The following is a 109,085-nucleotide window of genomic DNA, read 5'->3' as shown; positions in this document are numbered from 1 at the left end:
TCGACCTTGCGCCGCATGTGGGCGTCGACCCGGTGCAGCTCGAGGCCGACGCCCGCGCGGCGCGGGGCGACCGGCCCTTCGTCATGGCCTCGCTCCGGCAGGGGCGCGGGGTGGACGAGGTGGTGGCCTTCCTGAAGGCGGCGGGCGGGCTATGAGCCCGCGCCGGGGTCGAGCCGCTCGGCCAGCTCGGTGAAGCGGGCCTCGCCGGTGATGTCGGCGGCGTATTCGGCCACCCGCCGGGCGCGGTCGAACTGGCCGTGCGCCTGCGCGAGCCCGGCGAGGTGCCACAGGTAGTCGGGGTCGGCGCGGCGCACCGGGCGGATCATGGCGGCGGCCCTGGCGCGGGTCAGCCGTTTGCGCGCCAGTGCCCGCAGGAGCGGCGTGAGCAGCCTGCCCGACGCGATCAGGCGGTGCGGCGCGCGCCCGGTGAAGCGCAGCGGGACCAGCTGCACCGCGTCGGCGCGGAACTGCGCGGCATGGGCGGCCGTGACGGGCTCGGTCGGGTCGTAGAGGATCACCGCCTGGCTGGCCCGGGCGATCAGCCGGGCGGCGTCGCCGTAGCGGCTGAAGTCGCGGCGGCGGTCGCGCAGGAAGCGGCGGTCGAAGCCCGCGAGCTCGGGGTCGAGCGTGGCGGCCGGCGCCGCCGCGAGGACCGAGGCGCCGGGGGCGGCCGAGGAATAGGCGCAGGCGGCGTGGCCCGAGGCCGGGCCGAAGCCGAGAAAGACCACCTCGGCGAAGCTGTCGAAGAAGCCGTCGGCGGCGAGCCGGTCGAAGAAGGCCACCAGGTCGGCCGAGCGGAACCACGGGTCGCCGAGCGCCAGGATCGACAGCAGCGACCATTCCCGCTTGCGCACCGCCTCGAAGCCCGGCGGCAGCCCGTCGGGTTCCTCGGCGTGGACCCGCGCGGCGCGGTCGAAGCTGACCACCAGCGTGTTGCCCTCCTGCACGAAGAGCGCCAGGTGCTCGGGGCCCAGCCGCTCGAAGAAGCCGTGGTCGCGCCCGATCCGGGCGAGCCGGTCGAGCCAGTCGGCCTGCGAAAGCCCCGAAGCGCCGAGGCGGGGCCGGTCGGTGGTATCCGTCGTCATGGTTGCTGCTCGCGTCTTGGTCTCTTTCGGGACAGGCCGACTGTGGCCGGCAACTGTGGCAATGCTGCGCAAAGCCATGGGCAATTCAAGGGGGATTGGTACGCGTTTCGGCAACGGTCTGGTGACGGATGCCCGGCACCCGCCGCGATCCCCCCCTGAAGAGGGGGGTTTTCCTGACCCTCCCCCGCTTTTCTTTGACAGGTTGTCGCCAGCCGAGGTTAACTGATTGCAAGAAACCGCACCGGAAGGGGGAACATCCGATGGCACTTCTGAGACACGTCCTGGCGGTATTCGTCGCCGCGCTCTTCTTCGTGGCCGGACAGACCGGCGCCGCGTCGGCGCAGGCCTGCCCGTCCTGGAACAACCCGACCGTCTTTGGCTCGGCAACGCTGAACGGCGGGTTCCTGCCCGATCCCTACGTCCGCAACCTGACCGCGGGCGGCCGCGTCGACCTGGCGCGCTGCACCAACGGCCAGTGGTACGGCTGGGTGGTCACGCGGCCCGATTTCCGGCTGTTCTACAACGGCTCCTCGCCGACCGGCCGGCTGACCTTCGCGGTCGAGGCGCGGTCGAACGTCGACACCATCCTGCTGATCAACGCGCCGGACGGGTCGTGGCACTACAACGACGATTACCGCGGCTTCAACTCGGCCATCGTGTTCTTCAACCCGATGGCGGGCCAGTACGACGTCTGGACCGGCAGCTACCAGCGCTCGTCGAACAACCCCGCGCAGCTGATCGTGACCGAATACAACTACTGAGGCGGGCCATCCGCCACCGCACAAGGGCCCCGGGCGCTGTCGCCCGGGGCCCTTGTCGTTCACGGGATCACGGGCCGCACTGGGCCATCGGCCAGCCGGCGGGCAGGATGCAGATGGCGCGGTCGTAGGTCACGTCGTCGTTGCGGCCGTAGACCATCGCCATGCCCGGGGCGGGGGGCGAATAGGTGATCAGCCGGGCATCGGTGCTGAAGCTGAGGTGGCCCATCGAGGAGGCCGCCGCGAGGTAGCGCTCGTTGGGCTGCATCGTCACGCTGTAGGCCTCGACCTGCTGGCGCTGGCCGTTCTGCACGATCGAGGTGTAGACCGTGTAGCTGCCGGGCTGGTAGTGCATGTTCCCCATCGGGGTCAGCGGCGAGGAATTCGCCGGCTGGCCCGCGAACTGGCCCATCTGCCGGTCGAAGGTGCGCCACGGGAAGTAGGTGGTGATGCCGCCGCCCGCCGCCGGGGCCCCCCCGCCCGCGGTTGCGCCCGCGCCCGCGCCGCCGCCGGGCACGCTGCTGCCGGGGCTGTAGCCGCTGCCGCTGCCGAAATAGCTGTTGGGGTTGGAACAGTCGGCCGTGTCGGTGCCCCAGGCGCAGAGGTTCAGGCCGTTCGGCTCGTCGCATTCGCCGTCGCCGGTCCAGGGGCAGGGGTCGTAGAGCTGGGCCGCGGCCGGCGTGGCCACGAGCGGCGCACCGAGGCAGAGCAGGGCCGTCAGCGCGGCGGCGGTGGTTTGTGGAACAGGCATCTCGTCACTCCGTCTGAAGGCGGGCGCCGAAGAGGCCCGCGCCCCCATCTGGCCAGCCCGTGCCGGCGCCGACGATGACCTGTGTCAATTGCCCTGAAAGGAAACGGTTGCGCGGCGGGGCGCAGGGGGGCGTTGTGTCCGGCCCGCGGAAGAGTAGTCTCGGCCCCGAAGGAGGACCCGTCATGGCCGAGGATCTGGAACGCATGCCGGAACTGGCGCTTGCCTGGCACCGGGAGGGCAAGGGCGCGGTGATCGCCACCGTGGTCGAGACCTGGGGCTCGGCGCCCCGCGCGGTGGGCGCGCAGATGGTCGTCTCGGGCGCGGGCGAGATGGAGGGCTCGGTCTCGGGCGGCTGCGTCGAGGGCGCGGTGGTGGTCGAGGCGATGGAGCTGGTGGGCTCGGGCGCGGCGAAGCTGCTGGATTTCGGGGTCTCCGACGAGGAGGCCTTTGCCGTGGGGCTGGCCTGCGGCGGGCGCATCCGGGTGCTGTTGGAACCCGTGGGCGGCGCTCTGCCGGTCGCGGTGCTGGAGGAGCTGGTGGCGGCGCGCGCGGGCCGCCGGCCCGTGGCCTATGTCGCGGACCTCGACGGCCCGGCGCGGCGCATCGACGGCCCCGCGGCGCATTCCGACCGGTTCCGCATGGACCGCTCCGGCGTCGAGGAGGACGGCCGCACCTTCGTCCATGTCCACAACCCGCCCCTGCGGATGCTGATCGTCGGCGCCGTTCACATCGCGCAGGCGCTGGTGCCGATGGCGCGGCTGGCGGGCTACGACGCGATCGTCATCGACCCCCGCCCGGCCTTTGGTGCCACGGCGCGCTTTCCCGGCACCCGGATCGTGGAGGAATGGCCGGACGAGGCGCTGGCCGAGCTGGGCCTCGACCCGCGCACGGCGGTGGTGACGCTGACCCACGACCCCAAGCTCGACGACCCCGCGATCCGGGCGGCGCTGGCCTCGGACGTGTTCTACCTTGGCTGCCTCGGCTCGTCCCGCACCCACGCCAAGCGCGTCGCGCGGCTGCAGGAGGCGGGCTTCACCGAGGACCAGATCGCCCGCATCCACGCCCCCGTGGGCCTCGACATCGGCGCCCGCGGCCCGGCCGAGATCGCGGTCTCGGTGCTGGCGCAGGTGACGCAAAGGTTGCGCAAGGGATGAGGTTCGGTCCGGTCCCGGTGGATGAGGCCGCGGGCGCCGTGCTGGCCCATGCCGTCGCCTTGCCCGGCGGCAAGCTGAAGAAGGGCCGCGTGCTGTCGGCGGCCGACGTGGCGGCGCTGCGCGAGGCGGGGCTGACCTCGGTCATCGTGGCGCGGCTCGATGCGGGCGACGTGGGCGAGGACGCGGCGGCGACCCGGCTCGCCCGCGCGCTGGTGCCCGACCCCGAGGCGGCGGGGCTGAGCCTCGACACCGCCTTCACCGGCCGGGTAAACATCCGCGCCACGGGGCCCGGCATCATCGCGCTGGACGCCACCGCCATCGCGCGCCTGAACGCGGTCGACCCGATGATCACGCTGGCCACCGTGCCCGAGTGGCAGCGGGTGACGGCGGGCACCATGGTCGGCACGGTCAAGATCATCGCCTACGCGGTGCCCGAGGCGGCGCTGGCGGCCGCCTGTGCCGCGGGGGCGGGGGCGATGCGGCGGCTGGCGCCGTCCGTGGCCCGTGCCGACCTGATCGTGACCGAAACCGAACCCGGCACCGCGTCCGAGGAGGAAAAGGGCATCCGCGCCGTCTGGGCCCGCGTCGCCCGCCTCGGCATCGCGGAGGGAACGACGCGCATCGTGCCCCATGACGCGGGCGCGGTGGCGGCGGCGCTGGCGGCGTCGGACGCGGGGATGGTGCTGGTCCTGACCGGTTCGGCCACCTCGGACATCGCCGACGTGGTGCCCGCGGGGCTGGTGGCCGCGGGCGGCGCGGTGATCCGCTTCGGCATGCCGGTCGATCCCGGCAACCTGCTGGTGCTGGGGCGGCTGGGCGACCGCCCGGTGATCGGCCTGCCCGGCTGCGCCCGGTCGCCCGCGCTGAACGGGGCCGACTGGGTGCTGGAGCGGGTGGCCTGCGGCGTGGCCGTCACGGGCGCCGACATCGCGGCGATGGGGGTGGGGGGGCTGCTCAAGGAAATCCCGACGCGCCCGCAGCCGCGCGAGCGTGCGCCCCGGGGCTGACGGGTCTCTTTTTGCCGTTTTCCCCGTCCGGCATACATGGTTGATTGACCGCGTGAGCGAGGGAGAACCGCATGACGACAGTCACGATGACCGTGAACGGCCGCCCCGTGTCGGGCGAGGTCGAGGGCCGCACCCTGCTGGCCGAATTCCTGCGCGAGGGGCTGCGCCTGACCGGCACCCACATCGGCTGCGACACCAGCCAGTGCGGCGCCTGCGTGGTCCATGTGAACGGCCGCGCGATCAAGTCCTGCACCGCGCTGGCCCTTGACCTCGAGGGGGCCGAGGTGGTGACGATCGAGGGCATGGCCAACCCCGACGGGTCGCTGTCGCGGGTCCAGCAGGCGTTCCAGGACCATCACGGGCTGCAATGCGGCTATTGCACGCCGGGCATGGTGATGTCGGCCGCCGCGCTGCTGCAGGACAACCCGAAGCCCAGCGTCGAGCAGATCCGCGAGCATCTCGAGGGCAACATCTGCCGCTGCACGGGTTACCACAACATCGTCAAGGCGGTGCTGGCGGCGTCCGGGCAGGACGTGTCGGCGCTGGCCGCCGAGTGAGGGAGGGGCACCCATGTACAACTTCGACTTCGTGAAGCCCGCGACGCTGTCCGAGGCGCTGGAGGCGCTGGGCCGGGACGAGGCGCAGGCGCTGGGCGGCGGCCAGACCCTTCTGCCGACGATGAAGCAGCGCCTCGCCGCGCCCGCCGTGCTGGTCAGCCTGAACGGCATCGCCGAGATGATCGGCGTCTGCCTCGGCGATGCGGGCGAGGTTTGCATCGGCGGCGCCACGCCCCACGCCGTGGTGGCGCGCGAGGCGGCGGCCCATTACCCGGCACTGGCGGCGCTGGCCGGCCGCATCGGCGACCCCGCCGTCCGCAACCGCGGCACCATCGGCGGCAGCCTGGCCAACAACGACCCCTCGGCCTGCTACCCCGCCGCCGCGCTGGGCTCGGGCGCCACGATCCGCACCCAGTCCCGCGACATCGCCGCGGACGGCTACTTCCTCGGCATGTTCGACACCGCGCTGGAGGAGGGCGAGATCATCACCGAAGTGCGCTTCCCGGTGCCCGTCCGCGCGAATTACCAGAAATTCGTGCAGCCCGCCTCGCGCTTCGCCCTCGTGGGGGTCTTCGTCGCGCAGTATGCCGACGGGGTCCGCGTGGCGGTGACGGGCGCCTCGACCGAGGGCGTGTTCCGCTGGGCCGAGGCCGAGGCCGCGCTGACCGGGGAGTTCAGCCGCGAGGCCCTCGCCGCGCTGTCGCCGCCCGGGGTCGAGATGATCGCCGACCTGCACGGCACGGCCGACTACCGCGCCCATCTCGTCAAGGTGATGACCGGCCGCGCGGTCGCCGCCGCGTGACGATCGGCGCCGGGGCAACCCGGCGCTTTTCGTTTCAGATCAAGAAGATCAGGCGTATTTCGCCACCATCCGCGCGGCCCGCGCCATCTTGCGCACGGCCGAGGGGCTGACGCCCAGCGTGTTGCGGATCGACCGCGAGAACCCCGCCAGCGTGTCGAAGCCGCTTTGCCGGGCGATGTCGGACACCGGCATGGCGGTGTGGCGCAGCAGCTCGGCCCCGTGCTGCAGCCGCAGGGTCAGGTAGTGGTCCGACGGCTTGGCCCCGAGCGCCCTCATGCAGCGCCCGCGCAGCGCCTTGCGGCTGAGCCCCAGGCTGTCGGCCAGCTCGCTCAGCGGCAGCGGGTCGGCCAGGTGCGCCCGCATCCGCGCCTCCATCTCGGCGATCACCGGGTCGCTGGGCTCGGCCGGGGCCTCGGTGGCCGTGGCCGCGTGGGTGCGCACCCGCCCGGTCGCCAGCGCGCGGGCGACCTCGTCGGCCAGCGCGGGCGAGGCGGTCTCGGCGATCCAGGCGCAGAGCGCGTCGCCCGCCGCCACGCCGCCCGCCACGGTCAGGCGGCGGTCGTCGAGCACGTAGGGCCGCTCGCTCGGCTGGAGCCCGGCGAACACCTCGTCGCGGTCGCCGTCCTCCCCGCGCACCAGCACCGCGCGCCGCCCGTCCAGGTGGCCGATGCGGGCCAGGATCAGCGTGCCGGTCTCGACCCCGCCCAGCCGTCCGCCGGCGGCGTCGATCTGCCTGAGAAAGCTCTGGAACCCGTTGGGGATGCGCCCCGGCACCTGGTCGCCGCACAGGACAAGGCCAAGGTCGACCTTCTCGGGGTCGCCCCAGTCGGGCCGGTCGGGCGCCATCACCGCGCCGTTGGAGGCCTGGCTCTGCCCGTGGCCGGGCACGCGGGTGTCGCAGGTGAACAGGGTCTCCCCCGCCATCCGGTTGGCGAGCGCCAGCGCCTCGCGCGCCAGCGCATAGGGGAGCATCGGGAAACCGGGGAACAGGATGAAGCTGAGATGCGCCATGACCGGAGGGTGCCGCAGCGTTGCGGGCGGTTCAAGACAAGTTCTGGGCAGGTCGCGCGGGTTTCGCTCGGCCGCGGCGCGGCGGCCACAGGCCGTGGGCCGGGGCGGCGGTTCAGGGCGGCGGGGGGCGCCGCGGGACCTGCGTGTCGGGGGCGGGGACGAGGTCGTCGAGGTCGATCTCGACGGCGATGGTCAGGCCGCCGTCGGTCGTCCGGCTGAGGCGCAGGAGCAGGTCTAGATCGGCCACCGCCTGCACCGCCGCGCCCTGTGCGCGGCCCGCGCCGCCCGTCAGCCCCATCTCGGCCCGGCCCGACAGTTCGATGCCCTCGGCGGCCAGCGGGCCGGCGGAGGCGAACAACAGGCACAGGGCAAGGCGGGGTGCGGTCATGGGCCGATCCTAGCCCGGGCCGCGGCCCCCCGTCACCCGGAATCAGAAAGGCGCGCCGGGGGCGCGCCTTCGCATCCGGTCAGGCCACGGTCACTTTGCCGGGCCGATCATCATCACCATCTGGCGGCCTTCGAGCTTGGGCATGTTCTCGACCTTGCCGAGCCCCTCGACATCGGCGGCCACCCGTTCGAGCAGCTCGCGCCCGAGGTTCTGGTGCGCCATCTCGCGGCCGCGGAACCGCAGCGTGACCTTCACCTTGTCGCCGTTTTCCAGGAACTTGGTGACCGAGCGCATCTTGACCTCGTAGTCATGGGTGTCGGTGTTCGGACGGAACTTGACCTCCTTGATCTCAATGATCTTCTGCTTCTTGCGCGCCTCGGCCTCGCGCTTCTGGGTCTCGTACTTGAACTTGCCGAAATCCATGATCTTGCACACGGGCGGCGTCGCCGTCGGCGAGATCTCGACAAGGTCGAGGCCGGCCTGTTCCGCCAGGTCGAGCGCACGGGCGGGCGTGACCACGCCCAGGTTCTCGCCATCGGCGCCGATCAGGCGGATTTCGGGGGAACGGATACGGTCATTGATGCGCGGGCCGGTGTCGCGGGTCGGCGGCGCATTGTGGGGTCTGCGGGCTATGGGGGCCTCCTGGGGTTGCCTACGATTTGGGGCGCCAACGTATCTGCGACGTCCTTCTCTTTCAAGGCGAATTGGGCGACGGGCCGCCGCTTTCGCCACCGCCGCCGCGGTGCAGCATTGCGGTTTGACCGCTGTGGGAGTATGCGGGCCGCAGATTGAACGATCCCAATGGGGGAAGGTATGACCAGGGTTCTCATCATCATCGCGCTGATCGCCGCGGTCGGCGTCGGCGGCTACTTCCTGAGCCAGGGGGCGCCCGAGGCGACCGACATGGCCGCGCCCGAAGCGCCCGCCGCCGAGGAGGCCGCGCCCGCCGAGACCGTGGCCGAAGAGGCGGCCGAGGCCGTCGAGGCCGCGGTCGAGGCCGTTGAAGCCGCCGTCGAGGAGGCCGCCACCGCCGTCGAGGGCGCCGTGGAAGAGGCCGCCACCGCGGTCGAGGGCGCCGTCGAGGACGCCACCGCCGCCGTCGAGGGGGCCGCCGACGAGGCCGCCGCGACGACCGAGGCCGTGACCGAGGCCGCCGCCGACGCGGCCGCCCCCGCCGCCGACGCCACCGCGGCCGCGACCGAGGCCGCCACCACCGCCGCCGCCGAGGCGACCGAGGCCGCCACCACCGCCGCCGCCGAGGCAACCGACGCCGCGACCACCGCCGCGGCCGAGGCCACCGACGCCGCCGCCAGCGCCGCGGCCCCGGCCGTGGAAGCCGCCACCGAGGCCGCCGCCGCGGTCGAGGGTGCCGCCGCCGAGGCCGTCACCGAAACCGCCGTCGCCGCCGAGGAAGCGGGCGATGCGGCCCTTGCGCAGCTCTTCACCGTCGAGGGCTTCGACTACGACCAGGCCATCGCCGCGGTCGAGGCGTCCGAGATGTCGGCGCTGGCCAAGCGGACGGCCGCCACGGTCCTGGGCGGCGCGCGCGACAACCCCGAGCTCCTGCCCGCCGCGCTGGAGCGGGTGCGCCGCCTGCTCGGCCTCGAGTAACCGGACACCCCGTCCACACGGGAAAGGCCCCCGCGACGCCGGTCGCGGGGGCCTTTTTCATGGCCGCGCCCCGGTTCAGTCGAGGAAGGCCTTTTCCACCACGTATTCCGCCGGCTGCGAATTCGCGCCCTCGCGCAGCCCGTATTCCTCCAGCATCGCCTTGATCTCGAGGTTGAAGGCGAGGTTGCCGCACACCATCGCGCGGTCGTTCTGCGGGCAGAGCGGCTCCACCCCGAGGTCGCGGAACACCTCGCCCGAGCGCATCAGGTCGGTGATCCGGCCCATCTTGGGGCTCTCCTCCCGCGTGGTCGTGGGGTAGTAGCGCAGCTTCTCGTGGAACCCCTCGCCGATCAGCTCGGCCAGGAGCTCGTCCGACCGGATGCTCTCGATCAGCCGCGCGCCGTAGGTCAGCTCGCCCACCTCGCGGCAGGTGTGGGTCAGGATCACCTCGTCGTAGTCGCTGTAGGTCTGCGGGTCGCGCAGCAGCGAGGCGAAGGGCGCGATGCCGGTGCCGGTGGCGAAGAACCAGATCCGCTTGCCCGGCAACAGCGCGTCATGCACCAGCGTGCCCACGGGCTTGGGCCGCAGGATCACCTCGTCGCCCGGCTGGATGTGCTGGAGCTTGGACGTCAGCGGGCCGTTCGGCACCTTGATCGAGTAGAATTCCAGCTCGTCGTCCCAGGACGGCGAGGCGATGGAATAGGCGCGCAAGAGCGGCTTGACCTTGCCCGTCGCCGGGTCGGGGTCGTCCATCAGCCCGATCATCACGAATTCCCCCGACCGGAACCGGAGCGAGGCCGGCCGCGTGCAGCGGAACCGGAACAGCCGGTCGGTGTAATGCTCCACCTCGGTCACGGTCTGCGCGTCGGGGAGCGTCGGGGTCGCCTTGGCGGGTTTGGCGTCGATGTCTTTCACGGGTCTCAGCTCGGTCATCTGCACATGGCGCCGGTCTAGCCGCCGCCTCCTTCTTAGGCTTTGATCTAGGTCAGGGGAACCCTTCGTCAGCCGCGCAGCCGCGCCTGGTAGTCGCCGGCGCGCCAGTCGGCCCGCGCGCGCCACTGCGCCTCGGGCTGGCGGGCGGCGACGCCGGGCTCGACCTCGACCTCGTCGAAGCCCGCCCGCCGCGCCATCGCGTACTGGTCGGCGATCACCGGGCCGGCCGCGCGCAGCCGCCCGGCATAGCCCATCGCCCGCAGCCGCCGCGCGACCGTGAAGCCGCGCCCGTCGGCATATTTCGGGAACCGGACCCGGATCATCCCGATCCGGCCCAGGTGCGGCGCCAGCGCCGGCAGGTCGCAGCCCGGGTCGATCTCGATCCCGGCCGCCGTGGCCGCCTCGGCCGGGGGCGCAAAGCCGCCCGCCCAGTCCTCGGCGACAAAGCCCGCGTCCCGCATGATCCGCCCGTGTTCCATTCCGATCCCGTCCTTCATCTTTCCGAAAATACGCAATCCCGCCCGCGTCACCCGCTCAGGAAACGACACGGAGCGGCCCCCGGACCGCCTTGCCATCCACGAAATGGATGCCGCATTCCTCCTTGTCGGTCCCGCGCCAGCGCCCGGCCCGCGGGTCCTCGCCCGCGGCCACCGGCGTGGTGCAGGGCGCGCAGCCGATCGACGGGTAGCCCTTGGCCACCAGCGGGTGCCGGGGCAGGCGGTTGTTGACCATGTAGTCGGCCACGTCCTCGCGGGCCCAGTGGGCCAGCGGGTTGATCTTGATCCGGTCCGCGCCCTCGGCCTCGAAGAACTCCAGCGCCGCGCGGCTGCCTGACTGAAACCGCTTGCGCCCGGTGATCCAGGCGTCGAAGGGGGCCAGCGCATGTTCCAGCGGCGCGGTCTTGCGCAGGGCGCAGCAGGCGTCGGGGTCGGTCCGGTGCAGCAGCCCCTCGGGGTCATGCGCCGCGATCCGGGTGCGGCTCGCGCGGATCACGCGCACGTCGCGCAGGCCGAGGTGGTCGGCGACCTCGCGCTGGTAGTCCAGCGTCTCGGGAAACAGCATCCCGGTCTCGAGGAACAGCACCGGCACGCCCGGGTCGACCAGCGACACCATATGCAGGAGCACCACCGATTCCGCCCCGAAGGACGACACCAGCGCGATCCGGCCCGCGTCCGCGTCCGACAGCGCGTGGCCCAGCACCGAGATCGCCGAATGGTGCCGGTAGCGCGCGTTCAGCGCCGCGACCCGGGCCGCGACCGGCGCGAAGGGCAGGGGCTCAGGCCGCATCGGCCTGCGCCTCGCCGGCGCCCTCGCCGTAGAGCGCCGACCTGAACGGCCCGAGGCCGACCCGCCGCACCGCGTCGAGGAAGGTCTCCCCCGGCCCCTCGCGCAGCGCCAGGTAGGCCGTCAGGATCCGCTCCACCGCCGGCACGATCTCGTCGTAGGCAAAGCCCGGGCCCGCCCGCTCGCCGATCGCCGCGTCCGGGCCGCCGTCGCCGCCCAGCGTGATCTGGTAGGTCTCCACCCCCGCCCGGTCGAGGCCGAGGATGCCGATATGGCCGACATGGTGATGCCCGCAGGCGTTGATGCAGCCCGAGATCTTGATCTTGAGCGGCCCCACCTCGCGCTCCACCCTGAGCTCCTCCAGCCGCAGCGCGATGCCCTGCGCCACCGGGATCGACCGCGCGGTCGCCAGCGCGCAGTAGTCCATCCCCGGGCAGGCGATGATGTCCGAGGCAAGCCCGACATTGGCGGTCGCCAGCCCGGCCTCCAGCAGCGCTTCGTGCACCGCCTTCAGGTGGCGGCGGGGCAGGTGCGGCAGGACGATGTTCTGCTCGTGGCTCACGCGCAGCTCGTCATGGGCGTAGCGTTCCGCCAGCCCGGCGAGGACGCGCATCTGCGCGGAGGAGCAATCCCCCGGCGTCGCCCCGTGCGCCTTCAGGCTGACCGTCAGGATCGCGTAGTCGGGGTGGCGGTGCGCGGTCACGTTGGTGTCGACGAAGGCGCGGAACACGGGGTCGGCGTGGCGCCACTCCGCGTCGTCGCCCGGCCCGGCCGCGTCGAACTCCGGCGGCGCGAACTGCGCCGCGATCGCCGCCAGCGCCGCCTGGTCGGCCCCGGAAAACAGCGGCTTGCGGGCCGCGAACTCGGCCTCGACCTGCGCCCGGATCTCCTCGATCCCGGTCTCGTGGACGGTGATCTTGATGCGCGCCTTGTACTTGTTGTCCCGCCGCCCGATCAGGTTGTAGACCGCGACGACCGCCTCGAGATAGGGCAGCAGGTCGGCCAGCGGCACGAAATCCTTCAGCACCTTGCCGATCATCGGCGTCCGGCCGAGGCCGCCGCCCACCAGCACCTGCGCCCCCACCGCGCCGTCGCGCAGCACCAGCCGCAGCCCGATGTCATGGGCCGCCGTCACCGCGCGGTCCGCCGGGCTGCCGGTGACCGCCACCTTGAACTTGCGCGGCAGGAACTGGAACTCGGGGTGGTCGGTCGACCACTGCCGGATCAGCTCGGCCACCGGGCGCGGGTCCATCACCTCGTCGGCGGCCGCGCCAGCGAAATGGTCGGCGGTCACGTTGCGGATGGTGTTCCCGCTGGTCTGGATCGCGTGCATCCCCACATCGGCCAGCGCGTCCAGCATGTCGGGCACGTCCTGCAGCTTCGGCCAGTTGAACTGGATGTTCTGCCGCGTCGTGAAATGGCCATAGCCCTTGTCCCAGCGGTCGGCGATGTCGGCGAGCGCGCGCATCTGCGCGCCGTTCAGCGTGCCGTAGGGGATAGCCACCCGCAGCATGTAGGCGTGCAGCTGCAGGTAGAGCCCGTTCATCAGCCTCAGCGGCTTGAACTCGTCCTCGGTCAGCGACCCGTCGATGCGGCGGGCGACCTGCTCGCGGAACTGCGCCACGCGGGACCGGACGAAGGCCTCGTCGAACTCGGAATAGCGGTACATCAGGCGCGCTCCTGCTTGCCGTGGGCGTAGTTGGACGGGCCCCGCGTGCGAAAGCTCTCGCGGACATGGACCGGCTCGGGCCCCTTCGGCCCGCGCGCGGCGTCGGCAAGGTAGGGGCCCACCACCTCGTGGCCGCGCGCCTCGGCGTCGAGCAGGCGCAGGGCCGCCGTGGCCTCGTCCTCGATCAGCTCGGCCTGCGCGTGGTGGCGCGTCCAGCCGCCGTCCGGGGCGAGGTAGACCACGTCGCCCTCGATCAGCGCGTTGGCAGTCAGGACCTTGGGGACAAAGGGGCGGGGCATCAGGCGAATTCCTCCGTCAGCAGGGGCAGGGCGGCCTGCGCCGCGCGGGGCGCGAGGCCGTAGAGCAGGATCACCGGCGCGCCGGGCGTCGCGCCCTCGAGGTCGGCGGGCAGGCGGCCCAGCGTGGTGGCGATCACCCGCGCCTCGGGGCGGCTCGCGTTCTCGACCGCGGTCACGGGCGTGTCGGGCAGGGCGCCGTGCATCATCAGGCGCCCCTGCAGGAACCGCGCGCCGCGCCGGCCCATGTAGATCGCCGCGACCGCGCCGGGCCGGGCCAGCCCGCGCCAGTCCTGTTCGGCGAAGCCGTTCATGTCGTGCCCGGTGAGAAAGCGCAGGGCGCTGTTGCGGTCGCGCTGGGTCAGGCTCTGGCCGATCTGGGCGGCCGCGGCGCTGGCGGCCGTGACGCCGGGCACCACCGACCAGCCGATGCTGGCCGCGTCCAGCGCCGCCACCTCCTCGTCCAGCCGGCCGTAGACCGAAGGGTCGCCGCCCTTCAGCCGCACCACATGCGCGCCCGCCGCGGCGTGCTGCACCATCAGTGCGCAGATCTCGGCCTGCGCCATGGCCGGGCCGAAGCCCTGCTTGCCGGCGTCGATCAGCACCGCCTCGCGCCGGGCCAGTTCCAGGATCGCGGGCGCGACCAGCCGGTCGTGGATCACCACGTCGGCCCGGTCGAGCAGCCGGCGCGCCTTGAGCGTCAGCAGCTCCGGGTCGCCCGGGCCCGCGCCCACCAGGTCCACCCGGCCCGCCGCGGGGGCCGCGGCGAGGTGCCGGCCGAGGAGCGCGGCCAGCGTCGCCTCGACCCCCGCCTCGCCCTCGGCATCAATGGCTTGCGGGCCGTCCTTGAAGTAGTAGTCGGCCCAGAACTCACGCCGCTTGCGGCCCATCGGCAGGGCCTCGGCGGCGGCGCGGAACCGCTTGCCGATCCGCGCCAGCAGGCCCAGCGAGGCCGGCAGACGCGCCTCGAGGTCGGCCTTGATCGCCCGCGCCAGCACCGGCGCCGCCCCCTCGGTGCCGATCGCCACCGTCACCGGGTCGCGGTCGACGATGGCGGGCGTGATGAACTGGCTGTCCCCGAGGTTGTCGACGATGTTCACCAGCGCCCCGTCGGCCCGCGCCAGCCGCGCGACGCGGGCGTCCTCGGCGGCGTCGTCCTGGGCGGCGTAGACCAGCGCGGCGCAGAGCGCGTCGCCGGGCGCGAAGGCGCGCGGGATCAGCGCGATGCGCCCCTCGGCGGCCAGCGCCGCGACGGCGGGCTCTGCGGCCTCGGCCACCACCGTGATCCGCGCCGTGGTCTTGAGCAGCAGGCGCAGCTTGGCCAGCGCAGTCTCGCCACCGCCCGCCACCACGATGCGGCGGCCCTCGACCGCCAGGAAGATCGGGAAATGGTCCATCGCGCCTGCGCCCCGGTGTTTGAAAACCTGCGCCAGAGATAGAACAATTTCCCAAGGAACGGCAGATATCCCTTGCGAAAAGGGACGTGCGTTCTCTAATGGCGGTCAAGCGCCACCGCCCGTTCGCAAGCCGAGGAGACCCGCGAATGTCCGTCCAGATTGATGCCCTCGACCGGAAGATCCTCGCCGCGTTGCAGGAGGACGCCTCGCGCTCGCTCGACGAGATCGCCAGGCTCGTGGGCTCCTCCAAGACCCCGGTCTGGACCCGGATTCGCAAGCTGCGCGAGGCCGGCGTGATCGGCCGGCAGACGGTGCTGCTGGATGCCGAGGCGCTGGGGCTCGAGGCGTGTTTCTTCGTGCTGATCCGTACCTCGGAGCACGAGGCGGGCTGGCAGAAGAAGTTCCTCGCCGCGCTGCGGGCCCGGCCCGAGGTGCTCGAGGCGCACCGGCTGGCGGGCGAGATCGACTACATCCTCAAGGTGCGCGTCCGCAACGCCCGCGCCTACGACGCCTTCTACCAGGCGCTGATCTCCGAGGTGCGCATCTACAACGTCACCGCGCTCCTCAGCATGGAGGAGATCAAGGCGACGACGCTGCTTCCGCTGGAGCAAGTTCCGTCCGGATCGTAGCGCCGGCCTCCAGCGTGCGGTGCACCGGGCAGCGGTTGGCGATCTCCAGCAGGCGCGCGCGGGCGTCCGCGTCCAGCGCCCCCGTCAGCCGGATCAGCCGGGTGAAGCGGTCGAGCGGCTCGGACGGCGCGCCGGCGTCCTGCGCATGCACCCGGTCATGGGTCACGTCGACCGAGACATGGGTCAGCGGCAGGCCCTTGCGGCGGGCATACATGCGGATGGTCATCGCCGTGCAGGCGCCCAGCCCCGCCGCGACCAGCTGGTAGGGCGACGGTCCGCGGTCGGTGCCGCCGTAGCTTTCGGGTTCGTCGGCGGCGAGGTGGTGGCGCGGGCCGGCCTGCACGTCCTGCAGAAATCCCCGCGCGTCGGCCTCGGACACGCGGATCACCCCTTCGGGCGCGCCGGGGGGCGGGGCGGGCGGCCGGAGGTCGAGGTAGCGCCCGGCCCAGGCGGCGATGACCTCGGCGGCGTAGTCGGCATCGGCGGGCCGGCTCAGCAGGTGGTCGGCGTCGTCCAGCGTGACGAAGCTGCGCGGGTGCCGGGCCGCGGTGAAGATCCGCGTCGCGTTGTCGATGCCCACCACCGCGTCGCGCGGCGCGTGAAGCACCAGCAGCGCCGCCGTCATCCGCGCCAGCGCCGGCGCGATCTTTTCGGCGCGCACATCCGCGACGAAGCCCTGCCCGATCCGCACCCGGCGCCCGCCCAGGCTGACCTCGCCCGAGCCCTCGGCCGCGATCCGCTCCAGCGCGTCGTCGAAGTTGCGGGTGACGTGCCCGGGGTCGAAGGGCGCGCCGATGGTGGCCACGGCCTTGATGCCCGGCATGTCCGGCGCCGCCCGCAGCGCCGCCGCCCCGCCCAGCGAATGGCCGATCAGCAGCGTGGGCGCCATGCCGCGTTCGGCCAGCGCGGCCGCCGCGGCCTTCAGGTCGGCCACGTTCGAGGTGAAGGAGGTGTTGGCGAACTCGCCCTCGGAATGGCCCAGCCCGGTGAAGTCGAAGCGCAGCACCGCGATGCCCATGGCCGCCAGCCGCGCCGAGATGCGGCGCGCGGCGGCGATGTCCTTGCCGCAGGTGAAGCAATGCGCAAACAGCGCGGTCGCGAGCTGCGGCCCCTCGGGCCGGTCGAGGCGCGCGGCAAGGCGGTGGCCGTCATGGCCGGGAAAGGTGAAGCGATCGGTGGGCATGGCACGGGGTCTTTCGTCGGGCAGCCCCCCGAGCATGGGCGCCGCGGGCCGCCGGGGCAACCGCGACGCGCGGGCCCTCACGCCCTCGTGCGGCCCGGTGTGCGCCCCGTGAACGCCCCGACGGCCCGGGGCGCGGGTCGATCTTGCGCTCGCGGCGGCGATGGGCTTTGGTCACGGGCGCTGTCCGGCCGGCCTTGCGGCGCCGGGCGGCCGAGCCCCGCGCGGCCCGTCCGCGCGCCCCCGTCGCGGCATGGAACCGGTCGAACATGGATCAGATCTGCCAGTCCTCCCTGCCGCGCCTGCCCTGGATGGAGCCCGCGCTGGCGCGGCTGCCGGGGGTGCAGCCGCTGGACTGGGCCGACTGGCTGGAAACCGACGACGCCTTCGCCGGCCAGATGGCCCTGCGCGACCGGCTGCTGGTCGAGCGCCGCCCGGCGGTCTACGCGATGACGCCGCAGGGCGAAGGGGCCGCCTCGGCGCTGCTTGCGCTGATCCTCGACCACCTCGGCCCCGGCTATGCGCCGGCCGGCGACCGGGTGACGCGCCCCGACGGCGTCACCGTGGATCTCGGCGCCGACGCGCCGCTGGTCACCGCCGCCCGGCTGGTGCAGGAGGACCTGTGCCTGATGCAGCCGGGCCCCTCGGGCGAGCATGTGCTGTCGGGGGCGGTGCTGTGCTTTCCGGCGAGCTGGACGCTTGCGGAAAAGATCGGTCGCCCGCTCACCGGCATCCATGGGCCCGTCCGTGTCTACGACGCGCAGATGGCCGCCCGCGTCCAGCGCCTGTTCGACGCGATCCGGCCGGACCGGCCGCTGTGGCGCCAGAACGCGCTGGTCTATGCCGACCCGGCCCTGCACCAGCCCCGCCCCGAGGCCGCCCCGCGCCGGGACACCCGCGCGCAGGGCCGCTATGTCCGGTCGGAAAAACAATGCCTTCTGCGCGTTCCTTCAAGTGATGCCGTAGCATTTACCATCCACACCTACGTCGTGCCGCTGGCCGCGATCCCGGCCGAGGCGCTGGCCGCCATGCCCCACGGGGAGACCGTGACATGAGCCGCGTGACCGAGCAGTACGAGGCGTTCCCGTACCCCGAGCGCGACCCCGCGGACGAGGCGACGCGGCTGATCACCGGCTCGCCCAGCCATCCGCTCGAGATCGACCATTTCCTGTTCGGCGGCACACGCGACTGGTCGCAGCCCTTCCGCGCGCTGGTCGCGGGCGGCGGCACCGGCGACGCGCTGATCCAGCTGGCGCAGGTTCTGACCAGCGCGGGCAAGCCCTACGAGATCACCTATCTCGACCTGTCCACCGCCTCGCGCCGGATCGCCGAGGCGCGGGCTGCGGCGCGCGGGCTGACCGGGATCACCTTCCTGACCCGCTCGTTGCTCGACGCGCCGAAACTGGGCCCCTTCGACTACATCGACTGCTGCGGCGTGCTGCACCACCTGCCCGACCCGCAAGCGGGCTTCGACGCGCTGGCCGCCGCGCTGGCACCCGAGGGCGGCATGGGCCTGATGGTCTACGCCCCCTTCGGCCGCTCGGGCGTCTACCCGCTGCAGGAGGCGTTCGGCACCGTCCTGACCGGCACCGCCCGCGACCGGCTGCGGCGGGCCAAGGCGATCTTCGAGCGCATCCCCGAGGGCCACCCCTTCAAGCGCAACGCCCAGCTGTCCGACCACCGCGCCAGCGACGCGGGGTTCTACGACCTGCTCCTGCACAGCCAGGACAGGCCCTTCCGCATCGGCGAGCTGCTCGACACGCTCGACCGGGCGGGGCTGGTGATGACCGGCAGCCCGCAGGCGCATCTCTACGACCCGCTGCCGATCCTCGGTGACAAGGGCCTGCTGGTCGGCATGGACGACCGCGCGCGGATGGACGTGGCCGAGGCGCTGCGCGGGACGATCCGCACCCATGTGCTCTATGCCGCGCGGTCCGCCGAGGGGCGCGTCGCGCAAGCGGGGCCGCAGGCGGTGCCGCACCTCAAGGGGGTGACAGGGCCGAAACTGGCGCAGCACGCGGCCAAGCACGGCGTCATCCCGGTCAGCCACGAGGGCGAGCGCTTCGAGATCCCGGTGCCCGCACTGGCGGTGCGCGCACTGGCGCAGGTCGACGGGCGCCGCACGCTGGACGAGATCGCGCGCGCGGCGCGCACCGACTGGCTCGCCTTCGCGCCGATCTGGGCGGGGGTGTCAAAGGCGCTGACGGGGCACGGCATCCTGACCTACTCGCGGCTGCTGCGCGGCTGAGGTCACATGCGGAAGTGTTTCGAGAGCTTCAGGCCCTGTCCCTGGTAGTTCGACGCGATCCCCGCACCGTAGAGCCGGTCGGGCAGGGCGGCCATGCGTTCATAGACCAGCCGCCCCACCACCTGCCCGTGTTCGAGGACGAAGGGCGCCTCGTGGCAGCGCACCTCGAGCACGCCGCGGGCCGGCACGCCGTGGCCGAAGCCGGGGTCGAAGAAGCCGGCGTAATGCACCCGGAATTCGCCCACCATGGCCAGGTAGGGTGACATCTCGGCGGCGCAGTCGGGCGGGATCGTCACCGCCTCGCGGCTGACGAGGATGTAGAAGGCGGCGGGGTCGAGGATGATGCGTCCATGTTCGCTCCGCACCTCCTCCCAGAAATCGGCGACGTCATGGGCGCCGACGCGGGTCAGGTCGATGACGCCGGCGTGCGGCTTGGCGCGGTAGCCGACGATCCCGGCGGCGTTGGGCGTGAGGTCGACGGAAAAGCCGAGGCCGTCGTCGATCACCGCGGTGCCGTCGACCAGCGGGCTGGCGGCATGGCGGGCGGCCAGCTCCGCGTCGGTCAGCACGGCCTGCCCGCGGCGGAACCGGATCTGGTTCAGGCGCAGCCCCGGCGCGACCTTGACCGAGAACGACCGCGGGCAGATCTCGGCATAGAGCGGGCCGGTGTAACCTGCTGGAATCCGGTCGAATTCCGTGCCGCCATCGGCGATGACGCGGGTCAGGCAGTCGACCCGGCCGGTGGAGCTCTTGGCGTTGCAGACGGCCGACACGTCGGCGGGCAGCGCCAGCCCCTCCATCAGCGGCACGACGTAGACGCAGCCCTTTTCCAGCACCGCGCCTTGCGTCAGGTCCATCCGGTGCATCTCGAATTCCGCGATGCGGTCGGCCACGCGTCGCCCCGCGCCGGCAAGGAACGAGGCGCGCACCCGGTAGGCCACGGTGCCCAGCCTGAGGTCGAGACTGGCCGGCTGCACCTGGTCGGCGTCGCGGGCGGGCGCGGTGATGGCGCCCGCGTCGATCAGCGCGCCGATGGCGCGGTCGGGCAGCACCCCGTGGCTGGTTTCCGTCATCTCTGGCCGTTCCCCGTTTCGCCCAAGAAAAAACCGCCCGCGCCGGCGGCGCAAGGCGGTTTTCTCGGGTGTTCCCCGGGCGGGGGAGATTTGGTCGGGCTAGCAGGACTCGAACCTGCGACCTCCCGTCCCCCAGACGGACGCGCTACCAGGCTGCGCTATAGCCCGACGTCCGGCCCTTCTACTCATTTTGTCGGGGGGCGCAAGGGGTCAGGCGGGCGGGTCGTCGCGCATCCGGTCGCGGAGCGCGGCCAGGCGGGACACCAGCCGCGCCCGGACCGCCGGCGGAACGCGGGCGGGGTCGGCGGCGACGGCGAGCAGCCGGTCGAAGGCGTCGTCCTCGGGCGCGGGGGGCAGGGCGGGCTCCGGTTCGGGTTCCGGTTCCGGTTCCGGCTGGGGTTCCGGTTCCGGTTCCGGCTGGGGCTCCGGCTCCGACTCAGGTTCGGGCTCAGGCTCCAGCTCGGGCTCAGGCTCAGGCTCAGGCTCAGGCTCCAGCCCCGGCTCCAGCTCGGCCGCCTCGTCCTCGGGCAGCACCTCGGCCTCGTCGAAGGCGAAGCTGGCCTGTTTCGTGGGGCTGGCGGGGGCGGGGCGCGTCGCGTCCTCGGCGGCGGCGTCCTCGATCCAGGCGGCGGCGTCGTTGTCGATCGCCTCCTCCGTGTCCGGCAGGTCCAGCGGCGGGGACAGGGCGGCGATGGCGGCGACGCCCTCCTCGCGCAGCATCTTCTGCACCCCGCGGATCGTCAGGCCGCGGTCGTGCAGCAGCACCTTGATCCCGCCCACCAGCTCCATGTCGGCGGGGCGGTAGTAGCGCCGCCCGCCGGCGCGTTTCACCGGCTTGATCTGCGGAAACTTCGATTCCCAGAAGCGCAGCACATGGGCGGCGACATCCAGCCATTCCGCCACCTCGCGGATCGTCCGGAAGGCTTGCGACGATTTCGCCATGGCCGGTGTGCCCCGCCTCTGCCCGTTGCCCTGCGGCCCGGCCCCGTGCCGTGCGGGGCCCGACCTCAGCCGCGATTGCCCGCCGCGACCCTGTCCTTCATCAGGTGCGAGGGCCGGAAGGTCAGCACGCGGCGCGGGCTGATCGGCACCTCTTCCCCGGTCTTCGGGTTGCGCCCCACCCGGGCGGCCTTGGACCGCACCGAAAAGGTCCCGAAGGACGATATCTTGACCTGCTCGCCATCGACGAGCGAGTCGGACATCAATTCCAGCACCCGTTCCACGAGCTGCGCGCTTTCGTTGCGCGACAGGCCCACTTCGCGGAACACCGCCTCGGACAGGTCCATCCGTGTCAGCGTCTTGTTTGCCATCTGTTCCGTCCCCCTGGTGATGCCACAGGATGAGCGAAGGGATTTCTCAAGTCAATCTAGAGACTTGGGGCGCGGCGCTTATCCGCTGCCCGAACGTCACCAGCGCAGCACCACCGCGCCCCAGGCAAGGCCCCCGCCGATCGCCTCGCAGACCAGCAGGTCGCCCGGCTTGATCTGCCCGCGCGCCACCCCAACCGACAGCGCCAGAGGGATCGACGCGGCCGAGGTGTTGCCGTGGTCCTGCACCGTCACCACGACGCGGTCCATGTCGACGCCCATCTTCTGGGCGGTGCGGCTGATGATCCGCAGGTTCGCCTGGTGCGGCACGATCCAATTGACATCCGCCGCCGCGACGCCCGCCTTGTCCAGCGCGGCGTGGGCGGTTTCGGCAAGCTTTTCAACGGCATGGCGGAACACCTCGCGGCCCTCCATGCGCAGGACGCCGGCGGTCTGCGACGACGACACGCCGCCGTCGACATAGAGCAGGTCGCGGTAGCGGCCGTCGGAATGCAGGTCGGTCGACAGGATGCCGCGGTCGGCGGGCGTGCCGGCCTCCTCGCGGGCCTCCAGCACCAGCGCGCCGGCGCCGTCGCCGAACAGCACGCAGGTCGAGCGGTCGGTCCAGTCGAGGATGCGGCTGAAGGTCTCGGCGCCGATCACCAGCGCGCGCTTTGCCTGCCCCGAGACGATCAGCGCGTTGGCATTGGCCAGCGCGTAGACGAATCCGGCGCAGACCGCCTGCACGTCGAAGGCGAATCCCCTCTCCATCCCGAGGCCGGCCTGCACCATGGTGGCGCAGGACGGAAAGGTGAGGTCGGGGGTCGAGGTGGCGACGACGACCGCGTCGATGTCGGCGGCCTGAAGGCCGGCCATCTCCAGCGCGGCGCGGGCGGCGGCGACGGCCATCTGGCTGGTGGTCTCGCCCTCGGCGGCGAAGTGGCGCCGCTCGATGCCCGAGCGCGCGCGGATCCATTCGTCGGTGGTGTCGAGCGTCGCCTCGAACTCGGCGTTCTCGACCACGCGGGCGGGCAGGTAGTGACCGATCCCGATGGGTACCGCGCGGATCATGCTTGTCCGGCCTCCGTCTGCATGGCGGCCGCGGCCGCCTGTTCGGCATGGGCGATGCGCGCCGCGAGCCGTTCGCTGAACCCGGCCGCGGCCAGACGCGCGGCCAGCTTGATCGCGGCCGCGACCCCGGTCGCGTCGGCCGAGCCGTGGGATTTCACGACCGTCCCGTTCAGCCCCAGGAACACGCCGCCGTTGACCCGGCGCGGGTCGATCCGCTTGGACAGGCGGCGCAGCGAGGTGTAGGCCAGCACCGCCGCGATGCGCGACAGGGGCGAATAGCGGAACGCCTCTTCCAAGAGGTCGCGGATCAGGCGCGCGGTGCCCTCGCCGGTCTTGAGCGCGACGTTGCCGGTGAAGCCGTCGGTCACGATCACGTCGGCCTTGGCCGAGGGCAGGTCGCTGCCCTCGACGAAGCCGACGAACTCGAAATCGGCGGCGGCGCTGACGCGCTCGATCAGCTCGGCGGCCAGCTTCAGCTCGGCGCGGCCCTTGTGTTCCTCGGTGCCGACGTTCAGGAGCCCCACCCGCGGCCGGGCCAGGTCGAGCCCGTTGCGGGCATAGCTCGCCCCCATCAGCGCGTATTGCAGCAGGTCGCCCGCGTCGGCGCGGATGTCGGCGCCGACATCCAGCATCACGTTGAAGCCCTTGGGATTGCGCGACGGCCACAGGCAGGCGATGGCGGGGCGGTTCACGCCCTCGATCTTGCGCAGGCGCATCATCGACAGCGCCATCAGCGCGCCGGTGTTGCCGCAGCTGACGGCGGCGCCGGCCTCGCCCGCGCGCACCGCCTCGATGCAGGACCACATCGAGGTGTCCTTGCCCTGCCGCACCACCAGCGAGGGCTTGGCGTCCATCGTCACCACGCCCTCGGCGTGGCGGATCTCGCAGCGGTCGGCGAGGTCACGCCGCTTGTCGACGAGCCGTTCCAGCTCGGGGCGGTTGCCGTGCAGGATGAAGCGCAGGGCGGGGTTCTTGGCGGCCGCGGTCGCCATGCCCGCAACGACGGCGGACGGCCCGAGGTCGCCCCCCATCGCGTCGATGGACAGGACCGTGCCGGGGACGTCCTTGGCCGTAAGTGCCGTGCCGTCGCTCATGCCCCCGGTCGCCTCGCCGCCTCGGGAATTGCCCGGGCTCAGGCCGCGTCTTCGTCGAGGTCGACCTCGTCGGCCTTGGCGATGACCTCGCGGTCATTGTAGGTGCCGCAGGACGGGCAGACATGGTGCGGGCGCTTGAGTTCGCCGCAGGACGGGCACTCGTTGGGGTTCGCGGCGACCAGCGCATCATGGGCGCGGCGCATACCGCGCCGGGAGCGCGTCACTCGGTTCTGGGGGACAGCCATGTCACAACCTCGGTCTTTGTGGGGCGATCGCGGTGCGGGCCGCCCGATGCAGTAATACTCTCGTCTCTCCGGTCGCCTTCGGCGTCCCCTCGCGCGGCCTGTCCGACCCGCGCCGGGTGGCTGGAAACGGAGCGGTCATCCCGCACCCGGAGCCGGTGGCGAATGAGGCCGGGAACATACTCCGATTCCGGGGCGGCGCAACCCCTTTTCCAGCCCTGCGTGTCACCCCTCCGGATCGGGCTCGCCCGCGTCCTTCAGGCGGTCGCGCAGGGCCGCCAGACCGGCCAGGGGCTTGGCGTCCTCGTCGGTCAGGGGCGCCACGCCGGGCGGCGCGAAGGCGGCCTCGCCCAGCTCCGATCCCGGCGCGCGCGGGTAGAGCGGCAGCGCCAGCGCCAGCGCCTCGGCCATCACCGCCCCGAGGTCGAGCGTCGCCGGCAACGGCTCGGCGGTGTCGTCCTCGGGCATCTCGACCTCGTCGGCCCCCTCGGGCTCGGGCATCTCGGCCAGGTAGCGGCGCAGCACGGGCTCGTCGAGGCGGGTGGTCACCGGCTCGGTCGTCACCACGCAGGGCTGCACCACGGTCGCGCCCAGCTCGGCCTCCAGACGCCAGTCGCGCTTGCCCTCGGGCACCAGCCGCCCGGCAAAGCGCAGCTTGCGCAGGCCGATCAGGCCCAGCTCGGCCGCCAGCGCGGCGCGCGCCTCGGCCTCGGGCCGCAGGTCGAAGGCCGCCTCGCTGCCGCGGGGCAGGCGGGCCAGGTGGAGGATCTCGTCGCGCGGGGCCATGGCTTGCCCTTTCTCGGCTGCGTCGCAAACTTGCCCTGTGGGCCGGGGTAAGCTAAGCGGATAGAAAGCTTTCGGCGTCGCCGCAAGGGCGGCGGGCGCACGGGGGCCGGCGAGATCGGGCAAGAGGGCAGAGATGGTCAGGACGCATCGCGCAATCCGCAGGGGCCTTGTGGGGCTCGCGCTGGCCCTGTCGCTCGCCGCCTGTTCCGCGACCTTCGACAACCACGGCTACGTGCCCCCGCCCGAGGAGCTGGCCACCGTCAACATCGGCGACAGCCGCGAGGCGGTGGCCGAGGCGATCGGCACCCCCGGCGCCGCCGGCGTGATGCGCGACGAGGCGTGGTTCTACACCGCCTACCGGGTGCGCAACTACGCCTACCAGGCGCCGCAGGTGATCGAGCGGCAGATCCTCGCCGTGTCCTTCGACCCGGCCGGCCGGGTGACCAACATCGAGGAGTTCGGCCTGCAGGACGGCAACATCGTGCAGCTGTCCCGGCGCGTGACCACCAGCTCGGTGCGCGAGGTGTCGTTCCTCAGCCAGATCCTGTCCAACTTCGGCCGGATCAACATCGGCAACGCGCTCGGCGGCAACTGACGCGCCGCCCTTGTCGCAGGGCCGACATCGGCGCATCCTAGGCTGCGGCGACCCGGCGACGGGATCGGCAAGGCAGGAGCGGACCCCATGTTGAACCTCGCGAAGGGCCGGTACCGGGCCCGGCTGGCGGACGGCGCGGAGGATGTCGCGGCGGCGCAGCGGCTGCGGACGCTGGCCTTCCGCGGGCCCGGCGCCGACCGGCTGGACGCCGACGCCTTCGACGCCGCCTGCACCCATGTTCTGGTCGAGGACATCCGCTCGGGCACGCTGGTCTGCTGCTTTCGCCTGTTGCCGCTGCCCTCGGGCGCCGAGATCGGACGCAGCTATTCGGCGCAGTTCTACGAGCTGTCGGCGCTGGCGGGATTCGACGGGCCGATGGTCGAGATGGGGCGCTTCTGCATCCACCCCGACTGGCGCGACCCCGACATCCTGCGCGTCGCCTGGGGCGCGATGACGGCCTGGGTCGATGCCGAGGGGGTGGAGATGCTGTTCGGCTGTTCCTCCTTCCACGGCACCGAGGCGCGCGACTACTACGACGCCTTCGCGCTCCTGCGCGACCGGCACATCGCGCCCAAGCGCTGGCTGCCGCGGGTCAAGGCGCCGGCCGTGTTCCGCTTTGCCGCGCGGCTCCGGCGCAAGCCCGACCTCAAGCGCGCGCAGGCCAAGATGCCGCCGCTCCTGCGCACCTACCTGCTGATGGGCGGCTGGGTCAGCGACCACGCGGTGATCGACCGCGACCTCGGTACGCTGCACGTGTTCACGGGGCTGGAGATCCGCGCCGTGCCGCCGGCCCGCGCGCGGCTCCTGCGGGCGGTGGCGGGGTAGGGAAAGCACGCCTTGAGCGGGCCGGGGGCGGGCGGCATCCTTGCGCCGTGACCCTGCCCCGGAGGCCCGCGCCCCGCATGACCCGCCTTGCCCTGTCGATCCCGGTTCTCGCCCTTGCGGCCTGTGTCGGCGCCGACCGGCCGCCCGAGGTGCGCCGCGACGTGCCCGCCTTCCTGTTCTGCACCCCCGAGGGGGTCAGCCCGCTGGCCGCCACGCTGGTCGGCCGCCCGCTGGACGAGGCGCGGCCCTATGCCGACGCGGCGGGTGTGCTGGTGGACATCGCCGAGATCCAGCCGGACGGGTCCGTCCTGCAACTGGCGATCGAGACCACCGATATCCTGACCATCCTCCATCGGGACCGGGTGGTGCAGAGCGTCAGCTGCATTCCGCGTGACCTGTGCACGGGGGAGTTGCGGGGGTTCTCGCAGCTTTGCCGCTGACCCGGCGCGCGGCGCGCAGGCCGGCGTGCAGCGGGGCAAGCGCGCCCGCCTCGGCCCAGGTGCCCCCCATCGGGCGCATCTCCGCCCCGCTGCCGAGCTTGAAGCGCGCGAGGCCGGGGGACTGGCGGGCATCGCAGGCCCCGAGGTCGACCGCCGACACGCCCGCCGCCCGCAACTCGCCCATCGCCCGCCACAGCAGCAGGCCGTGCGCCGACGCCGCCCGCCCCGCCGCGTCGGCCCAGCCGACCAGGTAGGTCGCCGTGCCCCCGTGCCGCGCGAAGAGCATCGCCGCGACCGTCCGCCTGTGCAGCTGTGCGGTGGCCAGCGTCAGCGCGCCCGGCTCCGCCGCCGCCATCGCCGCGATCAGGGTAGGGGGCAGGTTGCGGTAGCCGCGCGCGGCCTGCTGCGCCGCCTCGCAGGCCAACAGCCAGTGGTGCGGGTCGGGCGGCATCGGGCCCTGCCCGACCGCCAGCCCCTGCCGCTGCCCGTGCCGCAGGCGGTTGCGCCACTTGCCGTCCATCCGCGCCAGCCAGTCGTCGAGCGTGCCGTCGAGCGACAGCATCGCCACGCCGCGGGGCCGCGCGAGCCGGATCAGCCCCGCCCGGGCCAGCGCCGCGCCCTGCGCGGGCGACGCGGCATTGACGATCAGCACCCGGGCGGCCAGCGCCGCGCGCAGGTCGCCGGGCAGGTCGGCCGCGCGCGAGACCAGCGCCACCCGGCCGAGGCCGGGCCAGGCGCGGTGCAGCGCCAGCACCGGCCCGTGACGGGCCACGCCCGCGCCGATCCGCGCCAGCGCGGCGGCGTAGAGGTCGGATTGCTGGAGCGGGCAGGGGCCAGGGGCGGTCATGGGCGGGATCCTGCCCCGCCCCTGCCTAACGTCCGGTTAATCCTGCAGGACGACGAGCGCGTGCCGCTTCTTGCCGGCGCTGAGCTTGATCGGCCGGGCGAGGTCGGCGGCCGTCACCATCACGCCCGCGTCGGTCAGGGCCGCGTCGTTCATCCGCGCGCCGCCCTCGGCGATCAGGCGCTTGGCCTCCTTGCCCGAGGCGGCCAGCCCCGAGCGCGTGATCAGCTGCGCGACCGAGATGCCCTCGCCGATCTCGGCGGCGGTGAGCGCCAGCGTCGGCAGCTCCTCGCCCGCGCCGCCCTTTTCGAACACCTCGCGCGCGGTCGCCTCGGCGGCGGCGGCGGCCTCGGGCCCGTGCAGGAGCGCGGTGACCTCGTTGGCGAGGATGATCTTGGCGGCGTTGATCTCGGCCCCCTCCAGCGCGCCGAGCCTGTCGCATTCGGCCACCGGCAGCTCGGTGTAGAGCTTGAGGAAGCGGCCCACGTCGGCGTCGGTGGTGTTGCGCCAGAACTGCCAGAACTCGTAGGGGCTGAGCATCCCGGCATCGAGCCAGACGGCGCCGCCCTGCGACTTGCCCATCTTGCGCCCGTCGGACGTGGTCAGGAGCGGCGTGGTCAGGCCGAAGATCTCGGCATCGAGCACCCGGCGCGTCAGGTCGACGCCGTTGACGATGTTGCCCCACTGGTCCGAGCCGCCCATCTGCAAGAGGCAGCCCTCGCGGCGGTAGAGCTCGAGGAAGTCGTAGGCCTGCAGGATCATGTAGTTGAATTCGAGGAAGCTGAGGCTCTGCTCGCGGTCGAGGCGCGATTTCACGGATTCGAAGGACAGCATCCGGTTGACCGAGAAGTGCCGCCCGATGTCGCGCAGGAACTCGAGGTAGTTGAGGCCGTCGAGCCACTCGGCGTTGTTGAGCATCACGGCGCCAGCCTCGCCCGCCCCGTAATCGAGGTAGCGGTCGAAGACGCGCTGCATGTTGCCGATGTTCTCGTCGATCTGGGCCGCCGACAGGAGCGGGCGTTCGTCGGCGCGGAAGCTGGGGTCGCCCACCTTGGTGGTGCCCCCGCCCATCAGGGTGATCGGCCGGTTGCCGGTCTTCTGCCACCAGCGCAGCAGCATGATGTTCAGCAGGTGGCCGACATGCAGCGACTTCGCCGTGGCGTCGTAGCCGATGTAGCAGGTGACCGGACCCTCGATCAGCTTGTCGTCGAGGCCCTGCAGGTCGGTGCAGTCGGCCAGGAATCCGCGCGCGATGATCTCGCGCAGGAACTCCGATTTGGGCTGGTAGGTCATCGGGTCGCGGTCCATGTTCCGAGGCGTCGTGGGGCGAGGCTATAGCGGGCGGAACCGTGAAGGGAAAGAGCGACAAGGGCAGGCCGATGCGCGTCGCGGGCGCGATGTCGGGCACCTCGATGGACGGGGTGGACCTGGCCGTGATCGAGACCGACGGGGTGGCGGTCCTGGGCTTCGGCGAGACGCGCTACCGGCCCTACGGCGCGGCCGAGCGCGCCGCGATCCGCGCCGCGCTGGGGCGCTGGCCGGGCGAGCCGGGCGTGGCCGAGGCCGCGCGGGTGGTTGAGGACGCGCATCTGGAGGTGCTGGCGGGGCTCGAGGGGGTCGCGGCCTTTGGTTTTCATGGCCAGACGCTGGCGCATGACCCCGAGGGGCGGCGCACCCACCAGGCGGGCGACGGGGCGCGGGTTGCGGCGGCCGCGGGGCTGACCACGGTGTGGGATTTCCGGTCGAACGACATGGCGTTCGGCGGGCAGGGCGCGCCGCTGGCGCCCTTCTATCACTGGGCGCTGGCGCGGTTCATCGGGGCGGCGGGGCCGGTGGCCTTTCTCAATCTCGGGGGCGTGGGGAACATTTCCTGGGTCAATCCGCGCCTGCCGCGGCCCGAGGAGCCGGGGGCCTGCCTTGCCTTCGACACCGGGCCCGCGAACGCGCCGATCGACGACCTGGTGCGGGTGCGGCTGGGCGAGGGCTTCGACCGCGACGGGCGGCTGACCCGGGCCGGCCGGGTCGATGCCGAGACGGTGGCGGTGTTCCTCGACGACATCTATTTCCGCCGGATGCCGCCGAAGTCGCTCGACCGCGACGCGTTCCCGCGGCTTGCCGAGTGGGTGGCGGGGATGGCGGATGCGGATGCGGTGGCGACGCTGGCGGCCTGTTGCGCGGGCGCCGTGGCGCAGGGGCTGGAGCATCTGCCGGCGCGGCCCGGGCGGCTTTTTGTGACCGGGGGCGGGCGGCTGAACCCCGGGCTGATGGAGATGCTGGCGGTGGCGACGGGCTGCGAGGTGGCGCCGGTGGAGGCGGTGGGGCTCGACGGCGATTTCCTGGAGGCGCAGGCCTTTGCCTACCTCGCGGCGCGGGTGCTTCTCGGTCTGCCGACCTCGGCGCCGGGGACCACGGGCGTCGCCGCAGCGGTCGGGGGCGGGCGGGTGTCGCGGGTGTGAGGCGTCGTTTGGGGGCGCTGCCCCCAAGCCCCCGGAGTATTTCCGAAGCAAAGATGAGGGGTCAGGCGCGGGCGGCGCGGGCGCCGCGGATCATCGCGGCGGTGTAGATCACCAGCGCGGCCCAGATCAGCGGGAAGGCCACGGCGCGGGCCGGGCCGAAGGGTTCGGCGAAGACGAAGACGGCGATCAGGAAGATCATCGTCGGCGCGATGTATTGCAGGATGCCGATGGTGGAGAGCCGGAGCCCCTTGGCGCCGTTGGCGTAGAGCATGAGCGGGACCGCCGTGACCGCGCCGGTGCCGACGAGGAGCGCCGTGTCGGCCCAGCCGGTGGTCGCGAAATGGCCGTCGCCGCCGAGCCAGAGCAGGTAGGCCAGCGCGGGCGGCGACAGGAGCAGCACCTCGAGCAGGAAGCCCTGGTTCGGGCCGATGGGCAGCGTCTTGCGCAGGAAGCCGTAGACGCCGAAGGTCGCCATCAGCACCAGCGCCACCCAGGGCAGGACGCCCGCGGACACCGTCAGTATGCCGACTGCGACGGCGGCCAGCCCGACCGCGACCCATTGCGCCGGCGCGAGGCGTTCGCGCAGGATCACCGCGCCGAGGGCGACGGAGAACAGCGGGTTGATGTAGTAGCCGAGCGCCGCGTCGAGCGCGCGGTCATTGGCGATGGCCCAGACATAGACCCCCCAGTTGACCGAGATCAGCGCCGCCGTCACCGCGGCCATGCCCACCATGCGCGGCGTGCGGAGCGCGCGGACGAGATCGGCGGTGCGCCCGAGCGCGAGCAGCACGAGCCCCGCGATGGGCACCGACCACAGGATGCGGTGGGCGATGATCTCGACCGGGGCGATGTGGTCGACGGCCTTCATGTAGAGCGGCAGGAAGCCCCAGATGAGATAGGCCCCGACCGCGTAGGCGAAGCCCGCGGGGGTGTCTCCGGTCTGGGGGGAGGGGGTCGTCATGGCGGCGGGACTAGCCGATCCCGCGGGCGCGGGCGAGCGCGATTTCGCGATCCCCGGCATCACGGGTCGTGATGGATCAGCCGCGCGGGATGTCGAACCCTTCTGGGGCGAGGGTGAAGCCCGCGAACTGGAAGCCGGGCGAGACGGTGCAGGACACCAGCGTGTGGTCGCCGGTCGTGCGCGCCGCCTGCCAGTGCTGCGCCGGCACGATCAGCTGCGGGGCGCCGGCGTCGAGGTCGGGGGTCAGCAGGTGGTCGGTGGCGGGGCCGGCCTCGGTCGCGGCCAGCGACAGGACGAGGGGCGCGCCGGCGTGCCAGAGCCAGATCTCGGTCGCGTCGACCCGGTGCCAGTGGCTGAGCTCGCCGGCCCTGAGCAGGAAGTAGATGCAGGTGCCGCTGGGCCGGCCCGGGCCCTCGGCGACCCAGGTCTGGCGGTAATGGCCGCCCTCGGGGTGCGGGGCGAGGCCGAGGCGGGCGATGATCTGGTCGGCGGTCATGGGCGCGGGCGGCCTTTCGGGGACGGGGCGGGTGGCCCACAATCTGCCAGCGTGGCCGGGCCGGGGAAAGGGGCGCGCAGCGGCTAGGGGGCCGCGCGGGGCAGGTAGAGCGACACCGCCGTCTCGCCCGGACGCGACCGGATCGTGAGCGTGCCGCCCGACTGCTCGGCGAAGGCCTTGGCCGAGGGCAGGCCGAGGCCCGTTCCCTCGCCCACGCCCTTGGTGGTGTAGAAGGGCTCCAGCGCGCGGCGGGCGGTCTCGGGCGACAGGCCGGGGCCGTCGTCGACGACCGACAGCCGCAGGTAGCGCCCGGGCGCCAGCGTGTGCGGCAGATCGGGGTCGGCGCCGGGGTCGGCCGGGGCCGCCTCGATCACGATGCGCCCCGCCGTCCCCAGCGCGTCGCGGGCGTTGATCACGAGGTTCAGCAGCGCCGCGTTCAGCCGGTCGGTGTCCACGTGCAGCGGCATCGCGTCGAGCGGGACCTGCGGGACGATGCTGATGCCGGCCGGCGTGGTGCGCGCGGCCATCCGGGCCAGCTCCACCACCACCGCCCCGGCGTCGGTCGACACCGGCGACGGCGGCGCGGGGCGCGCGAAGCTCAGCAGTTGGCCGACCAGCGCCGAGGCCCGGAGCGCCGCGGCATGGGCCTCGGCCACCAGCTTGCGCCGTTCCTCCTCGTCCGTGACCTCGGCGTAAAGCTCGAGGTTGCCGCGAAGGACGGTCAGGTTGTTGTTGAAATCATGCGCGATTCCGCCGGTGAGCCGGCCCATCGCCTCCATCTTCTGCGCCTCGGTCGCCCGTTGTGCCGCGTCGCTCAGCCGGTGCCGCACGGCGGTGGTCGCCCGCAGCGCCATCGCGAAATAGCCGAACTCGGCCAGCGCGCAGGCCATCAGCAGCGCCTGCGCCAGCGGCGCGTCGAGCATCGGGAACACGTGCCAGATCACCACGACCACGACACCGCCATGGAGCAGGATGTCGATGGGCAGCAGGCTCCGCGGCGGGGCCGGGCGCCACAGCAGGAACACCACCATCGCCGCCAGCCCCAGCGCCGCCGAGGCCACCAGCGCCGGGTCGCGCGTGACCAGCAGCGCGGTGGGCAGCGTCACGTAGACGAGGTTGATCAGGCCGTATCCGAGGTGCCCGACGACGACCTCCCAGCGCCGCTCGGGGCCCCGGCGGGTCGAGAGGAACAGCCGGTGCAGCGCGTGCAGCCCGATGTAGGCGGCGGCCCAGATCAGGCCCCAGTCCTGCCCGGTGTAGAGGGTGGTCGCCGTCCCGGCGATGGCGACGAGGACCAGCCGCGCCGTGATCTCGACGGGGCTGGAATAGTCTAGCAGGAAGATCTGCCGCAGGGTTTCGGGCCCGGCCGGCTCGGGCGGGGGCAGCCGCCATGCGCCGGGGGCGGCGGGGGCTGTGGCGACGCCGGGGCTGGAGGCGCCGGCTACGGCTTTCGCGCTCGGCCGCACGGGCCGGACCTCGCTCATGCTGGCGCCCTTCCGATCCTCAAACGGGTGCCACCCTCGCCCGACACGGACCCGAGGCTAGCGCAGGAAAAATATTTCACAAGAAATAGTTGGACCGGATGGCCCGGGTCGGGGCTCAGGCCGGGAGGCGGGCGGCGAGATCGCTGAAATCGCGGGCAATCACGTCCCAGCCGGCCTCGGGCGCGAGGTCCAGGGTTTGGCCGGGGCCGTGTTCGGCCGGGCGCGGCACGAATCCCGTCGCCAGCCCCGCGGCGCGGGCGGCGAACAGGTCGTCGTTGTGGGCGGCGACCATCATCACCTCGGCCGGCGCCAGCCGCAGCGCCGCGCAGGCGGCGAGGTAGACCTGCGGCTTGGGCTTGTAGTCGCGGGCGATGTCGGCGCCGAGGATGCAATCCCACGGCAGGCCGGCGTGGCGTGCGAGCCGCGTCATCAGCGCGATGGACCCGTTCGAGCAGGGCGCGACGATGCGGCTGCGTTTCAGCGCCGTGAGGCCGGCCACCACGTCCGGCCAGGGGTCGAGCCGTTCCCACGCCGCGTTCAGGCTGTCGGGGGCGGTGACGCCGAAGCGCGCGGCGACCCGGTGCAGGTTCTCGAGGTGCAGCTCGTCCAGCGCCACGTAGCCCCGCCCGCCCTCGCGGATGCGCGCCATGGCCGGGTCGTATTCCGCCCGCCAGGCGACGGCGAAGGCGGTGGCGTCGACACCCGGCAGCACGGCCGCCACCTCGCGGGCGACGGAGGTCCGCCAGTCCACGCAGGTGCCGAAGACGTCGAAGATGAGGGCCTTGACGGTCATGGTGCGCGCTCCTCCCGCGGCTTGCCGGACAGCGGCGGGTCGCGCCGGGCGGCGGCCTTGTCACGGGGGCGCGGCTGCGGCGCCGTGTTCTCGGCGATGTCGCAGACGGCCTGCCCGATCCGCGCCACCGAGATGGTCACGGCCGCACTCGACAGCGCCGCACCGGCGATGAGAATGGCCCAAAGCAAGCGGTCCGACGGCGACACCGGAATTGCGTCGCCCCCGAACAGGATCGCGCCTGCCAGCACCAGACCCGCCCCCAGCGCCAGCCAGCCGAAGGCCTCGACCAGCGACAGCCAGCCCCGCGTTCCGGCGTAGCGCGACCGCGCCGTCATCCCCGCAGGATGCTCCGCCCCGCGTAGACCGCCGTCTCGCCCAGCATTTCCTCGATGCGGATCAGCTGGTTGTACTTGGCCAGCCGGTCCGACCGCGCGAGGCTGCCGGTCTTGATCTGGCCGCAGTTCGTCGCCACGGCGAGGTCGGCGATGGTGGCGTCCTCGGTCTCGCCCGAGCGGTGCGACATCACGCAGGTCATGCGGTTGCGGTGGGCGAGGCTGACGGCGGCCAGCGTCTCGGAAAGCGTCCCGATCTGGTTCACCTTCACCAGCAGCGCGTTGCCGCAGCCCTTCTCGATGCCCTCGGCCAGCCGCGCGGGGTTGGTCACGAACAGGTCGTCGCCCACCAGCTGCACCCGGTGGCCCAGCACCTCGGTCAGCGTGGCCCATCCGTCCCAGTCGTCCTCGGCGCAGCCGTCCTCGATCGACAGGATCGGGTAGTCGCTGACCAGCGCCTCGAGATAGGCCACGTTCTCGTCCGAGGTCAGGGTTTTGCCTTCGCCGGCAAGGACGTAGCGGCCGTCCCTGAAGTATTCCGTCGAGGCGCAGTCCAGCGCGAGCATGATGTCGTCGCCCGGGGTATAGCCGGCCTTCTCGATGGATTTCAGAATGAAATCAAGCGCCTCGCGGGTAGAGCTGAGGTTGGGCGCAAAGCCGCCCTCGTCGCCGATCCCGGTGGACAGGCCCGCCGCCGACAGCTCCTTCTTCAGCGTGTGGAACACCTCGGACCCGATCCGCACCGCGTCGGCGATGCTGTCGGCCGCGACCGGCATGATCATGAATTCCTGGATGTCGATCGGGTTGTCGGCATGTTCGCCGCCGTTGATGATGTTCATCATCGGCACCGGCAGCACGCGGGCCGCGGTGCCGCCCACGTAGCGGAACAGCGGCTGCTGGGTGTAGTCGGCCGCGGCCTTGGCCACCGCCAGCGACACGCCCAGGATCGCGTTCGCGCCCAGCCGCGCCTTGTTGTCGGTGCCGTCCATCTCGCACAGGAGCGCGTCGATCGCCTCCTGCTCGGTCGCGTCGACGCCCACCAGCCCCTCGGCGATCTCGCCGTTCACGGCGGCGACGGCCTGCAGCACGCCCTTGCCCATGTAGCGGGTCTTGTCGCCGTCGCGCTTCTCCACCGCCTCGTAGGCGCCGGTCGAGGCGCCCGAGGGCACCGCCGCGCGGCCCATGGTGCCGTCCTCCAGCGTCACGTCGACCTCGACGGTGGGGTTGCCCCGGCTGTCCAGGATCTCGCGGGCGTGAATATCGGTGATGAAGCTCATGTCGGTCCCCTTCTTGGGTCGGTTCGGGGGCTCTATAGCAAGGGCGGGCGCCGAGGCGAAGGCCGTTCGCGCGCCCCGCGCTGCGGCCAAAGGTCGGCTCAGGCGGCCCGCCGCCGCGCCTGCGCCTCGCGCCAGAAGCTGTAGAGCCCGGTCGCCACCACCACCCCGACGCCTGCCAGCGTCAGCGCGTCGATGGTCTCGTCGAACACCGCCACCGCGATCGCGAAGGCAAAGACCAGGCGCGTGTAGCGGAACGGCGTCACCACCGCGATCTCGCCCACGCGCATCGCCGCGGTGATGGCGAAATAGGCGACCATGCCCAGCAGGATGCCGCCCAGGATGATCCCGACCATCGCCGCGTCCGGCACCTGCCAGCCGCCCGCGAAGGGGATGAGGATCAGCCCCGCAAGCCCCACCGCGGCAAAGCTGTAGCTCGCCAGCAGCGTCGTCGGCACCGTCTTGGGCACCGGCCGCGTGGCGAGGTCGCGCAAGGACAGCCCGATGGCGGCCGCGACGGCGAACAGGAGGTTCGGATCGAAGGCCGCCGCCCCCGGCCGGATGATCAGGAGCACGCCCGCCAGGCCCACCCCGATCGCGGTCCAGCGCCGCCAGCCCACCTTCTCGCCCAGGAACAGCGCCGCCCCCAGCGTCACCAGAAGCGGGTTGGCCTGAATCACCGCCGACAGCGTCGACAGCGGGATCAGCGACAGCGCGGTCACGAAGGACACGGTCGCCAGCACCTCGGCGCCGTTGCGGATCATCACCGGCCGCATCAGCAAGACCGGGCTCCACCAGCGATGCCCCTGCAGCCCGGCCCAGAGCGCGAACAGGGCCGCGCCCCCGGTGCCGAACAGGAACAGCACCTGCCCCAGCGGCAGGGCCCGGGTGGCAAAGACCAGCACCATGTCGGTCAGCGCGAAGGCCAGCATGGCCAGCGTCATCCACGCCATGCCCTTGATGTTGTCCATCGGATGCTCCCCCTGCCGCGCCCACCGGGCTTACCGCGCGGCACCGGCCGGGAAAAGGCCGAAGGATCCCCCCTTCATCTTTCCCCAAATACGCCCTTCGGGAGCGACCCCGCCACGGCGCGCGCGGGCCGCCCGGCGCGGGCGCTTTCCTCCAGGACAACGCCCCGGGAAACCCCGGGGTTTCCCGTGCGGAAAACGCGCGTTTTCCGCCCCCTCACCGCCGGCGCAGCGGCACCCCGTAGAGCTCCAGCCGGTGGCCCTTGAGCCGGTAGCCGAGCTTTTCCGCGATCCTTTCCTGCAGCGCCTCGATCTCGGGGTCGACGAACTCGATCACCTCGCCGGTGTGCATGTCGATCAGGTGGTCGTGGTGGTCGCGGTCGGCATCCTCGTAGCGCGCGCGTCCGTCGCCGAACTCCAGCCGCTCGATGATGCCCGATTCCTCGAACAGCTTCACCGTGCGGTAGACCGTGGCGATCGAGATCCTCGGGTCGCGGGCCGAGGCGCGGGCGTAGAGCTCCTCGACGTCCGGGTGGTCGGTCGCGGCCTCCAGCACCTGGGCGATCACCCGGCGCTGGTCGGTCATCCGAAGGCCCCTGGCCTCGCAGCGCGCCTCGATCGTGTCGGTCATGGCCGGCCCCCGCTGTGGTCGTGGGCGGCAGGTTTAGGGGATTTGGCGCGGCGAGAAAAGACGCCAGCGGCGCGCGTGCTTGACAGGGCCGGGGCGGGGCGCGACAGGGGCGGGGCAGGGAGGCCGCGGGCATGGCGCAGAAGGATCGGATCGACGCCTTCGGGGCGGTGGGGCTGACGGGCTTCGCGCTGCTGTTCGCGTTCAACCAGGTGGTCATCGCGGTGGTGAACGAGGGGCTGCAGCCGGTGTTCTTCGCCGCGCTGCGCTCGGCGGGCGGGGCGCTGTGCATCTGGCTGTGGATGCTCGCCCGGGGCCTGCCGGTGCGGATCGCCCCCGGCACGGTGCCCGCGGGCCTGCTGATGGGGGTCTTCTTCGCGGTGGAGTTCGTGTGCCTGTTCGTGGCCCTCGACCTCACCACGGTCACCCGGACCTCGGTCATCTTCTACACCATGCCGGTCTGGCTGGCGCTGATGGGCCACGTCCTGATCCCGGGCGAGAGGATCACGGGCCGCAAGGGGGCGGGGCTGGCGCTCGCCTTCGCGGGGGTGGTGATCGCGATCTCGGTGCGGGGCGGGCCCGGGGGCGCGGCGTCGCTGGCGGGCGATCTCTGCGCGCTGGTGGCGGCGATGGCCTGGGCCGGGATCGCGCTGGTCGCCAAGGCCTCGCCGCTCAAGGCGGTGCGCCCGGAGACGCAACTGCTGTGGCAGCTGGTGGTCTCCGCGCCGCTGCTCCTCATCGCCGCTGTCGCCTTCGGGCCCTTCCTGCGGGAGCCCGAGGTGATCCACTGGGCGGGGCTGGGGTTCCAGATCGTGGTCATCGCCTCGGGCGGGTTCCTGTTCTGGCTCTGGATCCTGTCGCTCTACCCGGCGGCTTCGGTCGCGGCGTTTTCCTTCCTGTCGCCGGTCTTCGGCGTCTTCCTCGGCTGGCTCCTGCTGGACGAGCGGGTGGGCTGGGAGATCGGGGCGGCGCTGGGGCTGGTGGTGGCGGGGCTCGTGCTGATCAACCGGCCGGCGCGGGCGTAGGGCAGGGGTTGCGCCGGCTGCGCCGTCGCCGGGGTGCGATTTTTCGTGCGAAAAATCGGTCCCTCTGCCCGGCCGGGGCGCGGGGCGGCGGCCGGGCTTTGCGTATTTGGGGAAAGATGAAGGGGTCAGGTGCCGCAGAAGGTGGCGGTGACGCGCTCGGCCTCGGCGGGCGGGTCCTCGTAGGCGGCGAGGCGCGGGTCGTCGGCGAAGGGCTGGGCGAGGGCGGCCATCAGCGCGTGGAAGGGGCCGAGGTCGTCGGCCACGGCGGCGGCGATGGCCTGCTCGACGCGGTGGTTGCGGGGGATGCGGGCGGGGTTCGTGGCCTGCATCGCGGCGATGCGGGCGGGCTCGTCGCGGCCCTCGGCGGCGAGGCGGGCCTGCCAGCGGGCGAGCCAGGGGTCGAGCGCGGTCGGGTCGATGAATTCGTCGCGGGCAAGGGCCGGGTCGGGGCCCGAGAGGGCGCGGAAGGTGCGGGTGAAGTCGGCGCCGTTGGCCGCCATCCGGTCGAGCAGGTCGAGGGCGAGGGCGGGGTCGTCGTCCCGCGCCGTGGCCAGCCCGAGCTTGGCGCGGAGGACCCCGTGCCAGGCGGCGTCGAAGCGGTCGGAGAAGCCGTTGACGGCGGCGGTGAAGGCCTCGATCCCCTCGTCGCGGTCGGGGACCAGCGGCAGGAGCGCGGTGGCCAGCTGCGCGAGGTTCCAGACCGCGATCTGGGGCTGGTTGGCGTAGGCGTAGCGGCCGTAGTGGTCGATGGAGGAGAACACCGTGTCGGGGTGGTAGGCGTCGAGGAAGGCGCAGGGGCCGTAGTCGATGGTCTCGCCCGAGACGGTCATGTTGTCGGTGTTCATGACGCCGTGGATGAAGCCCACGCCCATCCACTGCGCGACAAGCCGCGCCTGCGCGGCGATCACCGCCTCCAGCAGGCCCAGCGGCCCCTCGGCCTGCGGGTGGTGGCGGGCGATGACGTGGTCGGCCAGCGCCTGCAGCGCGTCCACGTCGCGGCGGGCGGCGAAATACTGGAAGGTGCCGACGCGGATGTGGGAGGCGGCGACGCGGGTGAAGACGGCGCCGGGCAGGAAGCCCTCGCGCACCACGATCTCGCCGGTGGCGACGGCGGCGAGCGCGCGGGTGGTGGGGATGCCGAGGGCGGCCATCGCCTCGGAGACGATGTATTCGCGCAGCACGGGGCCAAGCCAGGCGCGGCCGTCGCCCATGCGGGAATAGGGGGTGCGGCCCGCGCCCTTGAGCTGGATGTCGAAGCGCGCGCCGTCGGGGGCGACCACCTCGCCCAGCAGGATCGCGCGGCCGTCGCCCAGCTGCGGCGACCAGCCGCCGAACTGGTGGCCGGCGTAGACCTGGGCCAGCGGCTCGGCGCCATCGGGCAGGGCGTTGCCGGAAAAGAGGCGGGCGGTTTCGGCGTCATCCTCGGGGAGCGTGAGGCCGAGGCGCGCGGCGAGGCCCGTGTTCACCGCCAGCAGCCGCGGCGCCGTCACCGGCGCGGGCGCCTGGCGGGTGTAGAAGCGCTCGGGCAGGCGGGCGTAGCTGTTGTCGAAGGGAAAGCGGGCGGTCATCGGGGCATCCTTTCCCGGCAGAGATAGGGGCGGGGGCGGGGCGGGCCAAATCCCTTGCAAGGGATTTGGCAAGGCTCTTGCAAGAGCCTTGCGCGGGCTCAGAGCCGCGCGAGGCGCCCGGTGAGCAGCTCGTAGAAGCCGCCCGCGTCCACGTCGCCCATGAAGAGCGCGTTCCTCGGCCGGTCGGTGATGCCCCACCAGTCGGCCACGGTCATGCCGCGGGTCAGCGGCGAGGTGGTCTCGATCTCGACGTTGATGCGGCGCCCGGTGAAGAGGTCGGGCCGGATCAGCCAGGCGGGCACGCAGGGGTCGTGCAGCGGCGCGCCGTCATGGCCGTATTTCTCCATGTCGAAGCGTTCGAAGAAGTCGGTCCATTCGGCGACGGCGTGGGCGACCGCGCTGCCGAGGCCGCGGATCGCCTCGATCCGCGGCCTTGTGGTCAGCACCTTGTGGGTCACGTCGAGCGGCATCACGGTCAGCGGCACGCCGGATCTGAACACGATGTCAGCGGCTTCGGGGTCGACGTAGATGTTGAACTCGGCCGCGGGGGTGATGTTGCCGACCTCGAAATAGGCGCCGCCCATCAGCACGATCTCCTGAACGCGGCCGATGATGTCGGGGGCGGTGCGGAAGGCGGTGGCGATGTTGGTCAGCGGCCCGAGGGGGCAGAGGGTGACGGTCTCGGAGGGGTGGCTGCGGAGCGTGTCGACGATGAAGTCGACGGCGTGGGCGTCCTGCAGGGGCATGGTCGGCTCGGGCAGCACGATGCCGTCGAGGCCGGTCTTGCCGTGGACATGCTCGGCGGTGACCAGCGGCTGCACCAGCGGCCGGTCGCAGCCGGCGAAGACGCGCATGTCGCGGCGGCCGGCCAGTTCGCAGACGATGCGGGCGTTCTTCTGGGTCAGGGCGAGCGGCACGTTGCCGGCCACCGCGGTGAGGCCCAGCACCTCGATCTCCTCGGGGCTGGCCAGCGCCAGCAGGATCGCCACGGCGTCGTCCTGCCCGGGGTCGGTGTCGATGATGATCTTGCGGGTCATGGGGCGCGCGCTCCTGTCGGTCGGGGCGCAGGTGACACCGGCGCGCGGGAGACTTCAATGCCTCCGGCGGGCGTATTTGGGGAAAGATGAAGGGGGCAAAGGAAAAGGCCGCCCCCCGGGGGAGCGGCCTGTCCGACGCGGTGGAGGGGCCTCAGCGGTCCTCGATCTCGACGTAGTCGCGCAGCGTGGCGCCCATGTAGAGCTGGCGCGGGCGGCCGATCTTCATGGCCGGATCGGCCAGCTGTTCCTTCCACTGGGAGATCCAGCCGACGGTGCGCGAGACCGCGAAGATCGGCGTGAACATGGAGGTGGGGAAGCCCATCGCCTCGAGGATGATGCCCGAGTAGAAATCGACGTTCGGGAACAGCTTCTTCTCGGCGAAGTAGTCGTCCTGCAGCGCGATGCGCTCCAGCTCCTTGGCGACCTGCAGGAGCGGGTTGTTCTCGACGCCGAGCAGGTCCAGCACCTCGTCGGCGGACTGCTTCATCACCTTCGCGCGCGGGTCGAAGTTCTTGTAGACCCGGTGGCCGAAGCCCATCAGGCGGAACGGGTCGTTCTTGTCCTTGGCGCGCGCGATGTATTCGGGGATGCGGTCGACGGTGCCGATCTCCTTCAGCATCTCGAGGCAGGCCTGGTTGGCGCCGCCATGGGCGGGGCCCCAGAGGCAGGCGATGCCGGCCGCGATGCAGGCGAAGGGGTTGGCGCCCGAGGACGAGGCGAGGCGTACCGTCGAGGTCGAGGCGTTCTGCTCGTGGTCGGCGTGCAGCGTGAAGATCCGGTCCATCGCGCGGCTCAGGACCGGGTCGACCACGTATTCCTCGGCGGGCACGGCAAAGCACATGCGCAGGAAGTTCGACGCGTAGTCGAGGTCGTTGCGCGGGTACACGAAGGGCTGGCCGATGGAGTACTTGTAAGCCATCGCCGCGATGGTCGGCATCTTGGCGATCAGGCGGTGGCTGGCGATCTCGCGCTGCCGCTCGTCGGTGATGTCGGTGCTGTCATGGTAGAAGGCCGACATAGCGCCGACCACGCCCACCATGGTCGCCATCGGATGCGCGTCCCGCCGGAAGCCCCGGAAGAAGTTGTGCATCTGCTCGTGGATCATGGTGTGGCGGGTGATCGTGGTCTCGAAGTGCTCGAGTTCCGCCGCGGTCGGCAGTTCCCCGTACAGCAGCAGGTAGCAGACCTCGAGGTAATGCGACTTCTCGGCCAGCTGGTCGATCGGGTAGCCGCGGTGCAAGAGCTCGCCCTTGTCGCCGTCGATGAAGGTGATCGCGCTTTCGCACGACGAGGTCGAGGTGAAGCCCGGGTCGTGGGTGAACACGCCCGCCTGCGCGTAGAGCTTGGTGATGTCCACCACGTCCGGCCCCGCCGTCGGCGAGTAGATCGGGAGCGCGAAGCTCTTGCCGTCGATCGTCAAGGTGGCGGTTCTGGTCGAGTCTGCCATGGTCGTCCCTTCTCCAGCGTGGGCTGGCGGGCGCGGGTGTCGCGCCGCACAGCATGGTCGGGGGCCCGGCCCCCCTGGCCCGGCCCCGCGGATCTCGGGCCGCCCCCGGGATCAGCCGTCGCGGGAAGCGGCGTCCGTCAGGCGGGCGAGGGTTTCCTCGCGGCCGATGACGAGCATCATGTCGAAGACGCTGGGCGTGACGCTGCGCCCCGCCAGCGCGGCCCGGAGCGGGCCCGCCAGCTTGCCGAATTTCAACCCGTGGGCTTCGGCGGCCCGGGTCAGCGTCGCCTCCAGCGTGTCGCGATCCCAGCTAACATTCTGCAACTGCGCAGTCAATTCACGCAGTATACCACGGGATACCGGGTCCAGCTGCGCGGCGGCCGGCGGCTCCATCTCCAAGGGCCGGGAGGCCAATGCAAATTGGCCTTTCTCCAGCAGATCGGGCAGGGATTTCGCGCGATCCTTGAGGCAATACATCGCAGCCGCCAGCACGTCTTGCTGCGCCTGCGAAAGCAGCGGCCGCCCGGTCACGGCCAGCCAGCTGCCGATCTCGGCCACGAGCTCGGCGTCGCCCATCCGCGCGATGTGCCAGCCGGCCACGTTCTCCAGCTTCTTCATGTCGAGCCGGGCCGGCGAGCGGCCGATGCCGGACAGGTCGAACCAGTCGATCGCCTGCGCGTCGGTGAACAGCTCGTCGTCGCCGTGGGACCAGCCGAGCCGTGCCAGGTAGTTGCGCATCGCCGCCGCCGGAATGCCCATCTCGGCATATTCCATCACGCCGGTCGCGCCGTGGCGCTTGGACAGCTTCTTGCCGTCGGGCCCGTGGATCAGCGGGATATGCGCCCAGACCGGCTCGGCCCAGCCCATCGCGCGGTAGATCTGCGCCTGCCGGGCGGCGTTGTTCAGGTGGTCGTCGCCACGGATGGCGTGGGTCACGCCCATGTCGTGGTCGTCGACGACCACGGCCAGCATGTAGGTCGGCGTCCCGTCCGAGCGCAGCATCACCATGTCGTCGAGCTGGTCGTTGCGGAAGGTGACGGTGCCCTGCACGGCATCCTCGATCACCGTCTCGCCCGTCCGGGGGGCCTTCAGGCGGATCACGAAGGGCGCGTCGGGATGCCCGGCCTCGGGCACGTCGCGCCAGGGGCTGAGGAACAGGGTGGAGCGGCCCTCGGCGCGGGCGGCCTCGCGGAAGGCCTCGATCTCGTCCTGCGTCGAATAGCACTTGTAGGCGTGACCGCGGGCCAGCATCTCGCGGGCGACCTCGGCGTGGCGGGGGGCGCGTTCGAACTGGCTGACAGCGTCGCCGTCCCAGTCGAGCCCGAGCCAGCGCATCCCGTCGAGGATGGCCTCTGTCGCCTCGGGCGTCGACCGCGCGCGGTCGGTGTCCTCGATCCTGAGCAGGAATTTCCCGCCCCGGCCGCGGGCGTAGAGCCAGTTGAACAGCGCGGTGCGCGCGGTGCCGATGTGCATGATCCCCGTGGGCGAGGGGGCGATGCGGGTCACGATCTGCTGGGTCTGTGCCATCTCGATCCTTTCGCGCGCCGGCCGCGGGCGGGCGCCGGGCGGACTGCTGCGGGCGGGCTGTTGCAGGCAGCCTGCGTTAACCAGTTGGAAACCATGTCCGGGCTAGGCTCGGCGCCCGTTTACGCATCAGGGAAGGCGCTGGCAAGGCGGTGGCCGACCTGCCCGACATCGCGCCCGCGCGGGGGCCCTGGCCTGCCGCGCTGGGCTGGCTGAACGCGGTCCAGCAGGGCCAGCGCGGGGCGCTGATGCCGTGGTCGGCGGTGATGCTGGGCCTGGGCGTCGGCCTCTATTTCGCGCTGCCGGTGGAGCCGGGGGCGGGGGCCTACGCGGCGGCGGCGGCGGTGCTGGCGCTGGGCCCCGGGCTGGCGCTGCGCCGGCGCGAGACGCTGGGGCCGCTGGGGCTGGCGGTCGCGCTGGTGGCGCTGGGGCTGCTGGTGGCCGGGGCGCGGACGCAGGGCGTGGCGGGCCCGGTGCTGGGCTTTTCCTACTACGGCGCGATCGAGGGGCGGGTGGTGGCGATCGACCGCTCGGCCTCGGACGCGCCGCGCCTGACGCTCGACCGGGTCCGGCTCGAGGACATGGACCCGGCCCGAACGCCGCTCCGGGTGCGGATCGCGCTGCACGGGGACCAGACCGGGCCGCCGCCCGCCCCGGGCACGGTGGTGATGCTGACCGGGCACCTCGCCCCGCCCTCGGGCCCGGCGGAACCCGGCGGCTTCGACTTCCAGCGCCACGCCTGGTTCCTGTCGCTCGGCGCGGTGGGCTACACGCGGGCGCCGGTGATGCTGCTGGAGGAGCGGGCGCCGGGGGCGGCGGCGTTGTTCCACCTGCGCCTGCGCCTGTCGGCGGCGATCCAGGGGCGCATCCCGGGCCAGCCCGGCGCCTTTGCCGCGGCGGTCCTGACCGGCGACCGCTCGGCGCTCGAGGCCGGCCCGACCGAGGCGATGCGGGCGGCCAACATCGCGCATCTCCTCGCGATCTCGGGGCTGCACATGGGGCTCCTGACGGGCTTCGTCTATGCCGCGCTCCGGGCGCTGCTGGCGCTGATCCCGCCGCTGGCGCTGCGCTACCCGATCCGCAAATGGGCGGCGGCGGTGGCGCTGGCGGCGGGCGCCTTCTACCTCGCGCTGTCGGGCGGCAACGTGGCAACGGAACGGGCCTTCATCCAGGTCGCGGTGATGTTCGCGGCGGTGCTGCTCGACCGGCGCGCGATCACGCTGCGCTCGGTCGCGATCGCGGCGATCCTCGTCTTGCTGCACCGGCCCGAGACGCTGATGTCGCCGGGCTTCCAGATGTCCTTCGCGGCGACGGCGGCCCTTGTCGGCGCCTTCGGCGCGCTCCGCGGCGCGACCTGGATGCAGGGCTGGCCGAAACCCGCCAAGGGCGCCTTTGCCCTCGTCGTCTCCTCCGCCGTCGCCGGCGCCGCGACGGCCCCCTTCGCCGCGGCCCATTTCAACCAGGTCGCGGTCTACGGCCTGATCGCCAACCTGCTGACCGTGCCGGTGATGGGCAGCGTCATCATCCCCGGCGCGGTGCTGGCGGCGCTGTTGTGGCCGCTGGGCCTGTCGGGGCCGGTCTGGCGCGTCATGGAGTGGGGGCTTGCCTGGATCCTCGGCGTGGCCGAGCGCGTCGCGGCCTGGCCCGGCGCGGTCGAGGGCGTGCCGACGCCGCCCGGCTGGATGCTGGGGGCGGTGTCGCTCGCGGCGCTGGTCGTGCTGCTGTGGCAGGGCCGGGCGCGCTGGCTCGGGGTGGTGCCGCTGGTGGGCGCGCTCCTGTTCTGGCCGGCCGAGGGGCGGCCGCTGGTGCTGGTGGCTGACAGCGGCGGCCTTGTCGGGCTCCGCGACGACGGCCCGCGCGCCCTCAGCCGTGCGCGCGGCGACAGCTTCGTCGCCGGGATCTGGCTGGAGAACGACGGCGACCGCGTCACCCCCGCCGAGGCCGCGGCCCGGCCCGGCTGGGCGCCGGCGGGGCAGGGGGTGCGGGCCGAGATCGGGGGCTGGACGATCTGGCACGGCGCCGGCCGCCGCGCCTTGCCCGAGGCCGCCGCCGCCTGCGCCACCCATGACCTGGTGATCCTGTCCGAGCCTGCGCCCGATGCCGCGCTCGCCCGCGCGGCGGCCGACCTGCGCGCCCGTCTCGACGCGCCCGGCCCGGTCACGCTGCCCAGGGGGGGCGGCTGCCTCGTCCTCGACGCCCCGCTCCTCGCGCGGACGGGGGCGCTGGCGATCACCCCCCGGGGCGACGCGCTCCTCGTCACAACCGCCCGGGGCGCGCAGGGGTTGCGGCCGTGGTCGCCCCCGTCGCGGCCCTGAGCGTGCGGGGACGGCTGACGCGACATGCTGTGCAGTGTCCGGCCGGTGCGCGCGCCGGTTCCCCCGTCCGCGGGACGGTGCGGGCTGCCCGGTCAATAGGTGCGGATCAGCCCCACCAGCTTGCCCTGCACGGCCACCTGGTCGTCGCGGAACACCCGCGTCTCGTAGGCCGGGTTCGCCGCCTCGAGCGCGATCATTCCGCTCTTGCGCCGGAGCCGTTTCAGCGTCGCCTCCTGCCCCTCGACCAGCGCCACCACGATGTCGCCGTTGTCGGCGGTCGCGCCTTCCTCGATCACCACGATGTCGCCGTCGTTGATCCCGGCCTCGATCATCGAATCGCCGCGGACCTCCAGCGCGTAGTGGCTGCGCCCGCTGCGCAGCATCTGGTGCGGCACCGCCACGTGGCTCGCCACCTCGGAAATCGCCTCGATCGGCGTGCCCGCCGCGATCCGGCCCATCACCGGCAGCTCCGTCGCCGCCGCCTCGACCGGCATCGCGCCGCGCGGCGGGTCGGTCCGGTCGCCCGCGATCACCCGCGGGGCAAAGCCCGGCCGGTCCATCCCCTCGGGCATCTTGACGATCTCGATCGCGCGGGCCCGGTGCGCCAGCCGCCGGATGAAGCCGCGCTCCTCCAGCGCCGTGATCAGCCGGTGGATGCCGGATTTCGAGCGCAGGTCGAGCGCCTCCTTCATCTCGTCGAAGGAGGGCGGCACCCCGTCGCGCTGCACGCGGGTGTGGATGAACTCAAGAAGATCACGCTGCTTGCGGGTCAGCATCGGCTCGCACTCCTCGGTCGGCGCACTCTGGCGCGTTCGGGGAATGTTCTACCCCTGTTCCCCCTCCGTGTCAACGAATCAGGCGAAGAGCGGCACCAGCGGCAGGTAGTCCACGATCTCGCCCGCCCGGCGCGGCGGATCCTCGGGCGCGCGCACCAGAAGCGCGTTGGCGTCCGACAGCACGGTCAGCAGCGAGGAATCCTGGCTGGGGTAGGGCGTGATCTCGGGAAAGTCGTTGCCGGGCATCAGGTCCGAGCGCAGGTAATGCTCCCGCGGCCCGTTCGCCGGCAGGTCGCAGCCCAGCCGCGCCGGGAACCGCCGCCGCGCGCCCGCGGGCAACCCCATCATCGCGCGCAGCATCGGCACCAGGAAGATGTGGCCGCAGACCATCGCCGACACCGGGTTGCCCGGTAGCCCCAGCAGCACCGCGCCCCCCAGCCGCCCGGCCATCAGCGGTTTGCCCGGCCGCATGGCCACCTTGTAGAAGGCCCGCTCCAGCCCCATCGCCGCGGCCACCTCGCCCACGAGGTCGTGGTCGCCCACCGAGGCCCCGCCGATCGTCACCACCAGGTCGGCGCCGGCGGCCAGCCGCAGCACCTGCGCCAGGCTCTCGCGGTCGTCGCGCGCGATCGGCAGGAGCCGCGCCCGCGCCCCCTCGGCCTCCACCATGGCCTTCAGCCCGTAGGAGTTGGAGGCCACGATCTGGTCGTCCCGCGGCACCTCGCCGGGGCTGACCAGCTCGTCCCCCGTGGCGATCAGCGCCACCTCGGGCCGGCGCGACACCACCAGCTCCGGCACGTTCATCGACGCGCAGAGCGCAAGGTCCGCGGGCGACAGACGCCGCGGCGCCTCGATCCGCGCGCCGGCGCGGAAATCCGCCCCCTCGGGGCGGATGTTCGACGCCGCTTCCAGCCGGTCGCCCAGCACGATCCGGTCGCCGTCGCGCGTCACGTCCTCCTGGATCACCACGCAGTCCGCGCCCCGCGGCACCGGCGCCCCGGTGAAGATGCGCAGCGCCTCGCGCGCACCGACGACCCCGTCCCAGGCCCGGCCCGCCGGCGCCTCGCCCACCACGCGCAACACCGCGCCGGCCACCCGGTCGGCGGCGCGCAGCGCGTAGCCGTCCATGGCCGACGCCGCAAAGGGCGGCTGGTCCCGCCGCGCGATCACGCTCTCGGCCAGCACCCGGCCCCCGGCCTCGGCCAGCCGCAGCCGCTCCGTCCCCACCGGCCGAGCCAGCACCAGGCAGGCCGCCAGCGCCTCCTCGACCGAGATCATCCCCGCGCGCCCTTCATGGCTTCATCTTTCCCAAAATACGCATCCCGCCCTCTCCGCCCGGCGCCCCGCCCGTCCGGCGCGCCCGCCGTTCCGGCGACGAGGGCCCGGCAGGGCCCGAGGAGCGGGCTCACCCCGCCTCGTAGCGCCCCGACTTGCCGCCGTCCTTCAGCACCACCCGGATGCCGCCGATCTCGATCGACTTCTCCGCCGCCTTCAGCATGTCATGCACCGTCAGCGCCGCCACCGACACCGCCGTCAGCGCCTCCATCTCCACGCCGGTCTGGCCGGTGGTCTTCACCGTCGCCGTGATCCGCACCCCCGGCAGGCCCTGGTCCACGGCCAGCTCCAGCGCCACCTTGGTGATCGGCAGCGGATGGCACAGCGGGATCAGGTCGGCGGTCTTCTTCGCCCCCATGATCCCCGCCAGCCGCGCCACCGCCAGCACGTCGCCCTTCTTGGCCGTGCCCTCCGTCACCAGCGCCAGCGTCTCGGGCCGCATCCTGACCCAGCCCTCGGCCACCGCCACCCGGTCGGTCACGGGTTTGCCCGAGACGTCCACCATGTGCGCCCGGCCGCCCTCGTCGAAATGGGTCAGCTCCGCCATCGCCTCACACCACCGCCGGATCGGCCAGGATCGCGCGGGTCGCGGCCGTCACGTCGGCCTGCCGCATCAGGCTCTCCCCGATCAGGAAGCTCCGCGCCCCCGCCCGCGCCATCCGCGCCAGGTCCGCGGGCGTGAACAGCCCGGACTCCGAAATCACCATCCGGTCCCCCGGCACCCGCGCCGCCAGCGCCTCGGTCGTCTCCAGCGCCGTCACGAACGTATTCAGGTCACGGTTGTTGATGCCGATCATCGGGCTCTTCAGCCGCAGCGCCCGCTCCAGCTCGGCCGCGTCATGCACCTCGATCAGCGCGTCCATCCCCCAGTGCGCCGCCGCATCCTCCAGCTCGGCGGCCAGCCCGTCCTCGACGGACGCCATGATGATCAGGATGCAGTCCGCCCCCCAGGCCCGCGCCTCGGCCACCTGGTAGGGGTCGTAGAGGAAATCCTTGCGCAGGCAGGGGAGGGCGGCGGCCGCCCGGGCGCGGGTCAGGTACTCGGGCCGGCCCTGGAAACTCGGGGTGTCCGTCAGCACGCTCAGGCAGGTCGCGCCGCCCGCCTCGTAGGCGCGGGCCAGCACCGGCGGGTCGAAATCGGCGCGGATCAACCCCTTGGAGGGGCTCGCCTTCTTGATCTCGGCGATCAGGCCATAGCCCGTGGCCTCGGCGGCCTTCAACGCCTTGTGAAAGGGCCGCACCCGCGGCGCGGCGCGGGCGGCCTCCTCGACCTGCGCCAGCGGCCGCGCGGCTTTCGCCGCCGCCACCTCCTCCAACTTGTAGGCCTTGATGCGGTCCAGAATCGTCGCCATCGCCCCTCAGGCCCCCTTCGTGATCGCCACGAGCCGCTCCACGGCCCGCTTCGCCGCGCCCGAGTCGATGCTCTCCCGCGCCATCTCCACGCCCGCCTTCAGGTCGGCCGCCTTCTCCGCCACCACCAGCGCCGCGGCCGCGTTCAGCAGCACCGCGTCGCGGTAGGCGCCGGTCGCGCCCTCCAGCAGCGCCCTGAGCGCCGCCGCGTTCTCGGCCGGCGTGCCGCCCAGGATGTCGCGGAACGGGTGCACCGGCAGGCCCGCGTCCTCGGGGTGCACCTCGCGGCCGCGCACCTTGCCGTCCTTCAGCACCGCGACCGAGGTCGGCCCCGCGATCGAGATCTCGTCGGTGCCGTCCTCGCCATGCACCAGCCACGCCGCCTCGGACCCCAGCTCCTGCAGCGTCTCGGCCATCGGGAAGATCAGGTCGATCGCGAAGGCCCCGGTCAGCTGGCGCTTCACGCCGGCGGGGTTGGTCAGGGGCCCGAGGATGTTGAAGATGGTCTTGCAGCCCAGCTCCTGCCGGACCGGCATCACCTGCTTCATCGCCGGGTGGTGCATCGGCGCCATCATGAAGCCGATCCCGGCCTCGCGGATGGCGCGCTCCACCACCTCGGGCGCAACCATCACGTCGATGCCGAGCTCGCCCAGCGCATCCGCCGCCCCCGATTTCGAGCTGAGGTTGCGGTTGCCGTGCTTGGCCACCGGCACGCCCGCGCCCGCCACCACGAAGGCCGCCGCGGTCGAGATGTTCAGCGTCCCCATCCCGTCGCCGCCGGTGCCGACGATATCCATCGCCCCCTCGGGCGCGGCCACCTTGATGCAGCGGTCGCGCATCACCTTGGCGGCGGCGGCATATTCGGCCACGGATTCGCCCCGCGCCCGCATCGCCATCAACAGCCCCCCGATCTGCGCCGGCGTCGCCGTGCCCTCGAACAGCTCCTCGAAGGCCGCCTCGGCCTGCGCGCGCGACAGCGGCCCCTCGGAGGCCGCGTAGATCAGCGGTTTCATCGCGTCGGTCATGCCGGGGCGGCCTCCTTGGCCATGGTCAGGAACGTCCGCAGCATCTGGTGCCCGTGCTGCGAGCGGATGCTCTCGGGGTGGAACTGCACGCCCTCTATGGGCAGGGTCCGGTGGCGCAGCCCCATGATGGTGCCGTCCTTCAGTTCGGCCGTCACCTCCAGCTCGGCGGGCAGGCTCGGGCGGTCGACGACCAGCGAATGGTAGCGCGTCGCCATCAGGGGCGAGGGCAGGCCGGCGAAGACGCCCTTGCCCTCGTGGTGGATCTCGCCCAGCTTGCCGTGCACGATCTCGGTGTGACGCTGCACCTTGCCGCCGAAGGCTTCGCCGATGGTCTGGTGCCCGAGGCAGACACCGAGAAGCGGCACGCCCGCCCCGGCCGCGGCCCGCGTCAGGGGCAGGCAGATGCCCGCCTGCGCCGGGTCGCAGGGGCCGGGCGACAGCACGATGGCTTCGGGCGCCAGCGCCAGCGCCTCCTGCACCGTGATCTGGTCGTTGCGCACGACCCGCGTCTCGGCCCCGAGCTCGCCCAGGTAATGGACGAGGTTCCAGGTGAAGCTGTCGTAGTTGTCGATGAGGAGCAGCATGGCGGTGTCCGGCGCGCCCGCGGGCGCAGGGGAGGAAAAAGGGGTGAAGGCGGCGCGCGCCCGGGCTATACATGTTTCAAAGCCGGGCAGGGCGGTCAAGCGCCCGAAGACAGGCGCGCATCGGGTGGCGGGGCGAAAGAGGGCAGCATGGGTCGTGGAGTTCTGACGGGTCTGGTCTGGGGCATGTTCGTCTCGGCCCTGGTTCTGGCGCTGGTCTCGCTCAGCACGCCGTTGCCGGACCGCGCCGATGCGCCTGCGCCGATGGCGCCTGAGGCCCCGGCGGAGACACCGCCCGCCGCGCCCGAGCCGGCGCCCGCGCCCGAGCCCCAGCCCGAGCCGATCCCCGAGCCCGCGCCGCCCCCCGCGCCGGAACCCCCGGCCGCAGCGACGCCCGAGCCGCCGCCTGCGCCCGAGCCGGAGCCGGAGCCGACCCCGTCGCCCGAACCCGCCGACGAGGCCGCGGCCGAGGAGGCGCCCGCCATCGCCCCGGCCCCCGCCGCGCTGCCCGCGACCTCCGCCGCGCCCGAGGCCCCGGCGCGCCTGCCCCAGGTCGACGCCGCCCCGGCCTCGGTGCCGCCCGTGGCCTCCGCCGCCGAGGCCGAGACGCCGCCCCCCGCCCCCGAAACGGCCCCCGCGCCCACGCCCGTCGTCGCCGCCGCGCCGCAGCCGCCGCGCCCCGAGCCGGCCCCGGCCCCGAGCCCCAGCTTCAGCAGCACCGCCGACGCCAGCGCCGGGGGCGCCGCGCCGCGCCGCCTGACCGTCCCTCAGCCCGCCGACGCACCCGCCGCCATCGACACCGCGCCGCCGGCCCCGGCCCCCGTCGCCGCGGCCCCCGCGCCCGACCCGGCCCCTGACCCGGCCCCCGCGCCTCGCCTGCCGCAGGTCGGCGCCGCAACCGAGGCCCCGACCGGGGAGGCGACCGCGACGTCGCGCCTGCCGCAAGTGACCGCCCCCGCGATGCCCGAGGCCGTGGCCGCCGCCCCGGCCCCGCGCCTGCCGCAGGTGGCAAGCCCCGGCAGCACGCGCCTGCCGCAGACGGGCACGCCCGAGCCGCCGCCGCCCGTGGCCGAGGCCGCCGCCCCGCCCGCACCCGCCGCGCCGCGCGCCCTGCGGGACAATGCCGTGCCCTTCGACGCGCCGGCCGACCAGGCGCTGCTTGCCGTCGTGCTGATCGACACGCCCGAGGGCGGCCTCGACGCCGCCACGCTGGCCGGGCTGGGCTTTCCGGTCAGCTTCGCGCTCGACCCGCTGCGCCCCGATGCCGCCGCCCGTGCCGCCGAGCTCCGGGCCGCGGGGTTCGAGGTGGTGATCCTCGGCGCCGGGGCGATTCCGGCCGGCGCCACCCCGTCCGACGTCGAGGTGGCGCTCGCCGCCGCGCAGACCGCCCTGCCGCAGGCGGTGGCGCTGATGGACGACCCCGAGGGCCGCATCCAGGGCGACCGCCCGGTGCTCGACGCGACGGTGGCCGCGCTGGCCGAGACCGGCCACGGCCTGCTGGCCTTCCCGCGCGGCCTGAACCCCGGCGAGGAGACCGCGCGGCGCAACGGCCTGCCCGCGGCGACGGTGTTCCGGCTCCTCGACGACGAGGACCAGAGCGCGCCGGTGATCACGCGCTTTCTTGGCCGGGCGGCCTTTGCCGCGGGGCAGGAGGGGGCAGCGGTGGTGGTCGGCCGCACCCGGCCCGACACGGTGACGGCGCTGTTTTCCTGGGCGCTCGGCGGGCGCACCGAAGGCGTGGCGCTGGCGCCGGTATCAGCCGTGCTGCTCAGGTTGGCCGAGTAGGGCGGTTTCCGCCAGGTATGGGAAAACTGCAGTTTTCCCATCCGAAAAACTGCAGTTTTTCGGCGTCGTTTTCCTCGAGGAAAACGCACGGGAAACCTCGAGGTTTCCCGTGCGAAAATCACGTGATTTTCGCCGCCCTCAGCGGTTGCCGCGCCCCGAGAACAGCCCGGCATCCTCCGCCGCGCGGCGGATCGCGCGCGACTTGTTCACCGTTTCCTGGAACTCGGCCTCGGGGTCGCTGTCATAGACCACCCCGCCGCCGGCCTGGATGTAGAGCTTGCCGTCCTTCAGCACCGCGGTGCGCAGCGCGATGCACATGTCCATGTCGCCGCCCGCGCTGAAATACCCCACGCCGCCGCCGTAGACGCCGCGCTTCTCGGGTTCCAGCTCGTCGATGATCTCCATCGCGCGCACCTTGGGCGCGCCCGACACCGTGCCCGCGGGCAGGCCCGCCAGCAGCGCCGACAGCGCGTCCTCGTCCTCGCGCAGCTCGCCCACCACGTTCGACACGATGTGCATGACGTGGCTGTAGCGCTCGACGATGAACTCCTCGGTCGGGCGCACGGTGCCGATCTTCGCCACCCGGCCCACGTCGTTGCGGCCGAGGTCGAGCAGCATCAGGTGCTCGGCCAGCTCCTTCTGGTCTGACAGGAGGTCGGCCTCCAGCGCCCGGTCCTCCTCGGGCGTGGCGCCGCGGGGGCGCGTGCCGGCGATGGGGCGGATCGTGACCTGGCCCTTGAACACCCGCACCAGGATCTCGGGGCTCGCGCCGACCACCTGGAAGGGGCCGAAGTTGAAGAAGAACATGAAGGGCGAGGGGTTCGTCCGCCGGAGCGCCCGGTAGAGCGCGAAGGGCGGCTCGGGGAAGTCGAGCGTCCAGCGCTGCGAGGGCACCACCTGGAAGATGTCGCCGGCGCGGATGTAGTCCTTGGCCTTTTCGACCGCCGCAAGGTAGTCGGCCTTGGCGAAGTTCGACACCGGCTCGGCGGCGGGCCGCGCCTGCCCCATCTCGCGGCTTGCCGTGGCGGGCGCGCGTTCGAGGTCGCGCAGCGCGTCGCTGACCCGCTCGGCCGCCTGCGCATAGGCCGCCCGCGCCGACAGGCCCGAGGACACCCAGGCCGGCGACACCACCGTGACCTCGCCCTTGACCCCGTCCAGCACCGCGATGACCGAGGGGCGGATCAGCACCGCGTCGGGCAGGCCCAGCGTGTCGGGGTTCACGTTCGGCAGGTGCTCGACCAGCCGGATCATGTCGTAGCCGAGGTAGCCGAACAGGCCCGCGGCGGCGGCCGGCAGGTCCTCGGGCATGTCGATGGCCGACTCCGCCAACAGCGACCGCAGCGCCTGCAGCGGCGGCTCGGCGCAGGGCGCAAAGGCGTCGCGGTCGTAGCGCGCGGCGCGGTTCAGGCGGCTCTCGGTGCCGCGGCATTCCCAGATCAGGTCGGGCTTGCAGCCGATGATGGAGTAGCGCCCGCGCACCTCGCCGCCAGTGACGGATTCGAGGATGAAGCTGTCGCGCCCCGCGTCGGTCAGCTTCATCATCACCGACACGGCGGTGTCGAGGTCGGCCGCCAGCCGGGCGTGCACCACCTGGTTCTGCCCCCGCGCCCATCCGGCCTCGAAGGCCGCGAAATCGGTGACGATGGCCATCAGGGGAAGGTCGCGTGCACGGCGTTGATCATCGACTGGTCGAGCCGGATGCCCGCCTCGGCCTGCACCGCCTGGCCATAGGCCTCGAACAGGTCCTGCGCGATCGACTGCGCCACGGTCTGCTCGAAGATCTGGGTCAGGATCTGCACGCTGGCGTCGTCCCGCGCGGCGGCGTTGATGCGGTCGAGCCGCGCGATGATCGCCACCTCGGCGCCCGGCACCAGCACCACGTCGCCGGGGGCGGCCAACTGGTAGACCTGCGCCACCAGGGTCGGCGGCGCGTCGGGGATGAAGTCCTGCCGGCGCACCTGCCGCTCGGTCTCGACGCGGCCGAGATCCTCGAAGGCCAGCCCCGTCGCCAGCTGCGCGACCAGCGCCTCGCCGCGGGCGGCCAATTGCTCGCGCAGGGCGGTGGCGCGCCAGGCCTCGGCGACCTCGTCGCGGATCTCGGCCAGCGGGGGCAGGGTGGGGGGCACCAGCTCGTCCAGCCGGATCGCGAACAGGCCGCCGTCGCTCAGCTCCAGAAGCTCGGGGAAATCCCCCTCCTGCGCCGCCTGCGCGGCCTCGCGGAAGGCGTCGTAGCCCGCGATGCCCGCCTCGGACACCGGGGTGTAGTCGATCTGGCCCAGCACCATCTCGGTCGAGGCCGCCAGCTCCTCCAGCGTCGCGCCGCCGGCGAGCAGGTCGTCGACCGGGTCGCGCAGGTCGTCGATCACCCGCCGTGCCGCCTCGGAGGCAAGCTCGGCGCGCAGTTCCTCCTCGGCCTCCTCGAAGCTGACCTCGCTCGCGTCGAGCACCGCGTTCACCCGGAACAGCGCGGGCCCCAGCGCCGACTGCACCGGGCCGATGATCTCGCTCTCGGTGTCGGAAAACACCGCCTCGGCCGCCTCGGGCGCCAGGTCGCCGCGGGCCACCTCGCCCAGGTCCACGTCCTCCAGCGTCAGGCCGCGTTCGGCGACCAGCGCGTCGAAGTCGGTGTCGCCGGCGATGATGGCATCATAGGCCGCCTGGGCCGCGGCGGCGTCGGGGAACACCAGCCGCTCCAGCAGCCGGCGCTCGGGCTGGCGGTAGAGGTTCGCGCGCTCCTCGTACAGCGCGCGCAGCGCCGCCGCGTCCACCGGCACGCTGTCCATCAGCATCGACGGCGTGACCCAGGCATAGGTGATGCGCCGCGCCTCGGGGCGGGTGAAGCGCTGCGGGTTGTCGGTGTAGTAGGCCTCGAGCTCGGCGTCGGTGGGGGCGGGCAGGCCGGTGGGCAGGCTGCCCTCGGTGATCGTCAGCAGGCTGAAGTCGCGGGTCTCGCCCTGGTAGGCGACCAGCGTCTCGGTCAGCGTCACGTCGGGCCGGAGCCCGCCGACGACGGCCAGCTGCAGGAGGCTCCGCGCGGTGTCGGCGCGCACGTCGGCCTCGAAATCGGCGGGGTCGAGCCCGCTCTGGCGCAGGGTGAACTCGTAGCTCTCCCGGTCGAAGGCGCCGTCGAGGCCCTGGAACGCCTCGATCTGGGTGATCTGGCGCGCGACCTCGGCGTCGCCCACCGACAGGCCCATGCCCTGTGCCTCGTGGGCCAGGGCCGCGCGCGCCACCAGCGAACTCAGCACCGCCTGGTCGATACCCTGCGCCCGCAGCGTGGCGAGCGTCACCGGCTGGCCGGTCTGGGCGATGCGGGCGCGGATCTCCTGGTCGAGGGCGCGGGCGTATTGCTCGGCGGTGATCTCGACGTCGCCGACCTCGCCCACCCGGCTGCCGCCGCCCGAGAAGGAGCCGATGCCGAAGCCCGCCAGCGCCACGAACAGAAGCCCGAGGATCAGCCAGACGAAGAGGTTCGAGGCCTTTTTCGCAGCCGATTTCACCATCACGCGGGTCCTTCCTGTCGTGGCCCGGGCCGCGTGGGCGGCCCCTGGTTTCGGGGTTGATTACGCCCTCGCGCGCGGCGCGGCAAGGCCCGGGGCGGCGCCCTCAGAGATCGAGCGCGGCGAGCCGGTCGACCACCTCGGCCAGCCCCGCCCGGTCGGCATTGGCAAAGGCGATGCGCAGCGTCGCCTCGGCCTGGCCGCTGCCGCCCTCGGCCACGAGCGGCCCGAACATGGTGCCGGGCAGCGTCAGGAGGGCCGCGGCGTCCACCATCTCGCGCGCCACCACGTCGGACGTCTTGGCGAAGGGGTGGCGGACATAGGCGAAATAGGCCCCGCAGCCCAGGAGCTGCCAGCCCGCCAGCCGCTGGAACCCCGCCACCAGCGCGTCGCGGCGGGCCAGGATCTCGGCCCGCTCCCCCGCCAGCCAGTCGCCCAGGTGCCGCATCCCCCAGAGCGCGCCGATCTGGCCCACCTGCGGGGCGCAGATGGCCACGGTGTCGAGGAACTTCTCGACCTCGGCCAGCCGCGCCTCGGAGGCCATGATCGCCCCGACCCGGTGGCCGGTCAGGCGGTAGGCCTTGGAGAAGGAATAGAGGTGGATCAGCGTGTCGTCCCAGTCGGGATCGGTGAACAGGTCATGCGGCGCCCCCTCGCGGCTGTGGAAGTCGCGGTAGGTCTCGTCGAGGATCAGCGCGAGGCCGCGCGCCCGCGCGAGGTCATGGAAGGCGCGCAACAGCTCGGGCGGGTATTCCACGCCGGCGGGGTTGTTGGGGCTGATCAGCACGATCGCGCGGGTCCGGTCGGTGACCAGCGCCGCGGCGCGGTCGGGGTCGGGCAGCAGGTCGTCGCCCGTCGGCAGGTAGACCGCGCGGACGCCCTCCATGTCGAGCCACATCTTGTGGTTGAAGTAGAAGGGCAGGGGCAGGATCACCTCGTCGCCGGCGCCCGCCAGCGTCGACATCACCGCCGTGAAGGCCTGGTTGCAGCCCGCGGTGATCGCGACCTGGGTCTCGCGCACGGTGCCGCCGTAGCCCGCCGTCCACTGCGTTGCCAGCTCCGCGCGCAGTTCCGGCATCCCCAGCACGGGGCCGTAGAGATGCGCGGCGGGGTTCATGATCAGCGCCTCGGCCATGGCGCGGGCCAGCGCCTCGGGCGGCGGGTCCACCGGCGCGGCCTGGCTGAGGTTGATCAGCGGCCGGTCGGGGGCAAAGTTCTTGCCCGCGATCCAGCGCCGCGCCTCCATCACCGGCGGCGCAAATGTGGTCCGGTAGGTCGGATTGATCGGCTGCATCCCCGCTCCCCGGATCGGGCCGCGTCATCGGGCCCGATCCTGCTCGCATCTCATCTTTGCTTGGAAAAATACTCCCGCCGGAGGCTCCCGCAGCCTGCCACGGGCGCGCGGGTCGTCAGAACGGGATCTCGTCGTCGACGTCCCCGCCGCCACCGCCGCCACTGCCGCCGCCGAAGCCCGGGCCGCCGCGGTCGTCGCCATAGCCCCCGCGGTCACCGCCGCCATAGCCGCGGTCATCCCCGCCGCCATAGCCGCCACCGCCGCCCGAGCCGCCGCCGTCGCGCCCGTCAAGCAGCGTCAGCGACCCGCCGTAGTTTCGCAGCACCACCTCGGTCGTGTAGCGGTCCTGCCCCGACTGGTCCTGCCATTTGCGGGTTTCCAGTTGCCCCTCGATGTAGACCTTGGAGCCCTTGCGCAGATACTGCTCGGCGATCCGCGCCAGACCCTCGTTGAAGATCGCGACCGAATGCCATTCCGTCCGCTCGCGGCGTTCGCCGGTGTTGCGGTCCTTCCAGGTTTCCGAGGTGGCGATGCGCAGGTTGCAGACCTTGCCGCCGTTCTGGAAGCTGCGCACCTCGGGGTCGCGGCCCAGGTTGCCGATCAGGATTACCTTGTTGACGGATCCGGCCATGTCTCGATCTCCCCCGGTCGCTGCGTGTCGTGTGGTGTCGTCGGTCGTCGTGTCGTCGGTCGTCCGCGCGGGGTCGGTGGTCTCCCCGAGTCATCGGACGGTCCCGCTTAGATCATCCCGCTTTGGTCAAGGAAAGGTTAAACGCGCCCCGCTGCAAGCCCTCCGCAGGCGGCGGGCTGGAAATTCGGCGCGAAATGCCGTACCTCTCTGCGCGGGAATTCCATGAAGGACCGCCGCCAGATGCCGCGCAGCCCGCGCCCGTTCCTCGCCGCCGTCGCGGTCGCGCTCGTCGCCGCCCCGGCGGCCGCCGACCCGATGGATCGGTTCACCCGCGCGCTCACCGTGCTCGACAGCCGCGCTTCCACGCAATACGCGGCCTCGGTCCGGCTCCGGCCCGACTACGAGGAAGGGCAGGAGACCCAGATCCCCCGCTTCGAGGGCGAATACGCCGGCCCCTGGCTCGAGGTCGCCCGCGAGGCCGCGCGCCGCCACGGCATCCCCGAGGACCTGTTCCTGCGCCTCGTGCAGCAGGAATCGGGCTGGAACACCGAGGCGGTCAGCCACCGCGGCGCCATCGGGCTTGCGCAGCTGATGCCCGAGACGGCCGAGCTTCTGGGCGTCGACCCCCATGACCCGACCGCGAACCTGGAGGGCGGCGCGCGCTACCTCGCGCTGCAATACCGCAGCTTCCGCCGCTGGGATCACGCGCTGGCCGCTTACAATGCCGGCCCCGAGGCGGTGCGCGAGCATGACGGCATCCCGCCCTATGCCGAGACGCAGGACTACGTCCGCCGCATCCTCGGCTCGGGCTGAGGCGTCCGGGCCCTTCCGGCCAGACCTTCCCCCCGCCGTCACCGGCCGCCGCCTGAGCCAGATGGCCCCGGCGAGAAGCGCCCCGGCGCGCCGAGCCGCCCGCTAGCCGCCCCCGGGCGGCGGCGCGAACAGGTCCGCCAGCGGCGCGTCCCGCGGCAGGTCCAGCGCCGCCCGCAGGGCGCGCCGCCCGCGCGACAGCCGCGAGGTCACGGTGCCCAGGGCGAGCCCCGTCTCGGCGGCGATCTCGGCATAGCTCAGGCCCTCGATCGCCCGCAGGCGCATCAACCTCCGCTGGCTCTGGGGCAGGGCGTCGAGCGCGCGCAGCGCCTCGGTTGCGGCGATGCGGGCCGCCGGGTCGGCGCGCGGGTCGGCGCAGGCCGCGCCCTCGCCCGCCGGGTGCGGCGTCAGCCCGGCGGGGCGGGTGCGCGCCCGGTTGCGCAGGGTGGCGAAGGCATAGGCCCGCAGGTCTGCCACCGGGGCGGCGTCGTCCTGCCCGCGCCGCGCCATCGCCAGCCGCGCCCAGACCCGCAGCAGCGTGTCCTGCACCAGGTCGTCGGCATCCTCGGCGCTGCGGGCCAGCCGCCGCGCCGCGCGGCGCAGGTCGGGCAGGAGCGCGACGAAGGCCGCGGGCGACGCGGTGGGCGGGGCAGGGGGGCGCGGGTCGGGCATGGCGGCGGTCTCCGGCGGCTCTGGGCGCCAGACTGGGGCGACCGCCCCCGGCCCTGGCAAGCCGCCCGCTCGCCGCCCCGCCGCGATGCGCCGGCCGCCGCCGAGGATGGGCGGGCCGCCGCCGGTGCGGGCGCAGGCCGGACCCCGGTCGGCGGCTCCCCGCAGGGCCGCGGGCCGGAACGGGCAAGGGCCCGCCGATGGCCCGGGGCCATGGGATCGAACCGCCGCCGGCCCGGTCCTTGGGGTCGAGGGCGCATTCCGGTGCGGCCTCGTCCACATGTCTCAGACAGGGAGAACCCCGAGATGACGATCCTACGACTGCTGTCCCGCACCGCGGGCCTTGCCGCGCTGGTCCTCGGCGTGGTCGGCGCCGGCCACGCCATGGGCCCGGCCGAAACCCTCGACACCGACGGCGACGGCCTGATCAGCCTGGCCGAGATCCAGGTGGCGATGCCCGGGATGACCGAGGCGGAGTTCCTCGCGCTCGACAGCACCGGCGACGGGCTGCTCGATGCCGACGAGCTGGCCGCGGCGGCCGAGGCGGGGCTGATCACGCTCGGCTGACCGGCCCGGCCGCGCCGCGGTCTAAGGGGGGTGGGGCAGGGCAGACGGCCCCGCCCCCCGTTCCCTGTCCTCGGGTCAGACGCCGCGCGCGATGGCCGCGACGCCGGTGCGCGCCAGCCGCACCTCGCCCAGCGGGCGCATCAGCTCGCAGAAGGCGTCGACCTTCTCGGGCGTGCCGGTGATCTCGAACACGAAGCTCTGCAGCGTCGAATCGACCACGTTGGCGCGGAAGATCTCGGCGATGCGCAGCGATTCCACCCGGTGCTCGCCCTTGGCGATGACCTTGATCAGCGCCAGTTCACGGCTGACGAAGGGCCCCTCGACGGTCAGGTCGGCGACCTCGTGCACGGGCACCATGCGGTCGAGCTGCATCTTGATCTGGTTGATCACCTGCGGCGTTCCGCTGGTGACGATGGTGATGCGCGAGCGGCGGCCGGTGTGGTCCACCTCGGCCACCGTCAGGCTCTCGATGTTGTAGCCGCGGCCCGAGAACAGGCCGATGACGCGCGCGAGCACGCCCGGCTCGTTCTCCACCAGCACCGCCAGCGTGTGCGTCTCCACCGTGTCCGACATGTGGCTGCGCAGGTCGTAGGCGGAATGGCTGGTGGAGCCTTTTTCGATGTTCAGAGGGGACATGGGAAAATCCTGTGGTGGGGGCGGCGGCGGACGCGCGCAGCGTCCGGCCGCCCCGGTATGTGCCTGTCAGACCAGAACGCCGCCCTCGGCGTCGATCACGCCCTGGGTCTCGGCGTCGCCGAGCAGCATCTCGTTGTGCGCCTTGCCCGACGGGATCATCGGGAAGCAGTTCTCGTGCTTTTCCACCAGGCAGTCGAAGATCACCGGGCCGTCGTAGTCCAGCATCTCCATGATCGCGTCGTCGAGGTCCTTGGGGTCGGTGCACAGGATGCCCTTGCAGCCGAAGGCCTCGGCCAGCTTGACGAAATCGGGCAGCGCCTCGGACCAGCTGTGGCTGTAGCGCTCGCCGTGCAGCAGCTCCTGCCACTGGCGCACCATGCCCAGGCGTTCGTTGTTCAGGATGAACTGCTTGACCGGCAGGCGGTACTGCACCGCGGTGCCCATCTCCTGCATGTTCATCAGCCACGACGCCTCGCCGGCCACGTTGATGACCAGGGCGTCGGGGTGCGCCACCTGCACGCCGATCGAGGCCGGGGTGCCGTAGCCCATGGTGCCGAGGCCGCCCGAGGTCATCCAGCGGTTGGGGTCCTCGAAGCCGAGGAACTGGGCCGCCCACATCTGGTGCTGGCCGACCTCGGTGCAGATGTAGCGGTCGCGGCCGCGGGTCAGGGCCTCAAGGCGCTGGACGGCATACTGCGGCTTGATGGTCGCCTCGGAATTCTTGTAGCGCAGGCAGTCGACCTTGCGCCACGTGTCGATCCGTTCCCACCACTGCTTGAGCGCGGCCGAGTTGGTCTTGCGGCCGCGCGCCTTCCACATGCGCAGCATGTCCTCGAGCACATGGGCCACGTCGCCGATGATCGGGAAATCGGCGTGGATCACCTTGTTGATCGAGGACGGGTCGATGTCGATGTGCGCCTTGCGGCTGCCCGGGCTGAAATCGGCGATGCGGCCCGTGATGCGGTCGTCGAAGCGGGCGCCCACGTTGATCATCAGGTCGCAGCCATGCATCGCGAGGTTGGCCTCGTAGAGCCCGTGCATCCCCAGCATCCCCAGCCATTTGTCGCCCGAGGCCGGGTAGGCGCCCAAGCCCATCAGCGTGGAGGTGATCGGAAAGCCCGTCGCCTCGACCAGCTCGCGCAGGAGCACGCTGGCCTTGGGGCCCGAGTTGATGACGCCGCCGCCGGTGTAGAACACCGGGCGCTCGGCGGTCTCCATCGCCTCGACCAGCCGCTCGATCATCTCGGGGTCGCCCTTCACGCGGGGCTGGTAATGCGCGACCCGCGCCTTGGGCTTCTCGGTGTAGCCTCCGGTGGCGAACTGCACGTCCTTGGGAATGTCGATCAGCACCGGGCCCGGGCGGCCGTTGGTGGCGATGTGGAACGCCTCGTGGATCGTGCCCGACAGGCGGTCGGTGTCCTTCACCAGCCAGTTCATCTTGGTGCAGGGTCGGGTGATGCCGACGGTGTCGGCCTCCTGGAAGGCGTCGGAGCCGATCATGAAGGTCGGCACCTGGCCGGTCAGCACGACGAGCGGGATCGAATCCATCAGCGCGTCGACAAGGCCCGTGACCGCGTTGGTCGCGCCCGGCCCCGATGTCACCAGCACCACGCCCGGTTTGCCGGTCGACCGCGCGTAGCCCTCGGCGGCGTGGACCGCGCCCTGCTCGTGGCGCACCAGGATGTGCCGGATCGCGTTCTGCTGGAAGATCTCGTCGTAGATCGGCAGCACGGCACCGCCCGGATAGCCGAATACGACCTCGACGCCCTGCTCCTTGAGGGCCTCGACCACCATCTTCGCGCCGGTCATCTGCCGTGTCATCGCGTCTGTCCTTCTGTTGTCGACGTCATCGTCTGTCTGCGCGCTCGTCTCTGAACATGAAAACGCCCCCGGGGGTGATCCGAGGGCGCATGGGGTACCGGTATGGCTGCCGTCACCGACCCATGCGCCAAGCCTCTACGATTACAAGGATGCGGGCGATCATCTGCCACTCCGTCCGGATGCGTGCGCGGGACACTAGAAAGCGGCCCGGCGGGCGTCAACCGCGAAAATGGAGGAAACTGTCGCGGGCGGCGCTCCGCGCGCAACGAATCGAAAGCGGAGGCTCCGCCGCGACAAGGAAACTTCGGCGGCGACTCGCCGGGTGCGGCCGCCGGCCGGGAAGCCGCGGCGGGACGCGGGGCGCCCTGCGGCGGGCTGTCGCAGGAGCCGGCCGGGGCTGTTAGCGCTCACAGGGCACAACCATGGCGCGCATTCGTGGGTTACGGGCGATTTTGGTAAGATCATTTTACAAAAATCGCCCGTTCGGGGTCGAAAACCTGTTTTCTGTGCCGATGGCCTTCGCTAACGTGCCGGCACTTGTGGGTCATAACCACATCCGCGGTCCGAGGGGGGTCGCGGGCAACTCCATAGTTACGGGGAGGATACCGAATGGATCGTCGTTCTTTTCTGAGAACGTCTGCGCTCGGCGGCGCCGCTGCCGCTACCACCACGCTGGCCGCACCGGCCTACGCCCAGGGCAACCGCACGCTGACCATGGTCACCTCGGTTCCCGATGGCTTCGCGATCTTCGATGACGCCGCCAACTACGCGGCCCGCGCCATCACCGAGATGACCGATGGCCAGCTGACCATCAACAAGATGCCCGCCGGCTCGCTCGTGGGCGCCTTCGAGGTGTTCGACGCCGTCTCGGCCGGCCAGGCCGACCTCTACCACTCGGCCGAGTACTACTTCCTCAACCAGCACCCGGCCTTCGCCTTCTTCACCGCCGTGCCCTTCGGCATGACTGGCGTCGAACTGCTGGCATGGTACTACCACCAGGGCGGCATGGCGCTGCACCACGAGCTCGCCAGCCTGTTCAACCTCAAGCCCTTCCTGTGCGGCAACACCGCGATGCAGCCGGGCGGCTGGTTCAACCGCGAGATCACCTCGGCCGAGGACCTGCAGGGCCTGCGCTTCCGTATGCCGGGCCAGGGCGGTCAGGTGCTGGGTCGCCTCGGCGCCTCGGTGCAGAACATCCCCGGCGGCGAGATCTACCAGGCGCTGGCCTCGGGCCAGATCGACGGCGCCGAGTGGATCGGCCCCTTCGCGGACGAGCGTCTCGGCTTCCAGGAAGTCACGCAGATCTACTACACCGCCGGCTTCCACGAGCCGGGCTCGGCGCTCGCGCTGTCGATGAACCTCGACGTGTGGGAATCGCTGACCCCCGCCCAGCAGAAGATCGTCGAGATCGCCTGCGAGGCCACCCACGCCAACAACCTCGGCATGTCCTGGGCCGAGAACGGCGCGGCGCTCGCCCGTCTGCAGGCCTCGGGCGTGCAGGCCCGCGAGTTCCCCGATGACGTGTGGGATGCCTTCGGCCGCGCCGCCGCGGAAGTCCGCGCCGAGAACATGGGCGACCCGATCTACGCCCAGATCGCCGAAAGCTACTTCGGGTCGATGGGTTCGACCTCGGCGTGGTGGGAAATCGGCGACGGCGAGTACATCCGTCAGCGCAACCGCGCCAACGCCGGCTGATCCCAGCCTGACCACTGCCCTGCCCGGTGCCGTCGCGGCCCGGGCAGGGCTCTTGCTTGCGCTCGATCCGAGACTTGACGCGCCCCTGCGGGGGCCTGCGTGCCGGGGGACCACCGCATGATCGACTTCATCCTGTGGGTGCTGCATAACATCGCACTTGCGCCCTACTACCTGTTCACGGCGATCACCAATCCGGGGGCCTGGCTCGACTGGTCCAACCCCGAGGCCGTGATGCGGTTCATCTACTACGGCGCCTCGGTCGAGCTGTTCTTCGTCGTCTTCACCACCTTCCTGATCATCACGGTGCTGGGCATGGCCTGGAACCGTGAGATCCTGTGGTGGGGCGTCCGCATCCTCGAGACCTTCGCCAACGCCGTCGGGCGCACCGCCGCCTGGGCGGGCCTGCTGATGGTGCTGATCCAGGTCATCATCGTGTTCCTGCAGCGCATCTTCCGCGTCGCGGAGATCCAGCTCGGGCCGTTCGGCACCGCGCTGACGCAGGACCTGAGCTGGTGGGCCGAGGGGCTCAAGTTCTGGAACGCCATCGTCGTCTGCCTGTGCGTGACCTACACCTTCGTGCAGGGCGGCCATGTCCGCGTCGACCTCGTCTATTCCGCGGTCAAGTTCCGCACCAAGCGCATGATCGACATGGTCGGCTCGCTCATCTTCATGATGCCGGCCATCGTCATCACATACCTCTATGCGTGGTTCTTCATGTGGCGCCACCTGATGACGCCCACCATCACCTCGACCTCCGAGCTGGACCGGATGCTGGCGCAGGCCCGCATTTTCCGCTGGAACGTCGAGACCATCGGCTTCAGCCCCAACGGCTTCAACGCCTACTTCCTGTTCAAGGTGCTGATCGTCCTGTTCTGCGCGCTCGTGTTCCTGCACGCGATGGCCTTCTTCTGGCGCTCCTATCTGGAGTGGCGCGAGGGCGAGGCGAGCGAGGGCAAGTACCTCGACCGCGACAAGACCGGCGACGAGGCCGAGGACATCGAGCACGCGCTTCACAGCGGCTCCAGCTGATCCGCGAACAACCGACACCACGACATGCGCCGCGCCGCACGCAAGCAATAGGGACCTGAGAGCATGCTTTTCGGATTGGACGGGGTCGAGATCGGTCTGATCATCGTCTTCCTGACCCTCTTCGCGGGGATCATGACCGGCTTTCCGGTCGCCTTCGCCATCGCCGGGGCCGGCGTCATCTCCTTCGCCATCATCGCCGCGCTCGACAGCGCGGGGCTGCTGATCCACCAGTCCATCGACACCTCGTCGGCGGAATACGCGGCCCTGCTGGCCGAAGGCGTGATCCGCGACAGCATATCCGTGTTCCGATACCCCGACCTGCCCACCGTCGAGGTGCCGCTGTTCCCGGGTGGCTGGGAAATGGCGATGGAGCGCAACATCTCCTTCATCGTCAACCGGATGAACGAGCGCGTCATCGCCGGCCAGTCGATCGAGACCCTGCTCGCGGTGCTGATGTTCGTGATGATGGGCATCGTGCTGGAGCGGTCCAAGATCGCCGAGGACCTGCTGACCACCATGGCCCGCGTGTTCGGGCCGCTGCCCGGCGGCCTGGCCGTGTCGATCGTGATCGTGGGCGCCTTCCTCGCCGCCTCGACCGGCATCGTCGGCGCCACCGTGGTGACCATGGGCCTGCTCGCCCTGCCCACCATGCTGCGCAACAACTATTCGCCCGAGCTTGCCACGGGCGTGATCGCGGCCTCGGGCACGCTGGGGCAGATCATCCCGCCCTCGATCGTGATCGTTCTGCTCGGCACGCTGGTCGGTGACCTCTACGCCACCGGGCAGGAAACCCGCGCGCAGCTGGCCGGGTGCTCGGACGCTCTGACCTACCTGGGCAAGCCGGCCGTGCTGTCGGTGGGCACGCTGTTCCAGGCGGCGCTGCTGCCGGGCCTGTTCCTGGCGCTGCTCTACGGTCTCTACGCCTTCGGCTTCGCCCTGCTGCGGCCCTCCAGCGCCCCGCCGGTGCAGGTCGACGGCACCATCAGCGGCGAGCCCGTGACCCGCAACGAGGCGCTGACCTGGTATCTGGCCGCGCCGGTCGTGCTGGTGCTGGCCATCGTCATCGGCGGCAGCACGGGCCTTGTCGGGGCGCAGAACATCACCGTCTCGGACTACGCCGAGCAGTCGGAACAGCCGGCGCTGCGGACCAACGTCTCCCCGACCTGCCAGGCGGCCATGATCGAGCTGCACGGGCAGGAGCTGTGGGACGAGTCGGTCGCGCTGCGCGCGTCCAACGCGGCGGCCGGCGACACCGGTGCCGTGGTCCAGCTGACCGAGGAAGAGCGCGCCGTCGCGCTGGAGCAGGCCATCGCCAACGCGCCGCCGATCGGCTCGGGCGTGATCGCGGTGTTCGGCCTGCTGGCGCTCGTGCTGATCCTCGCCCGCGGCAGCTCGCCCTCGGCCACGCCCGTCCCGCTGATCGTGGGCGGCATCGGGGTCGTGCTGGCGCTGCTGGCCGACGTGCTCTTCGTCGGCCCCGGCACCAGCTCGGGCAACGAGTTCCTGATCCTCGCCATCCCCTTCGCGCTGACCCTCTACGGCTGCCGCGAGGCGATGATCCGGCTGTCCCGCAACGAGCTCCTGCGCGTGGTGTTCCCGCCGCTCGTGCTGATCGTGGCGGTGCTGGGCTCGATCCTCGGCGGCATCACCAACCCGACGCCCGCCGCGGCGCTGGGCGCGGCCGGCGCGATCATGCTGGCCGCCTACCGCAAGCTGAAGGACGAGAACGGCAAGTCCAAGATCGTGATCTGGTCGTCCTTCGCGCTGGTCATCATGATCCTGTTCGGCGTCAACTTCGACCTGCGGATCACCCGCGCCGAAGTGCCGTTCCAGGACTGGGTGGCCTATGTCATCACCCAGATCGCCTATCACTTCGCCTTCTTCGGCCTGCTCTACAGCTGCTGGGTCCTGTTCCGGTCCAACATCCTGAGCCCGGTGGTCCGCGAGACGGCCAAGGTGACGTCGATGGTGTTCACCATCCTGATCGGCTCGCAGCTCCTGAACCTCGTGCTGATCTCCTTCGGCGGCGAGCACCACATCCAGCAGTTCCTGCGCAGCTTCGACAACGAGCTGGTGGTGTTCTTCGTCGTGATGGCGATCCTGTTCATCCTCGGCTTCGTGCTCGACTTCCTCGAGATCATCTACATCGTGATCCCGATCGTCGGCCCCGTGATCTACGGCGGCACGCTCGACCCGGCCTGGGTGACGATCATGATCGCGATCAACCTGCAGACCTCGTTCCTGACCCCGCCCTTCGGCTTTGCGCTGTTCTACCTGCGCGGCGTGGCACCCAAGACGGTGACCACCGGCCACATCTACCGCGGGGTGCTGCCCTTCGTCGGCATCCAGGTGCTGTGCCTCGTGCTGCTCTACTTCTTCCCGGGCATCGTCACGATCCTGCCCGACCTGCTGAACTAGGGCGGCCGCGCATCGCAAGGACAGTGCAGGGGGGCTTCGGCCCCCCTGTCGCGTTCCGGGGGGTGGCGTCAGCGGGCGGCGGCGGGCTGCAGCAGGTCCCACAGGTTGCCCCAGGGGTCGCGCCACTGGGCGACGGTGCCGTAGGGCTCGTGCCGCGGCGCCTCGAGGAACCGGCCGCCGGCCGCCGCGATGCGGGCGGCGTCGCGGGCGAAGTCGTCGGTCGTCAGGAAGAACCCCACCCGGTCGCCCGCCTGCGCCCCCAGCGCCGCGTGCTGGGCGTCGCTGGTCGGCCGGGACAGCACCAGCCCGGTGCCGCCGCCCGGCGGCGCCACGGTGACCCAGCGCTTGCGGCCCTCGTCCTCGTCGGCGGTGCAGGTCCAGCCGAGCCCGTCCACGAAGAACCGCAGCCCGGCCTCGTAGTCCGGCACGATCAGGGTGACGAGGGACAGCACTCAGGCGTCCGCGCGCAGGTCCGGCAGGCTGATCTGGGCCACCTGCTGCGCGATCGGGTCGACCGACAGGGGGTGCTGCTGGTTGGAATAGGCATGGGGATCGCCGAGATCCTGCCAGCGCCCGCCGACATAGACCTCGAGCGCCGGGAAGCGGGCCTTGTAGCCCATCTTGGGCGAGCCCGGCACCCAGTAGCCGAGGTAGACGTAGGGCAGACCCGCCTCGCGCGCCAGCTCGACATGGTCGAGGATGACGTAGCTGCCCAGGCTGTCGGCGGTGCGGGCGGGGTCGAAGAACGAGTAGACCAGGCTCAGCCCGTCATCGAGGATGTCGGTCAGGCACACCGCGGTCAGCGGCGCCTCCTCGCCCGGGCCGGCGGCGGATTCGTCGCGGTATTCCACCACCCGGGTGCGCACCGGGGTTTCCTCGATCATCGCGGCGAATTCGAACACGTCCATGTCGGCCATGCCGCCATCGGCGTGGCGCGCGTCGAGGTAGCGGCGGAACAGCTCGTACTGCGCCTCGGTCGCCCAGGCGGACCGCGCCGTGCGGGCCAGCGCGGCGTTGCGCTTGAGGATGCGGCGGTGGCGCTTGCGCGGGGTGAAGTCGGCCACCCGGATCCGCGCCGACAGGCAGGCCGCGCAGTCGGTGCAGGACGGCCGGTAGAGCACGTTCTGCGACCGGCGGAAGCCCTGCTTGCTGAGCGCGTTGTTCAGCTTTTCCGCCTGCTCGCCCTGCAGCGCGGTGAACAGTTTCCGTTCGCGCCGCCCGTCGAGGTAGGGGCAGCTCTGCGGGGCCGTCACGTAGAATTGCGGCGCGATGGGAAGCGTATGGCGCATGGCGTTGGTGCGGCCGGGGCCGTCCGTCTGGGAACGGGCCGAGCCTGCACCAGCCATGCCCCGCCCGGCAACTGGTTTTTTCGTGCCCGGCTCAGCGCGGGCGGTTGATCGCGACCGAGCCGAGCACGAGGTCGTGCAGGCCCTGGTGGCGGCGGCCGAAGGCCATCATCCAGATCGAGACCAGCTGCACGATCACGAAGCCCGTCGCCACCATATAGCCCAGCGTGTGCAGCACCGCCTCGCCCGGGGTCAGCCGATGGCCGGTGGGGCCGCGCAGCTCCAGGTTCATCAGCCGCATCCCCAGCGTGGCCGAGCCCGCCGCGATGGTGCCGGCGCGGTACAGGAAACTCGCCACGACGAAGGTGACCGGCCAGACCCACCACAGCAGCGACAGGGTGAACAGGCCCAGCAGGAAGGTGATCACCACCGTGATCACCACGTCCACCAGCCAGGCGAACAGGCGCTTGGCCGGGACGCCGTCGTAGAAGGCGCGGTCGTAGTCGGGGTCGGGCAGGCCGTGGATCATGGCGGCGGTCATGGCGCGTCTCGCGAGATTCGGGAAGGGGAAAGGGTGCGGCCCCCGGGGGGACAACCGGGGGCCGCGGGGCCGGGGCGCGGGGGGATCACGCCTCGGCGGGGTCGGCGTCGGCCTTCCGGGAGCGGGCGCGGTCGTCCATGAACTGGTCGAACTCGGCCTTGTCCTTGGCGTCGCGCAGGCGCTGCAGGAAGGCCTCGAAGGCCTCCTGTTCTTCCTCGAGGCGGCGCAGCGTGTCGGCCTTGTAGGCGTCGAAGGCGCTGTTGCCGGAGGAGCGGAGCGCGGTGTGCCCCATGCGGGCGTGACGGCGGGACGAGCAGGATCCGTTGAACATGCGTTTACTCCAGATCAGGTAGGCGAGAATTGCGAGGCCGAGCGGCCAGAACAGGATGAAGGCAAGCACCATGGCGGCGATCCAGGCGGGCTTGCCGCGATCGTCGAGCCAGGCCTCGGCGCGTGCCAGCCAGCCGCGGGCTTCCATGGCGGGTCCGGCGGCGGGAACGGTTGCGGTCATCGGTGTCTCCTTTCGGGTCGGGACAGAATGTAAATGTTAATCACATTCACGCATATGGACGCGCCCGCCGGGCCCGCAAGGGGGTGCCGGCGAAAAAAGTGAATCTGCTTTACATGCAGGGGGACCGGTGGCTTGGGGCTTGCGTCGCCGGCGGCGCTTGGGCTATCCCGCCCGGCACGGACAGTTGGCCGAGTGGTCGAAGGCGCACGCCTGGAAAGTGTGTAGGCGGGAAACCGTCTCGAGGGTTCGAATCCCTCACTGTCCGCCACCTTTCGCGACCCGGATCGCCCCCCCTTCACGACCTGCTCGACGTGGACAGCGGGCCGTTCAATCCGGGCGCTGACCCTCCCGGCTCGCCAGGCCCGATCTGTGATGGCCGAGGAGGCTGACGTCAGCGCCCCATCATGTCCTTGATGCCACCGATGAAGGCCGCGTCATCCTTGGCCTTCCGGTCCTCGAGCAAAGCCTGTGCATCGGCGCCCGCGCGGAAGCGCAGGCGGTCCCCGGTTTCGTTGACGGCCTGCCAGATCACCTCGGCGACGACCTCGGGCTCGGAGGGCGCCGCGGCCAGCTTGCCGAACAGCCGCCCCATGGCCTCGGCGGTCGGGGCGTAATCCGGGAGCGTTTCATCCATCGCGAAGTCGAAGGACCGACCGCCGAAGTCGGTGCGGATCATGCCGGGTTCCACGATCCGCACCCGGATCCCGAGGGGCTCCAGCTCGTAGTGCAGCGCCTCGGACAGGCCTTCGACGGCGAACTTGGTGCCGTGGTAGAGCGTCCCGAGCGGAAAGGTGATCTGCCCGCCGATCGACGAGATGTTGACGATGGTGCCGGAGCGGTTGGCGCGCATGTGCGGCAGAACGGCCTTCGTCACCTCCAGAAGGCCGATCACGTTGGTGTCGAACTGGCGCCGGATGCGCTCGGCCGAGAAGGCCTTGAGCGGGCCGTAGGCGCCGTATCCGGCATTGTTCAGGAGCGCATCGATCCGGCCGAACCGGGACAGCCCGTCGGCCACGGCGGCGGCGATGGAGCCCGCGTCGGTCACGTCGAGCCGCGTGATATGGACGTTGTCGCGCGCCGCCAGGTCGCCCCCGGCGGACGGGTCGCGCATCGTGGCGATGACGGTCCAGCCCTCGGCCTGAAAGCGCAGGGCGGTGGCCTTGCCGATGCCGGAGGAGGCGCCGGTAATCAGGATGGTCTGCATGTCTCTCTCCTTGGGCATTCAGGCGTTCAGGTCGAGCATCTGCGCGATGCCGAACTTGCTCAGGACGGTGCGCGTCACGTCGTGCAGCACGTCGTTGTAGCGCTCGATCTGGGGGCCGACGCCCGTGTGGTCGACGACCGTGCGGAAGGGTTTCCGGCCGTGCGGCATGTCCAGGAGGGCCACCACCGCCTCGGCGATCCGCTCGGGCCGCTGGGCAGGTGTCGCGTCCAGCAGCTGCGCAAGGCCGGACGCCGACATGGCCGGCACCTGCGCAAAGGGGCCGTAGCCGGCCTCGCGGTGGGGATCGTCCGGCGCGACCATGCCGTCGAAGAAGGCCGTCGGCATCGCGCCTGGCTCGATGATGCAGGATTCGATGCCGAAGCCCGACAGCTCCGTCCGGTAGCATTCCACGATCGCCTCGAGCGCCCATTTCGACGCCGAGTATGTGCCGTAGAAGGGCGTGGCGATCCGGCCGATCAGGCTGGAGGTGTAGAGGACCGTGCCGCGCCCCTGCGCCCGCAGATGGGGCAGGGCGGCGCGCATCACCCGCTGCACGCCCGTCACGTTCACGTCGAAGACGCGACCCATGTCCTCCGGCGACATCAGCTCCTGGATCCCGTAGGACCCGATCCCGGCGTTGTTGAACAGGACGTCGAGACCACCGAGCAACGCGATGGCCTCGGCCACGCCCGCCTCGGTGCTGGCGGTGTCGGTCACGTCCATCTCGACGATCCCTGCGCCGGCGGCCTCCAGTTCGGCGACCGTCTCGGCGCTCCGCCCCCCGCGCCTGCGCACGCTGCCCGCGACCGCGTGCCCGCGGTCCAGCAGCGCCAGCGCGGTGGGCCTGCCGAAGCCGCCCGCGATCCCCGTGATGAACACCTTCGCCATGATCGTCCTCCTCGTATGCGGTCCGGTCGAACCTAATACGGCGATGACGGCCATTCTTTCCCGATTGACCGGATGACTTGCCTGATCCTCCAGCCGAGGCAAATTTCCTGCAAGAAACTGGCGGCGCTGTGCTACACGACCTCCGGGGAGACAGCCATGATCCGCACAACCCTCTTGCAGCATGTCTCGGCCTTGCTCGACCGGGACGGACCGGCCCAGGGCGCGCTTGCCCATCGCCCCAGCGGCCTGCATCTCCTGCGGCACACCGCGCCCACCGCACAGGACGCCACGGTCTACCGCCCGCTCCTCTGCCTCGTGCTGCAGGGCGCCAAGGAGGTGGGCACGAGCCACAAGACCGTGCGCGTCGCCGACGGGCAATCCCTCGTCGTCAGCCACGCCCTGCCGGTCGTCTCGCGCATCACCGAGGCGGCGCCGGACCGCCCCTATGTCGCGCTGGTCTTCCCGATCGACCTCGACCTGCTGCGCGGGATGGCCGCCGACGTGGCACCGGCCCAGGGCGCGAGCCGGACGGACCCGTTCTCGATCACGCTCTGCCCGACCGACCTGGAGATGGAGGACGCGCTCCTGCGCCATCTGCGGCACAGCGACAGCCAGGCGGCGCGCCGCCTGCTCGCGCCGATCACGGCGCGGGAGATCCATGCCCGGCTCCTCCTCGGCCCCCATGCCGACCCGTTGCGCAAGCTGCTCTGGCATGAAACGACGGCCAGCCGCATCTTCGCGGCCACGCGCGAGATCCAGACCGACCTCGCCCGCCCCCTCGTGGTCGGCGCCCTCGCGGAGCGGGCGGGCATGAGCAGTTCGGCGTTCTTCGAACACTTCCGGGCGGTCACGGGAACCTCGCCGCTGCAATACCAGAAGGATCTCCGCCTCCTGCGTGCGCGGGAGGCCTTGCGCAGCTCGAACGCAAAGGTGTCCGAGATCGCCTTTGGGGTCGGGTACGAAAGCTCCGCCCAGTTCTCGCGGGAATACGCCCGAAAGTTCGGCCTCCCTCCAAGAGAGGACCGCGTCCTCCAGGCGGCAGACTAGGCGTCCGTCGCCGGCATTTCGGTCTGGATGACGGTCGCTTCTTGTGCCGATCGCCAGCCCAGATCGCATCCAGAACATGAAAACCGCGTGCGACAGGGTGGAGAACGTCGGATCGCGGTCCCGTCCCCTCCGCCACCGACCCCATCCCCCGGTTCCGCAAGGCAGACTGCGCCGACGTCCGCCGGCACGCCCGGCGCGCCGCCGTCAGGGCGGGGGGGCCATCGCGGCCGCCGCGATCTGGCGGAGGAGCGGGACGGCGCGGCCGGGTTCCTCGAACAGCGGGCTGTGCGCGGAAGTCCCGAACAGGTGAAACCCCGTCTCGGGCGCCGCGATCACGTCGAAATAGGCCCGCGACAGGTCCGGGTTGGCGGTCAGGTCATGGGCGCCGACGAAGAAATGCACCGGCACGTCGAACCTCGTCAGCCGCGCGGCGAGGTCGTCGCGCAGCAGGGCGTCCCAGAAGAACGGCCGCGACCAGAGCTTGCCGCGCCAGATGTTCACCTTTTCCGCCAGCGTGTAGGCCCGCACCCGCCACATGGGCAGGAAGATGCCGGTGACGACCGACCGCATGTCGCGCATGTGGCCCGCGCCGATCCGGTGCATGGCGGCGTCGCGCAGGCGCATCCAGGCGGGCGAGGTGCCCGCCTCCAGGCTGACCTCGGCCGCCTCCAGCCGTCGCACCATCGCGTCGTCGCCGCGGGCGCGGTAAAGCTCGATCATCCGCGCGCGGGCCATGATCTCGGACCGGATCTGGTGCGCGATCTGCGCCATCCCGACATAGGCGAGGAACCGGTCGGGCGCGGCGGCCGCGACCTGGATGCCGAGGTAGGCACCCCAGGAATGCCCCAGCAGCAAGATCCGGTCCTGCCCGAAGCGGGCGCGCAGGTAGTCCGCGACCTCGATGGTGTCCGCGATCATCCGCTCCAGCGTCATCGTCTCGGGCGGGATATCGGGGGAAAACGACATGCCCGCGCCGCGCTGTTCCCACCAGACCATGGTGAAATGATCGGACAGGCCGGTGGGGTAGTTCTCCTCCATGAAGAACTCGACCATGCCGGGGCCGCCGTGCAGGAACAGGAGCACCGGGTTCGCGGGGTCGGCGCTCTGGATGATCATGCCTTGCGGGATGCCGCCGATCTCGACGGTCACGCGCTCGGAGATGCTGCCGGGAATGACCTCGCCGCCCGCGTCGCGCAGGGGGGCGGGCCGGCCCGGGCTGACGGCCCGGAGCCAGCCGAGGCCAAAGGCCAGCGCCAGCACGAGACCGATCAGGCCGATGCCCATGATCCGCACCTCAGACCCCGGCCGCGCGCGGCCGGCCCCCCGTCGCGCCGGGCGCGGTGCCGTCAGGCGAGGGGGGTGCCGCCGGGTGCCGGCTCATGCGTCGGTCACCCGCAGGACCAGTTTGCCGGGCACCGTGCCCGCCTCGACCCGTTCATGGGCGCGGCGGACCTCGGACAGGGGCATCACCTCGGCCACCGCGGGGTCGAACCGGCCCTCGGCCAGCATCGTGAAGAGCGCGGCCAGATCCTCGCGGAACCACTCGGGGTGCCGCCGCCGCATCGCGCCGATGGAGTAGAAGGCCGTGGCGTGCCCGTTCGGCAGCCAGTCCCAGAGCTTCAGCTTCACGAAATCCAGCGGGATCGACCCGCCGCGGCCCAGCACTTCGTTCTGGAACCCGAAGGCCACCAGCATCCCGCCGGGCTTCAGCGCGTGGAGCGACCGCGACAGGCTTTCGCCACCAAGCGGGTCGAAGACCACGTCGACGCCGTCGCCCACCGCCGCGCGGATCGCCGCCTCGGGGTCGGGCGCGTCGGCGTCGACGGGCGTGGCGCCCAGGCTGCGGATCAGGTCGTGCTTGGCCGCGATGTCGGTGCCGACGGCGGTGATCCCCGCCGCCCGCGCCAGCTGCAGCATCGCCGTGCCCACCGCGCCGCCGGCGCCGTGGATCAGCAGGCTCTGGCCCGCCCGCGCCCGCGCCACGCGGTGCAGCATCTGGTAGGGCGTGACCGCCGACAGGATCATGGCCAGCGCGTCCTCGTCCGCCACGCCCTCGGGCACGGCGGTCAGACGGTCGGCGGGCAGGCAGATGTAGCCGGAATAGGCGCCGATGGTGGTGAGGTCGGCCACCCGGTCGCCGACGGACCAGCCCGTCACGCCCGGCCCCAGCGCATCGACGATGCCGACCATGTCGTAGCCCGGCACGAAGGGCGGCTTCTCCTTCACGTCCGGGTACATCCCCTTGCGGATCATCACGTCGGTGAAGGCGGCGCTGGTGACGTGCACCCGCACCCGCACCTCGCCCGGCCGGGGCTCGGGCAGGGTGTCGACGCTGCGCAGGTCCAGCTTGTCGGGTCCGCCGAAGGCGGTGAGGACGACTTGGGGAAAGGGCATCTCGGGGTCTCCTATGGGGCTGTGCGCAGGAAGGCCGCGATGCGGTCCGCGACCTCGGTGTCATGGCCGAGCCAGATGTGCCCGCCGGTTGGGTAGATGGTCAACTCGGCGCCGGGGATGCGCGCGGCCAGCAGGCGGGCGGTCTCGGCGGTGCCGAACAGGTCGTCCTCGCAGGACAGGATCAGCGTCGGCACCGCGATGCGGTCATGGGCGGTGGGCGAGGGCGCGCCGGCCCAGGCCGCGTCGGTGCGCAGCCCGTCGGCCTTGCGGCTGACGGGCAGGATCTGGTCGAGGATCGCCTGCGCCCGCGCCCGTTCCTCGGGCGATACCGTCTCCAGCAGGGCCGGGTCGGTCGCCAGCAGCGTGCGGAGCATCAGCCCCGGCGCCAGCCGCGCCAGCGCCCAGAAGACGGCATCCGACCCCAGCACCGCGCCGACGGCCAGGCGCTGCGCCGCGGTGAAGGCCACCGGGTCGCGGCCGGTGAGGTTCGCCGCGGGCACCAGCAGGCCGAGGTGCGAACACCGGTCGGGGTGGCGCAGGGCGAACTCGGCCGCCGTCAGCGCCCCCGCCGAGCCGCCCAGCACCGGCAGCCGGTCGATGCCCAGATGGTCGAGCAGCTCGACCAGCGTGTCGGCCTGGTGCACCGGCGAGGCGTCGTCGGGAAAGGCGCTGCGCAGGTAGCCGAAGCGCGACGGCGCGACGATCCCGAAGCCGCGGTCGCGGAGCCTTGCCGCGAACAGCAACCCCTGGTCGTAGCCGCCGCCGGTGCCGTGGATCATCATCACCGGCGGGCCGTGCCCCGCGACGGCGTATTCCAGCGCGCCCGCGCGGGTGTCGATGACGCTGGACCGGCCGTGCCCCAGCCGCTCGGCCTGCGCGCGCGTCGCGCGGAAGGCGCCCGTGGCATGGCCCGCCCCCGCCAGCGCCGCGCCGCCCAGCGCCATCAGGACGGTCCGCCGCGCGGTCATCGCCCGGCCCCGGCCGCCTGCGCCATGGCGATGGCGAGATCCGCCAGCGCGGCCTCCAGCGCGGGCACGAGGTCGCTGCTGTCGTCCACCACGCCGGCGTCGGTGTTGAGCTGGAAGGCCACCGTCACCCCGGGGTCGGCGTAGTGGCGCAGGCTGGAGACATAGCCGGGGATCCAGCCGCCATGGCCGTAGACCGGGCCGCGGGGCGTGTCGGCATAGATCGCCACGCCCGCGCCATAGCGGATGTCGGGCGCGTCGGGCGACACCGGCACGCCGTCGAGCAGCCGGTCGAGATAGGGCGCGGCCATCGCCTGCCCGGTGAACAGCGCCTGCCCCCAGGCCGCCAGGTCGCGCGAGGTCGAGGCGAGCCCGCCGCCGGTGCCCTCCATCGCCGGGTCCCAGACCAGCGCGCCGTCGGCGTCCATCGTGCGGGGCGGCATCCCGAACGGGTTGCCCGGCACCGTGTAGCCCACGGCGAGGCCCGGGATGACCCGGGTGTTCGACGGCACCGTCCCGGTCAGGCCGAGGGGCACGAGAAACCGCGCGGTCACGGCGTCGTCGTAGGCCCCGCCCAGCGCCGCCTCGATCACCAGCCCCAGGAGCAGGTAGCCCGTGTCGGTGTAGGCCCAGCCCTCGCCCGGCGGGAACAGGGGCGCCGCGTCGAGCACGAAGGCGATGGCGCCCTCGGGCGGCAGGGCGTCCCCGCCCGTGGCCAGGCGGCGGGACATCTCGGCCGCGAAGCTGTCCATGTGCACGTGGTCGGGCAGGCCCGCGGCGTGGCGCAGGAGCTGCCCGACGGTGATCCCGCCCGCGTTGGGCAGCCGGTCGAACCACGGCCGGTCGCCCAGGTGGTCGGCCAGCAGGTCGGCCTCGGCGATCCGGCCCTCGGCCACCGCCGACAGGACCGTGGCCGCGACGAAGGTCTTGCCGATGCTCGCGGCCAGCATCCGCGTGTCGGGCCGCATCGGCGTGCCGGCCTCGACATCGGCAAGCCCGGTCGCGGCGGTCACGATTTCGCCGGTCGGCAGCGCGATGGCGGCGGTGGCCCCGGGAAAGCCGTAGCGGGCCTGGAACGCCCCCAGCAGATCGCCGAGCGCGGCCTCCGGCGCCTGCGCCTGCGCCGCCGCCGCCCCGCCCAGCCCCAGCGCGACGCCGAGGGCCGCGCCCCTCACCAGCCGGCGGATCATGGCTGCGCCCCCCCGTGGCCGGGGATCACCTCGGTCACCGCGCCCTCGCGGCGGAACATCAAGTCGCGGGTCCACCAGACCACGACCACCGCGACCGCGATCAGGATCCAGGTGTCCCAGGGCTGCGCGTCGGGCCAGAACGGGTTGATCAGCTGCCAGTGGAACAGCATCGGCAGCGCCAGGCTGCCGCGCGCGGCGTTGAAGATCGGCGTCACCAGGATCGCCAGCACGATGTTGCCGAGGAAGAAGGGCAGGAAGCTCCACTCCGCGAACACGACGCCGGCGAGGTAGAAGGCCGGCATGTGCCACAGGCCCCAGGCCGTGCCGATGATCGCCCCCGCCCAGATCGGCGCGACGTGGCGCTGCAGGATCGGCTGCGCGACGCCGCGCCAGCCGAATTCCTCGATCGGCCCGAGGACCAGCATCATGAGCATCAGCATCACGACCGGCCCGGCCCCCTCGGGCGGCAGCGGCGCCAGCAGCGGGCCGCCCTTGATCAGCGACCCGGCCATGAACACCAGCGGTATCCCCGCCAGGATGAAGGCCCACCACGGCGCCGGGCACCGCCACAGGAGCAGCCGCGACAGGAACCCGCGCAGACCCGCTACCCCGCCCCAGAGCAGCACCACCGCAAAGGCGGCGATGGCCGGCGCCCAGGTCGCGAGGAAGAAGAACGGGTGCGCGCCGCTGATCTCGCCGAAGCGGGCGGTCATCGCCTCGGGCCAGAGCACGTAGCTCCCGATGATGGCCCAGGTGATGGCGAAGGTGACGGCGAAGAAGGCGGCAAGACCGCCCGGTCCGACCGGATCGTCAGGAAAAGGGGAGGAAACTGCCATTGGAACCCCGTCGCTTTCTGCATGACTCGCGGCAACGCTACGCGCTCCGGGCGGGGCCCGCCCTGATCGGGATCAATCGACGCGGCCCGGCCTGCCGGTTCGCCGCCCCCGACCCACGGGCGGGCGCCGGGCAGGCGCGGGGGCCCTCCCCCGGGGCGCAGGGATCGGCTATGACGGGCCGACCCGGGCCGCCGGGCAGCGGGTCCGCCTGGGCCGGCGGGCCGGCCGCTGGCTGACGCAAAGGACCCACGACATGCAGAACACATCCGGCATCCCCGAGCTGGTGGACCGCCACCGCGACGACCTGGTCGGGCTGGCCGACCGGGTCTGGACCATGCCCGAAACGCTCTACGGTGAATTCCGGTCCTGCGCTGAACACACCGCAATGCTGCAGGCCAAGGGGTTCCGCGTGACCGAGGCCGTCGCCGGCATCCCCACCGCCGTGATGGGCGAGGCGGGGCAGGGCGGGCCGGTCATCGCGATCCTCGGGGAATACGACGCGCTGCCGGGGCTGAGCCAGGTCGCGGGCCTCGACCACCCGCAGGAGCTGGAGGCGGGCGGGCCGGGGCATGGCTGCGGGCACAACCTGCTGGGTTCGGGCGCGCTGCTCGCCGCCTGCGCGGTCAAGGATTGGCTCGAGGCGACCGGCACGCCGGGCCGCGTGCGCTACTACGGCTGCCCGGCCGAGGAGGGCGGCGCGGCCAAGGCCTTCATGGTGCGCGACGGCGCCTTCGACGACGTGGACGCCGCCGTGACATGGCATCCGGGCGGCATGACCCGCGTGGACGACCCCTTGTCGCTGGCCAACACGCGGATGGATTTCCACTTTTCCGGCCGCGCCGCCCATGCCGCGGCCCAGCCGCATCTCGGGCGCTCGGCGCTCGATGCCGTGGAGCTCATGTCGGTCGGCGTGAACTACCTGCGCGAGCACATGCCGCAGGATGCCCGCATCCACTACGCCTACCTCGACGCGGGCGGCAAGGCGCCGAACGTGGTGCAGGCCCGCGCCTCGGTGCGCTACTCGATCCGGGCGCTCAAGCTGCACGAGATGCTGGCGCTGGTGGAACGGGTGAAGAAGGTGGCCGAGGGCGCCGCCCTGATGACCGAAACCACGGTCGAGGCGAAGATGTTCGCCGCCGTCTCGAACCATTTCGAGAACCTGACCATGGACAAGATCATGCAAGAGGCGCTGGACGAGCTGGGCGGCGTGCCCTTCGACGACGCCGACCGCGCCTATGCCGCGCGGATCCGCGCGACGCTCTCGCCTTCCGACATCGCCGCCGAATGGTCGGTGGTGAACCAGCCCCCGTCGGACGCGGTGCTGTGCGACTGGGTGGTGCCGATGCGCCCCGGGGGCGAGGTGCTGATCGGGTCGACCGACGTGGGCGACGTGACGTGGAAGGTGCCGACGACCGAGGTGCTGGTCGCCACGGCGGCCATCGGCACGCCGCTCCACAGCTGGCAGATGACCGCGCAGGGCCAGTCGGGCGCGGCGCACAAGGGCATGGTGCACGCCGCCAAGGCGATGGGACGGGTCGCGCAGATCCTGCTCAGCGACCCCGCCCGGCTGGCCGAGGCGCAAGCCGAGCACAAGGCCCGCCTCGCCGTCACGCCCTATGTCTGCCCGATGCCCGCCGACCACCCCCCGCCGCTGGTGCCGCGCCCTTAGCCGCGGGGCTGATCCGGCCCGGGGCGATCCCGGGCCTATGGCCGCCGCAGGATCGCCTCGGCCACCGCCATCAGGTAGGTCCAGTCGTCGGTCCCGGTGCTGGCGACCTTGTGCTTCATGTCGATGGTCAGGAACGAGTGCCCGTGCACGAAGGACCACAGCATGTAGGCGCGGCGCTCCACCTCCGGGTCGGCGGGCGACAGCCGCAGGCAGTCGGCCACCGCCTGCTGGACCACGCCGAAGCACTGGTCGCCCTTGGCCATCAGGTCGGGGTCGTCCTCGTGCCCTTCGGTCAGGCCGAAGACCAGCCGGAACACGCCGGGCCCCGTGCGGGCAAAGTCGACATAGGCCAGCCCGACCGCCGCGATCGCCTCGAGCGAGCCCCGCGGATGCGCGGCCGCGCCGGCCTCCATCGCGGCGTGCAGGCGGTCCATCGCCTCGGCGACCACCCCGCGCAGGATCTCGTGCCGGTCCTTGAAATGCTTGTAGGGCGCGGCCGAACTGACGCCCGCCCGCCGGGCCGCCTCGGCCACCGAGAACCCGTCCGGCCCGTGGCTTTCCACCAGCTCGGCCACCGCCGCGATCAGCTGCGCGCGCAGGTCGCCGTGGTGATAGCCGGCCTTGGGCGTCACGGCGGAGGCGGCGGGGGGATCGACGACGGGACCTGCCATGGCGGTCGGGCCTTGCGGTTGGGACGCGGGGTCTTCGCCCGCTCCGGCGAAAGTTAACAACTCTCACATGGGGGAACAAGGCCGGCGCGCCGGCGGGGCCGACCTGCCGTGGCCCACGGCCGATCACGTGCCCCCCTGTCAAACCCCCTTGCCAAAGTGAGTGACACTAACATATGTAAGTGCATCTAACTTGGCACGCGGAGGGAGCCTCCATGACCGGCACGACGACCCCTGGGCCACGCGGGCCCCTGCGCCGCATCCTCACGCTGGCCGGCACGTTGCTGGTGGGGGCGGGCGCCGCGGCGGCGGTGGTCGCGGGCTATTCCGTGCTCGCCTTCGAGGCCGGGGCGCTGGCCCGGGACGCGGCGCCCCCGACGCCGGTCGCGGTGATGACGGTCGACCTTGCCCCGGGCTACACGGTCACGCGGCGCTTCACCGGCACGGTGGAGGCGGCGGCGCGCACCGATCTCGGCTTCGAGCTGGGCGGGCGGCTGACGGAGATCCTGGTGGAGGAGGGCGATGTCGTCGCGGCGGGCGCGGTGCTGGCGCGGCTCGACACCAGCGCCCTGATCCCCGAGCGCGCGGCGCTGGAGGCCGAGCTGGCGGGCCTTGCCGCCGACGCCGAGCTGGCCCGGCTGACGCTGGCGCGCAACGACGCGCTGGCCGACCGGGGCGTGCGGTCGGTCGCGGCGCTCGACGACGCGCGGCTGGCGCTGGCCCGGGCCGAGGCCGGCATGGCGGCGCTGGGCGCGCGCATCGCGGGCGTCGACGTGCAGCTGCGGAAATCGGTGCTGACCGCGCCCTTCGCGGCCCGCGTCGGGGCGCGGCTGGCCGACCCGGGGCAGACGGTGGGCGCGGGCCAGACCGTGCTGGTGCTGTTCGACGCGGCCCCGCCGCAGGTACGGGTGGGCTTGCCGCCCGAGCTTGCGGCCACGCTGTCGGTGGGGGATGTCGTGGCGGTCGAGGCGGGCGGCACGCTGCGGGACGCGACCATCCGGCAGATCCGGCCCGACCTCGACCCCGGCACGCGCAGCCGGTCGGTGGTGCTGGACCTGCCCGGGGGCGCGGCGCCGGTGCTGGGCGACACGGTCGCGCTGCGGCTGGCGCAGGCGGTCGCGGACCCGGGCTTCTGGGCGCCGCTGTCGGCGCTGCGCGAGGGCGCGCGGGGGTCGTGGTCGGTGATGGCCGTCGAGGCGACGCCCGACGGCGACCGGGCGCGGCCCGCCGCCGTAGAGGTCATCCACAGCGACGGCGCCCGGGTGTTCCTGCGCGGCGCGCTGCCCCCCGGCGCCCGGCTGGTGGCCGAGGCGCCCGACCGGGTGGCGCCGGGCCAGCCCGTGCGCGCGCTGGAGTAGGCGCGATGGACACCCTGTTCTTCCGCCGTCCCCGCCTCGTGGTGCTGGCGCTGCTCGTCATCCTGTCCGCCGGCCTGTCCTCGCTGGTCTCGATCGGCCGGCAGGAGGACCCGACCATCACCAACATCTTCGCCACCGTCACCACGGTCTTTCCCGGCGCCGACCCGGCCCGCGTCGAGGCGCTCGTGACCGCCAGGATCGAGGAGGAGCTGCGGACCATCCCCGAGATCGCCGAGATCACCTCGACCTCGGCCACCGCCATCTCGGTCGTCAGCGTGGAGCTGATCGAGACGCTGGCGCCCGAGACCATCGAACAGGTCTGGGCGCAGGTCCGCGACGCGGTGGAGGACGCCCGGCGCGCCTTTCCCGACGGCGTGCTGGACCCGGACTTCGACAGCGACGGGGCAGGGGGCTACGCCGCGATCTTCGCCCTGACCATGCCCGAGGGCTTCAACCTCGCGCGGGCGGGCCGCGAGGCCGAGGCGCTGGCCGACCGCATCCGCCGCGTGCCCGGCACCAGCCTCGTCGACCTGCACGGGCTGCCCGAGGAGGAGATCCTCGTCACGCTCCACCCCGACCGCGCCGCCGCGCTGGGCCTGACCGCCGACGAGGTCTCGGCCGCCATCCGCGCGGCGGACGCCAAGGTGCAGGCCGGCCGCCTGCGCGGCGACGAGACCGACCTCGTGCTGGGCATCACCGGCGAGATCACCTCGCTCGACCGGCTGCGCGCCGTGGTGCTGCGCGAGGACGCCGCCGGCCGCGTCACGCTTCTGGGCGACGTGGCCGAGGTGACGCGCGGCCCGCGCCTGCCGCTGGCCGAGGCGGCGATGTACCAGGGCCGCCCGGCGATCCTGGTCTCGGCCCGGTTGAGCGAGGGGCTGCAGGTCGACCGCTGGATGGGCGACGTCGCGGCCGCCGTCGCCGAGCAGGCGCGCGGCCTGCCCTGGGGTCTGTCGGTCGAGACGGTGTTCGACCAGAGCCGCTACACCGTCGCGCGCCTCGCCGAGGTCGGGCTGAACATGGTCATCGGCGTCGCGCTGGTGGTGGCGGTGCTGTTCGTGACGCTGGGCTGGCGGTCGGCGCTGATCGTGGCGATGGTGCTGCCGGTGGTGTCGCTCGCGTCGCTGGCCACGCTGAACGCGCTGGCGGTGCCGATCCACCAGATGAGCGTGACCGGCCTGATCGTGGCGCTGGGGCTGCTGGTGGACGCGGCCATCGTGATGACCGACGAGGTGGGCAAGCGCCTGGCCGCGGGGCTGGCGCGGTTGCAGGCGGTCGCCGACGCGGTGCGCCGCCTCGCCCTGCCGCTGGCCGCCTCGACGGTGACGACCGTCCTGTCCTTCCTGCCGCTCCTGCTGCTGCCGGGGCCGGCGGGCGATTTCGTGGGCGCGATCGCGGTGGCGGTGATCGTGATGCTGGCCTGGTCCTTTGCCGTGGCGGTGACGATCACCCCCGCCCTTGCCGGGCACTGGTTGCGGCAGGGCACCGGCGCGGCCGCGCGGGACGGGGTTGTTATGCGGGGCTTCCGGGCGGCGCTGGCGCTGTCGATGGCGCACCCGCTGCGCAGCGTGATGCTGGCGCTGGCGCTGCCGGTCCTGGGCTTCCTGTCGCTGCCCACGCTGACGCCGCAGTTCTTTCCGGGCGTGGACCGGGACCAGTTCCACATCGAGCTGGACCTGCCCCCCGGCACCGGCATCGCCGAGACGCTGCGCGTGGTCCGCGCGGTCGACGCCCGGCTGGCCGGGGAAGACGACATCCGCGACGTGGCCTGGGTCGTCGGCCGCTCGGCCCCGGCCTTCTACTACAACATGGTCGGCGACCGGGAGCAGGCCCCGGCCTTTGCCCAGGCGCTGATCCGCACCGCCTCGCCCGAGGCCACCGCCCGCCTGCTGGACGAGCTTCAGGCCGAGCTTCCGCCCGCCTTCGCCCACGCCCGCCTTGTCCTCCGCGGGCTGACCCAGGGCCCGCCGGTCAACGCGCCGGTGGAGCTGCGGCTGGTCGGCCAGGACATCGACGCGCTGCGCCGCGCGGGTGACGAGCTGCGCGCGATCCTCGCCGGCGTCTCCACGGTGGTGACGGTGCGCAGCGAGGTCGCGGGCGGCGCGCCGCAGCTGACGCTCGAGGTCGACGAGGCGCGGGCGCGGCTGCTCGGGCTCGACCTCGGCCAGATCGCCCGGCAGATGGAGGCGGGGCTGGAGGGGGTCACCGGCGGCTCGCTGCTGGAGGGCACCGAGGAACTGCCGGTCCGGGTGCGGCTGGGCGCCGGGCTGCGCGGCGACGCGGTGGCCATCGGCGACATGCCGATCCTTCCGCCCGGCGCGGCGCAGGTGGCGGCGTCGGGCCGGTTCCCCGCCGTGCCGCTCTCGTCCCTCGGGACGCTGCGGCTGGAACCCGCGCAAAGCACCATCACCCGCCGCAACGGCGAACGCGTGAACACCGTTCAGGCCCATCTCCTGCCCGGCGTCCTGCCGGCCGAGGCGCTGGCCGAGGCGACGGCGCGGATGCAGGCCGCGGGCTACGCCCCGCCCCCCGGCATCCGGCTCGAGACCGGCGGCGACAGCGACGCCCGCGACAGCACCGTGCGCGCGCTGGTGGCGCCGCTCGGCCTGATCGTGACCCTGTCGATCGCGGTGGTGGTGATGACCTTCAACTCGTTCCGCCTGACCCTGATCGCCTTTGCGGTCGCGGGCCTGTCGGCCGGGCTGTCGATCCTGGCGCTGGCGGTGTTCGGCTACCCCTTCGGGATCAACGCCATCATCGGCGTGATCGGCTCCGTCGGCGTGTCGATCAACGCGGCGCTGATCGTGCTGTCGGGCCTGCAGGAGGACGCCCGCGCCAGCGCCGGGAACCGGGCCGCGATGGTCGACGTGGTCGCGGGTTCGGCGCGGCACATCACCTCGACCACGGTGACGACGGTGGGGGGCTTCCTGCCGCTGATCCTGGGCGGGGGCGGGTTCTGGCCGCCCTTCGCGATGGCGGTGGCCGGCGGCGTGGCGCTGTCGGTGACGCTCGCCTTCGCGATGACGCCGCAGCTCTTCGCCCTGACCCTCCCGCGCCGCCGCCTTGCCGATGTCGCGCCGGCCGAGGACGCCCGTCCAGGGATCGACGTGGCCCTGCCGGCCCTGCGCCTCGCGGGGGAATGACCGGCGGCCCCCCTGCGGTCAGGGTCCGCCGCCGCGCGGGGTCGGTCTGCGTCAGACGATGACGATGTCGTCCAGCAGCAGGCTGGTGTTGGTGAGCCCGTTGATGGTCAGCGTGTTGCCCCCGCCGAAGTCCAGCACGGTGTTGCCGCCCACCACCGACCCGAAGGCCGAGATGACCTGCGCGACCGTCAGCCCGCCGCCCCACATCGCATCGTCGAGGTGGATCTCGTCCACGTCGTTCTTGAAGTCGGTGATCACGTCGAGACCTTCGCCGAAGACGAACACATCGGCGCCGATATCCCCGGTCAGGGTGTCGTTGCCCGCACCGCCGTCGAGCGTATCGTTGCCGCCGCCGCCGAAGACCCGGTCGTTGCCCGCGTCGCCAAACAGCACGTCGTGGCCCGCCAGGCCGTAGACCTGGTCGTTGTCGCCGCCGCCATGGATGGTGTCCCGTCCGCCGTTCCCGAACAGCCAGTCCCGCCCGTCGCCACCGTCGAGCCAATCGTGGCCGGGCATGCCGTAGAGACGATCGCCGTCATCGCCCCCCTCAAGCCGGTCGTCCTCGGCGTAGCCGAACAGCCAATCGCGCCCGCTTCCGCCGATCAGGTGATCCTCACCGCGCTGGCCGTGCAGCACGTCGTTGCCGTCGCCGCCCTCCAGCAAGTCGTTACCGGCCTCGCCCCAGATGGTGTCGCTCCCGGCACCGCCATGGACCGTATCGTCGCCGGCACCGCTCCGGATCGAGTCATGGCCACTGCCCGTGCGAACCCAGTTGTCGTTCGCATCACCGGTCATGACGACGTTCACCGATCCAATGAAGTCGAGCGCTTCAATATTGACTATGGTGTCGGAAAGGATCGGGTTGCCGAGACGCCCGATGTAGCCGGTGACGAAGTTCACCTCGAGGATGTAGGTTCCAGCGGCGACACTCGAGACATCCACGAACATCGTGTCGAAACCGTCACCGCCGTCATAGGTGTCGCTGCCTGACGTGTTGTAGAGAACGTCATCCCCTGCGCCGCCATAGACGCTGTCGTCGCCTGTGCCGTCAATCAGGGTGTCATTTCCGGCTCCCCCGTCGATCGTGTCGTTGCCCTCCAGGCCTTCGACGTAGTCGTCGCCGCGGCCCAGGAGGATCATGTTGCCGAGGCTGTTCCCATGGATCGTGTCGTTGCCGTCGCCCGTCGCGACGTTCTCGAAGACGCCGGCGATCGCCACGGGGCCCGAGCCGCCGAACGCGAAGCTGTCGACCAGATCGACGAACACACCCGTGGTCACCGCCGCGAAGTTCAGCCAGTCGACGCCGCCGTTGAGGTCCGCGATGGAGCCGCGGGCGGCCTCGAACGCGGCGTAGGTCACGTAGTCGTCGGTGAAGGTGTAGACGTCGTTGTTGTCGGGCGTCTCGCCATTGAAGGCCAGCGTGAAGCCGGTCAGCGTCCCGAAGTCCCCGAACCCGTCGGTGTCGGTGATGCTCAGCGTCCATTGCCCCAGCGAGGACATGCCCAGCGCGGCGGCCACCCCGAAGGTGTAGCCGTTGAATGTCGCGCCGGCGCCATTGCCGTCCATCAACTCGAACTCGGTGCCGTCCGGCGCGACCAGCACGATGGTCAGGGCGCCCGAATAGTTGTGGGTCAGGTCCACCTGGACGTAGAGGTATTCGATGTCGATGTCCGTCGTGACGTTCAGCGTGTGCGTGATCGTGCTGAAATCGTTCAGGGCCAGCGACACCGTGCTGGATGCGAACTCCTCCAGGTAGAAATCCATGTTGGCGGTGGTCTGGGCCGGCCCGTGGATGATGCTCCAGACCTCGGCGAGGCGCACGGCGGCCAGGGCGTCGATCATGCCGTAGCCGTAATTGATGTGGTAGGTCAGCCCGCCGCCGTTCCAGGTGCCGGCGCCGTTGGAAAACCAGGCGCCGTCTTCGAACCCGGCCGCGCCCGAGCCGAAGGCCGAGCCGGTGTGGCTTGCCGACATGGCGAGGATCTGCTGCACGTCGCGCCAGCCGAGGTCGGGGTTGGCCTCGAGCATCAGGGCGATCACGCCCGACACCACCGGGGTCGCGGCCGAGGTGCCGCCGAAGCTGTCCGTGTAGTCGCCGGGATCGTAGCCGGCGCTGCCGGTGAGGTCGGTGGTGACCGAGGCCGCCGGTGCCGCGATCAGCAGGTTCACGCCCCAGTTGGAGTAATTCATCGTGTCGCCGTTGATGTCGGTCGCGGCGACCGAGATCACCTCGTGCGGCACGTTGAGGTGATCGTTCTGGGCACTCGGGTTGTCCGTGAGGGCATCGTTGCCGGCGGCCTTGACGATGATGGTCCCGAGACCGCCCCGGCCCGTGGCCACCGCAATGCCCACGGCAATCGCCTCGTCCTGTGCCCAGCCGGGGTTGCTGATGTCGACGGACGAGCTGAAGCCGTATGTGCCCCAGGAATTGCTGACGATGTCGTAGTTCGCCATGTCGTAGAAGGACTGCAGCAGGTACGGCCCGACCTGCACGTCCTCGAGGAAATCGACGCTGGTGATCGTGGCGCCCCAGGCGACGCCGATGCCGCCCTCGCCGTTGTTCTCCGCCGCGATGATGCCGGCGCAGGCGGTGCCGTGTCCATCGAACTGGCTGTTCGGATCCCCGTCGTCGTAGGGCAGTTCGAGGCTCTCGTCGTAGTTGCCGTCGAGGTCCGCGTGGGTCTGTTCCACCCCGTCGTCATAGACGGCGACCACGACGCCGTATCCGCTGTAGTCCGCCCAGACGGCCTCGATGTCGCCGATCAGGTTGAAATGCCACTGGAGGGAATAAAGCGGGTTTGAGGCAAACGACACGTCAGGAATCCTCGTCACGAATAGCCGAACGACCGGCCGGTCCATTACGCAGGCATTAAGACTTCAAACCGGATTCGGAGCAAGAAGATCGTCGGCAGCGCGCGGGGCGATGCCGGGCGTCCGGCCGGCCAAGCCCCCGCCGGTCAGGGACGCGCCGGTTCCGTCCGCGCCTCGCGCGCCGCCTGCTGCCCCGCGATGCGGCCCAATACCACCGCCGAGAGGAGGCCGTTGCCCGACAGGTAGCCGCTGTCGCCCGTGCCCGACACGCCCACCGCCGCGCCGCCCGCGGCGAAGAGGTTGGGCAGGGCGCCGCCGTCCTGCCGCCGCACCCGCGCCTGCGCCGTCACGTCGAGCCCGCCCTGGGTGTGGAACAGGGCCCCCGTGACCCGCACCGCGCGGTAGGGCGGGGCAAGCGGCGGGCCGGAGAAGCGGCGGCCGAAGGCGTCGGTGCCGTCGCGGGGCAGGGCGGCGAGCGTCGCCGTCAGTGCCGCCTCGGGCAGTCCGGTGACGCGGGCGAGGTCCGCCACGCTGTCCGCGCCCCGGATCGCGCCGATGGCCTCGGCGTCTTTGAAGTCCTGGAACTGCCGCGCGATGGCGGCGATGCGGTCGTCGAAGATGGTCCAGGCGATGCCCTCGGGCTGGGCCATGACCGCGCGGGCGGCCTCGGAATAGCCCTGGCTTTCGTCCCAGAACCGCGCGCCGTGCAGGTTCACCTGCACGCCGCCCGCGGTGATCACCGCCCAGCTGATCAGGACGCCCTGCGGGTGGGCGACGTTGCCGTGCCCCTGGTAGGCGCCGAGGTGCAGGGTGCGCGCCCCCAGCGCCTCGCCCCACGTCACGGCGTCGCCGCGGTTGCCGTCATGGCCGAACCAGAGCGCGCCGGCGATGGCGGGCATGTGGCGCGCCACCATCTCGCGGTTGCCGCCATAGCCGTTGCAGGCCAGCACAAGCGCGTCGCAGCCGATCCGCTCGGGGCCGTCTGGCCCCTGCAGCTCCACCCCGGTGATGCGGTCGCCGTCGCGGAACAGCGTCACCGCGCGGCGGTTGCAGACGATGTCGAGGCCGCGCGCCTCGCAGGCGGCGCGGAGCCGGTCGATCAGCTCGCGGCCCGCACGGCTGGGCAGCCCGTGCATCCGGCGGCGGGAATGGCCGGGGTAGTCGAAATCCTCGACCAGCGAGAAGGGCAGGCCGTGGCGGTCGGCCAGCCACTCGATGGCGGGGCCCGCGCCTGTGGCCAGCGTCTCGACCAGCTCGGGCGGGTTTTCCCCCTTGGCCTTGTTCTGGATGTCGGCGGCGAAGCGGGCCGGGTCGTCGTCGATGCCCGCCGCGGCCTGGAACCGGGTGCCGGCGGCCGGGATCAGGCCGGCCGACAGCGCGGTCGAGCCCGCGGGCAGCGGATCGGCCTCGACCACCAGCACCTCGCCGCCCTCGTCCGTGGCCGCCAGCGCCGCGATCAGGCCGCAGGCGCCGGCGCCGATGATCAGGATCGGGACATGGAGGTCAAAGCCCCCGGGCGGGGTCGGTGCGACGGGCATGCTCAGCCCCTCGGCTCGCCGTCGTAGCGCTTGCCGAGCGCCAGCATCTCGGCGGTGCCGATCCGCGCGTTCAGCCCGTCGAAGTCGAACATGCGGTCGGCGAAGGGGCGGTTGCTGCCCTCGGCGCGGAGGCTCCGGTAGTAGTCCTCGGCGCTGCGGGCCAGCGCGCGGACGATGCCGCCCGGGAAGATCACGATGGAGAAACCCAGCGCCTCGAGGTCCGCGGCGCTGCGCAAGGGTGTCGCGCCGCCCTCGACCATGTTCGCCAGCAGCGGGATGCGCCCGCGGAACCGGGCGGCGGCGGCGGACAGCTCCGCCTCCGACCGCAACGCCTCGATGAACAGCACGTCGGCGCCGGCCGCGACATAGGCCTCGGCCCGGTCGAGCGCCGCCTCGAAGCCCTCGACCGCCACGGCGTCGGTGCGCGCGATGATCAGCGTCTCGTCCGAGGCGCGGGCGTCGGCCATCGCGGCGATCTTGCCGGCCATCTCGGCCGCGGGGATCAGCGACTTGTCCGACAGGTGGCCGCAGCGCTTGGGGTAGGTCTGGTCCTCGACCTGCAGGGCGCTGGCGCCCGCGCGCTCGTAGACCCGCATGGTGCGCTGCGCGTTCAGCGCGTTGCCGAAGCCGGTGTCGGCGTCGATGATGACGGGCAGCCCCACCCGGTCGCGCACCAGCGCCATGGTGTCTGCCATCTCGGATACCGACGTCAGCCCGATGTCGGGCCGGCCGAGGCGCGTGTAGGCGACGGCGGCGCCCGACAGGTACAGCGCCTCGAACCCGGCCTGCTCGGCCAGCGCGGCGGTCAGCCCGTCGTAGACGCCGGGGGCAACCAGGATCTCGTCGCGGGCGAGGCGGGCGCGCAGGCTCATGTCAGCCCCTCCAGCACCTCGGCGCAGGTCATCACCGGCGTGATCGAGCCGAGCGAGACCAGCGTCGCCTCGTGCACCTCGGGGCGGAAGGCCGCGCAGCCGTCGGACAAAAGCACCGTGTGGATGTTGCGCAGATGCGCGTCGCGCACCGTCGAGGCGACGCCGCCGTTGGTGACGATGCCGCCCACGATCAGCGTGTCGATGTTCAGCGCGCGCAGGATGTATTCCAGCCGCGTCTGGTAGAAGGCGGAATAGGCGACCTTTTCCACAGTGTAGTCGGCGGGCTTCAGCGCGTCGACGAGGTCGTGGCCGAAGGCGCCGGGCGCGAAATCGCCCTTGCCGAGGAAGGGGCGCAGTTTCTTGAGGTGCGGCGCGATCAGGGGTTCGCCGCCCGGGCCGGGGACCAGCGTGAACTGCGCGCTGATGTAGGTTCCGCCCTTCGCCCGCAGCGCGTCGGCCAGCGGGCGGATGCGGGCGGGCAGGGCGGCGATGGCGTCCGACCCCTGCCCGGCGCGGCCATAGGCGCCGTCCGGGTGCAGGAAATCGTTCTGCAGGTCGATGGTCAGGAGTGCTGTGCGCGCAGGGTCGAGCGTGTCGTCCATGTCAGGCCCCCTCCGGTGTCAGGATGGTGTTGCCGAAGCGGTCGACGCGGCCGACGAGGCCGGGGTCGACCAGCACGGTGGTGTCGGGCTGCACCAGGATCGCGGGGCCGCGGATCTCGGCGCCGACGGGCAGGGACAGGCGGTCGTAGATCGCCGTCTCGTGCCATTCCCCGGCGAAATGCACCTGGCGGCTGCCGGTGCGGGCGGCCTCGAGGCTGCCGCCCTCGGGCGCGAGGGTGGCGAGGTCGAACTTGGGCCGCCGGCCGATCACGGCCGTGCGCAGGTTCATCACCCGCCGTGTGCCGGCCTTCAGCAGCCGGCCATAGGTCGCGCGGTAGGTGGCGTCGAAGGCGGCCTCGATCCCGGCCACGCTGGGTGCGGCGACCCGGCCGTCCGTGACGGGGACGGGCAGGGGCACGGCGACGGTGTGGGTCTGGCCGACATAGGCCATGTCGAGCTCGAACAGCACCTCGCGCGCCTCGAAGCGCGACCGGGCGGCGTCAAGCAGCGCCAGCCCCTCGTCGACATGGCGCTGCATGACGTCGCGCAGCGCATCGGTATCCAGTCCCGCGGTCAGGCTGTTCACCGTCTGCACGAAATCCTGCCGCATGTCGGCGATCACGCAGCCCATCGCGCTGGTGACGCCGGGGTAGCGCGGCACGATGGCCCGGCCGATGCCGACCTCGCGCAGCATCGCGCCCGCATGCAGCGCGCCGCCGCCGCCGAAGGGCATGAAGGCAAAGCGCTTGGGGTCGAAGCCGCGTTCGATCGACACGAGGCGGATCGCGCCGGCCATCCGGGAATTGGCGACGGTCAGGATCGCCTCGGCGGCCTCCAGTGTCGTCAGGCCGAGGGGCGCGCCGACATGGGTGTCGATGGCGCGCGCCGCGGCGTCCACGTCGAGGCGCGCCAGCTTGCCGCCGATGGGCTTGTCGGGGTCGATCCGGCCCAGCACCACGTTGGCATCCGTCACCGTGGGCCGGGTGTTGCCCTGCCCGTAGGCCACCGGGCCGGGGGTGGAGCCGGCGCTTTCGGGGCCGATGTTCAGAAGGCCGCCCTTGTCCACCCAGGCGATGGAGCCGCCGCCCGCGCCGATGGTGGTGATCTCGATCATCGGCGTGCGCACCACCATGCCGAAGTCGATGGCCGTCTGCGGCGCGAGCTGCGACCGCCCGCCGGCGATCAGCGCCACGTCGAAGCTGGTGCCGCCCATGTCGCCGGTGATGACGTTGTCGAACCCGGCCGAGCGCGCGATGTGCCCCGCCGCGATCACGCCCGCCGCCGGGCCCGACAGCGCCGTGCGCACCGGCAGGCGGCAGGCGGTGTCGGTGCCCATGACGCCGCCGTTCGACTGCACGATCAGGAACTCGCCGCCGAAGCCGCCCTTCGTCAGCGCGGCATCGAGCCGGTCGAGGTAGCCCGACACCTCGGGCTGCAGGTAGGCGTTCAGCGCCGCGGTCGAGAACCGCTCGAATTCGCGGATCTCGGGCAGGATTTCGGACGATGCGCTGACATGGGGGTTGGGCCAGATCGCGCGCACGGCCTCGACCGCGCGGGCCTCGTTCTCGGGGTTGGCATAGGCGTTGGCGAACAGGATCGCCACGGCCGCGCAGCCGCGGTCCAGCAGCGTCTGCGCCGCCGCGCGCACCGCCTCGAGGTCGACGGGCGTGCGGACCGTGCCATCGGCCAGCGTGCGCTCGGGCACCTCCAGCCGCAGGTCGCGCGGCACCACCGGGTCGAAGTCGCCGCGCAGGCCCCAGGTCCGGGGCCGGTCGCGGCGCCGCATCTCCAGCACGTCGCGCAGGCCCGCGGTGGTGATGACGCCGATCCGCGCGCCCTTGCGTTCCAAGAGCGCGTTGGTCCCGGCGGTCGTGCCGTGCACCACCACGTCGACGCCCGACAGGTCGTCGACCTGCCGCGCGATGCCGTCTAGGAAGCCGCCCGACTGGTCGGGCCGCGTCGTGGGCACCTTGGCGACGCTGGCCGCGCCGGTTTCCTCGTCCAGCACGAAGACATCGGTGAAGGTGCCGCCCACGTCGACGCCGATCATGCGGCTCATGGCCGAACCTCCTGCCAGGCGGGCCCGTAGGCCTCGGTCGCGGCCTCGGGGGTCAGGTAGCCGAGCGCCACGTCGCGGGCGACCGCCTCGGGCGCGCGGTCCGCGGGCGCGCCGTAGCCGCCGCCGCCGGGGGTCTCCAGCCGCACGGCCTGCCCCTTCTGGAGCTTGATCCCCAGCATCTTGGACGCCAGCGGCGGGCTGTGCCAGCCATCGGCCTGTTCGTAGTGAAAGACGTTCTTGGCCGCCGGCGCGCCGCCTGCCACGCCCTGCGGGGCGAAGCGGCCGCGCTCGCCGAACAGGAACGCCTCGGCCTTTTCCTCCAGCAATTCGATCTCGTAGACGGCACCCAGTCCCCCGCGGTGGGCGCCTGCGCCCGCGCTGTCGGGGCGGAGCGCCCATTGCCGGAACATCACCGGGTAGGCGGCCTCGAGGATCTCCATCGGCGGGATCGTCGCGGTGGAGATCGGCGCGTTGCCGTGGTTGAGCCCGTCGCTCTCGCTGCTGCCGCCATGGCCGCCGCCGTAGAAGCTGAACATCACCCAGCGCTGCCCGTTCGCGCGCTTGCCCGCGATCGACAGGGCGTTGATCGTGCCGTAGGCGTTCGCCACCACCCGGTCGGGCGCGGCCTGCGCGGCGGCGGAAAAGATCACGTCGATCATGCGCAGGATGGTCTCGGTGTAGCCGCCCACCGGCGCCGGGAACTCGGCCGCCAGCAGCGAGCCCTCGGGCACGCGCACCTCGATCGGGCGCATCACGCCCGCGTTGGCGGGCAGGTCGGGGAAGATGTGCTTGATCGCGACATAGGCCGTCGCCACGGCGGTCGGCCGCGCGATGTTCACCGGGCCGGCCGTCACGGGCGCGGTGCCCGCGAAATCCAGCACCATCCGGTCGCCCGCGATCTCCAGCGCCACGCGGATCGGCAGGGCGGTGTCGGTGATGCCGTCGTTGTCGAGGTAGTCCGTCGCCTCCCAGCGCCCGTCGGGCAGGCCGGACAGCTCCGCCCGCATCAGCGCCTCGGCCCGGTCCTGCAGCGCGTCGAGCGCCGCGCGCACCGTGTCGGTGCCGTAGTCGTCGAGAAGCTCGTCGAGCCGCCGCACGCCCAGGTCGAGCGCGCCCAGCTGCCCGTTCAGGTCGCCCTGCGCCGACTGCGGCAGGCGGGTGTTGCGCAACAGGATGTCGACGATGTCCTGCTGCAGCACGCCCGCGCGCACCAGCTTGACGGGCGGCAGGATGAACGCCTCCTGGAACGCCTCGGTCGCGGACGGGTTGTAGTTGCCCGGCACCGCGCCGCCCACGTCGTGCCAGTGGCCGACGCTGGCGAGGTAGCAGAACAGCTTCCCGTCGCGGAAATAGGGCCGCACCAGCCGCATGTCCGACAGGTGCGTGCCGCCCATGTGGGCGTCGTTGAAGATGTAGATGTCGCCGTCGGCCAGGTCGCCCGCCTCGGCGGCCTTGTCGATCACGGCCTTGACGGCAAAGGACATGACGCCGACGAAGATCGGCAGCCCGGCCTTGCCCTGCACCAGCGTGTCGCCGGTGACGGCGTGGTAGAGGCCGTGGCTGGCGTCATGGGCCTCGGCGATGATCGGGTTGAAGGCGGCGCGGAACAGCGTCGCGTCCATCTCGTCGGCGATCTGCTCCATGCGGCCGGCGAGGACGGCAAGGGTGATGGGGTCGATGGCGGCACTCATCGCGGGCGCACCTCGCCAAGGTCGTTCCAGACGTCCTGCCGGGTGATGAGGCCCCCCGTCACCTCGAAACGGTCGATGAAGCGGATGCCGGAAAAGGCCGTGCCGTCCGGCCATTCGCCGGCCAGCGTGCCGCGGGTGTAGACGACGGCCGCGCCGCCCGCGGGGAAGGCCTCGACCGCCTCGTAGGTCTTGGTGACGAAGCGGTAGCGGTCCTTGGCCCAGGCGACAAGCTCGGCCAGCGTCGTCATCGGCCCGGTGCCGGGGAACACCATGGCGAAGCCGTCGCCCAGCATTCCTTGCGCCGTGGCAAGGTCGCGGGCCTCCATCGCGCGGAGATAGGCCAGCACCAGCTCGGCGGGGTCGGGCAGGGCCGGGGCGGGGGACCGGGTCACGCCGCCGCGGGCGTAGTTGGCCGCGGCGTGTTCGTGGAGCATCACGGTGATCGCCTCGTCGGGCGCCGGAACCACGAAGCGCACCGCGTCGGTCAGCGCCGCGACCAGCCGGCGTTTCGCCTCCGGGGCGTAGCCTTCGAGGACATGGGCCTCCACAATCGGCATGGTCTGCCTCCCCAAAATCTGCACTTTCAGTAATACAGGTTTTGGGATATGCAAAGGTCAAAATACTTGGCTATCCATAGCCAGCCGGGTTGACCGGGGCCAAGCCGGCCCTAGCCTCCGGGGTCCAACAGGAGACGCGCCGCGGTGACGATCCACGCGCAACCGACACTGCCCGAAGGCGGCAAGGCCCGCCGGGTGTACCTGTTGCTGCGGGAAGAGATTTCAAACGGCGCTTTCGCCCCCGGGGTCCGCCTGCCGGGCGAGCACAAGCTTGCCGAGACCTTCGAGGTCAGCCGCATCACCATCCGCCGCGCGCTGGACGCGCTGGCCGCCGACGGCTGGATCGAGAAGCGCACCGGCTCGGGCTCGGTCGTGCTGCCACGCGACCCTGCCGAGCGGGGCATCGCCGCCGATTTCGCCACGCTGATCCCGCATCTGGTCGAGATGGACCGCGCCACCACCGCGCGGCTCCTGTCCTTTTCCTACGGCCCGGCCTCCGACGCCGTGGCCGACGCGCTGGGCCTGCCGCGCGGCGGCAAGGTGCAGTCGGCCGTGCGCGTCCGTTACCTCGGCGAACAGCCGTTTTCCCACCTCACCACCCATGTGCCCGAGGACATCGCGCAGGGCTATGGCGAGGCCGACCTCGCCACCCAGCCCCTGTTCCGCCTGCTGGAGCGCAGCGGCGTGACGGTGGCCGGGGCGCACCAGAGCGTGACCGCCGCGCTGGCGGTGCCCGATGTCGCCGCGGCGCTGGGGGTGTCCGTCGGCTCGCCGCTCCTGTTCGTGACCCGCGTGGTGCGCGACGCGCAGGGGCGGGGGGTGGAGCACCTGTCGGCGCTCTACCGGCCCGACCTGTTCCGGCTCGAGATGCAGCTGACCCGCGTCGGCAACGGCGAGCAGCGCCACTGGGCGCCGGTGATCGGGGCGCGCGAGCCATGACCGCACGGACGCTCCTCGACAAGCTCTGGGATGCGCACGAGATCCTGCGCCGCGCCGATGGCGCGTCGCTGCTCTGGGTCGACCGGCACCTGGTGCACGAGGGCTCGCACCACGCCTTCGGCAAGATTGCCGAGCGCGGGCTGCCGGTGGCCGAGCCGGGGCTGACCTTCGGCGTGGTCGACCACTACGCGCCGACCCGCGGCGGCCCGGCGACGCCCGCCATCGCCCGCATGATCGCCACGCTGGAGGCGAACGCGGCGGCGCATGGCATCCGGCTGTTCGGGCTGACCGATCCGGGGCAGGGGATCGTGCATGTGATCGGGCCCGAGCAGGGGCTGACGCTGCCGGGGCTCCTGATCAACTGCGGCGACAGCCATACCTCGACCCATGGCGCCTTCGGGGCGCTGGCCTTCGGGATCGGCGCGACCGAGGTGGCGCATGTGCTGGCGACCCAGACGATCTGGCAGAAGCGGCCGGCGGCGATGCGGATCACGGTCGACGGCCGGCTCGGGCCGGGCGTGGGGGCCAAGGACCTTGCGCTGGCCTGGATCGCCCGGCTGGGCGCCGACGGGGCGCGCGGGCACGCCATCGAGTACGCAGGGACCGCGGTGCGGGCGCTGTCGATGGAGGGGCGGATGACGCTCTGCAACCTGTCCATCGAGGGCGGCGCGCGCTTTGGCCTGATCGCGCCGGACGAGACCACCTTCGCCTATCTGAAGGGCCGCCCCCATGCGCCCGCCGGCGCCGACTGGGACCGCGCGGTGGCGGATTGGGCGGCGCTGCCGAGCGACCCGGACGCGGTGTTCGCCCGCGAGGTCACGCTGGACGCCGCCGAGATCGCCCCCATCGTCACCTGGGGCACCTCGCCCGAGGAGGCGCTGCCGGTGACGGCCACGGTGCCCGACCCCGCCGGCCTGCCGCCCGCCGACGCCGCGCGGGTGCAGGCGTCGCTCGACTACATGGGCCTCGTGCCCGGCCGGCCGCTGACCTCGGTCGCCATCGACCGGGTCTTCATCGGCTCCTGCACCAACGCCCGGATCGAGGACCTGCGCGCCGCCGCCGCCGTGCTGGCCGGGCGCACATCGCGGGTGCCGGGGCTGGTGTCGCCCGGCTCGCAGGCGGTCAAGGCGCAGGCCGAGGCCGAGGGGCTCGACCGCATCTTCGCGCAGGCCGGGCTCGACTGGGTCGGCGCGGGCTGTTCCATGTGCGTTGCGATGAACGGCGACAGCGTCGGCGCGGGCGAGCGCTGCGCCTCCAGCACCAACCGCAACTTCCGCGGGCGGCAGGGGCGCGATGCGCGCACCCACCTGATGTCGCCCGCCATGGTCGCGGCGGCGGCTGTCACCGGGCACCTGGCCGACGTGCGCCCCCTGCTGGCGGGGAGGGACGCGGCATGAGCGGATGGGCGCGACACGAGGGGCTTGCGGTCGCGCTCGACCGCGAGAACGTGGACACCGACCAGCTGATCCCGGCGCGCTTCATGTCGACGCCGCGGGCCGAGGGCTATGGCCGCTTCCTGCTGCACGACCTGCGCTTCGACGCGGGTGGCGCACCGGTGCCGAGCTTCGTGCTGAACCGCGCGCCGGGGGCGAGCGTGCTGGTCACGCGCCGCAACTTCGGCAGCGGGTCGTCGCGCGAGGCGGCGGTCTATGCGCTGGTCGATTACGGCATCCGCGCGGTGCTGGCCCCGAGCTTCGGCGACATCTTCGCCTCGAACGCCGTCAACAACGGCCTTCTGCCCGCCCGGATCGAGGCCGACGCCGCCGACGCCCTGATCGCCGCGCTGGGGCAGGGCACCGCGCCCGCCACAATCGACCTGGCCGCCGGCACCGCGACCGTGGGCGACACGACGCTGCCCTTCGCGCTCGACCCGGTCTGGCGCGAGAAACTGATCAACGGCTGGGACGACATCGACCTGACCCGCCACCACGCCGCCGCCATCGCCGCCTACCGCGCGCGGCTGGCGGCCGACCGAGCTTGGGCCATTCCGCGAGGGGAGCACGCCCGATAACCGCGCGACGGGCCCACCCGTCCGCACAACCAACGCCAGGGCACTGGCAACAGGGAGAGGAGAAACGAGGACATGAAGACGCAACTGGTGGCCGGCATCTTCGCCGGCGCGACGCTGGTCGGGGCCGCGGCCCAGGCCCAGCAGACGATCACGGCGGTGCACGCCTTCCCCGAGACGCTGATCTACACCCAGAGCTTCCTCGCCTTCGTCGAGGCGGTGAACGAGGCCGGCGAGGGCGTGATCCAGATCGAGGTCCGCGGCGGCCCCGAGGCGATCGGCACCTTCCAGCAGCCCGACGCCGTGCGCGACGGCATCGTGGACATGGTCTACACCCCGGGCTCCTTCTACGGCGGCGCGCTGCCCGAGAAGGACGCGCTGGTGGCGTCGAACCTGACCGCGATCGAGACCCGCGAGAACGGCGGCATCGCGCTGATCGACCAGCTCCACCGCGAGCGGATGGGCGTGATGTACCTCGGCTGGTTCGACAGCGGCGTGTGCTACAACCTGTGGACCCGCAACGAGCCCACCTTCGACGCCGACGGCAACCTCGAAGTCGACGGCCTGCGCCTGCGCGGCAACGCGGTCTACAACGCCTTCTTCACCAACTACCTCGGCGCGCAGGTGATCGACCTGCCCACCGGCGAGGTCTACTCGGCGCTGCAGAACGGCGTGGTCGACGCCACCGGCTGGACGCAGATCGGCCTGATCGACCTGCGCTGGAACGAGTTCCTGAACTACCGGATCGAGCCCTGCTTCTTCTCGACCGACCTGGGCGTCATCATCAACCTCGACACCTGGGAGAGCCTGACGCCCGAGGCGCAGACCATCCTGCAGGACGTGGCCATCCAGCACGAGATCAACAGCGTGAACGCGCTGCGCGAGCGCCGTGACCAGGACTTCGCCGCGCTGGCCGAGCAGGGGATGCAGGTGGTGGAACTGGAGGGCGAGGCCCGCGCCAACTACCTGCGCGCCGCCCGCGAGGAGACCTGGGCGCGGATGCGCGAGCTGATGGAGGCGAACCCCGCCCCGTCGTCCGACTACGACCGCCTGATCGAGCTGTTCTTCGACGCGAACGCCGACTGATCCGGCCCGACGACCCCGGGCCGGGGCGCCAATGCCCCGGCCCGACCCCACACTCGCCCGCGGAGCCCCCATGCGCGACCTCGTCCGCGTCTACGACGCCTTCCTGTCCCTGATGGCGCTGATCGCCGCCGCCACGCTGGTGTGGCTGATGGTGTCGGTCGTGGTGTCCGTGCTGATGCGCAACCTCGGGCTGCAACCCTTTGCCTGGCTGTTCACCTCGGCGGAATACGGGTTGCTCTACATGACCATGCTCGGCGCGCCCTGGCTCGTGCGCGAGAAGGGGCATGTCCACATCGAGCTTGTCACCGCGGCCCTGCCGCCGCGGGTGCGGCGCGTGGTCAGCCGGGCGGTCGCCGCGGGCTGCGTCGTGATCTCGCTGATCCTGGCCTGGTACGGCCTGCAGCTGTTCCTGACCAACATCGAGCGCAACGACTTCGATGTGCGCGCCTACTATTACCCCCGCTGGCTCCTGACGATCACCTTCCCGATCGCCTTCAGCTTCATGGCGGTCGAGTTCGCCCGCTTCGTCTTCGGCCCCGAGCTGATGCATTCCGGCGAGGCGGGGATCCACGAATGATGGAGTGGTACGAGGCCCTCGCGCTGCTGGTCGGCAGCATCATGGTGCTGATGGCGCTGGGGATGCCCGTGGCGCTGGCCTTTCTCGGCGCCAACATCCTCGGCGCCTGGATCTTCATGGGCGGCGAGCGCGGCGTGGTCGCGCTCCTGAACAACGGCTGGGGCGGGCTGACCACCTTCGCGCTGGTGCCGATCCCGCTGTTCCTGCTGATGGGCGAGATCTTCTTCCAGACCGGGCTCGGGGCGCGGATGTTCTCGGCCATCGACCGGCTGCTCGGGCGGCTGCCCGGGCGGCTCAGCTACGTCACCGTGCTGGGTGGCACCGGGTTTTCCACGCTGTCGGGCTCGTCCATGGGGTCCACCGCGCTGCTGGGGTCGCTGATGGTGCCCGAGATGGAGCGCCGCGGCTACAAGCGGCACATGTCCATCGGCCCGATCCTGGGCACCGGCGGGCTGGCCATCATCATCCCGCCCTCGGCGCTGGCCGTGCTGCTGGCGACGCTGGCGCAGATCGACGTCGGCGCGCTCCTGATCGCGGGGGTGATCCCCGGCCTGATCCTCGCGGGCTTCTACGTCGCCACGATCTACCTGCAGACCCGCCTCGACCCCACGGCCGCCCCCGCCTACGACGTGCCGAAACAGACCGCGGCCGAGAAGGTCTGGCTCCTGCTGCGCGACGTGGTGCCGATGATCGGCCTGATGGTCGTCATCGTCATCCTGATGATCAACGGCTTCATGACCCCGTCCGAGGCCGCGGCCTTCGGGGCGCTGGGCGTCCTGATCCTCGCCGCGCTCTACCGCTGCCTCAGCTGGGACGCGGTCAAGCGGTCGATCCGCGGCGCGCTCCGGGTCACGCTGATGGCCTACCTGATCGTGTTCGGCTCGGCGACCTTCAGCCAGCTGCTGGCCTTTTCGGGGGCCTCGCGCGGGCTGATCACCTGGGCCACGGGCTTCGAGCTCGACCCGATCATGATGCTGCTGGTGATGTTCGGGGTGCTGCTGATCCTCGGCATGTTCATGGAGCAGATCTCGATCATGCTCCTGACGGTGCCGATCTTCTTCCCGCTGGCCACCAGTCTCGGCTTCGACCCGATCTGGTTCGGGCTGATCATGCTGCTGGCGCTGGAGATCAGCTTCACGACGCCGCCCTTCGGCTTGCTGCTGTTCGTGATGAAGGGCGTGGCGCCTGCCGACACCACCATGCGCGAGATCTACCGGGCGGCCTTTCCCTTCATCCTGTGCTCGCTGCTGGTGGTGGCGCTCCTGATCCTGTTCCCGCCGCTGGCGACCTGGTTGCCGGGGCTGGGCTGAGGCGCCGGAATGCGGCTTGCCTTGGGGCCTCGTGAAAGGATATTTTCACGGGTATGTCACCCGCCCAGAAGGCCTCCTTCGTTGCGCGCATCCGGGACGCGATGCCCGGCCTCCACCGCAGCGAGAAGCGGCTGGCCGAGACGATCCTGAATTTCCCCGGCCAGCTCGCCAGCTATACCGCCACGGAACTCGCGCGGATCGCCGGCGTGTCGAACGCGACCGTCACCCGTTTCGTGCGCAAGATCGGCTATGCCTCCTTCGAGGAGGCCCGCCAGGCCGTGCGCGAGGAACAGACGGCCGGCACCGCGCTGTTCCGGGTGGCGGGCGAGGGGGCACAGGCGGGCGGGCAGCTCGCCCGCCACGCGGCGCAGTCGCAGCTGAACGTGGAGCAGACGCTCGCCCCCCTCGACGAGGCCGAGATCGACGCGCTGGTCGCCGCCATGGCCTCGGCGCGGCGGCTGTGGCTGGTCGGCTTCCGCGCCGGGCAGCCCTTTGCCCGCTACCTCGGCTGGCAGGTGCTGCAGGTGCGGTCGGATGTGACGGTGCTGCCCCGCGACGGGGAAACGCTGGCCGAAAGCCTCGCCGCGATCGAGCCGGCGGACTGCGTGATCCTCTTCGCGCTCCGTCGCCCGCCGCGGCTGCTGGATGCGCTGGCGGCCGAGCTGGCGCGCAGCGGCGCGGCGGTGGCGGTGCTGGGCGACGTGGCGCAGCTGTCGGCGCTCCCGGCCCGCTGGCACCTGCCTTGCGCCACCGCGGGGTCGGGGGCGCTGTTCAACCATGCCGGCGTGATGGCGTTGTGCGGGATGCTGGCCTCGCGGATGATCGAGCGCACCGGCGCCACCGGCCGCCGCCGGCTCAGCGCGATCGAGGACCTGCACGATTCGCTTGGCGAGATCTGAGCCGCCCGGCGGCGCGGCCGGTGCAAAAGGAGCGGTCAGACTGCCCCGCATGCTGCCTGTTTCTTGAGCGAACGCCGCCGCGCGACCGCGCCCCATCATGAAAAACTGTTTTCATGATGGCGAAACGGAGAAAAACTGGTTGCGCAAGGGATCACCCTTCCCGCCAGTTCCCGACCGAAAGGACCGCCTCCATGACCCAACTGAGAAAATCCGTTTTCGTCGCTGCGGCCGCCCTCGCGCTGCCCGGCGCCGCGCTGGCCCAGACCGTGCTGCAGGTGAATTCCTCGCTGCCCGAGGGCTCCTTCGCCCACGTGTTCCTGCAGGAATACGAGGCCCGCCTCGAGGCCGCGACCGACGGCGCCGTCGACGTGCAGATCTTCATGGGCAACACGCTCGGCTCCGAGGAGGACGTTCTGCAGGGCCTCTCGCTCGGCACCCACCACGCCTCGCTGTCGGCGTCGGCCATCGCCCAGATCAACACCCGCGCCGCCATCTTCGACCTGCCCTACCTGTTCGAGGACCGCGCCGCGGTGCAGACCTTCGCCGCCAGCCCCGCGGGCGAGATGCTAGCCGATGGCTTCGACGGCACCGGCATGGTGCTGGCCGCGATGTGGGACAACGGGTTCCGGCAGATCACCAACAACGTGCGCCCCATCGTCGTGCCCGCTGATCTGGAAGGTCTCAAGATCCGCACCCCCACCAGCCGCCAGCGCGTCGAGATGTTCAACACCCTCGGCGCCAACGCGACGCCGCTGTCCTTCGGCGAGGTCTACTCGGCGCTGGACCAGGGCGTGATCGACGGGCAGGAGAACCCCGCCCAGATCGTCGACAGCGCGCGCCTCTACGAGGTGCAGGAATACATGTCGCTGTCGAACCACGTCTACCTGCCGACCTTCCTGGTGTTCGGCGAGCCCTACCTCGCGGGCGTCGACCCGGCGCTGGCCGAGGCGATGCTGACCGTCGCGGCCGAGGTCGCGCCCTGGACCTTCGCCTGGGGTGACACCACCGACGCCGAGGTCGTGGCGGCGCTGGCCGACCGCATCGCGATCAACGAGATCGACTTCGCCGCCTTCCAGGCCGCCGCCGCGCCGCTCTACGAGAGCCCGACCTTCGTGGACGTGATCGGCGCCGACATGATCGCCGCGACCCGCGCCGCGCTCGGCATCGAGTGACCGAGACAGGAGCCCCCGCCATGACCGCCATCATCGCCCGCCTCGACCTCTGGCTCACGCGCCTGCTCGACTGGGCGGTGATCGGTCTGGCGGGGCTCCTGTTCTGCCTCCTGAACGTCGCGGTGTTCACCCGCTTCGTCCTGAACGACTCCGTGTCCTGGTCCGAGGAACTGCCGGCGCATGTGCTGGCGGTCCTCACCTTCATCGGCGCGGCCTACCTGACGCGGACGTCGGAACACCTCGGCTTCGACGCCGTGGTGCGCATCCTGCCCCCCGCCGCCAAGCGCGCGGTGATGGCCGGCAACCTCCTCCTGATGGCGTTCTTCGGCGGGCTGCTGGCGTATTACGGCGGCATCGCGGCGGCGAGTTTCGGCAGCCGGATGCTCATTTCCGTCGACCTGCCGATGGCGCTGTTCCGCTACGCCATGCCCGTGGGCGGCGCCCTGATCGCCGTCATCAGCCTCACGCGCCTCGCAGGTCTCCTGACCGGGCGGGTCGCACCCGACGACCTTTTGCCCGAAAGCGACGCGTGATGTTCCTCGATCCCGGCTGGATCATCCTGATCCTTCTCGTCGTCCTGCTGATCGCGGGGCTGCCCATCGCCTTCGTCCTCGGCGTGACTGCCGCGGTGATGATCCTGCTCGACCCCGCCGTGGTGCCGCAGATCATCGGGCTGATCCCCTTCGGCGGGGCCAACAACTACCTGCTGGTGGCCGCGCTCTTGTTCATGATCGCGGGCGAGGTGATGAACCAGGGCCGCATCGCGGAAAAGCTGATCGCCTTCGCCTCCAGCCTCGTGGGCCACATCCGCGGCGGGCTCGCCCACGTCAACATCCTGACATCGCTGTTCTTTTCCGAGATCTCGGGCACCGCCACCTCGGACGCGGCCGCGATCGGGTCGGTCATGATCCCGCAGATGAAGAAGCGCGGCTACCCCGCCGCCTTCGCCGCCGCCGTCACCTCGACCTCGGCGACCATGGCGATCATCGTGCCGCCGTCGCTGAACCTGATCCTTTACGCCTATGTCGCCAACGCCTCGATCGCCGAGCTGTTCGCGGCGGGCATCCTGCCGGGCATCCTGGTCTGCGGCCTCCTGATGGCGACGGCCTACATCATCTCGGTCAAGCGGGGCTATCCGACCGAGGGCGCCTTCGAGTTCCGCCGCGTGCTGGAAACCGGCCGCGACGCCGCGATCCCCCTGACCCTGCCGATCCTGATCCTTGTCGGAATCCTCGGCGGCATCTTCACCGCGACCGAGGCCGGCGCCATCGCGGCCTTCTGGTCGATCATCCTGGCGATGTTCCTCTACCGCACCATCCGGCTCGGCACGCTGGTCGACACGCTGCGGGTCGCGGGCAAGCGCAGCGCGATGCTGATGTTCATCGTCGCCACCTCGACGCTGCTGGGCTGGTACCTGACCAACCAGCGCATCCCGCAGGACATCGCGCAGGCGATCCTCGGGATCTCGGACAACTACTGGGTCGTGCTCGCCGCCATCAACATCTTCTTCCTGTTGGCCGGCACCATCATCCACGGCACCCCCGCGATCCTGATGCTGGTGCCGATCTTCCTGCCGCTGGCCGACCAGCTGGGCATCGACCGGGTGCATTTCGGCCTGATCCTGACGATCAACCTCGGCATCGGGCAGCAGACCCCGCCGGTGGCCTCGGTGGTGCTGATCACCTGCGCCATCGCCAAGATCTCCATCGCCAAGATCATCCCGTCGCTGATGTGGTTCCTGCTGGCGATGCTGGTGGCGCTGGTGCTGGTGAACCTGTTCCCGGCCATCGTGCTCTGGCTGCCCTCGGTGATCCTCTGATGCGGCTGCTGATCGTGAACCCCAACACCTCGCCCGGCGTGACCGCGCGGATCGAGGCCGCCGCGCAGGCGGTGGCGGGGCCGGGCGACCGCTTCACCACGGTCTCGGCCGCCTTCGGGCCGCCGCTGATCGTCACCGGCGCCGACGCCGAGGCGGCGACCGAGGGCGTGCTGGCCGCCATCGCCCAGCACGAGGGGCCGGTGGACGGCATCGTCCTGGCCTCCTTCGGCGACACCGGCGCCGACGAGGTGCGGGCGGCCTGGCCGGACGTTCCCGTCATCGGCATCGCCGAGGCGGCCTTTGCCGAGGCGGCCCGGATCGGCGGCCCCTTCGCCATCGTCACCTTCGCCCCCGAGGTCGCGCCGCCGCTGGCCGAACGCGCCGGCCGCCACGGCCTGGCCGACGCCCTCCTGCGGGTGGCCGCGCCCGAGGGCCCCCTGCACCACGACCCCGCCGAGGTGGCCGACGCGCTGTTCGGGCCCCTCCTGCGCCTGTCGCTCGACTGCGCGGCCGAGGGCGCGCGCAGCATCGTCATGGGCGGCGGCCCGCTGGCGGGGCTGGCCGCCCGCATCGCGCCCCATTGCCCGGTGCCCGCCATCGACGGCACCCAGGCGGCGGTCGCCCGGATGCGCGAGACCGTGAGCGCCTGAGACGCGCCCCCTGGCCGTGATTTCCCCCGCCCAACGCGAAAAATCGCGCTATACCTCACCTCAGGCCCGGAGGAGGGGCCGGGCGGCTTGGACAGGGGAGGACCAGGGATGCTTGCACGACTACTCGTTCCGGTGCGGGGCGACGGCATGGGGGAAACGGTGCTGGCCCACGCGGCGGCGCTGGCGCACCGGCACGGCGCGCACATCGTGGTGGCGCATTGCCGGGCGCGGCCCGAGGACATGATGCCCCACGGCATCCCGCTGCCGGCCTTCGCGCGCGACACCATGCTGGCGCAGGCCGCCCAGCTGGCCGACCAGGAGGAAAAGGCCCTGCGCGCGCGGCTGCACGAGCTGGCCGTGGGCCTCGACCTGCAGGAGACCGACAGCCCCTCGGGCGGGCGGGCCACGGTCGCCTTCGTCGAGGAATTCGGCACCATGCCCGACGTGATCAAGCACAACGGGCGGCTGGCCGACCTGATCGTGGTGGGCAAGCCCGACCGCGACCGCAACCTCGGCACCAACGCCCTGAAATCGGGGCTGTTCCAGACCGGCCGGCCGGTGCTGATGTGCCCCCGCGCCGAGACCGCCACGCCCGACTTCGGCGCCCGGATCGCGGTGGGCTGGAACGGGTCGATCGAGGCGGCGCGCACCGTGGCGCTGACCCTCGACCTCGCCGCCGCCGCCGAGGAGGTGACCATCCTCGCCGCCGGCAAGGGCAAGCCCCACGGCGCGACGCCCGAGGAGCTGCGGGAGTATTACCGCCTGCGCGGGATCACCGCCCGCATCCATCGCTTCGAGGCGCGCAATCCCGGCCTCGCCCTGCTGGACAAGGCGCCCGAGGTCGGGGCCACCCTGCTCCTGATGGGCGCCTACGGGCAGAGCCACGAGCGCGAGACGCTGTTCGGGGGCAACACGCAATCCGTTGTCGACAAAGCGGAATTGCCCGTGGTCATGGCGCATTGAAAGAAAATTTCGTTGCGCAAGAAAGTATCCCTTGAAGCGGGTTGATTGAAAGATAGTTACCCTCCCCAGATCGCTGCGGCGGCGCGGGCCCGAAAGACCCGCGTCCCGCGTCACGACGGAGGAGGAGTTGTCATGTCGATCACCAAGCGCACGTTCCTGACCCTGACCTGTGCGGCGACCCTCGCCGTCACGCCGGTCGTGTCCTTCGCCCAGGGCTGGGAGCCCCGGCGCCCCATCGATTTCGTCATCATGGCGGGCCCGGGCGGCGGCGCCGACCAGATCGCCCGCTTCATCCAGTCGGTGGCCGAGCGCTACGACCTGACCTCGCGCCCGCTGGTGCCGAACAACCAGGGCGGCGGCTCGGGCGCCGAGGCGCTCCTGTCGGTCAGCGGCACCTCGGACCCCGACCACACCATCCTCGTCACGCTGAACTCGTTCTTCACCACGCCCCTGCGGCAGGCGAACCTGGGCATCGACGTCCAGACCTTCACGCCGATCGCGATGATGGGGGTCGACCCCTTCGTGCTGTGGGTCCATGTCGACTCGGGCATCACCAGCTTCGACCAGTGGCTGGAAACTGTGCGCGGCATGAACGGCGAATACGTCATGGGCGGCACGGGCACCGGGCAGGAGGACAGCATCGTCATCGCCTTCCTGTCGGGGGCCTACGACCTCGACATCACCTACATCCCCTATGACGGCGGCGGCGCCGTGGCGCGCGACCTCGCGGGCCAGCAGATCATGGCGACGGTGAACAACCCCGCCGAGGCCAAGGGCTTCTACGAGGCCGGCGACTTCGTCCCTCTGCTCGCCTTCTCGGACGAGCGGCTGCCGGCCTTCCCGGACATCCCGACCGTGCGCGAGCTGGGCCACGATTTCTCCTACGCCAACCAGCGGGCCGTCGTCGGCGCGCCGGGCATGTCGGAGGAGGCGGCCGAGTACTACCGCGCCGTCTTCACCCAGGTCTACGAGAGCGAGGAATGGCAGGGCTACCTCGAGTCCGAGAGCCTGTCGCCCTTGTGGATGAACGCCGACGAACAGCGCGCCTACTGGACGACGCAGGTCGAGGCGCACCGCGAGCTTCTTGCGGCGCTCGGGCAGTGACGCCGGCGGCTTGACGGCAGCCTGACCGGCGGGGGACGACATGCGAAACGGTGAAATCGGCGCGGCGGGCGTTCTGGCGCTCTTCTCCCTCTACCTGATGTGGAAGAGCACCGAACTGCCTATCGGCTTCGTCGAGGGCCGGGGGCCGGGCGGCGGCGCCTGGCCCTTCTGGCTGTCCGCGATCATGCTGCTGTGCTGCGGGATGATCGCGCTGAACTGGTGGCGGCGGACAAGTCCGCCGTCGCAATCCGACGAGCCGTTCCTCGACGGACACGGCTGGCGGATGGTGGCGCTGGTCGGCGGAAGCCTGATCGGCTTCATCGCCCTGATCGACGTGGTGTCGATGTACGGCGCCATCGCGGTGTTCCTGGTGGTCTACCTGCGTTTCCTCGGGCGGCACTCCTGGGCCCTGACCCTGGTGCTGGCGCTCGCCATGCCGATCGGCTTCTTCTTCTTCTTCGAAGGCGCCATGCGGATCACCATGCCGAGCGGCATGTCGTTCACCGACCCGGTGTTCGACATCCTCTACGACATCATCTACTAGGCGCACCCCGATATGGAAATCCTTGGCCTTCTTTTCGACGGCGTGCTGATCGCCTTGCAGCCGCTGAACCTCGTGCTGATCCTGGTCGGCGTGACGCTCGGGCTGTTCATCGGGGCCATGCCCGGCCTCGGCTCGGTCAACGGGGTGGCGATCCTGTTGCCGATCACCTTCCTCGTGCCGCCGACGGGCGCGATCATCTTTCTCGCCGCGATCTACTACGGGGCGATGTACGGCGGCGCCATCTCGTCGATCACGCTGGGCATCCCCGGCGCCTCGACGGCGGTGGCGACCACCTTCGACGGCAGGCCGCTGGCGATGCAGGGGCGGGCGAGCCTTGCGCTGGTCACGGCCGCGGTGGCCAGCTTCGTCGGCGGGACCGTCGCCAACATCATCTTCACCGGCTTCGCGCCGCTCCTGGCCGGGGTGGCCCTGTCCTTCGGTCCGCCCGAGATCTTCGCGCTGATGCTGCTGGCGTTTGCCACCTTCGTCGGTCTCGGCACCGACGACATTCCCAAGACGATCTTCTCGATCTGCTTCGGCCTCGTGCTGGGCGCCATCGGCTTCGACCAGATCTCGGGCGCGCCCCGGCTGGTGCTGTTCGACATCAACGGCTTCCTGCAGGGCATCGGCTTCCTCGTGCTGGCGATCGGCGTCTACGGCATCGGCGAGATGCTCTGGACCATCGAGCAGACCCGCGGCGAGGTCGAGAACACCACGCCCAAGATGACCGCCAAGGGCATGGTCGCGGACACCGCCGAGGCCACGCGCAAGGGCTGGAAGGGCATGGGCATCGGCTCGCTGCTCGGCTTCTTCGTCGGCATCCTGCCCGCCGCGGGCGCGACGCCCGCCGCACTGATGGCCTATGGCGTCGCCAAGATGACCTCGCGCAGGCCGCAGAACTTCGGCCGCGGCGAGGT

106 protein-coding genes and 2 tRNA genes (2 of these 108 only partly in view) are annotated in these 109,085 nt (G+C 71.9%); 42 read left to right on the top strand and 66 right to left on the bottom strand.

What is annotated here, in order from left to right; all coding sequences use genetic code 11:
* Positions 1–155 carry the final stretch of an urease accessory protein UreG gene (gene ureG, locus HCU73_RS14805; protein WP_168624239.1) on the top strand. The gene continues 457 nt to the left of window position 1, outside the view, so the window shows 155 of its 612 coding nt (coding positions 458–612); the start codon falls outside the window, past its left edge; the stop codon is at positions 153–155.
* On the opposite strand, the gene HCU73_RS14800 is transcribed toward ureG, so the two are convergent.
* Complete coding sequence (locus HCU73_RS14800; RefSeq protein WP_168624238.1) at positions 150–1,085, bottom strand: phosphoadenosine phosphosulfate reductase; 936 nt, start codon at positions 1,083–1,085, stop codon at positions 150–152. The two genes, ureG and HCU73_RS14800, sit on opposite strands and share 6 nt — an antisense overlap.
* 260 nt (positions 1,086–1,345) lie before the next feature.
* Between HCU73_RS14800 and HCU73_RS14795 the strand changes: the two genes are divergently transcribed.
* On the top strand, positions 1,346–1,846 hold the full coding sequence (locus HCU73_RS14795) for a peptidase S1 (protein ID WP_168624237.1): 501 nt from the start codon (positions 1,346–1,348) through the stop codon (positions 1,844–1,846).
* A 67-nt stretch (positions 1,847–1,913) separates the two neighbouring features.
* On the opposite strand, the gene HCU73_RS14790 is transcribed toward HCU73_RS14795, so the two are convergent.
* Positions 1,914–2,594 (bottom strand): hypothetical protein, encoded by a 681-nt coding sequence (locus HCU73_RS14790; protein WP_168624236.1) that lies wholly within the window; start codon positions 2,592–2,594, stop codon positions 1,914–1,916.
* 182 nt (positions 2,595–2,776) lie between these two features.
* On the opposite strand from HCU73_RS14790, the gene HCU73_RS14785 reads away from it, so the two are divergent.
* The 4 genes from HCU73_RS14785 (at position 2,777) to HCU73_RS14770 (ending at position 6,114) form a co-directional block, all read left to right on the top strand.
* Positions 2,777–3,748: an XdhC family protein gene (locus HCU73_RS14785; RefSeq protein WP_168624235.1), complete on the top strand. Its 972-nt coding sequence runs from the start codon at positions 2,777–2,779 to the stop codon at positions 3,746–3,748.
* Positions 3,745–4,755, top strand: coding sequence for a molybdopterin-binding protein (locus HCU73_RS14780; RefSeq protein WP_168624234.1), 1,011 nt, complete (start codon positions 3,745–3,747; stop codon positions 4,753–4,755). The genes HCU73_RS14785 and HCU73_RS14780 overlap by 4 nt, the downstream gene beginning before the upstream one ends.
* 71 nt (positions 4,756–4,826) lie before the next feature.
* Positions 4,827–5,312: a (2Fe-2S)-binding protein gene (locus tag HCU73_RS14775; RefSeq protein WP_168624233.1), complete on the top strand. Its 486-nt coding sequence runs from the start codon at positions 4,827–4,829 to the stop codon at positions 5,310–5,312.
* Positions 5,313–5,325: 13 nt separating this feature from the next.
* Positions 5,326–6,114 carry an FAD binding domain-containing protein gene (locus HCU73_RS14770; protein WP_168624232.1) on the top strand — a complete coding sequence of 263 codons (789 nt, stop codon included), beginning with the start codon at positions 5,326–5,328 and terminating at the stop codon, positions 6,112–6,114.
* Between the two features lie 48 nt (positions 6,115–6,162).
* Here HCU73_RS14770 and HCU73_RS14765 read toward each other — a convergent pair whose 3' ends face one another.
* The 3 genes from HCU73_RS14765 to infC form a co-directional block, all read right to left on the bottom strand.
* Entirely contained in the window at positions 6,163–7,125 is a 963-nt protein-coding gene (locus HCU73_RS14765; protein ID WP_168624231.1) for a GlxA family transcriptional regulator, read from the bottom strand.
* Positions 7,126–7,237: 112 nt separating this feature from the next.
* Positions 7,238–7,513, bottom strand: a complete 276-nt coding sequence (locus tag HCU73_RS14760; protein ID WP_168624230.1) for a hypothetical protein — start codon at positions 7,511–7,513, stop codon at positions 7,238–7,240.
* A gap of 90 nt (positions 7,514–7,603) precedes the next feature.
* Complete coding sequence (gene infC / locus HCU73_RS14755) at positions 7,604–8,245, bottom strand: translation initiation factor IF-3 (RefSeq protein WP_476748677.1); 642 nt, start codon at positions 8,243–8,245, stop codon at positions 7,604–7,606.
* A gap of 81 nt (positions 8,246–8,326) precedes the next feature.
* On the opposite strand from infC, the gene HCU73_RS14750 reads away from it, so the two are divergent.
* Complete coding sequence (locus tag HCU73_RS14750; RefSeq protein ID WP_168624229.1) at positions 8,327–9,124, top strand: translation initiation factor 3; 798 nt, start codon at positions 8,327–8,329, stop codon at positions 9,122–9,124.
* Between the two features lie 75 nt (positions 9,125–9,199).
* Here HCU73_RS14750 and HCU73_RS14745 read toward each other — a convergent pair whose 3' ends face one another.
* The 6 genes from HCU73_RS14745 to cysG all read right to left on the bottom strand — a co-directional run bounded on the left by HCU73_RS14745 (position 9,200) and on the right by cysG (position 14,703).
* Positions 9,200–10,057 (bottom strand): ferredoxin--NADP reductase, encoded by an 858-nt coding sequence (locus HCU73_RS14745; protein ID WP_168624228.1) that lies wholly within the window; start codon positions 10,055–10,057, stop codon positions 9,200–9,202.
* Positions 10,058–10,125: 68 nt separating this feature from the next.
* Positions 10,126–10,536, bottom strand: coding sequence for a DUF934 domain-containing protein (locus HCU73_RS14740; RefSeq protein ID WP_239025585.1), 411 nt, complete (start codon positions 10,534–10,536; stop codon positions 10,126–10,128).
* 55 nt (positions 10,537–10,591) lie between these two features.
* The gene (locus HCU73_RS14735) at positions 10,592–11,344 is read right to left on the bottom strand and encodes a phosphoadenylyl-sulfate reductase (RefSeq protein WP_168624227.1); all 753 of its coding nucleotides are present in this window, start codon (positions 11,342–11,344) and stop codon (positions 10,592–10,594) included.
* Positions 11,334–13,010 carry a nitrite/sulfite reductase gene (locus tag HCU73_RS14730; RefSeq protein ID WP_168624226.1) on the bottom strand — a complete coding sequence of 559 codons (1,677 nt, stop codon included), beginning with the start codon at positions 13,008–13,010 and terminating at the stop codon, positions 11,334–11,336. Before HCU73_RS14730 ends, HCU73_RS14735 begins: the two co-directional genes overlap by 11 nt.
* The gene (locus HCU73_RS14725) at positions 13,010–13,309 is read right to left on the bottom strand and encodes a DUF2849 domain-containing protein (RefSeq protein WP_168624225.1); all 300 of its coding nucleotides are present in this window, start codon (positions 13,307–13,309) and stop codon (positions 13,010–13,012) included. The genes HCU73_RS14730 and HCU73_RS14725 overlap by 1 nt, the downstream gene beginning before the upstream one ends.
* Entirely contained in the window at positions 13,309–14,703 is a 1,395-nt protein-coding gene (gene cysG, locus HCU73_RS14720; protein ID WP_168624224.1) for a siroheme synthase CysG, read from the bottom strand. Before cysG ends, HCU73_RS14725 begins: the two co-directional genes overlap by 1 nt.
* 146 nt (positions 14,704–14,849) lie before the next feature.
* Between cysG and HCU73_RS14715 the strand changes: the two genes are divergently transcribed.
* On the top strand, positions 14,850–15,332 hold the full coding sequence (locus HCU73_RS14715) for an Lrp/AsnC family transcriptional regulator (protein ID WP_168624223.1): 483 nt from the start codon (positions 14,850–14,852) through the stop codon (positions 15,330–15,332).
* Here HCU73_RS14715 and HCU73_RS14710 read toward each other — a convergent pair.
* Positions 15,283–16,515 carry a bifunctional alpha/beta hydrolase/OsmC family protein gene (locus tag HCU73_RS14710; RefSeq protein WP_168624222.1) on the bottom strand — a complete coding sequence of 411 codons (1,233 nt, stop codon included), beginning with the start codon at positions 16,513–16,515 and terminating at the stop codon, positions 15,283–15,285. The genes HCU73_RS14715 and HCU73_RS14710 overlap by 50 nt on opposite strands.
* 266 nt (positions 16,516–16,781) lie before the next feature.
* Here HCU73_RS14710 and HCU73_RS14705 point away from each other — a divergent pair, with 266 nt between their 5' ends.
* Both HCU73_RS14705 and HCU73_RS14700 read left to right on the top strand, forming a co-directional pair.
* A complete protein-coding gene (locus tag HCU73_RS14705; protein ID WP_168624221.1) occupies positions 16,782–17,567 on the top strand; it encodes a heme-dependent oxidative N-demethylase family protein in 786 nt (261 codons plus the stop codon).
* Complete coding sequence (locus HCU73_RS14700; RefSeq protein WP_168624220.1) at positions 17,564–18,760, top strand: class I SAM-dependent methyltransferase; 1,197 nt, start codon at positions 17,564–17,566, stop codon at positions 18,758–18,760. The genes HCU73_RS14705 and HCU73_RS14700 overlap by 4 nt, the downstream gene beginning before the upstream one ends.
* A 2-nt stretch (positions 18,761–18,762) precedes the next feature.
* On the opposite strand, the gene HCU73_RS14695 is transcribed toward HCU73_RS14700, so the two are convergent.
* From HCU73_RS14695 to HCU73_RS14660, 8 genes are all read right to left on the bottom strand, one after another.
* Positions 18,763–19,833, bottom strand: a complete 1,071-nt coding sequence (locus tag HCU73_RS14695; RefSeq protein WP_168624219.1) for a 2'-deoxycytidine 5'-triphosphate deaminase — start codon at positions 19,831–19,833, stop codon at positions 18,763–18,765.
* Between the two features lie 91 nt (positions 19,834–19,924).
* Positions 19,925–20,001, bottom strand: a tRNA-Pro gene (locus HCU73_RS14690).
* Positions 20,002–20,043: 42 nt separating this feature from the next.
* On the bottom strand, positions 20,044–20,775 hold the full coding sequence (locus HCU73_RS14685; protein ID WP_168624218.1) for a MerR family transcriptional regulator: 732 nt from the start codon (positions 20,773–20,775) through the stop codon (positions 20,044–20,046).
* Positions 20,776–20,840: 65 nt separating this feature from the next.
* Positions 20,841–21,143 carry an integration host factor subunit alpha gene (gene ihfA / locus HCU73_RS14680; RefSeq protein ID WP_168624217.1) on the bottom strand — a complete coding sequence of 101 codons (303 nt, stop codon included), beginning with the start codon at positions 21,141–21,143 and terminating at the stop codon, positions 20,841–20,843.
* A 96-nt stretch (positions 21,144–21,239) separates the two neighbouring features.
* A complete protein-coding gene (locus HCU73_RS14675) occupies positions 21,240–22,211 on the bottom strand; it encodes a beta-ketoacyl-ACP synthase III (protein WP_168624216.1) in 972 nt (323 codons plus the stop codon).
* Positions 22,208–23,305 (bottom strand): phosphate acyltransferase PlsX, encoded by a 1,098-nt coding sequence (gene plsX, locus HCU73_RS14670; RefSeq protein WP_168624215.1) that lies wholly within the window; start codon positions 23,303–23,305, stop codon positions 22,208–22,210. Before plsX ends, HCU73_RS14675 begins: the two co-directional genes overlap by 4 nt.
* A 38-nt stretch (positions 23,306–23,343) precedes the next feature.
* Positions 23,344–23,550 (bottom strand): 50S ribosomal protein L32, encoded by a 207-nt coding sequence (gene rpmF / locus HCU73_RS14665; RefSeq protein WP_168624214.1) that lies wholly within the window; start codon positions 23,548–23,550, stop codon positions 23,344–23,346.
* 222 nt (positions 23,551–23,772) lie between these two features.
* A complete protein-coding gene (locus HCU73_RS14660) occupies positions 23,773–24,333 on the bottom strand; it encodes a YceD family protein (RefSeq protein ID WP_168624213.1) in 561 nt (186 codons plus the stop codon).
* A 133-nt stretch (positions 24,334–24,466) separates the two neighbouring features.
* Between HCU73_RS14660 and HCU73_RS14655 the strand changes: the two genes are divergently transcribed.
* From HCU73_RS14655 to HCU73_RS14645, 3 genes are all read left to right on the top strand, one after another.
* A complete protein-coding gene (locus tag HCU73_RS14655; RefSeq protein WP_168624212.1) occupies positions 24,467–24,928 on the top strand; it encodes an outer membrane protein assembly factor BamE in 462 nt (153 codons plus the stop codon).
* Positions 24,929–25,015: 87 nt separating this feature from the next.
* The gene (locus HCU73_RS14650; protein WP_168624211.1) at positions 25,016–25,753 is read left to right on the top strand and encodes a GNAT family N-acetyltransferase; all 738 of its coding nucleotides are present in this window, start codon (positions 25,016–25,018) and stop codon (positions 25,751–25,753) included.
* Between the two features lie 77 nt (positions 25,754–25,830).
* The gene (locus HCU73_RS14645; RefSeq protein WP_168624210.1) at positions 25,831–26,193 is read left to right on the top strand and encodes a hypothetical protein; all 363 of its coding nucleotides are present in this window, start codon (positions 25,831–25,833) and stop codon (positions 26,191–26,193) included.
* On the opposite strand, the gene HCU73_RS14640 is transcribed toward HCU73_RS14645, so the two are convergent.
* Together HCU73_RS14640 and tyrS are read right to left on the bottom strand one after the other, a co-directional pair.
* Positions 26,129–27,040: a GNAT family N-acetyltransferase gene (locus HCU73_RS14640; RefSeq protein ID WP_168624209.1), complete on the bottom strand. Its 912-nt coding sequence runs from the start codon at positions 27,038–27,040 to the stop codon at positions 26,129–26,131. The genes HCU73_RS14645 and HCU73_RS14640 overlap by 65 nt on opposite strands.
* Positions 27,041–27,076: 36 nt before the next feature.
* A complete protein-coding gene (gene tyrS / locus HCU73_RS14635; RefSeq protein ID WP_168624348.1) occupies positions 27,077–28,330 on the bottom strand; it encodes a tyrosine--tRNA ligase in 1,254 nt (417 codons plus the stop codon).
* An 86-nt stretch (positions 28,331–28,416) separates the two neighbouring features.
* Between tyrS and HCU73_RS14630 the strand changes: the two genes are divergently transcribed.
* Positions 28,417–29,493, top strand: coding sequence for an anhydro-N-acetylmuramic acid kinase (locus tag HCU73_RS14630; protein ID WP_168624208.1), 1,077 nt, complete (start codon positions 28,417–28,419; stop codon positions 29,491–29,493).
* A 61-nt stretch (positions 29,494–29,554) separates the two neighbouring features.
* Here HCU73_RS14630 and rarD read toward each other — a convergent pair whose 3' ends face one another.
* The 8 genes from rarD to HCU73_RS14590 all read right to left on the bottom strand — a co-directional run bounded on the left by rarD (position 29,555) and on the right by HCU73_RS14590 (position 36,432).
* On the bottom strand, positions 29,555–30,454 hold the full coding sequence (rarD, locus tag HCU73_RS14625; protein ID WP_168624207.1) for an EamA family transporter RarD: 900 nt from the start codon (positions 30,452–30,454) through the stop codon (positions 29,555–29,557).
* A gap of 76 nt (positions 30,455–30,530) precedes the next feature.
* A complete protein-coding gene (locus HCU73_RS14620) occupies positions 30,531–30,950 on the bottom strand; it encodes a cupin domain-containing protein (protein WP_168624206.1) in 420 nt (139 codons plus the stop codon).
* An 83-nt stretch (positions 30,951–31,033) separates the two neighbouring features.
* Entirely contained in the window at positions 31,034–32,434 is a 1,401-nt protein-coding gene (locus tag HCU73_RS14615) for a sensor histidine kinase (RefSeq protein ID WP_168624205.1), read from the bottom strand.
* A 115-nt stretch (positions 32,435–32,549) separates the two neighbouring features.
* Complete coding sequence (locus HCU73_RS14610) at positions 32,550–33,227, bottom strand: haloacid dehalogenase type II (RefSeq protein ID WP_168624204.1); 678 nt, start codon at positions 33,225–33,227, stop codon at positions 32,550–32,552.
* On the bottom strand, positions 33,224–33,562 hold the full coding sequence (locus HCU73_RS14605) for a hypothetical protein (RefSeq protein ID WP_168624203.1): 339 nt from the start codon (positions 33,560–33,562) through the stop codon (positions 33,224–33,226). Before HCU73_RS14605 ends, HCU73_RS14610 begins: the two co-directional genes overlap by 4 nt.
* The gene (eno, locus tag HCU73_RS14600; protein WP_168624202.1) at positions 33,559–34,836 is read right to left on the bottom strand and encodes a phosphopyruvate hydratase; all 1,278 of its coding nucleotides are present in this window, start codon (positions 34,834–34,836) and stop codon (positions 33,559–33,561) included. The genes HCU73_RS14605 and eno overlap by 4 nt, the downstream gene beginning before the upstream one ends.
* Positions 34,837–34,934: 98 nt before the next feature.
* Positions 34,935–35,804, bottom strand: a complete 870-nt coding sequence (locus tag HCU73_RS18860) for a DMT family transporter (protein ID WP_168624201.1) — start codon at positions 35,802–35,804, stop codon at positions 34,935–34,937.
* A gap of 214 nt (positions 35,805–36,018) precedes the next feature.
* A complete protein-coding gene (locus HCU73_RS14590) occupies positions 36,019–36,432 on the bottom strand; it encodes a Fur family transcriptional regulator (protein WP_168624200.1) in 414 nt (137 codons plus the stop codon).
* Between the two features lie 131 nt (positions 36,433–36,563).
* Here HCU73_RS14590 and HCU73_RS14585 point away from each other — a divergent pair, with 131 nt between their 5' ends.
* Positions 36,564–37,454: a DMT family transporter gene (locus HCU73_RS14585; protein WP_168624199.1), complete on the top strand. Its 891-nt coding sequence runs from the start codon at positions 36,564–36,566 to the stop codon at positions 37,452–37,454.
* Positions 37,455–37,579: 125 nt separating this feature from the next.
* Here the strand turns inward: HCU73_RS14585 and HCU73_RS14580 are convergent, their stop codons facing one another.
* From HCU73_RS14580 to gltX, 4 genes are all read right to left on the bottom strand, one after another.
* Positions 37,580–39,022, bottom strand: a complete 1,443-nt coding sequence (locus HCU73_RS14580; RefSeq protein ID WP_168624198.1) for a protein adenylyltransferase SelO — start codon at positions 39,020–39,022, stop codon at positions 37,580–37,582.
* A 98-nt stretch (positions 39,023–39,120) separates the two neighbouring features.
* Complete coding sequence (locus tag HCU73_RS14575; protein ID WP_168624197.1) at positions 39,121–40,059, bottom strand: nucleoside hydrolase; 939 nt, start codon at positions 40,057–40,059, stop codon at positions 39,121–39,123.
* Between the two features lie 151 nt (positions 40,060–40,210).
* Positions 40,211–41,506, bottom strand: a complete 1,296-nt coding sequence (locus HCU73_RS14570) for a citrate synthase (protein WP_168624196.1) — start codon at positions 41,504–41,506, stop codon at positions 40,211–40,213.
* Positions 41,507–41,617: 111 nt separating this feature from the next.
* The gene (gene gltX / locus HCU73_RS14565) at positions 41,618–43,033 is read right to left on the bottom strand and encodes a glutamate--tRNA ligase (RefSeq protein ID WP_168624195.1); all 1,416 of its coding nucleotides are present in this window, start codon (positions 43,031–43,033) and stop codon (positions 41,618–41,620) included.
* A gap of 149 nt (positions 43,034–43,182) precedes the next feature.
* Between gltX and HCU73_RS14560 the strand changes: the two genes are divergently transcribed.
* On the top strand, positions 43,183–45,345 hold the full coding sequence (locus HCU73_RS14560) for a ComEC/Rec2 family competence protein (RefSeq protein WP_338052127.1): 2,163 nt from the start codon (positions 43,183–43,185) through the stop codon (positions 45,343–45,345).
* A gap of 92 nt (positions 45,346–45,437) precedes the next feature.
* Here HCU73_RS14560 and lexA read toward each other — a convergent pair whose 3' ends face one another.
* From lexA to HCU73_RS14530, 6 genes are all read right to left on the bottom strand, one after another.
* Complete coding sequence (gene lexA / locus HCU73_RS14555; protein WP_168624194.1) at positions 45,438–46,121, bottom strand: transcriptional repressor LexA; 684 nt, start codon at positions 46,119–46,121, stop codon at positions 45,438–45,440.
* Between the two features lie 78 nt (positions 46,122–46,199).
* Positions 46,200–47,399, bottom strand: a complete 1,200-nt coding sequence (locus tag HCU73_RS14550) for a molybdopterin molybdotransferase MoeA (RefSeq protein ID WP_168624193.1) — start codon at positions 47,397–47,399, stop codon at positions 46,200–46,202.
* 127 nt (positions 47,400–47,526) lie between these two features.
* The gene (gene moaC / locus HCU73_RS14545; protein ID WP_168624192.1) at positions 47,527–48,003 is read right to left on the bottom strand and encodes a cyclic pyranopterin monophosphate synthase MoaC; all 477 of its coding nucleotides are present in this window, start codon (positions 48,001–48,003) and stop codon (positions 47,527–47,529) included.
* 4 nt (positions 48,004–48,007) lie between these two features.
* On the bottom strand, positions 48,008–48,808 hold the full coding sequence (gene trpC / locus HCU73_RS14540) for an indole-3-glycerol phosphate synthase TrpC (RefSeq protein WP_168624191.1): 801 nt from the start codon (positions 48,806–48,808) through the stop codon (positions 48,008–48,010).
* A 6-nt stretch (positions 48,809–48,814) separates the two neighbouring features.
* Positions 48,815–49,831, bottom strand: a complete 1,017-nt coding sequence (trpD, locus tag HCU73_RS14535; protein WP_168624190.1) for an anthranilate phosphoribosyltransferase — start codon at positions 49,829–49,831, stop codon at positions 48,815–48,817.
* A complete protein-coding gene (locus HCU73_RS14530) occupies positions 49,828–50,415 on the bottom strand; it encodes an anthranilate synthase component II (protein ID WP_168624189.1) in 588 nt (195 codons plus the stop codon). The genes trpD and HCU73_RS14530 overlap by 4 nt, the downstream gene beginning before the upstream one ends.
* 147 nt (positions 50,416–50,562) lie before the next feature.
* Here HCU73_RS14530 and HCU73_RS14525 point away from each other — a divergent pair, with 147 nt between their 5' ends.
* The gene (locus HCU73_RS14525; RefSeq protein ID WP_168624188.1) at positions 50,563–52,197 is read left to right on the top strand and encodes a divergent polysaccharide deacetylase family protein; all 1,635 of its coding nucleotides are present in this window, start codon (positions 50,563–50,565) and stop codon (positions 52,195–52,197) included.
* 138 nt (positions 52,198–52,335) lie between these two features.
* Here the strand turns inward: HCU73_RS14525 and trpE are convergent, their stop codons facing one another.
* The 4 genes from trpE to ssb form a co-directional block, all read right to left on the bottom strand.
* Entirely contained in the window at positions 52,336–53,847 is a 1,512-nt protein-coding gene (gene trpE / locus HCU73_RS14520) for an anthranilate synthase component I (protein WP_168624187.1), read from the bottom strand.
* On the bottom strand, positions 53,847–55,700 hold the full coding sequence (locus tag HCU73_RS14515) for a peptidylprolyl isomerase (protein ID WP_168624186.1): 1,854 nt from the start codon (positions 55,698–55,700) through the stop codon (positions 53,847–53,849). The genes trpE and HCU73_RS14515 overlap by 1 nt, the downstream gene beginning before the upstream one ends.
* A gap of 103 nt (positions 55,701–55,803) precedes the next feature.
* On the bottom strand, positions 55,804–56,991 hold the full coding sequence (locus HCU73_RS14510) for an aminotransferase (protein WP_168624185.1): 1,188 nt from the start codon (positions 56,989–56,991) through the stop codon (positions 55,804–55,806).
* Positions 56,992–57,106: 115 nt separating this feature from the next.
* A complete protein-coding gene (gene ssb, locus HCU73_RS14505) occupies positions 57,107–57,622 on the bottom strand; it encodes a single-stranded DNA-binding protein (RefSeq protein WP_168624184.1) in 516 nt (171 codons plus the stop codon).
* A gap of 240 nt (positions 57,623–57,862) precedes the next feature.
* On the opposite strand from ssb, the gene HCU73_RS14500 reads away from it, so the two are divergent.
* Positions 57,863–58,435, top strand: coding sequence for a lytic transglycosylase domain-containing protein (locus HCU73_RS14500; protein WP_168624183.1), 573 nt, complete (start codon positions 57,863–57,865; stop codon positions 58,433–58,435).
* A 102-nt stretch (positions 58,436–58,537) separates the two neighbouring features.
* Here HCU73_RS14500 and HCU73_RS14495 read toward each other — a convergent pair whose 3' ends face one another.
* Positions 58,538–59,104 carry an RNA polymerase sigma factor gene (locus tag HCU73_RS14495; protein WP_168624182.1) on the bottom strand — a complete coding sequence of 189 codons (567 nt, stop codon included), beginning with the start codon at positions 59,102–59,104 and terminating at the stop codon, positions 58,538–58,540.
* Positions 59,105–59,407: 303 nt separating this feature from the next.
* Here HCU73_RS14495 and HCU73_RS14490 point away from each other — a divergent pair, with 303 nt between their 5' ends.
* Positions 59,408–59,668: an EF-hand domain-containing protein gene (locus tag HCU73_RS14490; RefSeq protein WP_168624181.1), complete on the top strand. Its 261-nt coding sequence runs from the start codon at positions 59,408–59,410 to the stop codon at positions 59,666–59,668.
* 75 nt (positions 59,669–59,743) lie between these two features.
* On the opposite strand, the gene ilvN is transcribed toward HCU73_RS14490, so the two are convergent.
* Together ilvN and HCU73_RS14480 are read right to left on the bottom strand one after the other, a co-directional pair.
* Positions 59,744–60,304 carry an acetolactate synthase small subunit gene (gene ilvN, locus HCU73_RS14485; RefSeq protein ID WP_168624180.1) on the bottom strand — a complete coding sequence of 187 codons (561 nt, stop codon included), beginning with the start codon at positions 60,302–60,304 and terminating at the stop codon, positions 59,744–59,746.
* Positions 60,305–60,370: 66 nt separating this feature from the next.
* Positions 60,371–62,125: an acetolactate synthase 3 large subunit gene (locus tag HCU73_RS14480; protein ID WP_168624179.1), complete on the bottom strand. Its 1,755-nt coding sequence runs from the start codon at positions 62,123–62,125 to the stop codon at positions 60,371–60,373.
* Positions 62,126–62,734: 609 nt separating this feature from the next.
* On the opposite strand from HCU73_RS14480, the gene HCU73_RS14475 reads away from it, so the two are divergent.
* The 3 genes from HCU73_RS14475 (at position 62,735) to HCU73_RS14465 (ending at position 67,267) form a co-directional block, all read left to right on the top strand.
* Positions 62,735–63,820 carry a TRAP transporter substrate-binding protein gene (locus HCU73_RS14475; RefSeq protein WP_168624178.1) on the top strand — a complete coding sequence of 362 codons (1,086 nt, stop codon included), beginning with the start codon at positions 62,735–62,737 and terminating at the stop codon, positions 63,818–63,820.
* A gap of 117 nt (positions 63,821–63,937) precedes the next feature.
* Entirely contained in the window at positions 63,938–64,849 is a 912-nt protein-coding gene (locus HCU73_RS14470; RefSeq protein ID WP_168624177.1) for a TRAP transporter small permease subunit, read from the top strand.
* Between the two features lie 63 nt (positions 64,850–64,912).
* Complete coding sequence (locus HCU73_RS14465; RefSeq protein ID WP_168624176.1) at positions 64,913–67,267, top strand: TRAP transporter large permease; 2,355 nt, start codon at positions 64,913–64,915, stop codon at positions 67,265–67,267.
* Between the two features lie 68 nt (positions 67,268–67,335).
* On the opposite strand, the gene HCU73_RS14460 is transcribed toward HCU73_RS14465, so the two are convergent.
* From HCU73_RS14460 to HCU73_RS14445, 4 genes are all read right to left on the bottom strand, one after another.
* The gene (locus tag HCU73_RS14460) at positions 67,336–67,719 is read right to left on the bottom strand and encodes a VOC family protein (protein ID WP_168624175.1); all 384 of its coding nucleotides are present in this window, start codon (positions 67,717–67,719) and stop codon (positions 67,336–67,338) included.
* Entirely contained in the window at positions 67,720–68,556 is an 837-nt protein-coding gene (locus HCU73_RS14455) for an arginyltransferase (RefSeq protein WP_168624174.1), read from the bottom strand.
* 91 nt (positions 68,557–68,647) lie between these two features.
* A complete protein-coding gene (locus HCU73_RS14450) occupies positions 68,648–69,094 on the bottom strand; it encodes an RDD family protein (protein ID WP_168624173.1) in 447 nt (148 codons plus the stop codon).
* An 85-nt stretch (positions 69,095–69,179) separates the two neighbouring features.
* Positions 69,180–69,605, bottom strand: coding sequence for a DUF2852 domain-containing protein (locus tag HCU73_RS14445; protein WP_168624172.1), 426 nt, complete (start codon positions 69,603–69,605; stop codon positions 69,180–69,182).
* A 178-nt stretch (positions 69,606–69,783) separates the two neighbouring features.
* Between HCU73_RS14445 and HCU73_RS14440 the strand changes: the two genes are divergently transcribed.
* Positions 69,784–69,873, top strand: a tRNA-Ser gene (locus HCU73_RS14440).
* A 123-nt stretch (positions 69,874–69,996) separates the two neighbouring features.
* Here the strand turns inward: HCU73_RS14440 and HCU73_RS14435 are convergent.
* Both HCU73_RS14435 and HCU73_RS14430 read right to left on the bottom strand, forming a co-directional pair.
* Positions 69,997–70,809, bottom strand: coding sequence for an SDR family oxidoreductase (locus HCU73_RS14435; protein ID WP_168624171.1), 813 nt, complete (start codon positions 70,807–70,809; stop codon positions 69,997–69,999).
* A gap of 18 nt (positions 70,810–70,827) precedes the next feature.
* Positions 70,828–71,697 (bottom strand): SDR family NAD(P)-dependent oxidoreductase, encoded by an 870-nt coding sequence (locus HCU73_RS14430; RefSeq protein ID WP_168624170.1) that lies wholly within the window; start codon positions 71,695–71,697, stop codon positions 70,828–70,830.
* Between the two features lie 156 nt (positions 71,698–71,853).
* On the opposite strand from HCU73_RS14430, the gene HCU73_RS14425 reads away from it, so the two are divergent.
* Positions 71,854–72,744: an AraC family transcriptional regulator gene (locus HCU73_RS14425; RefSeq protein ID WP_168624169.1), complete on the top strand. Its 891-nt coding sequence runs from the start codon at positions 71,854–71,856 to the stop codon at positions 72,742–72,744.
* Between the two features lie 204 nt (positions 72,745–72,948).
* Here the strand turns inward: HCU73_RS14425 and HCU73_RS14420 are convergent, their stop codons facing one another.
* From HCU73_RS14420 to HCU73_RS14400, 5 genes are all read right to left on the bottom strand, one after another.
* Entirely contained in the window at positions 72,949–74,028 is a 1,080-nt protein-coding gene (locus HCU73_RS14420) for an alpha/beta fold hydrolase (RefSeq protein WP_168624168.1), read from the bottom strand.
* Positions 74,029–74,121: 93 nt separating this feature from the next.
* Positions 74,122–75,138: a medium chain dehydrogenase/reductase family protein gene (locus tag HCU73_RS14415; RefSeq protein ID WP_168624167.1), complete on the bottom strand. Its 1,017-nt coding sequence runs from the start codon at positions 75,136–75,138 to the stop codon at positions 74,122–74,124.
* A gap of 11 nt (positions 75,139–75,149) precedes the next feature.
* Entirely contained in the window at positions 75,150–76,106 is a 957-nt protein-coding gene (locus HCU73_RS14410) for an alpha/beta fold hydrolase (protein WP_168624166.1), read from the bottom strand.
* A complete protein-coding gene (locus HCU73_RS14405) occupies positions 76,103–77,293 on the bottom strand; it encodes a serine hydrolase domain-containing protein (RefSeq protein WP_168624165.1) in 1,191 nt (396 codons plus the stop codon). Before HCU73_RS14405 ends, HCU73_RS14410 begins: the two co-directional genes overlap by 4 nt.
* The gene (locus HCU73_RS14400) at positions 77,290–78,129 is read right to left on the bottom strand and encodes a CPBP family intramembrane glutamic endopeptidase (protein WP_168624164.1); all 840 of its coding nucleotides are present in this window, start codon (positions 78,127–78,129) and stop codon (positions 77,290–77,292) included. The genes HCU73_RS14405 and HCU73_RS14400 overlap by 4 nt, the downstream gene beginning before the upstream one ends.
* A 253-nt stretch (positions 78,130–78,382) precedes the next feature.
* Between HCU73_RS14400 and HCU73_RS14395 the strand changes: the two genes are divergently transcribed.
* Positions 78,383–79,798, top strand: a complete 1,416-nt coding sequence (locus HCU73_RS14395) for a M20 family metallopeptidase (protein WP_168624163.1) — start codon at positions 78,383–78,385, stop codon at positions 79,796–79,798.
* 35 nt (positions 79,799–79,833) lie between these two features.
* Here HCU73_RS14395 and HCU73_RS14390 read toward each other — a convergent pair whose 3' ends face one another.
* Positions 79,834–80,469, bottom strand: coding sequence for a TetR/AcrR family transcriptional regulator (locus tag HCU73_RS14390; RefSeq protein ID WP_168624162.1), 636 nt, complete (start codon positions 80,467–80,469; stop codon positions 79,834–79,836).
* Between the two features lie 212 nt (positions 80,470–80,681).
* Here HCU73_RS14390 and HCU73_RS14385 point away from each other — a divergent pair, with 212 nt between their 5' ends.
* On the top strand, positions 80,682–81,824 hold the full coding sequence (locus tag HCU73_RS14385) for an efflux RND transporter periplasmic adaptor subunit (RefSeq protein WP_168624161.1): 1,143 nt from the start codon (positions 80,682–80,684) through the stop codon (positions 81,822–81,824).
* Positions 81,825–81,829: 5 nt separating this feature from the next.
* Positions 81,830–84,967, top strand: coding sequence for an efflux RND transporter permease subunit (locus tag HCU73_RS14380; protein WP_168624160.1), 3,138 nt, complete (start codon positions 81,830–81,832; stop codon positions 84,965–84,967).
* Positions 84,968–85,018: 51 nt separating this feature from the next.
* On the opposite strand, the gene HCU73_RS14375 is transcribed toward HCU73_RS14380, so the two are convergent.
* The 7 genes from HCU73_RS14375 to HCU73_RS14345 all read right to left on the bottom strand — a co-directional run bounded on the left by HCU73_RS14375 (position 85,019) and on the right by HCU73_RS14345 (position 95,097).
* A complete protein-coding gene (locus HCU73_RS14375; RefSeq protein ID WP_168624159.1) occupies positions 85,019–87,781 on the bottom strand; it encodes a S8 family serine peptidase in 2,763 nt (920 codons plus the stop codon).
* 143 nt (positions 87,782–87,924) lie between these two features.
* Positions 87,925–89,316: an FAD-dependent oxidoreductase gene (locus HCU73_RS14370; protein WP_168624158.1), complete on the bottom strand. Its 1,392-nt coding sequence runs from the start codon at positions 89,314–89,316 to the stop codon at positions 87,925–87,927.
* 2 nt (positions 89,317–89,318) lie between these two features.
* A complete protein-coding gene (locus tag HCU73_RS14365) occupies positions 89,319–90,188 on the bottom strand; it encodes an isocitrate lyase/PEP mutase family protein (protein ID WP_168624157.1) in 870 nt (289 codons plus the stop codon).
* A complete protein-coding gene (locus HCU73_RS14360; protein ID WP_168624156.1) occupies positions 90,185–90,790 on the bottom strand; it encodes a cysteine hydrolase family protein in 606 nt (201 codons plus the stop codon). The genes HCU73_RS14365 and HCU73_RS14360 overlap by 4 nt, the downstream gene beginning before the upstream one ends.
* Before the next feature lies 1 nt (position 90,791).
* Positions 90,792–92,849, bottom strand: coding sequence for a hydantoinase/oxoprolinase family protein (locus HCU73_RS14355; protein ID WP_168624155.1), 2,058 nt, complete (start codon positions 92,847–92,849; stop codon positions 90,792–90,794).
* On the bottom strand, positions 92,846–94,540 hold the full coding sequence (locus HCU73_RS14350) for a hydantoinase B/oxoprolinase family protein (RefSeq protein WP_168624154.1): 1,695 nt from the start codon (positions 94,538–94,540) through the stop codon (positions 92,846–92,848). Before HCU73_RS14350 ends, HCU73_RS14355 begins: the two co-directional genes overlap by 4 nt.
* Entirely contained in the window at positions 94,537–95,097 is a 561-nt protein-coding gene (locus tag HCU73_RS14345) for a tautomerase family protein (protein WP_168624153.1), read from the bottom strand. Before HCU73_RS14345 ends, HCU73_RS14350 begins: the two co-directional genes overlap by 4 nt.
* Before the next feature lie 144 nt (positions 95,098–95,241).
* Here HCU73_RS14345 and HCU73_RS14340 point away from each other — a divergent pair, with 144 nt between their 5' ends.
* From HCU73_RS14340 to HCU73_RS14270, 15 genes are all read left to right on the top strand, one after another.
* A complete protein-coding gene (locus tag HCU73_RS14340; RefSeq protein WP_168624152.1) occupies positions 95,242–96,036 on the top strand; it encodes a UTRA domain-containing protein in 795 nt (264 codons plus the stop codon).
* A complete protein-coding gene (gene leuC / locus HCU73_RS14335) occupies positions 96,033–97,433 on the top strand; it encodes a 3-isopropylmalate dehydratase large subunit (protein WP_168624151.1) in 1,401 nt (466 codons plus the stop codon). Before HCU73_RS14340 ends, leuC begins: the two co-directional genes overlap by 4 nt.
* Positions 97,430–98,047, top strand: coding sequence for a 3-isopropylmalate dehydratase small subunit (gene leuD, locus HCU73_RS14330; RefSeq protein ID WP_168624150.1), 618 nt, complete (start codon positions 97,430–97,432; stop codon positions 98,045–98,047). The genes leuC and leuD overlap by 4 nt, the downstream gene beginning before the upstream one ends.
* A gap of 72 nt (positions 98,048–98,119) precedes the next feature.
* Positions 98,120–99,130, top strand: coding sequence for a TRAP transporter substrate-binding protein DctP (gene dctP / locus HCU73_RS14325; RefSeq protein ID WP_168624149.1), 1,011 nt, complete (start codon positions 98,120–98,122; stop codon positions 99,128–99,130).
* Between the two features lie 70 nt (positions 99,131–99,200).
* The gene (locus HCU73_RS14320; RefSeq protein WP_168624148.1) at positions 99,201–99,707 is read left to right on the top strand and encodes a TRAP transporter small permease; all 507 of its coding nucleotides are present in this window, start codon (positions 99,201–99,203) and stop codon (positions 99,705–99,707) included.
* On the top strand, positions 99,707–101,017 hold the full coding sequence (locus tag HCU73_RS14315; protein WP_168624346.1) for a TRAP transporter large permease: 1,311 nt from the start codon (positions 99,707–99,709) through the stop codon (positions 101,015–101,017). Before HCU73_RS14320 ends, HCU73_RS14315 begins: the two co-directional genes overlap by 1 nt.
* A 53-nt stretch (positions 101,018–101,070) precedes the next feature.
* Complete coding sequence (locus HCU73_RS14310) at positions 101,071–101,916, top strand: MurR/RpiR family transcriptional regulator (protein ID WP_168624147.1); 846 nt, start codon at positions 101,071–101,073, stop codon at positions 101,914–101,916.
* Positions 101,917–102,107: 191 nt separating this feature from the next.
* Positions 102,108–103,088, top strand: coding sequence for a TRAP transporter substrate-binding protein (locus HCU73_RS14305; RefSeq protein WP_168624146.1), 981 nt, complete (start codon positions 102,108–102,110; stop codon positions 103,086–103,088).
* Positions 103,089–103,108: 20 nt separating this feature from the next.
* The gene (locus tag HCU73_RS14300) at positions 103,109–103,621 is read left to right on the top strand and encodes a TRAP transporter small permease (protein WP_168624145.1); all 513 of its coding nucleotides are present in this window, start codon (positions 103,109–103,111) and stop codon (positions 103,619–103,621) included.
* Positions 103,621–104,907 carry a TRAP transporter large permease gene (locus HCU73_RS14295; RefSeq protein WP_168624144.1) on the top strand — a complete coding sequence of 429 codons (1,287 nt, stop codon included), beginning with the start codon at positions 103,621–103,623 and terminating at the stop codon, positions 104,905–104,907. Before HCU73_RS14300 ends, HCU73_RS14295 begins: the two co-directional genes overlap by 1 nt.
* Positions 104,907–105,557, top strand: coding sequence for an aspartate/glutamate racemase family protein (locus HCU73_RS14290; protein ID WP_168624143.1), 651 nt, complete (start codon positions 104,907–104,909; stop codon positions 105,555–105,557). The genes HCU73_RS14295 and HCU73_RS14290 overlap by 1 nt, the downstream gene beginning before the upstream one ends.
* A gap of 108 nt (positions 105,558–105,665) precedes the next feature.
* Positions 105,666–106,520 (top strand): universal stress protein, encoded by an 855-nt coding sequence (locus HCU73_RS14285; RefSeq protein ID WP_168624142.1) that lies wholly within the window; start codon positions 105,666–105,668, stop codon positions 106,518–106,520.
* A gap of 132 nt (positions 106,521–106,652) precedes the next feature.
* Complete coding sequence (locus tag HCU73_RS14280) at positions 106,653–107,624, top strand: Bug family tripartite tricarboxylate transporter substrate binding protein (protein ID WP_168624141.1); 972 nt, start codon at positions 106,653–106,655, stop codon at positions 107,622–107,624.
* 40 nt (positions 107,625–107,664) lie between these two features.
* Positions 107,665–108,168 carry a tripartite tricarboxylate transporter TctB family protein gene (locus tag HCU73_RS14275; RefSeq protein WP_168624140.1) on the top strand — a complete coding sequence of 168 codons (504 nt, stop codon included), beginning with the start codon at positions 107,665–107,667 and terminating at the stop codon, positions 108,166–108,168.
* 12 nt (positions 108,169–108,180) lie between these two features.
* On the top strand, positions 108,181–109,085 hold the 5' portion of the coding sequence (locus HCU73_RS14270; protein ID WP_168624139.1) for a tripartite tricarboxylate transporter permease. It continues 613 nt past the right edge of the window; 905 of the gene's 1,518 nt are visible here — the first part of the coding sequence; its start codon is at positions 108,181–108,183; the stop codon falls past the right edge of the window.

Source organism: Roseicyclus persicicus (assembly GCF_012395815.1).
Classification (GTDB): domain Bacteria; phylum Pseudomonadota; class Alphaproteobacteria; order Rhodobacterales; family Rhodobacteraceae; genus Roseicyclus; species Roseicyclus persicicus.
The sequence above is the reverse complement of the archived record's forward strand: the minus strand, read 5'-3'. Positions and strand labels throughout refer to the sequence as shown.

Excerpts from the sequence above, each read along its gene's own strand:
- HCU73_RS14585 (WP_168624199.1), top strand. The coding sequence starts at position 36,564 with ATGGCGCAGAAGGATCGGATCGACGCCTTCGGGGCGGTGGGGCTGACG.
- HCU73_RS14430 (WP_168624170.1), bottom strand. The coding sequence starts at position 71,697 with ATGGCGAAGGTGTTCATCACGGGGATCGCGGGCGGCTTCGGCAGGCCC.
- HCU73_RS14735 (WP_168624227.1), bottom strand. The coding sequence starts at position 11,344 with ATGCGGCCTGAGCCCCTGCCCTTCGCGCCGGTCGCGGCCCGGGTCGCG.
- gltX (WP_168624195.1), bottom strand. The coding sequence starts at position 43,033 with ATGGCACAGACCCAGCAGATCGTGACCCGCATCGCCCCCTCGCCCACG.
- HCU73_RS14730 (WP_168624226.1), bottom strand. The coding sequence starts at position 13,010 with ATGTACCGCTATTCCGAGTTCGACGAGGCCTTCGTCCGGTCCCGCGTG.
- HCU73_RS14615 (WP_168624205.1), bottom strand. The coding sequence starts at position 32,434 with ATGAGCGAGGTCCGGCCCGTGCGGCCGAGCGCGAAAGCCGTAGCCGGC.
- HCU73_RS14580 (WP_168624198.1), bottom strand. The coding sequence starts at position 39,022 with ATGACCGCCCGCTTTCCCTTCGACAACAGCTACGCCCGCCTGCCCGAG.
- HCU73_RS14305 (WP_168624146.1), top strand. The coding sequence starts at position 102,108 with ATGACCCAACTGAGAAAATCCGTTTTCGTCGCTGCGGCCGCCCTCGCG.
- HCU73_RS14360 (WP_168624156.1), bottom strand. The coding sequence starts at position 90,790 with ATGGACGACACGCTCGACCCTGCGCGCACAGCACTCCTGACCATCGAC.
- HCU73_RS14465 (WP_168624176.1), top strand. The coding sequence starts at position 64,913 with ATGCTTTTCGGATTGGACGGGGTCGAGATCGGTCTGATCATCGTCTTC.
- HCU73_RS14775 (WP_168624233.1), top strand. The coding sequence starts at position 4,827 with ATGACGACAGTCACGATGACCGTGAACGGCCGCCCCGTGTCGGGCGAG.
- HCU73_RS14285 (WP_168624142.1), top strand. The coding sequence starts at position 105,666 with ATGCTTGCACGACTACTCGTTCCGGTGCGGGGCGACGGCATGGGGGAA.
- HCU73_RS14355 (WP_168624155.1), bottom strand. The coding sequence starts at position 92,849 with ATGAGCCGCATGATCGGCGTCGACGTGGGCGGCACCTTCACCGATGTC.
- HCU73_RS14550 (WP_168624193.1), bottom strand. The coding sequence starts at position 47,399 with ATGATCTCGGTCGAGGAGGCGCTGGCGGCCTGCCTGGTGCTGGCTCGG.
- HCU73_RS14470 (WP_168624177.1), top strand. The coding sequence starts at position 63,938 with ATGATCGACTTCATCCTGTGGGTGCTGCATAACATCGCACTTGCGCCC.
- HCU73_RS14725 (WP_168624225.1), bottom strand. The coding sequence starts at position 13,309 with ATGCCCCGCCCCTTTGTCCCCAAGGTCCTGACTGCCAACGCGCTGATC.
- HCU73_RS14415 (WP_168624167.1), bottom strand. The coding sequence starts at position 75,138 with ATGCCCTTTCCCCAAGTCGTCCTCACCGCCTTCGGCGGACCCGACAAG.
- HCU73_RS14740 (WP_239025585.1), bottom strand. The coding sequence starts at position 10,536 with ATGGAACACGGGCGGATCATGCGGGACGCGGGCTTTGTCGCCGAGGAC.
- HCU73_RS14800 (WP_168624238.1), bottom strand. The coding sequence starts at position 1,085 with ATGACGACGGATACCACCGACCGGCCCCGCCTCGGCGCTTCGGGGCTT.
- HCU73_RS14780 (WP_168624234.1), top strand. The coding sequence starts at position 3,745 with ATGAGGTTCGGTCCGGTCCCGGTGGATGAGGCCGCGGGCGCCGTGCTG.
- HCU73_RS14310 (WP_168624147.1), top strand. The coding sequence starts at position 101,071 with ATGTCACCCGCCCAGAAGGCCTCCTTCGTTGCGCGCATCCGGGACGCG.
- HCU73_RS14650 (WP_168624211.1), top strand. The coding sequence starts at position 25,016 with ATGTTGAACCTCGCGAAGGGCCGGTACCGGGCCCGGCTGGCGGACGGC.
- HCU73_RS14295 (WP_168624144.1), top strand. The coding sequence starts at position 103,621 with ATGTTCCTCGATCCCGGCTGGATCATCCTGATCCTTCTCGTCGTCCTG.
- HCU73_RS14790 (WP_168624236.1), bottom strand. The coding sequence starts at position 2,594 with ATGCCTGTTCCACAAACCACCGCCGCCGCGCTGACGGCCCTGCTCTGC.
- HCU73_RS14700 (WP_168624220.1), top strand. The coding sequence starts at position 17,564 with ATGAGCCGCGTGACCGAGCAGTACGAGGCGTTCCCGTACCCCGAGCGC.
- HCU73_RS14445 (WP_168624172.1), bottom strand. The coding sequence starts at position 69,605 with ATGACCGCAACCGTTCCCGCCGCCGGACCCGCCATGGAAGCCCGCGGC.
- HCU73_RS14785 (WP_168624235.1), top strand. The coding sequence starts at position 2,777 with ATGGCCGAGGATCTGGAACGCATGCCGGAACTGGCGCTTGCCTGGCAC.
- HCU73_RS14530 (WP_168624189.1), bottom strand. The coding sequence starts at position 50,415 with ATGCTGCTCCTCATCGACAACTACGACAGCTTCACCTGGAACCTCGTC.
- HCU73_RS18860 (WP_168624201.1), bottom strand. The coding sequence starts at position 35,804 with ATGGACAACATCAAGGGCATGGCGTGGATGACGCTGGCCATGCTGGCC.
- HCU73_RS14620 (WP_168624206.1), bottom strand. The coding sequence starts at position 30,950 with ATGACCGCCGACCAGATCATCGCCCGCCTCGGCCTCGCCCCGCACCCC.
- HCU73_RS14490 (WP_168624181.1), top strand. The coding sequence starts at position 59,408 with ATGACGATCCTACGACTGCTGTCCCGCACCGCGGGCCTTGCCGCGCTG.
- HCU73_RS14500 (WP_168624183.1), top strand. The coding sequence starts at position 57,863 with ATGCCGCGCAGCCCGCGCCCGTTCCTCGCCGCCGTCGCGGTCGCGCTC.
- HCU73_RS14510 (WP_168624185.1), bottom strand. The coding sequence starts at position 56,991 with ATGCAGCCGATCAATCCGACCTACCGGACCACATTTGCGCCGCCGGTG.
- HCU73_RS14400 (WP_168624164.1), bottom strand. The coding sequence starts at position 78,129 with ATGGCAGTTTCCTCCCCTTTTCCTGACGATCCGGTCGGACCGGGCGGT.
- HCU73_RS14435 (WP_168624171.1), bottom strand. The coding sequence starts at position 70,809 with ATGCAGACCATCCTGATTACCGGCGCCTCCTCCGGCATCGGCAAGGCC.
- HCU73_RS14745 (WP_168624228.1), bottom strand. The coding sequence starts at position 10,057 with ATGACCGAGCTGAGACCCGTGAAAGACATCGACGCCAAACCCGCCAAG.
- HCU73_RS14605 (WP_168624203.1), bottom strand. The coding sequence starts at position 33,562 with ATGACGGCGCGGTCGCGCTACGCCGGAACGCGGGGCTGGCTGTCGCTG.
- HCU73_RS14410 (WP_168624166.1), bottom strand. The coding sequence starts at position 76,106 with ATGACCGCGCGGCGGACCGTCCTGATGGCGCTGGGCGGCGCGGCGCTG.
- HCU73_RS14280 (WP_168624141.1), top strand. The coding sequence starts at position 106,653 with ATGTCGATCACCAAGCGCACGTTCCTGACCCTGACCTGTGCGGCGACC.
- HCU73_RS14475 (WP_168624178.1), top strand. The coding sequence starts at position 62,735 with ATGGATCGTCGTTCTTTTCTGAGAACGTCTGCGCTCGGCGGCGCCGCT.
- HCU73_RS14630 (WP_168624208.1), top strand. The coding sequence starts at position 28,417 with ATGCGCGTCGCGGGCGCGATGTCGGGCACCTCGATGGACGGGGTGGAC.
- HCU73_RS14705 (WP_168624221.1), top strand. The coding sequence starts at position 16,782 with ATGGATCAGATCTGCCAGTCCTCCCTGCCGCGCCTGCCCTGGATGGAG.
- HCU73_RS14480 (WP_168624179.1), bottom strand. The coding sequence starts at position 62,125 with ATGACACGGCAGATGACCGGCGCGAAGATGGTGGTCGAGGCCCTCAAG.
- eno (WP_168624202.1), bottom strand. The coding sequence starts at position 34,836 with ATGAGCTTCATCACCGATATTCACGCCCGCGAGATCCTGGACAGCCGG.
- HCU73_RS14365 (WP_168624157.1), bottom strand. The coding sequence starts at position 90,188 with ATGAGCCTGCGCGCCCGCCTCGCCCGCGACGAGATCCTGGTTGCCCCC.
- HCU73_RS14645 (WP_168624210.1), top strand. The coding sequence starts at position 25,831 with ATGACCCGCCTTGCCCTGTCGATCCCGGTTCTCGCCCTTGCGGCCTGT.
- dctP (WP_168624149.1), top strand. The coding sequence starts at position 98,120 with ATGAAGACGCAACTGGTGGCCGGCATCTTCGCCGGCGCGACGCTGGTC.
- HCU73_RS14390 (WP_168624162.1), bottom strand. The coding sequence starts at position 80,469 with ATGGCAGGTCCCGTCGTCGATCCCCCCGCCGCCTCCGCCGTGACGCCC.
- HCU73_RS14515 (WP_168624186.1), bottom strand. The coding sequence starts at position 55,700 with ATGGTGAAATCGGCTGCGAAAAAGGCCTCGAACCTCTTCGTCTGGCTG.
- HCU73_RS14420 (WP_168624168.1), bottom strand. The coding sequence starts at position 74,028 with ATGGGCATCGGCCTGATCGGTCTCGTGCTGGCGCTGGCCTTTGGCCTC.
- HCU73_RS14380 (WP_168624160.1), top strand. The coding sequence starts at position 81,830 with ATGGACACCCTGTTCTTCCGCCGTCCCCGCCTCGTGGTGCTGGCGCTG.
- ssb (WP_168624184.1), bottom strand. The coding sequence starts at position 57,622 with ATGGCCGGATCCGTCAACAAGGTAATCCTGATCGGCAACCTGGGCCGC.
- rpmF (WP_168624214.1), bottom strand. The coding sequence starts at position 23,550 with ATGGCTGTCCCCCAGAACCGAGTGACGCGCTCCCGGCGCGGTATGCGC.
- HCU73_RS14300 (WP_168624145.1), top strand. The coding sequence starts at position 103,109 with ATGACCGCCATCATCGCCCGCCTCGACCTCTGGCTCACGCGCCTGCTC.
- HCU73_RS14660 (WP_168624213.1), bottom strand. The coding sequence starts at position 24,333 with ATGGCCCCGCGCGACGAGATCCTCCACCTGGCCCGCCTGCCCCGCGGC.
- HCU73_RS14290 (WP_168624143.1), top strand. The coding sequence starts at position 104,907 with ATGCGGCTGCTGATCGTGAACCCCAACACCTCGCCCGGCGTGACCGCG.
- trpE (WP_168624187.1), bottom strand. The coding sequence starts at position 53,847 with ATGGCCATCGTCACCGATTTCGCGGCCTTCGAGGCCGGATGGGCGCGG.
- HCU73_RS14590 (WP_168624200.1), bottom strand. The coding sequence starts at position 36,432 with ATGACCGACACGATCGAGGCGCGCTGCGAGGCCAGGGGCCTTCGGATG.
- HCU73_RS14450 (WP_168624173.1), bottom strand. The coding sequence starts at position 69,094 with ATGACCGCCGCCATGATCCACGGCCTGCCCGACCCCGACTACGACCGC.
- HCU73_RS14320 (WP_168624148.1), top strand. The coding sequence starts at position 99,201 with ATGCGCGACCTCGTCCGCGTCTACGACGCCTTCCTGTCCCTGATGGCG.
- leuD (WP_168624150.1), top strand. The coding sequence starts at position 97,430 with ATGAGCGGATGGGCGCGACACGAGGGGCTTGCGGTCGCGCTCGACCGC.
- HCU73_RS14370 (WP_168624158.1), bottom strand. The coding sequence starts at position 89,316 with ATGCCCGTCGCACCGACCCCGCCCGGGGGCTTTGACCTCCATGTCCCG.
- HCU73_RS14695 (WP_168624219.1), bottom strand. The coding sequence starts at position 19,833 with ATGACGGAAACCAGCCACGGGGTGCTGCCCGACCGCGCCATCGGCGCG.
- ihfA (WP_168624217.1), bottom strand. The coding sequence starts at position 21,143 with ATGGCAAACAAGACGCTGACACGGATGGACCTGTCCGAGGCGGTGTTC.
- HCU73_RS14675 (WP_168624216.1), bottom strand. The coding sequence starts at position 22,211 with ATGATCCGCGCGGTACCCATCGGGATCGGTCACTACCTGCCCGCCCGC.
- HCU73_RS14345 (WP_168624153.1), bottom strand. The coding sequence starts at position 95,097 with ATGCCGATTGTGGAGGCCCATGTCCTCGAAGGCTACGCCCCGGAGGCG.
- HCU73_RS14385 (WP_168624161.1), top strand. The coding sequence starts at position 80,682 with ATGACCGGCACGACGACCCCTGGGCCACGCGGGCCCCTGCGCCGCATC.
- HCU73_RS14275 (WP_168624140.1), top strand. The coding sequence starts at position 107,665 with ATGCGAAACGGTGAAATCGGCGCGGCGGGCGTTCTGGCGCTCTTCTCC.
- moaC (WP_168624192.1), bottom strand. The coding sequence starts at position 48,003 with ATGGCGGAGCTGACCCATTTCGACGAGGGCGGCCGGGCGCACATGGTG.
- lexA (WP_168624194.1), bottom strand. The coding sequence starts at position 46,121 with ATGCTGACCCGCAAGCAGCGTGATCTTCTTGAGTTCATCCACACCCGC.
- ilvN (WP_168624180.1), bottom strand. The coding sequence starts at position 60,304 with ATGTCCCCTCTGAACATCGAAAAAGGCTCCACCAGCCATTCCGCCTAC.
- HCU73_RS14715 (WP_168624223.1), top strand. The coding sequence starts at position 14,850 with ATGTCCGTCCAGATTGATGCCCTCGACCGGAAGATCCTCGCCGCGTTG.
- HCU73_RS14685 (WP_168624218.1), bottom strand. The coding sequence starts at position 20,775 with ATGGCGAAATCGTCGCAAGCCTTCCGGACGATCCGCGAGGTGGCGGAA.
- HCU73_RS14315 (WP_168624346.1), top strand. The coding sequence starts at position 99,707 with ATGGAGTGGTACGAGGCCCTCGCGCTGCTGGTCGGCAGCATCATGGTG.
- cysG (WP_168624224.1), bottom strand. The coding sequence starts at position 14,703 with ATGGACCATTTCCCGATCTTCCTGGCGGTCGAGGGCCGCCGCATCGTG.
- HCU73_RS14425 (WP_168624169.1), top strand. The coding sequence starts at position 71,854 with ATGATCCGCACAACCCTCTTGCAGCATGTCTCGGCCTTGCTCGACCGG.
- tyrS (WP_168624348.1), bottom strand. The coding sequence starts at position 28,330 with ATGACCTACCAGCCCAAATCGGAGTTCCTGCGCGAGATCATCGCGCGC.
- rarD (WP_168624207.1), bottom strand. The coding sequence starts at position 30,454 with ATGACGACCCCCTCCCCCCAGACCGGAGACACCCCCGCGGGCTTCGCC.
- HCU73_RS14750 (WP_168624229.1), top strand. The coding sequence starts at position 8,327 with ATGACCAGGGTTCTCATCATCATCGCGCTGATCGCCGCGGTCGGCGTC.
- leuC (WP_168624151.1), top strand. The coding sequence starts at position 96,033 with ATGACCGCACGGACGCTCCTCGACAAGCTCTGGGATGCGCACGAGATC.
- HCU73_RS14525 (WP_168624188.1), top strand. The coding sequence starts at position 50,563 with ATGGGTCGTGGAGTTCTGACGGGTCTGGTCTGGGGCATGTTCGTCTCG.
- HCU73_RS14770 (WP_168624232.1), top strand. The coding sequence starts at position 5,326 with ATGTACAACTTCGACTTCGTGAAGCCCGCGACGCTGTCCGAGGCGCTG.
- trpC (WP_168624191.1), bottom strand. The coding sequence starts at position 48,808 with ATGGCGACGATTCTGGACCGCATCAAGGCCTACAAGTTGGAGGAGGTG.
- HCU73_RS14495 (WP_168624182.1), bottom strand. The coding sequence starts at position 59,104 with ATGCCCGACCCGCGCCCCCCTGCCCCGCCCACCGCGTCGCCCGCGGCC.
- HCU73_RS14655 (WP_168624212.1), top strand. The coding sequence starts at position 24,467 with ATGGTCAGGACGCATCGCGCAATCCGCAGGGGCCTTGTGGGGCTCGCG.
- HCU73_RS14710 (WP_168624222.1), bottom strand. The coding sequence starts at position 16,515 with ATGCCCACCGATCGCTTCACCTTTCCCGGCCATGACGGCCACCGCCTT.
- HCU73_RS14570 (WP_168624196.1), bottom strand. The coding sequence starts at position 41,506 with ATGGCAGACTCGACCAGAACCGCCACCTTGACGATCGACGGCAAGAGC.
- HCU73_RS14795 (WP_168624237.1), top strand. The coding sequence starts at position 1,346 with ATGGCACTTCTGAGACACGTCCTGGCGGTATTCGTCGCCGCGCTCTTC.
- trpD (WP_168624190.1), bottom strand. The coding sequence starts at position 49,831 with ATGACCGACGCGATGAAACCGCTGATCTACGCGGCCTCCGAGGGGCCG.
- HCU73_RS14760 (WP_168624230.1), bottom strand. The coding sequence starts at position 7,513 with ATGACCGCACCCCGCCTTGCCCTGTGCCTGTTGTTCGCCTCCGCCGGC.
- HCU73_RS14350 (WP_168624154.1), bottom strand. The coding sequence starts at position 94,540 with ATGAGTGCCGCCATCGACCCCATCACCCTTGCCGTCCTCGCCGGCCGC.
- HCU73_RS14455 (WP_168624174.1), bottom strand. The coding sequence starts at position 68,556 with ATGCGCCATACGCTTCCCATCGCGCCGCAATTCTACGTGACGGCCCCG.
- HCU73_RS14640 (WP_168624209.1), bottom strand. The coding sequence starts at position 27,040 with ATGACCGCCCCTGGCCCCTGCCCGCTCCAGCAATCCGACCTCTACGCC.
- HCU73_RS14765 (WP_168624231.1), bottom strand. The coding sequence starts at position 7,125 with ATGGCGCATCTCAGCTTCATCCTGTTCCCCGGTTTCCCGATGCTCCCC.
- HCU73_RS14575 (WP_168624197.1), bottom strand. The coding sequence starts at position 40,059 with ATGACCCGCAAGATCATCATCGACACCGACCCCGGGCAGGACGACGCC.
- HCU73_RS14610 (WP_168624204.1), bottom strand. The coding sequence starts at position 33,227 with ATGACCGTCAAGGCCCTCATCTTCGACGTCTTCGGCACCTGCGTGGAC.
- HCU73_RS14395 (WP_168624163.1), top strand. The coding sequence starts at position 78,383 with ATGCAGAACACATCCGGCATCCCCGAGCTGGTGGACCGCCACCGCGAC.
- plsX (WP_168624215.1), bottom strand. The coding sequence starts at position 23,305 with ATGAGCGACGGCACGGCACTTACGGCCAAGGACGTCCCCGGCACGGTC.
- HCU73_RS14405 (WP_168624165.1), bottom strand. The coding sequence starts at position 77,293 with ATGATCCGCCGGCTGGTGAGGGGCGCGGCCCTCGGCGTCGCGCTGGGG.